The 113877-nt window shown below is 70.5% G+C and carries 109 protein-coding genes and 3 tRNA genes (2 of these 112 running past the window's edge); 63 read left to right on the top strand and 49 right to left on the bottom strand.

The features are described 5' to 3' along the window. The 4 genes from FXO23_RS01405 to FXO23_RS01420 form a co-directional block, all read left to right on the top strand. A protein-coding gene (locus tag FXO23_RS01405; RefSeq protein WP_158879655.1) for an ADP-ribosylglycohydrolase family protein crosses the window boundary here: on the top strand, positions 1-529 show its 3' end. It extends 1664 nt beyond the left edge of the window; 529 of the gene's 2193 nt are visible here — the last part of the coding sequence; its start codon lies off the left edge, out of view; it ends in the stop codon at positions 527-529. 8 nt (positions 530-537) lie between these two features. Next, positions 538-2427, top strand: coding sequence for a YrhB domain-containing protein (locus tag FXO23_RS01410; RefSeq protein ID WP_158879657.1), 1890 nt, complete (start codon positions 538-540; stop codon positions 2425-2427). A gap of 2 nt (positions 2428-2429) precedes the next feature. Beyond that, on the top strand, positions 2430-3773 hold the full coding sequence (locus FXO23_RS01415; protein WP_158879659.1) for an ADP-ribosylglycohydrolase family protein: 1344 nt from the start codon (positions 2430-2432) through the stop codon (positions 3771-3773). Between the two features lie 207 nt (positions 3774-3980). Beyond that, positions 3981-5909 carry a TNT domain-containing protein gene (locus FXO23_RS01420; RefSeq protein ID WP_158879661.1) on the top strand — a complete coding sequence of 643 codons (1929 nt, stop codon included), beginning with the start codon at positions 3981-3983 and terminating at the stop codon, positions 5907-5909. Here the strand turns inward: FXO23_RS01420 and FXO23_RS01425 are convergent. From FXO23_RS01425 to FXO23_RS01440, 4 genes are all read right to left on the bottom strand, one after another. Beyond that, positions 5893-6771 carry a class I SAM-dependent methyltransferase gene (locus tag FXO23_RS01425; RefSeq protein WP_158879663.1) on the bottom strand — a complete coding sequence of 293 codons (879 nt, stop codon included), beginning with the start codon at positions 6769-6771 and terminating at the stop codon, positions 5893-5895. The genes FXO23_RS01420 and FXO23_RS01425 overlap by 17 nt on opposite strands. 48 nt (positions 6772-6819) lie before the next feature. Continuing rightward, the gene (locus FXO23_RS01430; protein ID WP_158879665.1) at positions 6820-6966 is read right to left on the bottom strand and encodes a hypothetical protein; all 147 of its coding nucleotides are present in this window, start codon (positions 6964-6966) and stop codon (positions 6820-6822) included. A gap of 29 nt (positions 6967-6995) precedes the next feature. Then, positions 6996-8342: a sensor histidine kinase gene (locus FXO23_RS01435; RefSeq protein WP_158879667.1), complete on the bottom strand. Its 1347-nt coding sequence runs from the start codon at positions 8340-8342 to the stop codon at positions 6996-6998. Between the two features lie 74 nt (positions 8343-8416). After that, the gene (locus tag FXO23_RS01440) at positions 8417-9862 is read right to left on the bottom strand and encodes a CCA tRNA nucleotidyltransferase (RefSeq protein WP_158879669.1); all 1446 of its coding nucleotides are present in this window, start codon (positions 9860-9862) and stop codon (positions 8417-8419) included. Between the two features lie 101 nt (positions 9863-9963). Between FXO23_RS01440 and FXO23_RS01445 the strand changes: the two genes are divergently transcribed. From FXO23_RS01445 to FXO23_RS01485, 9 genes are all read left to right on the top strand, one after another. Further along, on the top strand, positions 9964-10485 hold the full coding sequence (locus tag FXO23_RS01445; RefSeq protein ID WP_158879671.1) for an NUDIX hydrolase: 522 nt from the start codon (positions 9964-9966) through the stop codon (positions 10483-10485). Continuing rightward, the gene (locus FXO23_RS01450; RefSeq protein WP_158879673.1) at positions 10482-12629 is read left to right on the top strand and encodes a DUF6049 family protein; all 2148 of its coding nucleotides are present in this window, start codon (positions 10482-10484) and stop codon (positions 12627-12629) included. The genes FXO23_RS01445 and FXO23_RS01450 overlap by 4 nt, the downstream gene beginning before the upstream one ends. Before the next feature lie 469 nt (positions 12630-13098). Further along, positions 13099-14877, top strand: coding sequence for a murein biosynthesis integral membrane protein MurJ (gene murJ, locus FXO23_RS01455; RefSeq protein WP_246256832.1), 1779 nt, complete (start codon positions 13099-13101; stop codon positions 14875-14877). A gap of 75 nt (positions 14878-14952) precedes the next feature. Next, positions 14953-16551, top strand: coding sequence for a protein kinase family protein (locus FXO23_RS01460; protein ID WP_158879675.1), 1599 nt, complete (start codon positions 14953-14955; stop codon positions 16549-16551). A gap of 31 nt (positions 16552-16582) precedes the next feature. Then, positions 16583-17233: an RNA polymerase sigma factor SigM gene (gene sigM, locus FXO23_RS01465; RefSeq protein WP_158879677.1), complete on the top strand. Its 651-nt coding sequence runs from the start codon at positions 16583-16585 to the stop codon at positions 17231-17233. Next, positions 17230-18024, top strand: a complete 795-nt coding sequence (locus FXO23_RS01470) for an anti-sigma factor family protein (protein ID WP_158879679.1) — start codon at positions 17230-17232, stop codon at positions 18022-18024. Before sigM ends, FXO23_RS01470 begins: the two co-directional genes overlap by 4 nt. A 93-nt stretch (positions 18025-18117) precedes the next feature. Beyond that, positions 18118-19116 carry a thioredoxin-disulfide reductase gene (trxB, locus tag FXO23_RS01475; RefSeq protein ID WP_158879681.1) on the top strand — a complete coding sequence of 333 codons (999 nt, stop codon included), beginning with the start codon at positions 18118-18120 and terminating at the stop codon, positions 19114-19116. A 37-nt stretch (positions 19117-19153) separates the two neighbouring features. Continuing rightward, complete coding sequence (gene trxA / locus FXO23_RS01480) at positions 19154-19477, top strand: thioredoxin (RefSeq protein WP_158879683.1); 324 nt, start codon at positions 19154-19156, stop codon at positions 19475-19477. A gap of 275 nt (positions 19478-19752) precedes the next feature. Continuing rightward, a complete protein-coding gene (locus tag FXO23_RS01485; RefSeq protein ID WP_158879685.1) occupies positions 19753-20901 on the top strand; it encodes an N-acetylmuramoyl-L-alanine amidase in 1149 nt (382 codons plus the stop codon). Between the two features lie 202 nt (positions 20902-21103). Here FXO23_RS01485 and FXO23_RS01490 read toward each other — a convergent pair whose 3' ends face one another. Further along, positions 21104-21751 (bottom strand): GNAT family N-acetyltransferase, encoded by a 648-nt coding sequence (locus FXO23_RS01490; RefSeq protein ID WP_158879687.1) that lies wholly within the window; start codon positions 21749-21751, stop codon positions 21104-21106. A 193-nt stretch (positions 21752-21944) separates the two neighbouring features. Between FXO23_RS01490 and FXO23_RS01495 the strand changes: the two genes are divergently transcribed. Further along, positions 21945-23273 carry an aminotransferase-like domain-containing protein gene (locus FXO23_RS01495; RefSeq protein WP_158879689.1) on the top strand — a complete coding sequence of 443 codons (1329 nt, stop codon included), beginning with the start codon at positions 21945-21947 and terminating at the stop codon, positions 23271-23273. 71 nt (positions 23274-23344) lie between these two features. Then, positions 23345-24295: a D-alanine--D-alanine ligase family protein gene (locus tag FXO23_RS01500; RefSeq protein ID WP_158879691.1), complete on the top strand. Its 951-nt coding sequence runs from the start codon at positions 23345-23347 to the stop codon at positions 24293-24295. 55 nt (positions 24296-24350) lie between these two features. Here FXO23_RS01500 and FXO23_RS01505 read toward each other — a convergent pair whose 3' ends face one another. From FXO23_RS01505 to rpmH, 9 genes are all read right to left on the bottom strand, one after another. Continuing rightward, positions 24351-25346 (bottom strand): ParB/RepB/Spo0J family partition protein, encoded by a 996-nt coding sequence (locus FXO23_RS01505; RefSeq protein ID WP_158879693.1) that lies wholly within the window; start codon positions 25344-25346, stop codon positions 24351-24353. Beyond that, the gene (locus tag FXO23_RS01510; RefSeq protein WP_158879695.1) at positions 25343-26257 is read right to left on the bottom strand and encodes a ParA family protein; all 915 of its coding nucleotides are present in this window, start codon (positions 26255-26257) and stop codon (positions 25343-25345) included. Before FXO23_RS01510 ends, FXO23_RS01505 begins: the two co-directional genes overlap by 4 nt. Before the next feature lie 131 nt (positions 26258-26388). Next, complete coding sequence (gene rsmG, locus FXO23_RS01515; protein ID WP_158879697.1) at positions 26389-27102, bottom strand: 16S rRNA (guanine(527)-N(7))-methyltransferase RsmG; 714 nt, start codon at positions 27100-27102, stop codon at positions 26389-26391. A 138-nt stretch (positions 27103-27240) separates the two neighbouring features. Continuing rightward, a complete protein-coding gene (locus tag FXO23_RS01520; RefSeq protein WP_158879699.1) occupies positions 27241-27651 on the bottom strand; it encodes a GNAT family N-acetyltransferase in 411 nt (136 codons plus the stop codon). 114 nt (positions 27652-27765) lie between these two features. After that, positions 27766-28320, bottom strand: a complete 555-nt coding sequence (locus FXO23_RS01525; protein WP_158879701.1) for a Jag family protein — start codon at positions 28318-28320, stop codon at positions 27766-27768. Between the two features lie 42 nt (positions 28321-28362). Then, positions 28363-29484 (bottom strand): membrane protein insertase YidC, encoded by a 1122-nt coding sequence (yidC, locus tag FXO23_RS01530; protein WP_158879703.1) that lies wholly within the window; start codon positions 29482-29484, stop codon positions 28363-28365. A 4-nt stretch (positions 29485-29488) separates the two neighbouring features. Beyond that, positions 29489-29809: a membrane protein insertion efficiency factor YidD gene (yidD, locus tag FXO23_RS01535; RefSeq protein WP_179956642.1), complete on the bottom strand. Its 321-nt coding sequence runs from the start codon at positions 29807-29809 to the stop codon at positions 29489-29491. Further along, positions 29806-30225 carry a ribonuclease P protein component gene (gene rnpA, locus FXO23_RS01540; protein WP_158879705.1) on the bottom strand — a complete coding sequence of 140 codons (420 nt, stop codon included), beginning with the start codon at positions 30223-30225 and terminating at the stop codon, positions 29806-29808. The genes yidD and rnpA overlap by 4 nt, the downstream gene beginning before the upstream one ends. 23 nt (positions 30226-30248) lie before the next feature. Then, positions 30249-30392 (bottom strand): 50S ribosomal protein L34, encoded by a 144-nt coding sequence (rpmH, locus tag FXO23_RS01545; protein ID WP_028924291.1) that lies wholly within the window; start codon positions 30390-30392, stop codon positions 30249-30251. Positions 30393-31012: 620 nt separating this feature from the next. Between rpmH and dnaA the strand changes: the two genes are divergently transcribed. Beyond that, a complete protein-coding gene (gene dnaA / locus FXO23_RS01550; RefSeq protein WP_158879707.1) occupies positions 31013-32623 on the top strand; it encodes a chromosomal replication initiator protein DnaA in 1611 nt (536 codons plus the stop codon). Between the two features lie 81 nt (positions 32624-32704). Here dnaA and FXO23_RS01555 read toward each other — a convergent pair whose 3' ends face one another. Together FXO23_RS01555 and FXO23_RS52625 are read right to left on the bottom strand one after the other, a co-directional pair. Next, positions 32705-33613, bottom strand: coding sequence for a LysR family transcriptional regulator (locus FXO23_RS01555; protein WP_158879709.1), 909 nt, complete (start codon positions 33611-33613; stop codon positions 32705-32707). Between the two features lie 124 nt (positions 33614-33737). After that, the gene (locus tag FXO23_RS52625; RefSeq protein WP_218951871.1) at positions 33738-33902 is read right to left on the bottom strand and encodes a hypothetical protein; all 165 of its coding nucleotides are present in this window, start codon (positions 33900-33902) and stop codon (positions 33738-33740) included. Between the two features lie 398 nt (positions 33903-34300). Here FXO23_RS52625 and FXO23_RS52630 point away from each other — a divergent pair, with 398 nt between their 5' ends. The 9 genes from FXO23_RS52630 to FXO23_RS01600 all read left to right on the top strand — a co-directional run bounded on the left by FXO23_RS52630 (position 34301) and on the right by FXO23_RS01600 (position 44831). Beyond that, positions 34301-34567 carry an EamA family transporter gene (locus tag FXO23_RS52630; RefSeq protein WP_425484830.1) on the top strand — a complete coding sequence of 89 codons (267 nt, stop codon included), beginning with the start codon at positions 34301-34303 and terminating at the stop codon, positions 34565-34567. Between the two features lie 603 nt (positions 34568-35170). After that, complete coding sequence (gene dnaN / locus FXO23_RS01565; protein ID WP_158879711.1) at positions 35171-36304, top strand: DNA polymerase III subunit beta; 1134 nt, start codon at positions 35171-35173, stop codon at positions 36302-36304. 8 nt (positions 36305-36312) lie between these two features. After that, complete coding sequence (gene gnd / locus FXO23_RS01570; protein ID WP_281356465.1) at positions 36313-37239, top strand: phosphogluconate dehydrogenase (NAD(+)-dependent, decarboxylating); 927 nt, start codon at positions 36313-36315, stop codon at positions 37237-37239. 10 nt (positions 37240-37249) lie between these two features. Next, the gene (recF, locus tag FXO23_RS01575) at positions 37250-38404 is read left to right on the top strand and encodes a DNA replication/repair protein RecF (RefSeq protein ID WP_158879715.1); all 1155 of its coding nucleotides are present in this window, start codon (positions 37250-37252) and stop codon (positions 38402-38404) included. Between the two features lie 226 nt (positions 38405-38630). Continuing rightward, positions 38631-39164 carry a DciA family protein gene (locus FXO23_RS01580; protein WP_158879718.1) on the top strand — a complete coding sequence of 178 codons (534 nt, stop codon included), beginning with the start codon at positions 38631-38633 and terminating at the stop codon, positions 39162-39164. A 196-nt stretch (positions 39165-39360) separates the two neighbouring features. Beyond that, complete coding sequence (gene gyrB, locus FXO23_RS01585) at positions 39361-41328, top strand: DNA topoisomerase (ATP-hydrolyzing) subunit B (RefSeq protein ID WP_158879721.1); 1968 nt, start codon at positions 39361-39363, stop codon at positions 41326-41328. Between the two features lie 53 nt (positions 41329-41381). Then, entirely contained in the window at positions 41382-43901 is a 2520-nt protein-coding gene (gene gyrA, locus FXO23_RS01590) for a DNA gyrase subunit A (RefSeq protein WP_158879723.1), read from the top strand. Positions 43902-43932: 31 nt separating this feature from the next. Next, complete coding sequence (locus tag FXO23_RS01595; protein WP_158879726.1) at positions 43933-44706, top strand: DUF3566 domain-containing protein; 774 nt, start codon at positions 43933-43935, stop codon at positions 44704-44706. A 51-nt stretch (positions 44707-44757) separates the two neighbouring features. Beyond that, positions 44758-44831: transfer RNA gene (locus FXO23_RS01600), tRNA-Ile, on the top strand. Positions 44832-45063: 232 nt separating this feature from the next. Here FXO23_RS01600 and mbp1 read toward each other — a convergent pair. Further along, positions 45064-45297: a microaggregate-binding protein 1 gene (gene mbp1 / locus FXO23_RS01605; RefSeq protein WP_158879729.1), complete on the bottom strand. Its 234-nt coding sequence runs from the start codon at positions 45295-45297 to the stop codon at positions 45064-45066. 124 nt (positions 45298-45421) lie between these two features. Between mbp1 and FXO23_RS01610 the strand changes: the two genes are divergently transcribed. Beyond that, positions 45422-45616 (top strand): DLW-39 family protein, encoded by a 195-nt coding sequence (locus FXO23_RS01610; RefSeq protein WP_158879731.1) that lies wholly within the window; start codon positions 45422-45424, stop codon positions 45614-45616. Positions 45617-45645: 29 nt separating this feature from the next. Then, positions 45646-45718 (top strand) — tRNA-Ala (locus FXO23_RS01615). A gap of 170 nt (positions 45719-45888) precedes the next feature. Here FXO23_RS01615 and FXO23_RS01620 read toward each other — a convergent pair. Together FXO23_RS01620 and FXO23_RS01625 are read right to left on the bottom strand one after the other, a co-directional pair. Beyond that, a complete protein-coding gene (locus tag FXO23_RS01620) occupies positions 45889-46671 on the bottom strand; it encodes a hypothetical protein (protein ID WP_158879734.1) in 783 nt (260 codons plus the stop codon). Between the two features lie 117 nt (positions 46672-46788). Beyond that, positions 46789-47322, bottom strand: a complete 534-nt coding sequence (locus FXO23_RS01625) for a TetR/AcrR family transcriptional regulator (protein ID WP_158879737.1) — start codon at positions 47320-47322, stop codon at positions 46789-46791. A gap of 87 nt (positions 47323-47409) precedes the next feature. On the opposite strand from FXO23_RS01625, the gene FXO23_RS01630 reads away from it, so the two are divergent. After that, positions 47410-48201, top strand: coding sequence for an LLM class flavin-dependent oxidoreductase (locus FXO23_RS01630; protein ID WP_158879740.1), 792 nt, complete (start codon positions 47410-47412; stop codon positions 48199-48201). 1 nt (position 48202) lies between these two features. Here FXO23_RS01630 and FXO23_RS01635 read toward each other — a convergent pair whose 3' ends face one another. The 4 genes from FXO23_RS01635 to FXO23_RS01650 form a co-directional block, all read right to left on the bottom strand. Continuing rightward, positions 48203-49435, bottom strand: coding sequence for a M14 family metallopeptidase (locus FXO23_RS01635; protein ID WP_158879743.1), 1233 nt, complete (start codon positions 49433-49435; stop codon positions 48203-48205). A gap of 89 nt (positions 49436-49524) precedes the next feature. Next, positions 49525-50163, bottom strand: a complete 639-nt coding sequence (locus tag FXO23_RS01640) for a pyridoxine/pyridoxamine 5'-phosphate oxidase (RefSeq protein ID WP_158880101.1) — start codon at positions 50161-50163, stop codon at positions 49525-49527. Next, positions 50163-50789 (bottom strand): hypothetical protein, encoded by a 627-nt coding sequence (locus FXO23_RS01645; RefSeq protein ID WP_158879746.1) that lies wholly within the window; start codon positions 50787-50789, stop codon positions 50163-50165. The genes FXO23_RS01640 and FXO23_RS01645 overlap by 1 nt, the downstream gene beginning before the upstream one ends. Positions 50790-50846: 57 nt before the next feature. Then, on the bottom strand, positions 50847-51272 hold the full coding sequence (locus FXO23_RS01650) for a DoxX family protein (RefSeq protein ID WP_158879749.1): 426 nt from the start codon (positions 51270-51272) through the stop codon (positions 50847-50849). 155 nt (positions 51273-51427) lie between these two features. Between FXO23_RS01650 and FXO23_RS01655 the strand changes: the two genes are divergently transcribed. After that, positions 51428-51967, top strand: a complete 540-nt coding sequence (locus FXO23_RS01655; protein ID WP_158879752.1) for a DUF2020 domain-containing protein — start codon at positions 51428-51430, stop codon at positions 51965-51967. A gap of 156 nt (positions 51968-52123) precedes the next feature. Then, the gene (locus FXO23_RS01660; RefSeq protein ID WP_158879754.1) at positions 52124-52576 is read left to right on the top strand and encodes a DUF6918 family protein; all 453 of its coding nucleotides are present in this window, start codon (positions 52124-52126) and stop codon (positions 52574-52576) included. A gap of 55 nt (positions 52577-52631) precedes the next feature. On the opposite strand, the gene FXO23_RS01665 is transcribed toward FXO23_RS01660, so the two are convergent. Continuing rightward, entirely contained in the window at positions 52632-53363 is a 732-nt protein-coding gene (locus tag FXO23_RS01665) for a hypothetical protein (protein ID WP_158879757.1), read from the bottom strand. Between the two features lie 89 nt (positions 53364-53452). Between FXO23_RS01665 and FXO23_RS01670 the strand changes: the two genes are divergently transcribed. Together FXO23_RS01670 and FXO23_RS01675 are read left to right on the top strand one after the other, a co-directional pair. Next, positions 53453-54007, top strand: coding sequence for a peptidylprolyl isomerase (locus FXO23_RS01670; RefSeq protein ID WP_158879760.1), 555 nt, complete (start codon positions 53453-53455; stop codon positions 54005-54007). Positions 54008-54045: 38 nt separating this feature from the next. After that, positions 54046-54990 (top strand): rhomboid family intramembrane serine protease, encoded by a 945-nt coding sequence (locus FXO23_RS01675; RefSeq protein WP_246256817.1) that lies wholly within the window; start codon positions 54046-54048, stop codon positions 54988-54990. A gap of 12 nt (positions 54991-55002) precedes the next feature. Here the strand turns inward: FXO23_RS01675 and FXO23_RS01680 are convergent, their stop codons facing one another. Then, positions 55003-55419: a PH domain-containing protein gene (locus FXO23_RS01680; RefSeq protein ID WP_158879763.1), complete on the bottom strand. Its 417-nt coding sequence runs from the start codon at positions 55417-55419 to the stop codon at positions 55003-55005. An 81-nt stretch (positions 55420-55500) separates the two neighbouring features. After that, complete coding sequence (gene crgA, locus FXO23_RS01685) at positions 55501-55767, bottom strand: cell division protein CrgA (RefSeq protein WP_158879777.1); 267 nt, start codon at positions 55765-55767, stop codon at positions 55501-55503. Positions 55768-55924: 157 nt separating this feature from the next. Here crgA and FXO23_RS01690 point away from each other — a divergent pair, with 157 nt between their 5' ends. Together FXO23_RS01690 and FXO23_RS50690 are read left to right on the top strand one after the other, a co-directional pair. Next, positions 55925-56830, top strand: coding sequence for a class E sortase (locus tag FXO23_RS01690; RefSeq protein ID WP_158879780.1), 906 nt, complete (start codon positions 55925-55927; stop codon positions 56828-56830). Then, the gene (locus tag FXO23_RS50690) at positions 56830-56985 is read left to right on the top strand and encodes a hypothetical protein (protein WP_179956644.1); all 156 of its coding nucleotides are present in this window, start codon (positions 56830-56832) and stop codon (positions 56983-56985) included. The genes FXO23_RS01690 and FXO23_RS50690 overlap by 1 nt, the downstream gene beginning before the upstream one ends. Here the strand turns inward: FXO23_RS50690 and FXO23_RS01695 are convergent. Continuing rightward, the gene (locus tag FXO23_RS01695) at positions 56979-58298 is read right to left on the bottom strand and encodes an FAD-dependent oxidoreductase (RefSeq protein ID WP_158880107.1); all 1320 of its coding nucleotides are present in this window, start codon (positions 58296-58298) and stop codon (positions 56979-56981) included. The two genes, FXO23_RS50690 and FXO23_RS01695, sit on opposite strands and share 7 nt — an antisense overlap. 112 nt (positions 58299-58410) lie before the next feature. On the opposite strand from FXO23_RS01695, the gene FXO23_RS01700 reads away from it, so the two are divergent. Genes FXO23_RS01700 through FXO23_RS01710 form a run of 3 tightly spaced genes read left to right on the top strand, consistent with a single transcriptional unit; the run spans position 58411 to position 60500 of the window. Continuing rightward, positions 58411-59052 (top strand): aminodeoxychorismate/anthranilate synthase component II, encoded by a 642-nt coding sequence (locus FXO23_RS01700; protein WP_158879782.1) that lies wholly within the window; start codon positions 58411-58413, stop codon positions 59050-59052. Next, positions 59053-59868: an ATP-binding cassette domain-containing protein gene (locus FXO23_RS01705; RefSeq protein WP_158879785.1), complete on the top strand. Its 816-nt coding sequence runs from the start codon at positions 59053-59055 to the stop codon at positions 59866-59868. It begins immediately after the preceding gene. After that, positions 59865-60500, top strand: coding sequence for a hypothetical protein (locus FXO23_RS01710; protein WP_158879788.1), 636 nt, complete (start codon positions 59865-59867; stop codon positions 60498-60500). The genes FXO23_RS01705 and FXO23_RS01710 overlap by 4 nt, the downstream gene beginning before the upstream one ends. 80 nt (positions 60501-60580) lie before the next feature. Here FXO23_RS01710 and pknB read toward each other — a convergent pair whose 3' ends face one another. The 7 genes from pknB to FXO23_RS01745 form a co-directional block, all read right to left on the bottom strand. Then, a complete protein-coding gene (gene pknB / locus FXO23_RS01715) occupies positions 60581-62551 on the bottom strand; it encodes a Stk1 family PASTA domain-containing Ser/Thr kinase (protein ID WP_158879791.1) in 1971 nt (656 codons plus the stop codon). Then, positions 62548-63906, bottom strand: coding sequence for a serine/threonine-protein kinase (locus FXO23_RS01720; protein ID WP_158879794.1), 1359 nt, complete (start codon positions 63904-63906; stop codon positions 62548-62550). The genes pknB and FXO23_RS01720 overlap by 4 nt, the downstream gene beginning before the upstream one ends. A 3-nt stretch (positions 63907-63909) precedes the next feature. Continuing rightward, on the bottom strand, positions 63910-65382 hold the full coding sequence (locus FXO23_RS01725) for a peptidoglycan D,D-transpeptidase FtsI family protein (RefSeq protein WP_158879797.1): 1473 nt from the start codon (positions 65380-65382) through the stop codon (positions 63910-63912). Further along, on the bottom strand, positions 65379-66854 hold the full coding sequence (locus tag FXO23_RS01730; protein ID WP_158879800.1) for an FtsW/RodA/SpoVE family cell cycle protein: 1476 nt from the start codon (positions 66852-66854) through the stop codon (positions 65379-65381). The genes FXO23_RS01725 and FXO23_RS01730 overlap by 4 nt, the downstream gene beginning before the upstream one ends. Next, a complete protein-coding gene (locus tag FXO23_RS01735) occupies positions 66854-68236 on the bottom strand; it encodes a PP2C family protein-serine/threonine phosphatase (RefSeq protein WP_158879803.1) in 1383 nt (460 codons plus the stop codon). The genes FXO23_RS01730 and FXO23_RS01735 overlap by 1 nt, the downstream gene beginning before the upstream one ends. Beyond that, positions 68233-68697: an FHA domain-containing protein FhaB/FipA gene (locus FXO23_RS01740; RefSeq protein WP_158879805.1), complete on the bottom strand. Its 465-nt coding sequence runs from the start codon at positions 68695-68697 to the stop codon at positions 68233-68235. Before FXO23_RS01740 ends, FXO23_RS01735 begins: the two co-directional genes overlap by 4 nt. 138 nt (positions 68698-68835) lie before the next feature. Beyond that, on the bottom strand, positions 68836-70089 hold the full coding sequence (locus FXO23_RS01745) for an FHA domain-containing protein (protein WP_158879808.1): 1254 nt from the start codon (positions 70087-70089) through the stop codon (positions 68836-68838). 127 nt (positions 70090-70216) lie between these two features. Here FXO23_RS01745 and FXO23_RS01750 point away from each other — a divergent pair. Beyond that, a tRNA-Leu gene (locus tag FXO23_RS01750) sits at positions 70217-70302 on the top strand. Positions 70303-70435: 133 nt separating this feature from the next. Here FXO23_RS01750 and FXO23_RS01755 read toward each other — a convergent pair. Continuing rightward, complete coding sequence (locus FXO23_RS01755) at positions 70436-70810, bottom strand: FKBP-type peptidyl-prolyl cis-trans isomerase (protein ID WP_158879811.1); 375 nt, start codon at positions 70808-70810, stop codon at positions 70436-70438. A 71-nt stretch (positions 70811-70881) separates the two neighbouring features. After that, entirely contained in the window at positions 70882-72468 is a 1587-nt protein-coding gene (locus FXO23_RS01760; protein ID WP_158879814.1) for a DUF3558 family protein, read from the bottom strand. A gap of 168 nt (positions 72469-72636) precedes the next feature. On the opposite strand from FXO23_RS01760, the gene FXO23_RS01765 reads away from it, so the two are divergent. Genes FXO23_RS01765 through FXO23_RS01775 form a run of 3 tightly spaced genes read left to right on the top strand, consistent with a single transcriptional unit; the run spans position 72637 to position 76816 of the window. Further along, a complete protein-coding gene (locus FXO23_RS01765) occupies positions 72637-75378 on the top strand; it encodes a penicillin acylase family protein (RefSeq protein ID WP_158879817.1) in 2742 nt (913 codons plus the stop codon). Between the two features lie 10 nt (positions 75379-75388). Then, a complete protein-coding gene (locus FXO23_RS01770) occupies positions 75389-75739 on the top strand; it encodes a VOC family protein (protein WP_158879819.1) in 351 nt (116 codons plus the stop codon). Positions 75740-75760: 21 nt separating this feature from the next. Beyond that, entirely contained in the window at positions 75761-76816 is a 1056-nt protein-coding gene (locus FXO23_RS01775; RefSeq protein ID WP_158879822.1) for a trans-sulfuration enzyme family protein, read from the top strand. A gap of 185 nt (positions 76817-77001) precedes the next feature. On the opposite strand, the gene FXO23_RS01780 is transcribed toward FXO23_RS01775, so the two are convergent. Then, positions 77002-78069: a patatin-like phospholipase family protein gene (locus tag FXO23_RS01780; protein WP_158879825.1), complete on the bottom strand. Its 1068-nt coding sequence runs from the start codon at positions 78067-78069 to the stop codon at positions 77002-77004. A 61-nt stretch (positions 78070-78130) separates the two neighbouring features. Then, a complete protein-coding gene (locus FXO23_RS01785) occupies positions 78131-78889 on the bottom strand; it encodes a FadR/GntR family transcriptional regulator (RefSeq protein ID WP_158879828.1) in 759 nt (252 codons plus the stop codon). Positions 78890-78972: 83 nt separating this feature from the next. On the opposite strand from FXO23_RS01785, the gene FXO23_RS01790 reads away from it, so the two are divergent. Genes FXO23_RS01790 through FXO23_RS01825 form a run of 8 tightly spaced genes read left to right on the top strand, consistent with a single transcriptional unit; the run spans position 78973 to position 87380 of the window. Next, the gene (locus tag FXO23_RS01790; protein WP_158879831.1) at positions 78973-80463 is read left to right on the top strand and encodes an ABC transporter substrate-binding protein; all 1491 of its coding nucleotides are present in this window, start codon (positions 78973-78975) and stop codon (positions 80461-80463) included. Then, positions 80460-81404 (top strand): ABC transporter permease, encoded by a 945-nt coding sequence (locus FXO23_RS01795; RefSeq protein WP_179956645.1) that lies wholly within the window; start codon positions 80460-80462, stop codon positions 81402-81404. Before FXO23_RS01790 ends, FXO23_RS01795 begins: the two co-directional genes overlap by 4 nt. Beyond that, positions 81404-82234, top strand: coding sequence for an ABC transporter permease (locus FXO23_RS01800; protein WP_158879834.1), 831 nt, complete (start codon positions 81404-81406; stop codon positions 82232-82234). The genes FXO23_RS01795 and FXO23_RS01800 overlap by 1 nt, the downstream gene beginning before the upstream one ends. Then, positions 82231-83013, top strand: coding sequence for an ATP-binding cassette domain-containing protein (locus FXO23_RS01805; protein ID WP_158879837.1), 783 nt, complete (start codon positions 82231-82233; stop codon positions 83011-83013). Before FXO23_RS01800 ends, FXO23_RS01805 begins: the two co-directional genes overlap by 4 nt. Then, entirely contained in the window at positions 83010-83786 is a 777-nt protein-coding gene (locus FXO23_RS01810) for an ABC transporter ATP-binding protein (RefSeq protein ID WP_158879840.1), read from the top strand. The genes FXO23_RS01805 and FXO23_RS01810 overlap by 4 nt, the downstream gene beginning before the upstream one ends. Next, positions 83786-85228, top strand: a complete 1443-nt coding sequence (locus tag FXO23_RS01815; protein WP_158879843.1) for an aldehyde dehydrogenase family protein — start codon at positions 83786-83788, stop codon at positions 85226-85228. The genes FXO23_RS01810 and FXO23_RS01815 overlap by 1 nt, the downstream gene beginning before the upstream one ends. Further along, a complete protein-coding gene (locus FXO23_RS01820; RefSeq protein ID WP_158879846.1) occupies positions 85225-86004 on the top strand; it encodes an SDR family NAD(P)-dependent oxidoreductase in 780 nt (259 codons plus the stop codon). The genes FXO23_RS01815 and FXO23_RS01820 overlap by 4 nt, the downstream gene beginning before the upstream one ends. Then, positions 86001-87380, top strand: coding sequence for an amidase (locus FXO23_RS01825; RefSeq protein ID WP_158879849.1), 1380 nt, complete (start codon positions 86001-86003; stop codon positions 87378-87380). The genes FXO23_RS01820 and FXO23_RS01825 overlap by 4 nt, the downstream gene beginning before the upstream one ends. A 48-nt stretch (positions 87381-87428) precedes the next feature. On the opposite strand, the gene FXO23_RS01830 is transcribed toward FXO23_RS01825, so the two are convergent. Continuing rightward, positions 87429-88301: an HpcH/HpaI aldolase/citrate lyase family protein gene (locus FXO23_RS01830; RefSeq protein WP_158879851.1), complete on the bottom strand. Its 873-nt coding sequence runs from the start codon at positions 88299-88301 to the stop codon at positions 87429-87431. Continuing rightward, positions 88294-89370 (bottom strand): HpcH/HpaI aldolase/citrate lyase family protein, encoded by a 1077-nt coding sequence (locus FXO23_RS01835; protein WP_158879854.1) that lies wholly within the window; start codon positions 89368-89370, stop codon positions 88294-88296. The genes FXO23_RS01830 and FXO23_RS01835 overlap by 8 nt, the downstream gene beginning before the upstream one ends. A 97-nt stretch (positions 89371-89467) precedes the next feature. Here FXO23_RS01835 and FXO23_RS01840 point away from each other — a divergent pair, with 97 nt between their 5' ends. The 3 genes from FXO23_RS01840 to FXO23_RS01850 all read left to right on the top strand — a co-directional run bounded on the left by FXO23_RS01840 (position 89468) and on the right by FXO23_RS01850 (position 93396). After that, the gene (locus FXO23_RS01840; protein WP_246256818.1) at positions 89468-91696 is read left to right on the top strand and encodes a serine/threonine-protein kinase; all 2229 of its coding nucleotides are present in this window, start codon (positions 89468-89470) and stop codon (positions 91694-91696) included. A gap of 364 nt (positions 91697-92060) precedes the next feature. Further along, complete coding sequence (locus FXO23_RS01845) at positions 92061-92708, top strand: hypothetical protein (RefSeq protein ID WP_158879856.1); 648 nt, start codon at positions 92061-92063, stop codon at positions 92706-92708. A gap of 37 nt (positions 92709-92745) precedes the next feature. Continuing rightward, positions 92746-93396 (top strand): NAD(P)H-binding protein, encoded by a 651-nt coding sequence (locus FXO23_RS01850; protein WP_158879858.1) that lies wholly within the window; start codon positions 92746-92748, stop codon positions 93394-93396. 3 nt (positions 93397-93399) lie between these two features. On the opposite strand, the gene FXO23_RS01855 is transcribed toward FXO23_RS01850, so the two are convergent. After that, a complete protein-coding gene (locus FXO23_RS01855; RefSeq protein ID WP_158879860.1) occupies positions 93400-94719 on the bottom strand; it encodes a D-arabinono-1,4-lactone oxidase in 1320 nt (439 codons plus the stop codon). 86 nt (positions 94720-94805) lie between these two features. On the opposite strand from FXO23_RS01855, the gene FXO23_RS01860 reads away from it, so the two are divergent. Beyond that, the gene (locus FXO23_RS01860) at positions 94806-95981 is read left to right on the top strand and encodes an amino acid deaminase/aldolase (RefSeq protein WP_158879862.1); all 1176 of its coding nucleotides are present in this window, start codon (positions 94806-94808) and stop codon (positions 95979-95981) included. Between the two features lie 141 nt (positions 95982-96122). On the opposite strand, the gene FXO23_RS01865 is transcribed toward FXO23_RS01860, so the two are convergent. Beyond that, positions 96123-96767 carry a TetR/AcrR family transcriptional regulator gene (locus FXO23_RS01865; RefSeq protein WP_179956646.1) on the bottom strand — a complete coding sequence of 215 codons (645 nt, stop codon included), beginning with the start codon at positions 96765-96767 and terminating at the stop codon, positions 96123-96125. A gap of 131 nt (positions 96768-96898) precedes the next feature. On the opposite strand from FXO23_RS01865, the gene FXO23_RS01870 reads away from it, so the two are divergent. Both FXO23_RS01870 and FXO23_RS01875 read left to right on the top strand, forming a co-directional pair. Continuing rightward, a complete protein-coding gene (locus tag FXO23_RS01870) occupies positions 96899-98221 on the top strand; it encodes a GH1 family beta-glucosidase (protein ID WP_158879864.1) in 1323 nt (440 codons plus the stop codon). Continuing rightward, positions 98214-99476, top strand: a complete 1263-nt coding sequence (locus FXO23_RS01875; RefSeq protein ID WP_158879866.1) for an MFS transporter — start codon at positions 98214-98216, stop codon at positions 99474-99476. The genes FXO23_RS01870 and FXO23_RS01875 overlap by 8 nt, the downstream gene beginning before the upstream one ends. 482 nt (positions 99477-99958) lie before the next feature. On the opposite strand, the gene FXO23_RS01880 is transcribed toward FXO23_RS01875, so the two are convergent. Both FXO23_RS01880 and FXO23_RS01885 read right to left on the bottom strand, forming a co-directional pair. Beyond that, positions 99959-100396, bottom strand: coding sequence for a hypothetical protein (locus FXO23_RS01880; RefSeq protein WP_158879869.1), 438 nt, complete (start codon positions 100394-100396; stop codon positions 99959-99961). A gap of 13 nt (positions 100397-100409) precedes the next feature. After that, positions 100410-100751, bottom strand: a complete 342-nt coding sequence (locus FXO23_RS01885; protein WP_158879872.1) for a hypothetical protein — start codon at positions 100749-100751, stop codon at positions 100410-100412. A 294-nt stretch (positions 100752-101045) separates the two neighbouring features. Between FXO23_RS01885 and FXO23_RS01890 the strand changes: the two genes are divergently transcribed. Both FXO23_RS01890 and FXO23_RS01895 read left to right on the top strand, forming a co-directional pair. After that, positions 101046-102419 (top strand): helix-turn-helix transcriptional regulator, encoded by a 1374-nt coding sequence (locus FXO23_RS01890; protein WP_158879874.1) that lies wholly within the window; start codon positions 101046-101048, stop codon positions 102417-102419. Between the two features lie 31 nt (positions 102420-102450). Continuing rightward, on the top strand, positions 102451-103335 hold the full coding sequence (locus FXO23_RS01895) for a phosphotransferase family protein (protein WP_179956647.1): 885 nt from the start codon (positions 102451-102453) through the stop codon (positions 103333-103335). A gap of 182 nt (positions 103336-103517) precedes the next feature. Here the strand turns inward: FXO23_RS01895 and FXO23_RS01900 are convergent, their stop codons facing one another. Beyond that, entirely contained in the window at positions 103518-105632 is a 2115-nt protein-coding gene (locus tag FXO23_RS01900) for a tetratricopeptide repeat protein (protein WP_158879880.1), read from the bottom strand. 208 nt (positions 105633-105840) lie between these two features. On the opposite strand from FXO23_RS01900, the gene FXO23_RS01905 reads away from it, so the two are divergent. After that, positions 105841-106116: a type II toxin-antitoxin system Phd/YefM family antitoxin gene (locus FXO23_RS01905; RefSeq protein WP_218951873.1), complete on the top strand. Its 276-nt coding sequence runs from the start codon at positions 105841-105843 to the stop codon at positions 106114-106116. After that, a complete protein-coding gene (locus tag FXO23_RS01910; protein WP_158879886.1) occupies positions 106113-106550 on the top strand; it encodes a type II toxin-antitoxin system VapC family toxin in 438 nt (145 codons plus the stop codon). Before FXO23_RS01905 ends, FXO23_RS01910 begins: the two co-directional genes overlap by 4 nt. On the opposite strand, the gene FXO23_RS01915 is transcribed toward FXO23_RS01910, so the two are convergent. From FXO23_RS01915 to FXO23_RS01930, 4 genes are all read right to left on the bottom strand, one after another. Beyond that, positions 106547-107569 (bottom strand): copper resistance D family protein, encoded by a 1023-nt coding sequence (locus FXO23_RS01915; protein ID WP_158879889.1) that lies wholly within the window; start codon positions 107567-107569, stop codon positions 106547-106549. The genes FXO23_RS01910 and FXO23_RS01915 overlap by 4 nt on opposite strands. A gap of 3 nt (positions 107570-107572) precedes the next feature. After that, complete coding sequence (locus FXO23_RS01920; protein ID WP_158879892.1) at positions 107573-108115, bottom strand: copper resistance CopC family protein; 543 nt, start codon at positions 108113-108115, stop codon at positions 107573-107575. Then, complete coding sequence (locus tag FXO23_RS01925; RefSeq protein WP_158879895.1) at positions 108112-108861, bottom strand: YcnI family copper-binding membrane protein; 750 nt, start codon at positions 108859-108861, stop codon at positions 108112-108114. The genes FXO23_RS01920 and FXO23_RS01925 overlap by 4 nt, the downstream gene beginning before the upstream one ends. A 70-nt stretch (positions 108862-108931) precedes the next feature. Continuing rightward, positions 108932-109483 (bottom strand): hypothetical protein, encoded by a 552-nt coding sequence (locus FXO23_RS01930; RefSeq protein ID WP_246256820.1) that lies wholly within the window; start codon positions 109481-109483, stop codon positions 108932-108934. A gap of 318 nt (positions 109484-109801) precedes the next feature. Here FXO23_RS01930 and FXO23_RS01935 point away from each other — a divergent pair, with 318 nt between their 5' ends. The 4 genes in view from FXO23_RS01935 to FXO23_RS01950 are tightly spaced (each overlapping or abutting the next) and all read left to right on the top strand, a layout consistent with a single transcriptional unit that may run on beyond the window. After that, entirely contained in the window at positions 109802-111547 is a 1746-nt protein-coding gene (locus FXO23_RS01935; RefSeq protein WP_158879897.1) for a BCCT family transporter, read from the top strand. Continuing rightward, positions 111544-112191, top strand: coding sequence for an ABC transporter permease (locus tag FXO23_RS01940; protein WP_158879900.1), 648 nt, complete (start codon positions 111544-111546; stop codon positions 112189-112191). The genes FXO23_RS01935 and FXO23_RS01940 overlap by 4 nt, the downstream gene beginning before the upstream one ends. Then, positions 112184-113371 carry a betaine/proline/choline family ABC transporter ATP-binding protein gene (locus FXO23_RS01945; RefSeq protein ID WP_158879902.1) on the top strand — a complete coding sequence of 396 codons (1188 nt, stop codon included), beginning with the start codon at positions 112184-112186 and terminating at the stop codon, positions 113369-113371. Before FXO23_RS01940 ends, FXO23_RS01945 begins: the two co-directional genes overlap by 8 nt. Beyond that, on the top strand, positions 113368-113877 hold the 5' portion of the coding sequence (locus tag FXO23_RS01950) for an ABC transporter permease (protein WP_158879905.1). The gene runs 267 nt beyond the window's last position; the window shows 510 of its 777 coding nt (coding positions 1-510); the start codon lies at positions 113368-113370; the stop codon falls past the right edge of the window. Before FXO23_RS01945 ends, FXO23_RS01950 begins: the two co-directional genes overlap by 4 nt.

The raw sequence follows: 113877 nt of genomic DNA on the forward strand, positions 1-113877 counted from the left end.
GCTGACGCACGCCGAGGAAACCGATCTGGCGGCCGCCGCGTTCCTGGCGGACCTGTTCGACCGGGCGCTGACCAAGGACGAGTTCGCGTTCCCGGCTTGGGCGCTGGCCCGCCAGGTCGCCGCCGAACCCGGGGGCGAACCGGTCCGGAACCTGGTGGCCGAGGCGGTGCCGAACCTCAAGACCAAGGGGCTGCCGCGGCTGCGCGATCCGGAACGGATCGGCGACGGGCAGGACACGCCGTCCGTGCTCGGCCGCGCGCTGGCCGCGGTCTCCGGTTACGAGAACTACCCGGAGAAGGCGCTGCTGCGCGCGGTGAACCACTCCGGCCGCAGCGCGCTCACCGGGGCCCTGGCCGGGGCGCTGCTCGGCGCCCGGCTCGGGATTCCCGGCCTGCCGCAGCGGTGGGTGGAGCGGCTGGAACTGCGGTATCTGATCGAAACCGTCGCCACGGACGCGTTCTGGCACTTCGACCGGCATTCGGCGCTGGGGCAACGGGACGACTGGCGAGAGCGGTACCCGGGATGGTGAGGGAAGTAATGGACGCGGAAGAGGCGATCGCCCGGGTCGAGGCGTGGCTGCGCGACTCCCCGGAAGGCGATCTCACCGTCGGCGATTCCGCGCTGCGCGTGCAGCGGGACCTGGTGGCCCGGGGCGCGGACGGCTGGACCGTGCCGTTCAACGCGGCCGCGTTCCTGGACGGCGAGGACATCGGCAAGGGCATCTTCCCGACCCCGGTCGTGCTGGTGCCCGACGACGGCGGCGAGATCCGGTACGCCACCGAGCTGATGGCCGACGGGGGCGGACCGGTCGACGAGGACGAGCCCGCCGACTTCGACGAGATCCCGGAGCCGGTGTGGCGGGGCTGGCCGGTTCCGCGCACCCCGGCGGAAAGCCTGGCCAACTACTACCGGTCGGACCTGATCGACCGGGCCACGTTCGTCCGCCGCCTGCTCGACACCGAGGTCCTGGCCCCGCTCGACGAGCGGGGCGACCCGGTGACCCGGCCGCGTTACGGCGACGCGGTCGACCACCCGGTGTTCAGCTCGTCGGTGCGGGTCACCGCCGGGTACACCCGGTGGCGGCGGCTCAAGGCAGGGGACCTGCTGGCGCCCGGCGCCGGTCTGCTGCTCGACCCCGGCCGCCCGCTGGCCGAGGAGTTCCACCACGACGAACTGGCCGCGGCGGCGACCGGGCGCAAACCGGGTGGCCGGTACGTCGACGAGGTCTCGGCCGAGATCGACCCCCGGGTCACCGCGGCGACCGAGCAGCTGACCGGGGAGTTCGGGCTCGGCTCGCCGCAGCTGCTGGACCGGAACCTGGCCACGGTCGCCGCGCAGGCCCGGAACCGGGGCTACGAGCTGACCGTCGACGAATGCCTCGCCTACGCGCGCGGTTTCGCGTGGAACTTCCGCAACCTGCGCGGGCTCCGGGAGGGCCGCGAACCGGCCTGGCCGGAAGATCTGGCCGCCAACGGGCTGATCACGCACTACGACGACGCGGGCGCGCCCCGGCCGGTGCCGTGGACGTTCGGCAAGTTCTCCGCGCGGGCCGCCCAGGACGGCAACTTCGCGTGGCACCGGATCGTCGGCGCGTTCGTCGGATTCGCCGCCGGGGAGGCGCGGGCCCTGTCGTCCGAGGTTCGGCTCGGCCCGCTCACCCGGCAGCTGCTGACCGTCACCGACATGGTGCTGCGCGGTCTCCCGCAGATCAACGAGGACGGGACGATCCCGCCCGGTTTCCCGCCCCCGGTGCGGACGGACGGCTGGCTGGCCACCGCGCTCGCCGAAGACGGTGGCCCGGCGACCGGTTCGCCGCTGGTGACCGCGCTCGCCGCGACCCTGGCCGGGGGCACCCCGCTGGCCGAGGCGGGCGAGGAGTACCCGCGGGCCGTCGCCCGCGACCTGCTCGGCGTGACCGATCAGGACACCGCGACCGCGGTGGACACCGTGGTGTGGCTGTTCTGGCGGCTGCTCGACACCGACGCGTTCGCGCTCCCGGTCCACATCCGGCTCCAGGAGCTGACCCGCGCGGAAGGCCCCGCCACCGGGCTCGCCCGGACCGTGCTGGCCCTGCGGGAGCAGCGGGACGCCGACGATCTCGCGCAGGCGGCCACCCTCGGCGACGGCCGCGAGCCGCTTTCCGTCCTCGGGCGCGCGCTGTTCGCCGCGGCGAAACGGCACTACGACCCCGAACTCGCGCTGCGCGCCGCGGGCGGCGATCCGCTGGTCGCGGCGCTCGCCGGCGCGATGGCCGGGGCCCGCGGCGGGGTGCCGGGGCTGCCCGAATCCTGGCTCGCCGGGCTGCCTCGGCTGGGCCTGGTGGAGAACGTGGCCGCGGACGCGCACTGGCACTTCAACCGGTTCGGCGTGGTCCGGGAGCCGGGCGAGCTGGCCGACTGGGAGCAGCGGCGCTATCCGCGGACCTGAACATGGCAGGGGATCACTGGCTCAGCGACAACGATCTCGCCGTGCTGGCGCGGCTCGTGCGGCGGCAGCGGGAGATCGACGGGCGGCCCGCGCCGCTCAACCAGCCGGTTTCGGTGCACCGGGTGGAACTGCACGTCGGGGTCGACGCGGACGGCCGCCGGTTCCTGGTCCGGGACCCGGTCGGCGCGGCCGATCCGGACGTCCTGCGCCCGGCGACCGGGACCGCGTCGACCACGGTCCGCATGCCCGCGAACGCGACCGGCGCGGTGTCGGCCGAACGCTGGCGCGGCTGCCTGCTCGCCGGGGCCATCGGGGACGCCCTCGGCGCGCCGATCGAATCCAAACCGATCGAGCGGATCCGGGAACTCACCACCGCGGCCGGGCTCACCGACTTCATCCCCGCCTACGACGGCGTCGGCACGATCACCGACGACACCCAGATGACGCTGTTCACCGCCGAGGCGCTGATCCGCGCGCACGCGCGGGCCCGCCGGACCGGATCCGCCGACGTGCGGTACGCGTTGCAGCAGGGCTACCAGCGCTGGCTGCACACCCAGGGCGTGCCGTGGGAGAAGGCCCGCGGGCCCGAGCGGAACGAGGACGCGCCGGGTGGCTGGCTGGTCACCGTGGACGGCCTGCACCGCCGCCGGGCGCCCGGCGCGACCTGCTTCTTCGCGCTCAAGGGCTACGGCAAGACCGGTGAACTGGGCACGTTCACGCACACCCTGAACAACTCGAAGGGCTGCGGCGGGGTCATGCGAGCGGCCCCGGTCGCGCTGTGGTCGGCGGATCCCCGCGAGGTGTTCGAGGCGGGCGCGATCAGCGCCGCGCTCACGCACAGCCACCCGAGCGGGTACCTCTCCGCGGGCGCGCTCGGGGTGATCGTGCAGCAGCTGCTGCGCGGCGCCGGCCTGGACGCCGCGCTCACCCTGGCCCGGAACCTGCTGCTCGGCTGGCCGGGCCACGAGGAACAGGTGGCCGCGCTGGACGCGGCGGTCGCGCTCGCCGCGCAGGGCCCGCCGACCCCGGAGAAGGTGGCCACCCTCGGCGGCGGCAACGTGGGCGAGACCGCCCTCGCGATCGCGGTGTACGCGGCGCTGGTCACCGCCGATCCGAACAGCGCGCTGCTGGTCGCGGTGAACCACAGCGGCGACAGCGACTCGACCGGCGCGGTGTGCGGCAACATCGTCGGCGCCCGCTACGGCGAAGCGGCGCTGGAGCCGCGCTGGCTCGAGCGGCTGGAGCTGCGGGACGTCATCACGCGGCTCGCCGAGGACGCGCTCGCCGAATTCGGCCCTCACCCGCCGACGGACGACCGGTGGTTGGTGAGATATCCGGCCGACTAGGAGGTGGCTCTGATGGGGGATTCGTCCCGACGTCGCCACGCGCGCGCCCGCCGAAGGCACGGATTCGTGGAGGCGGGTCGCCCTAGACAGGTCGGTGACCTCTCAGAACACGGCGCGACCCGGCTACGCGAATCCGTAGGCGCGCTCGAAAAAGACACAGACTAGATTTGACGCGAGTTTGACACGGGTTGAAGCAGGGGGAGAGGCGTGCGTTATCGAGTTGAGGCGGCCGACCGTCCGGACGGGCTGTATGCCGCCTGGCAGGGCGAGGTCTACGGCGCGCAACGGTCCACCTCGGACGGCACGGTGCTGCTCGTCGCGCTCCCCGGCGAGGAGGCTCCGCCCGGGTTCGACACCGAATGGAACTCCCGGCCCGCCAAGGTGGTGCCGGAGGCCGAGGCCGCGTCCACGTTCAGCCTGCAGACGCACTGCCTGTTCGACGACGAGTTCTACCGGGTGGCGCCGCAGTCCGAAGGCGGGCCGCTGACGCTGCGCTGGACCGGCCAGGACGAGGTGCGCGCGAAGCAGCTCGGCCTGGTCGAGGGCAGCGTGACCGCGACCCCGGACGAGATCACCGCGCTGTGGCAGGAACGCCACGACTTCCTCGCCGAAGGCGCGGCCCGCCCGGAACCCGGCTCCGGCGACCAGGGCGCCTACCTGCGCGCGATCGGGCGCACCCTGCGGGGCCTGATGCCCGCGGGCTGGCAACGGGTCGGCGCGCAGTTCCGCCAGGTCGGCGACTACGCCGAACTGGAGATCCGCGCGATCCTCGGCGAGGCCGGCGACCAGGTGCTCTCGCTCCCGGCGCCGCCGCGGCTCGGCGAGCTGTTCGCCGGGCTGCGCTCGGCGATGTACGCCCCCGGCACCGGCACCTGGTTCCAGGGCACGTTCACCCTGGACTCGGCGTCCAACTTCGACTTCGACTTCGACGCGGACGCCGAACCGCTCTGGCGGCAGCCGCCGAACGAGGGCGGGCGGCCGACCACCCGCGCGTTCGGCGTGGAACTCGCGCTCTTCCCGCGCGACCGCAAGCACGTTCCGCCGTGGCTCGCGGCGAAGGCCGGGCTGCCGCTGGACGTGACGTTCCGCGTGGCCCGGGTGGTGGACGCCCATCCCGAGGGCGAGAAAACGGTGGTCAACCGGCCGCCGGTGCCGCCCGAGGAGATGCGCGGCGTGCTGGACTACCTGTACCGGTCCCCGGTGGCGCTGGCCCGCCCGGCGCGGTTGCCGGACGTCTTCGCGAACGCCCCGCAGCAGGACGTGCCGGACGCGTTCCACACCGACGGCAGCTGGATCTGGCCCGCCGCGGTGCCGCACTACCTGCGCAAGTACGGGGTACCGCCGGAGCCGGACCTGCTCGAGCACATCCGGGCCAACGCCCACCGGCCGCCGTATGTTGGCGAGCGGCTGCGCGCGACCGCCGAGGCCGAGTTGCTCGGGCAGCCGTACCCGCCGCAGTCCCCGGACGATCTGGCCCAGCCGGACGCGCCGACCCTGGTCGACCGCGGCGGCGAACCGCGTGCCGGGCTGCGCGCGTCCGAGGTCCTCACCGTGCTGCAGCGGCGGCTGACCGACTACGGCGTGGCCGAATCCGCGTACCGGATCGGTGAGCTCGGCGAAGGCGTGTGGTCGCTGCGCCGCACCGAGAGCAGCTGGGAGGTCGGCGCCCCGGACGGCGGCGAACCCGCGTACTTCGCGCACGTCGAGGAGGCGGCGCGGTTCCTGCTCGGCACGCTGCTGCTGTACCCGGCCCGGGCGGGCAGCACGCCGCCCGAGGCCGAACAGGGCCACCCCACGGACTGGCCGATCCTGCCGCTGCGCGGCGAGCCGCCGCTGCACTTCTTCCGCGCCAAGCGGATGATCGTGCTCCCGGCGGGCGCCGCGGTCGTGCGGTTCGGCAACGAGGCCGGGAACCTGGTGCACGACGAGTCGGCGCGGTTCCCGGAAACCTCGCTGGCCGCCGAGCGCGAGGCACTGCGGCAGGCGTACCGGGTGACCCGGCCGCTGCGGGTGCTCACCGGGGTGACCCTGCCGTGGGGGCCGATGCCCGGCGGCGCGGTCGCCTACCTGCTGCCCCGCCCGATCGGCCAGCACCTGGAAACCGGCGCGCTGGACCGGGTCACCGAGCGCGGATGAGCACCGCGGGCGCCCACCAGTAGTCGGCGATCTCCTCGGTGGTGAGGTAGGTGAAGCCCGCCTCGCCGAGCTGGCGGCGCCACTGCTCGGCGGGGTGCTCCCAGTTGTTGCGCCCACCGGTCGGGGCCGCCTGCCCGAGCAGCATCGGCAGCATGAACCCCTGCGCCACCAGGCGCGCGTCGGCGCCGTACTCGGCGATGCCGCGTTCGTACCGGGTGACCAGCGAACGCAGGTGCTCGGGGCTGCCCTCGGGGTATTCGGGGGTGTCGAACTCGGCGAGGACCAGTTCCTCGGTGGTCTCCCGCAACGCGCGTAGCACGCCCGCACGCTCGTCCGGGGGCAGGGACTGCAGGGCGAACGTGGACTGGGCGAGGTGCCAGCGGCGGCCGTCGGCGAGGCGGGCGAAGAAGTCCTGCGCGGTCGCGTGCCAGGTGCGCAGTTCGAAGATCAGCCCGGATTCGGCCAGCCGCGCCTTCGCCGCGTCCAGCAGCGCGGCCGACGGTTCCACCACGTCGACCGTGGCCGGGATCTGCGCGGTGCGTTCCAGCGCGGGACCGAGCGCGAGCCCGTCGCCGCAGCCGACGTCGAGCAGGGTCGCCGGGCGGAGCTGGTCGTACCGCCGGGCCAGCGCGTCGCTGAGCCGTTCGTACAGTTCGACGTTGCCGCCGCCCCGGACGAACGTGGTGAACGCGGCCGGTTGGTCGTACACCGCGCGGTCGGTCGCGGTGTCCAGGTGCAGCGCGAGTTCCGCGCCGAGCCGCGAGCCTTCCTCCGCGGCCGCCGCCGCGTACTTCGCGGCCGCGGACCGGTCGTCGTTCCGCAACGCCGACAGGGCGTCGACGAGTAGCTGTTCAGACCCCATCCCCCCACCCTGGCAGGGAAATGATCAACACGGAACCCGATTAGGGGCTCAGTCGCCCTCGGTCCGCGGCCCAGACACAGCACGGTTGACGCCATCTGCCAGCACCCGTGCGACGACTGCGTCCTGCTCGACCTCGGCGAGCTTGTTCTCAAGCGCGGTAACCCGTTTCTCGAGTTCGTCGTAGCTGCCGGGCATGGGGTCGAAGATACCTCGCCCGAGGCGGTTCACCGACCGGGTGACCCGTTTGCCCAGCAGGGAACCCACAGCGTGACCCGGGTGCCGCTGCCCGGCGCCGACTCGACGCGCGCGGTGCCGCCGACCTCGGCCAGCCGGGCGGTGATCGACTCGCTGATCCCGAATCCGGCGGGCCGGGAATCCTCGCTGAACCCGTGGCCGTGGTCGCGCACGATCGCCGCGATCCCGTCGCCGCGCTCCTCGACCCGCACCACCACCTGGTCGGTTCCCGCGTGTTTCACCGTGTTGCGCAACGCTTCCCGCACCGCGTCGCGCAGCGCGATCTGCCGGACCTCGGACAGCGTGTCGTGGTCGAGTTCGGCGATCACCAGCTGGGCGCGCAACCCGTCCAACGCCATTTCGGCGACGAGCGCGGCGAGTTTCTCGCCCAGCGGGCGGGATCCGGCCTCGGCCGCCCCGGCCGCCGCGGATTCGATGGTCTGCCGCAGTTCCACGGCCTGGGCCCGCGCCATCCGGCGCAGTTCGACCAGTTGCCGTTCGGCGTCCCCGGTCCCCGGCAGCGCCAGGGTTTCCAGCGTCTGCAACACGGTGTCGTGCAGCCTGCGGTGCTGCTGGGCCCGCTCGGCGAGGCGGCCGTTGCGAATCCCGTACGCCAGCGCGAGCCGGGTGCCGAGGCCGATCAGCGCGAGCGCCCCGGCGGCGGTGAACAGCACGCCGAGCATGGTGCCGAATCCGGAGAACGCGCCCGCCACGTCGAACCGCCCGGTGTTCAACCAGAACATGGCTCCCCGCAACGGAATGCTCAGCGCGAGCAGCGCGAAGCCGTAGGGCACGCCGAGCGCGAGGGTGAGCAGCGCGATCGCGCCCAGCAGGTGCTTGCCCGGGACGAGCATGGCGTCGGCGAACGCCGGAGGCGGCACGGCCGCGGCCACCACCAGGTTCGCCACCACGGTGAACCCCACGTCCGCGATCAGCAGCCGCGCCGCGTGATCGCCGCGGAACGGGGCCGCCCGCAGCAGCCACGCCCCGCCGAACACGTTGAGCAGCACCGAGCACACCGCGACCGCCACCACCGGCGCGGTGCCGCCGTGCCCCGCGGCGAGGAACACGCTCAGCGCGCCGGGCACCGCGAGGATCCGGTACACCAGCGGGACCAGCGCCACGTACCGGGCGGCCCGCAGCAGCAGCCCGTCCCGCGCGGCGGCGTCGACCGGCCCGGCCATGTGCTGGATCCGGCGCAGCGCGCGCATCGGCGTCGGATCGGCGACCTCGTCGGACAGCTCGGTCGGCGCGGTGGCCACCGCCGGTGCGCCGCGGCGCAACAGCGTCAGCAGGAAGTTGGCGCGACTCGGCTGCCGGGGTGCCTCGGTCGACATCGGATGCTCCGGGCGGGGCGGGGAAGGGGTGAGCAAAGTATCCGCCACGACCGCCCGCCGCGGAATTCCGCACGTCAGGCCGGGGGCTCGAGACCGTTCTCCCGGGCCCACTCGTACAGCGCGCGCACCGCCTCGTCGTGGTCCAGCGGTCCCCGGTCCAGGCGCAGGTCCTTGAGGAACTTCCACGCCTTGCCGACCATCGGCCCCGGCGGCAGCCCGAGCAGCTTCATGATCTCGTTGCCGTCCAGGTCGGGCCGGACGCGCGCGAGGTCCTCCTCGGCGGCGATCCGGGCGATCCGCTCCTCGAGGTCGTCGTAGGTGCGCTGCAACGCGGCGGCCTTGCGCTTGTTGCGGGTGGTGCAGTCGGCGCGCACCAGCTTGTGCAGCCGCTGCAGCAGCTCACCGGCGTCGGTGACGTACCGCCGGACCGCGGAATCGGTCCACTCGCCCTTGCCGTACCCGTGGAACCGCAGGTGCAGGAACACCAGCTGGGCCACGTCGTCCACGATCTGCTTCGAGTACTTCAGCGCGCGCAGGCGTTTGCGGGTCATCTTCGCGCCGACCACCTCGTGGTGGTGGAAGCTCACCCCGCCACCCGGTTCGAACCGCCGCGTCGCCGGTTTGCCGATGTCGTGCAGCAGCGCGGCGAGCCGCAGGACCAGATCCGGCTCGGCTTCCGGGTCGTCCCGCTTCTCCAGCGCGATCGCCTGTTCGAGCACGGTCAGCGAGTGCTGGTAGACGTCCTTGTGCTGGTGGTGCTCGTCGATCGCGAGCCGCATGCCCGGCACCTCGGGCAGCACGTGGTCGGCGAGCCCGGTCTCCACCATCAGCTCGAGCCCGCGCCGCGGGTCCTTCCCGGTGATCAGCTTGGACAGCTCGGTCTGCACCCGCTCGGCGGTGATCCGGGTGATCTGCTCGGACATCTCGGTCATCGCCTCGACCACCCGCGGCGCCGGGGTGAACCCGAGCTGGGAGACGAACCGGGCCGCGCGCATCATCCGCAGCGGATCGTCGGCGAACGACTCGGCGGGGGTGGCCGGGGGGTCCAGCAGCTTCCGGCCGAGCGCTTCCAGGCCGCCGTGCGGATCGACAAAGGTCTTTGTCGTCAACTCGATCGCCATCGCGTTGACGGTGAAGTCCCGGCGGAGCAGATCTCCCTCGATCGTGTCGCCGAAGGTGACCTCCGGGTTGCGGCCGACCCGGTCGTAGCTGTCCGCGCGGAAGGTGGTGATCTCCAGCGTCGATCCGCGTTTGGTGACGCCGACCGTGCCGAACGCGATGCCGACGTCCCAGACGCCGTCCCCCCAGTCGCGCACGATTTCCAGCACCCGGTCCGGTCGCGCGTCGGTGGTGAAGTCCAGATCGGCGGACAGCCGGCCGAGCAGGGCGTCCCGGACGCTGCCCCCGACCAGATACAGCCGGTGACCGGCGTCGGCGAACAGCTTCGCGAGCTCGTCCGCGAGCGGGGAGATGCGCATCAGCTCGGTCACCGCGTTCCGCTTGGCGAGGAGTTCGTTCACCGGGAACCAACCACCCGAAGAGTGCACTTACTACACACACTGATCAACACAGACACGAGAAGCCAGCGTACCGGCGCGGAGAGTTGCTCTAGCATCGCAGCATGTCTGGATCGGCCGGTCGCTCCGGTGGCGCCAAGCCGGGACGCCGGTCGCGGCGCCGCCGAAGCCGGAAGCTGGCCACCGTCGACGAGACGTCGGCGGGCGGACTCGTCGTCGACGCCGAGCGGGAGAATGCCGTGCTGATCGGCAGGCTGGACCGGCAGGGCAAGCTGCTCTGGTCGTTGCCGAAGGGCCACATCGAGGACGGCGAGACGACCGAGCAGACTGCGGTGCGCGAGGTTAAGGAGGAGACCGGGATTTCCGCGCACGTGCTCACTTCCCTGGGCACCATCGACTACTGGTTCGTCGCCGAGCGTCGCCGGGTGCACAAGACCGTGCACCACTTCCTGCTGGAAGCCGTCGGCGGCGAACTCTCCGACGAGGACGTCGAGGTGACCGAGGTGGCCTGGGTTCCGCTCGACGAGCTGGAGACCCGGCTGGCCTATGCCGACGAGCGCACCCTGGTGCGCAAGGCGCGCACGCTGTTCGCGCGGGAGCGGCCCGCCGCGGAGGGTGCGGAGTGAACCGGTTCGCCGCCACCGCGCTGATCGCGGTGCTGCTCGGCCTGCTCGCGCCCTTCGGCGTCGCGGGCGCCCGGGCCGCCGAGGAGCCGCCCCGGCTGAAGCTGGACATCACCGAGATGACCCCGCGGTACCTGACGTCGACCTCGGCCACGCTGGGCATCTCCGGGAAGGTCACCAACGTCGGCGACCGCCGGATCACCGAGATCGCCGCCCGCCTGCAGCTCGGCGAGCGGCAGGGCACCGAACGCCAGCTCGCCGCCGCGATGGCCGATCCACCGGCCACCGACGCGGGCCCGTCGAGGTGGTTCGAGGTCGCCAAACAGCTCGAGCCGAACCAGTCGGCCCCGCTGTCGATCACCGTCCGGCTGGACGGCTCGGCGGGGAACCTGCAGGTCACCAAGCCCGGGGTGTACCCGTTGCTGGTCAACGTCAACGGCACCCCGGAGTACGGCGGCCCGGCCCGGCTGGCCGCGCTGAACATGCTGCTGCCGGTGCTCGGCGCGCCGGGCAAGGAGTCCCCGTCGAAACCGGACAAGCCCACGCCGGTGTCGCTGCTGTGGCCGATCGCGGACACCCGGCCCCGCGTGGTCGCCGCGCCGTACAACGCCCCGGTGGTGCTGACCGACGATCAGCTCGCCGCCGATCTGGCCCCCGGCGGGCGGCTGGACGCGCTGGTCACCGCGGCGCAGGGCTCCCCGCTGACCGGGTCGATGTGCTTCGCGGTGGATCCGGATCTGCTGGACACCGTGGACGCGATGACCCGCGGCTACCAGGTGGCCGCGCCCGGCGGCCTGGTCTCCGGCCGCGGGGTGGACGCGGCCAAGCGCTGGCTGGGCGCGCTGTCCCGCCTGGTCAAGGGGCAGTGCGTGCTGCAACTGCCCTACGCCGACGCGTCCCTGCCCACGCTGGGCAAGGTCCGCGGTGCGGGCCCGGACCTGATCAAGGCCGCGGTCGGCGGCCGCCAGCGGGTGCGCGACCTCATCGGCACCGCGCCGCTGGACGGCGTGGTGTGGCCGGACGGTTCGCTGGACTCCGCCTCGCTCGGCGTGCTGGCCGAGTCCGGCGCCGGTGCGGTGATCACCGATTCGGCGAACCTGACGGCGAAGCACCCCGCGACCAGCGTGGTGGGGATCGAGGGCACCCCGCTGCGCGCGCAACCGGCGGACTCGCTGCTCACCAGCGCGCTCGCCGGACCGGCCACCCGGCCGGAGGCGGCCGCGGGCACCATCTGGCCGACCGACGACCCGGACATCACGACCCAGAACGCGCTCGGGGTCCTCGCGTTCCGCGGCGGCCTCACCGGCGCGGGCACCCAGAGCGCGCCGAAGCCGCTGCTGTTCATGCCGCCGCACCGCTGGACCGCCCCGGCCGCCGAGCTGACCCGGCTGCTCAACGCGATCTCCGACTTCCAGAACCGGGGACTCGTCTCGCCGGTGCCCCTGCAGAACCAGCTGACCGCCCCGGTCGCGGGCATGGCCAAGGTCAACTACACCGCCCGGGACGTGGCCGCGGAGCCCCCGGCCGAGGTGACCGACGAACTGGCCCGCATCGACTCCGCCGCGGCGGACGTGCGCAGCGCGATGTCGGTGGATCCGACGGCCCAGGTCGACCCGGGCCAGCTGGTCAAGCCGATCCGCGACGGCCTGCTGCGGGCCGGCTCTTCGGCCTGGCGCGGCGAGGCCGAAGCCACCCGGGCGGCGGCCGGCACCGCGCGCGGCCAGCTCGACGAGCTGACCGGCCGGGTGTCGGTGGTGCCCCCGGCGACGCCGTACTCGCTGGCCTCGGGCTCGTCCCCGGTCCTGGTGTTCGTCTCCAGCCGGCTGCCGGTGTACATCACCGTGCGCATCACCCTGGAGAACAACACCGGCCTGCGCCCGGCCCCGATCCCGGACCTGCCCATCCCGGCGAACGGCGGGCTCCAGCAAGCCATCCCGGCGGAAGCCCTGCGCGCCGGGCGGTTCACCGTGGACGTGTCCTTGAGCACACCCGGCGGCACCCGGCTGGGGTCTCCTGCCACGTTCGATTTGAGGTCGAACGAGTACGGGCCGGTGACACTCATCGTGACCGGCACGGCCGCGGCGGCGCTGGTGCTGCTGTCCGGCCGGCGGATTTATCGCCGGATCCGGGCACGCAAGGCAGCATGATTCTCCCAACCCGGCCGCCGCGGACTACGCTGGTTCGACCGAGTTGACCGCCGAGGTCCGCCGGCCCTGCGAGGCGGCGCGACCCCCGCCGAGGATTGGGCACGTGTTGGACAGAGAGCCGGGCTCGCGGCCCGACCGTGCCGCGCGGCCACCGCAGTCCGACCGGATTCCGCCGCCTCCCGCGCGACCGGTGCGCCAGCCGCCACCCGATCGCCAGCCGCCACCCCCGAAGCAACCGCCGCGGCACCGCGCGCAGCCGTCCGACGCCCACCCGCGACCGGCGCCGCCCCGGCAGCCGCCGCCACCGGTGGCCGATCAGCCCACCCGCCAGCTGCGCCCGGCCGAACCTCCGCCGCGGCCGCGGCGGCGTCAACCGCCACCCCCGAGGCGGCAGCCGCCGCCGGTCCGGCCGTGGAAGCAGGAGCAGCAACGCCGCGAGGCCCAGCCGCCGCCGCGCGAGGACGCGACCATGCTCATCCCGCGCGACCGCGGGACGCCGCCGGGCGTGCGGTGGCCGATGGCCGATCCGGACATGCTGCGGCCGTACGACGAGTTCGCGACGCGCATGCTGCCCCGGGTCGTCGACGTCCCCCGGGCCGAACCGATCGGGGAGAGCCCGGCCGAGGTCAGCGGGCTACAGCCGAAGGTCACCGAGAAGGCCGCGCCGTCGCTGGTCAAGGCCAGCAGCCGGATGGCGATCGCGACGCTGACCAGCCGGATCACCGGGTTCGCCTGGAAGGTCATGCTGGCCTGGGTCGCCGGTCTGCACGTCGTCTACGACTCGTTCACCGTGGCCAACACGCTGCCGCTGATCATCAACGAGCTGCTGCTGGGCGGCGTGCTGACCAGTGTCGTGGTGCCGCTGCTGGTGCGATCGCAGGACGACGAGGACGGCGGCGAGGCCTACACCCAGCGCCTGCTGACCATGGCGATCACCGTGCTGGCCGTCGGCACGGTGGTGTCCACGCTCGGCGCGCCGCTGATCACCTCGACGCTGATCGACAAATCCGGCCAGGCCAACTCCGATCTGGCCACCGCGTTCGCCTACCTGCTGCTGCCCGGCCTGTTGTTCTACGGCCTGTACGCGGTGCTCTCGGCGATCCTGAACGCGAAGCAGATCTTCGGCCCGGCGCAGTGGGCGCCGGTGATCAACAACCTGGTCATCTTCGTGACCATCGGCCTGTACTGGCTGGTGCCCGGCGATCCCACGATCGACCCGCTGAAGATGAGCGATCCGAAGCTGCTGGTGCTCGGCCTCGGCGTGCTGGCCGCGATGACGATCCAGGCGCTCTACCTGATCCCGGCGCTGCGCCGGTCCGGCTTCCGGTTCAAATGGCGCTGGGGGATCGACTCGCGGCTCAAGGAGTTCGGCGGGCTGGCGCTGTGGATCCTCGGCTACGTCGTGGTGAGCCAGATCGGCCAGATCATCAACACCCGGGTGCTGACCAGCGGGAGCGCGGGTGGCGTCTCGACTTATTCGAACGCCTGGTTGCTGTTCCAGCTGCCCTACGGCGTCATCGGGGTGTCCCTGCTGACCGCGATCATGCCGCGGATGAGCCGCGCGGCGGCGGACGGCGACACGAAGAAGCTGATCGGCGACCTGTCCTACGGCTCGCGGCTGAGCACGCTGACCCTGCTGCCGGTGTCCGCGGTGATGGCGGTGGCCGGCACGTCGATCGGCGTCGCGCTGTTCGCGCTGGGCAAGGGCACGATCGAGGAGGCCGAGCGGCTGGGCCAGGCGCTCGCCATCTCCGCGTTCGGCCTGCTGCCGTACGCGCTGGTCATGCTGCAGATGCGGGTGTTCTACGCGATGAAGGATTCGCGAACACCCACGTTGATCATGGTCGTGATGACCGGGGTGAAGGTGCCGTTGCTGTACCTGGCCGCCGGGATCCTCGCACCGGAGAACGTCGTCCTCGGCGTGATGATGGTGAACTCGCTGGTGTTCGTGGTCGGCGCGGTGATGGGCCAGGTCTGGCTGTGGGTCAAGCTCGGCAACCTGCGCAGCAAGCGGGTGCTCGGGGTGATCCTGTTCACCGTGGTCGCCAGCGGGCTCGGGGTCGCCGCCGCGGCGCTGGCCGGGATGCTGGTGCCCGATTCGTTCGGCCCCACGCTGGGCGCCTGGGTCAAGTTGTTCCTGCAGGGCATCGTCGGCATCGTCGTTTCGTTCGGCGTGCTGATCGCGCTGAAGATCCCCGAACTGGATCCGGTCACCCGCAGAATCACCCGGATGATCAAGCGCCGATAACGTTTGACGCACAGATGGCTCCCCAGCCACGCGTCGTGTTCCCGTACCCTCGGATGAGATGCGTGGGAGTAGAGGGTGAACACGAAGCGGAGTGATCAGTCCGGTCAAGCCCGGGTGGGGGTTCGCGCCCGGGGCGGCTCACTGGCACCAGGCGGCGTCGTCGGCGACGGCCGCTATCGCCTGCTTGCCCAGTTCGGCATCGACGAACGGGCGGGCGCGCACCTGTGGCGGGCGCGCGACGGGCAGCTCCGCCGCGATGTCGCGCTGACCCTGCTGGTCGGCGACCCGGCCGACGCCGAATCCGCCCGGCTGGCCCGCCGCACCCTGGAACGCGCCGCGCATGCCGCGAAGTTCGCGCACGACGGGGTGGCCCGGGTGCTGGACGTGCTCAGCCTGGGCAGCGGCATCACCTCCAGCGAAGGCCTGCTCGGCGTCGTGGTCGCCGAATGGACCAAGGGCACCGACCTGGTCGACCTGGTCGCCGAACACCCGGTCGCCCCGGCCACCGCCGCCCGCATGGTGCAGGCGCTCGCCGAAGCGGTCGAACGCGCCCACCACTCCGGCCTGGTGCTCGGCCTGGACCACCCGCAGCGGCTGCGGCTCACCCCGGACGGCGCGCTGCGGCTCGCGTTCCCCGGCCCGCTGCCGGACGCGACCCTGCGCGATGACGTGAAGGCGCTCGGCGGCGTGCTGTACCTGCTGCTGACCGGCCGGTGGGCGCTGCCCGGCGGGCCGGCGGCGATCCCGGCGGCGCCGCACGCGCCGAACGGGCGCATCGTGCCGCCCCGGTCGTTGCAGCCGAACGTGCCCCCGGCGCTGTCCTCGCTCGCCGTGCGGACCATCGAGGACGGCGGCCACGGCGGCATCCGGACCAGCGCGGCCATCCTGCGCGCCCTGGACCAGGCGGCCGCGGACGAGGAGCGTACCCAGCTGATCAAGCAGGTCGGCGCGGACGAGTCCGAGGACCCCGACGGCACGATCTGGACGACCAAGAAACCGGTCAAGGACTCGGCGCGGCGCCGGAAGCTGGCGCTGGGCGTGACCGTGCTGGTGGTCGCCGCGGTCGGCATCCTGGCCTGGCTCGGCATGCTCGCGATCAGCTTCTTCCAGGGCGACCAGGCCGCGAGCGGCCCACCGATCAACGTGGCGCAGCCGTCGTCCAGCGCCGCGCCGCCGCCGGAGCAACCGCCCGCGTCGCAGCCGCCCCCGCCGGGGCCGCCCCCCGGCCAGGCGGGCACGCCGGTGAAACCGGCCTCGATCGCCGTCTACAACCCGGAGGGCGACGGGGACAACCCCGGCCGCGCGAAGAACGCGATCGACGACAAACCGGACACGATCTGGCGCACCGAGCAGTACAAGCAGCAGTTCCCCGGGGTCAAGCCCGGCGTCGGGCTGCTGGCGACCTTCGACAAGCCGATCAACCTGGCCAAGGTGAAGATCACCGCGAACAGCCCGGGCACCAAGGTCGAGATCCGGCTCGCCGACTCGAAGAACGCCGAGCTGTCGGACACCCGCGTGGTGGGTTCGGGCGAGCTGACCGGCGTGGACACCGAGGTCACGCTGCAGCAACCGCAGCAGGGTCAGTACGTGATCGTGTGGATCACCCAGCTGGGTGGTTCGAACAAGGAGTTCGTCTCGGAGATCGGGGAGCTCGCGTTCCTGCCTGCGCAGTAGCCCGCTGGTCGTGCTTAGTAGGCTCTGACGAGTGACCGCAGCCGCACCCACGGACGCCGATCTCATCGCGGCGCACGCTTCTGGGGATCCGCACGCGTTCAGCGAACTGGTCCGGCGTCATCGGGACCGGATGTGGGCCGTCGCCCTGCGCACGTTGCGAGACCCCGAGGAAGCCGCCGACGCCCTCCAGGACGCGTTCATCTCGGCCTTCCGCGCGGCGGGCAACTTCCGCGCCGAGTCGCAGGTGACCACCTGGCTGCACCGGATCGTGGTGAACGCCTGCCTCGATCGCGTGCGCCGCAGACAGGCGCGGCCGACGGTGCCGCTGCCCGAGACCGGCTACAACGAACCGGCCGCCCCGCGCGACTCGATGTCCGAGCGGGAGACCCGGCTGGTCATCGCCGAGGCGCTGGGTGACCTGCCGGAGGACCAGCGGGCGCCGATCGTGCTGGTCGACGTCGAGGGCTATTCGGTCGCCGAGACCGCCACGATGCTCGGCATCGCCGAGGGCACGGTGAAGAGCCGTTGTGCGCGAGGTCGCGCCAAGCTCGCCAAGGTTCTTGGTCATCTGCGGAACCCCGATGCAGAAGCGAACGTCCCAACTCACGAAAGCAAACGTGGGAGCGCAGCGAACCGCGCGAACCCGATGCCGCGTACGCAGCATCAAGGGGAGGGACGATGACGGACGAAAGCCGGGGGATTGGCGAGACGGTCGGTCCGCCGTGGTCTGTCGACGTACTCGCCGACCTGCATGCCGGCGTGCTCGACGAGCAGGAAGCGGCCCGGCTGTGGCCTCGGGTGAACGCGGACCCGGAGGCCCGGGCGATCATCGAGGCGCTCGAATCGACCACGGCCGACCTCGCGGCGCTGTCCGCGGGACCGGTCGAACCGATGCCCGCGGAGTTCGCGGCGAAACTGGACGCGGCGCTCGCGGAGGAAGCGCGGCAGGCCTTTCCGGCCGCCACCGCTGCTGCCGCACCCGCGCAGGCCGGAGTAGCACCGGTCGTGGACCTGGCCGCCCGCCGCAAGCGCAAGCAGCGCCTCGGCTGGGGCGCCGGTTTGCTGACCGCGGCCGCCGCCGCGGTGGCCGCGGTCGCGATCACCGTGCCGAACAGCAAGTCGCCCACCGAGGGCAACCCGATCGCCCAGCCGCCGGTGAGCTCGGCGCCGGGTGACTCGCCGCTGGCCCTGCGCAGCGACCAGCCCGAGGCCGCACTCGGCGGGGCGATGGGCGCCCGGGACTTCGGCCCGCTCGGTGACCAGCAGCGCCTCGACGCGTGCCTGCAGGCCAACGGTCTCGACCCGGCGGTGAAACCGGCCGGGATCAAATCGGTGACCGTCGACGGCAAACCGGCGACCCTGGTCATCCTCACCACCGGCAAGTACGGCCAGTTCCGGCTCGTCGCGTTCCCGCCCACCTGCGGGCCGGGCAGCCCGGGCACGCTGATGGACAAGGTGGTCGGCGCCAAGTAGCGCCCCTGTGCCCTGACTCACCCCGGGAACACCGGCCCCTACGATCGTGTTGACGGTGGTAGGCCCACTGGTCACGACGAGTGGAGGTCACGGGTGGCTGCAGAGGACGTTCGGAACCTGATCATCGTGGGATCGGGTCCCGCCGGATACACCGCGGCCGTGTACGCCGCGCGGGCGCAGCTCGATCCGCTGGTGTTCGAGGGTTCCCAGTTCGGTGGCGCGCTGATGACCACCACCGAGGTGGAGAACTACCCGGGTTTCCGGGACGGCATCCAGGGTCCGGATCTGATGGAGGAGATGCGCAAGCAGGCGGAGCGCTTCGGCGCCGAACTGCGTGCGGAGGACGTCGAGGAGCTCGAGCTCACCGGGGACGTCAAGTACGTCACCGCGAACGGTCAGCGTTACGCGGCGCGTGCGGTGATCCTCGCGATGGGGGCGGCGGCACGGTACCTCAACGTGCCGGGCGAGCAGGAACTGCTCGGCCGCGGGGTCTCCTCGTGTGCGACCTGCGACGGGTTCTTCTTCCGCGACCACGACATCGTGGTCGCCGGTGGGGGTGACTCGGCGATGGAGGAGGCCACCTTCCTGACCAAGTTCGCGCGGTCGGTGACGATCGTGCACCGCCGCGAGGAGTTCCGCGCCTCGAAGATCATGCTGGAGCGCGCCCGCGCGAACGAGAAGATCCGCTGGCAGCTCAACAAGCAGATCACCGAGGTCGTCGGCGAGGGCAAGGTCGAGGGCCTGAAGCTGCGCGACACGGTGACCGGCGAGGAGTCCTCGCTGGACGTCACCGGGTTCTTCGTGGCGATCGGGCACGACCCCCGCAGCCAGCTGGTGCGCGGCCAGGTGGACACCGACGACGCCGGGTACGTGCTCACCAAGGCGCCGAGCTCCTACACCAACCTCGACGGCGTGTTCGCGGCCGGCGACCTGGTCGACCACACCTACCGGCAGGCGATCACCGCGGCCGGGTCCGGTTGCACGGCGGCGATCGACGCGGAACGGTGGCTCGCCGAGCACGCGGTGACCGAGGAGGCGCACGAGGCGCCCGAACTGGTCGGCGGCGGCTACGCCACCACCCAGGCCAACTGACCCCTGCCCCGAGCTCCACCCGAAAGAAGGAGAAACGATGACCGACACCGTCAAGGTGACCGACAAGACCTTCGCCGACGACGTGCTGACCAGCGACAAACCGGTTCTGGTCGACTTCTGGGCCACCTGGTGCGGGCCGTGCAAGATGGTCGCCCCGGTGCTCGAGGAGATCGCCGCGGAGAACAAGGACAAGCTGACCATCGCGAAGCTGGACATCGACGAGAACCCGCACACCGCGCGGGACTACCAGGTGATGTCCATCCCGACGCTGATCCTGTTCCAGGGCGGCAAGCCGGTGAAGCAGATCGTCGGCGCCAAGCCGAAGGCCGCGCTGCTGTCCGACCTCTCCGAAGTGCTCTGAGACATCACTCACCACGGTGAGAGCAACGAAAACCCGGGTCCGCCGCGTCTTCAAGGACGGGCCCGGGTTTTTGCTACCCGGAGTGGATGTCACTCGATGCCACCGGGTGACTCACGTCCGGGTTACAAAACACCCGGTGTGACGAGCCAAAACGCACCGACCGGCCCTGCGCGCTCACCGAGCGTTCACAGGGCACAATAGGGACCCTGGGTTCACCCAGAAATTGTCTGCGCAGCATCGAGATCGTTCGATGCCCGAGGAAGAGCGAGGAGTGCATGCGGGTGCTCCGCCGCGGTGACGCCGGACCCGACGTCGCCGAGATCAGGTCGATGCTTGCGTCGCTGGGACTGCTCCCGCAGGGGGCGAACGGCAATGGGAGCTCCGGGATCTTCGACGCGGGCGTCGAGCAGGCCGTTCGCGGCTTCCAGCAGCGCCGCGGGCTGATCACCGACGGGGTGGTCGGCCCGGCCACGTATCGCGTGCTGCGCGGTGCGAGCTACCACCTCGGCAGCCGTCCGCTCGCGTACCTGATCTCGTCGCCGGTGCACGGCGACGACGTGTTCGCGCTGCAGGACCGGCTCACCGAGCTGGGTTACGACGCCGGTCGCCCGGACGGGGTGTTCGGCCCGCAGACCGAACGCGCGCTGCGCAACTTCCAGCGCGACTACGGGATGGTCATCGACGGCATCTGCGGGGCCGCGACCGTCCGCGCGCTGAAGCAGCTCTCGCCCCGCGCCAGCGGCGGCCGTCCGGTGCTGCTGCGCGAACAGGAGCAGGTCCGCCGCGCCGGCCCGAGGCTGCGCGGCAAGCGGATCGTGATCGACCCCGGCCACGGCGGCGCGGACTCCGGCGTCGAGGTGGACGGCCTGCGCGAGGCGGATATCGCCTGGGACCTGGCCACCCGGCTGGAAGGCCGGATGAAGGCCACCGGAATGGAGGCCCTGATCTCCCGCGGCCGCGACCACGGCCCGAGCGAGGCCGAACGCGCCGCCTTCGCCAACGAGGCGGGCGCCGACCTGCTGCTCTCCCTGCACAGCGACCAGAACCCGTCGCCGCACGCCCAGGGCGTCGCGAGCTTCCACTTCGGCAACGGCCACGGCACCACGTCCACCGTCGGTGAGCTGCTCGCCGGGTTCCTCCAGCGCGAACTCGCCGCGCGCACCGGCCTGCTGGACTGCCGCACGCATTCGAAGACCTGGGAAATCCTGCGCCTGACCCGCTGCCCCGCGGTCCGCATCGAGATCGGCTACCTGACCAACCCGGGCGACCGCCGCCGCCTCTCCGAATCCGCGTTCCGCGACGTCGTCGCCGAAGGCATCCTCATCGCGGTGAAACGCCTCTACCTGCTCGGCGAGAACGACCAGCCCACCGGCACCTTCACCTTCGCCGACGTCCTGGCCCACGAACTGGCCAAAGCCGAGTAACCACACCCACCGGCACACCCCAGGCCCCTTACCCACCCCCCACCACTCCCAGGGGGGCGACCCCACGGCAATCGTATCGCCGGGGGCCTGGGGAACGGGGCTTCCACAGAATCTGTGGACAACTGCGCCGGTTGCCCACAATTTGTGGATAACCATGCCCGGAAACGGTCGCCGTGCCGGGATTCGGCGTATCCTCGCGCGGCTACGCGCGGGCCGTGCTGGGTTCGGCGGTGGAGACGCTCACTTGGCCCAGGAGACGTTCGAGCGCCGCCTCCACGTCTTCCTTCCAGGAGATGGCCGAACGCAGCTCCAGCCGCAATCTGGGCCACCGGGGATGCGGTCGTACGGTCTTGAAGCCGACACTCTGCAGGAAGGCGGCCGGGACCACGCAGCTGTGCCCCGGGGTCTCCGGTTCGGCTTCCGGCGGCCGGGCATCGCCGAACGCTTCGATCGCGCGCACCCCGCGCCGGGTCAGGTCCTTCGCGACCGCCTGCACCAGCATCCGGCCCAGGCCACCGGCCCGGAACTCCGGCTGCACGTAGAACCCGGTCAGCAGCACCGCGTCCGGTCCGGGCGGCGAGGTCGGGAAGGCGTTCGCCCGCGGCACCGCGTTCGGCGGGGCGTAGAGCACGAACCCCACCGGGAGCGTGTCGCTGTAGACGATCCGGCCGCAGGAGCCCCATTCCAGCAGCACGCTGGAGACCCAGGCCTCCTTCTCCACCTCGGTCTCGCCGAACTCCTCGGCCTGCGCCTTCAGATGCGGGGCCAGCTCCCAGTACACGCAACGCCGGCAGTGCCGGGGCAACTGCTCCAGGTTGTCCAGTGTGACGCCCAGGACGCGTCGCGACACCTGACCTCCCCGGACTGTGCTGATCTCCACGCGAATGCCCGCAAGCACGATTAATCACGGCCGAACGGCCGAGTTCGAGGATAGGCCGATGTGACGAGGGCCGAAAGGCCGGGTTCGTCACAAGGGTGGGTGGTTACACTCGATGGATCTACCCGCCGGTAGAACCACGACCCCGAACCCGAGCGAAGTGCACATGACTGCCTCCGGAGAGCCCGAGAAGAACCCGGCCCAGGTCGGGCGCCACAACCTCGACCCGCATCTCGACCGGTACGCGGCGCGCACCGCGGGGATGACGGCGTCGGAGATCCGGGCGCTCTTCGCGGTCGCGAGCCGGCCCGAGGTGGTCTCGCTCGCCGGGGGCATGCCGAACCTCGCCGCGCTCCCGCTGGACTCGCTGTCCGCGCAGGTCTCCGAGATCATCGCCGAGGACGGCCTGGTCGCCCTGCAGTACGGCTCGGCGCACGGTGTCCCCGCGTTACGCTCGCAGATCTGCGAGATCATGGCGCTGGAGGGCATCTCGGCCCACCCCGACGACGTGGTGGTCACCGTCGGCTCCCAGATGGGGCTGGACATGGTGACCCGGCTCTTCTGCGACCCCGGCGACATCGTGCTCGCCGAGGGCCCCTCCTACGTGGGCGCGCTCGGTTCCTTCGCCGCCTACCAGGCCCAGGTCGTGCACGTGACCATGGACGACGACGGCCTGGTCCCCGAAGCGCTGCGGGAAGCCTTGGCCCAAGCCGAGAACCGGGGACGCCGGGTCAAGTTCCTCTACACCATCCCGAACTTCCACAACCCCGCCGGTGTCACGCTCGCCGTCGAGCGCCGCGCCGAGATCCTGGAGATCTGCCGCCGGCACGGCGTCCTGGTGATCGAGGACAACCCGTACGGACTGCTCGGTTTCGACGGCCAGACCTACCCGGCCCTGCGGTCCACCGACCCGGACAACGTGGTCTACCTCGGTTCGTTCTCCAAGACGTTCGCCTCGGGGCTGCGCGTCGGCTGGGTGCTCGCGCCACACGCGGTGCGCGAAAAGCTCGTGCTGGCCGCGGAATCGGCCACGCTGTGCCCGCCCACGCTGAACCAGTTGATCGTCTCCCGCTACCTGGCCACCCACGACTGGAAGGGCCAGATCAAGAAGTTCCGGGAGAACTACCGCGAACGCCGGGACGCGATACTCTCCGCGCTGGAACAGCACATGCCGCCCGGCTGCACCTGGACCCGGCCCGACGGCGGCTTCTACGTCTGGGTCACCGTGCCGGAAGGCGTTGACACCAAAGCGATGCTGCCGCGCGCGGTGACCGCCCGGGTCGCCTACGCCTCGGGCACCGGGTTCTACGCCGACGGATTCGGCAGCCGGCAGATGCGGCTGTCCTACTGCTATCCGACCCCGGAACGGATCCGGGAAGGCGTGCGCCGCCTGGCCGCGGTGCTGGAGTCCGAAATGGACCTGGTGCGCACCTTCGGTAGCGTGACCACCCGCGCGATCTCGGGTCCGCAGACGCCGTCGCCCGACACCGCCTAGGTTTTCCAGCGTCCGCACCGGACGGTCGCGATCAATTGTCCACTGTAGACATTCTGATGAGGAGTTCCCGCGTGGCTGACCGTACCGTCGCCGTTCTCGCCGGTGGCCTTTCGCACGAACGCGACGTTTCGCTGCGGTCCGGCCGCCGGTTGTCGGCCGCACTGCGGGACGAGGGCATCCTCGTCGAGGAATGGGACACCGACGCCGGGCTCGTCGACCGGCTGCGCGCGCAGCGCCCGGACGCGGCCGTCGTCGCCCTGCACGGTGGCGAGGGCGAGAACGGCTCGGTGCAGACCGTGCTGGAAATGCTCGGGGTTCCGTTCGTGGGCACCAGCTCCCAGGGGTGTCGCCGCGCCTGGGACAAGCCGATCGCCAAGGCGATGATCGCGAAGGCCGGGTTCGTCACCCCGGACTGGGTCGTGCTGCCGCACAGCACGTTCCGCGAGCTCGGCGCGCAACACGTGCTGGACGCGATGGTCGAGCACCTCGGCCTGCCGCTGATCCTCAAACCGGACCAGGGCGGTTCGGCACTCGGCGCCCAGGTCGTGCGCGACGCCGGTGAGCTCCCCGCCGCGATGGTCGGCTGCTTCGCCTACGGCGACACCGTCCTCGCCGAGCGGTTCGTGGACGGGGTCGAGGTCGCGGTGACCGTGGTCGAACGCGAGCACGGCCCGGAAGCGCTGCCCGCGGTCGAGATCGTGCCGGAGAACGGGATCTACGACTACACCGCGCGCTACACCGCCGGGCTCACCGATTTCTTCGCCCCCGCTCGGCTGTCCGGCGACGCGGCGAAGGCGGTGGGGGAGCTGGCCGTCGCCGCGCACCGCGAACTCGGGCTGCGGGACATCTCCCGGACCGACGCGGTCGTCCAGCCGGACGGGACCGTCCAGTTCCTCGAGGTGAACCTTTCGCCGGGACTGACCGAGACCTCCACCGTGCCGATGGCGATGGAGGCCTCGGGCGCTTCCCTCGGGGTCGTGTTCACCGAACTCATCACGCGCGCCATCCAGCGCGCTCAGTAGCGCTTTCCGCCACGCTGCGCAATCATCACCGTGACGAAACAACCGTGGGTAATCCCTAGTCGATTTTCGGTGTCTGATTTGTCCCGTTCGGGTCCATCAGCGCGACGATCCGTTCGAGGTCGTCCACCGAGCCGAACTCGACCACGATCCGTCCCTTCCGGCGGCCTAGGTCGACCTTGACCCGGGTGTCGAAGGTGTCCGAGAGGCGGCTCGCGAGCTCCTGCAGCCCGGGCGCCTGGATCGGCTTGCGCGGCTGCTGCTTCTGCTTCGGCGGCGCCTCGCTCTTCTTGAGCGTCACCGCCTCCTCGGTCGCCCGCACCGACAGCCCTTCGGCGACGATCCGGGAGGCGAGCTCCTCCTGCGCGCCCGGGTCCTCCAGCGAGAGGAGCGCGCGGGCGTGCCCGGCGGACAGCACGCCCGCCGCGACCCGGCGCTGCACCGGCAGGGGGAGCTTCAGCAACCGGATGGTGTTGGTGATGACCGGCCGGCTGCGCCCGATCCGCCCGGCCAGTTCCTCGTGCGTCACCTCGAACTCGTCGAGCAGCTGCTGATAGGCCGCCGCCTCTTCCAGCGGATTGAGCTGCACCCGGTGGATGTTCTCCAGCAACGCGTCGCGCAGCATCGCCTCGTCCGCGGTCTGCCGGACGATGGCGGGAATGACCTCGAGCTCGGCCTGCTGCGAAGCCCGCAGCCGACGCTCGCCCATGACGAGCTCGTACTCGTCGCCCGGGAGCTCGCGCACCACGATGGGCTGCATGAGCCCGAACTCGCGGATCGAGTGCTCCAGCTCGGCCAGCGCATCCTCGTCGAAGACCTGGCGCGGCTGCTTGGGATTGGGCTTGATCGCGGAGACGGGCACCTCGCGATACACCGCGCCCGCCACCTCGCCGCCGACCGGCCGCACCGCGCCGTTCGCGGCGAACCAGTCCTTGTCGCCTTCCCGGGCAGCCGGTTCCGGCCGGACCTCCGGCGCCGCCCCCTCGGCGACGGCCGGACCGGTCGGAATCAGCGCGGCGAGCCCCCTGCCCAGCCCGCCCCTGCGCTCGGTCATGGTGTTCCCCTCTTCGTACCTCGCTCCGCGACCTCACGCGCCGCGTCCATGTAACTCATCGCACCCCGCGAACCGGGGTCGTAGGCGAGCACCGTCTGGCCGTAGCCGGGTGCCTCGGACACCTTCACGCTGCGCGGGATGACGGTCTTCAGCACCACCTCGCCGAAGTGGTTGCGCACCTCCTGCGTCACCTGGTCGGCCAGTTTGGTGCGGCCGTCGTACATGGTGAGCAGGATCGTGGACACCGCGAGCGTCGGGTTCAGGTGCTTCTGCACGAGGTCGATGTTGCTCAGCAGCTGCCCGAGACCTTCCAGCGCGTAGTACTCGCACTGGATCGGGATCAGCACCTCCTGGGCGGCCACCATCGCGTTCACGGTGAGCAGGCCGAGCGAGGGCGGGCAGTCGATGAAGACGTAGTCCACGCCGAGCTGATCGAACGCCTCGGCCGACAGCGCCTCCTTGAGCCGCGACTCGCGGGAGGTCATCGAGACGAGCTCGATCTCGGCACCGGCGAGGTCTATGGTCGCCGGCACGCAGAAGAGATTGGGGGACTGCTCGCTGACCGCGGCGGCCTCGGCCAGCGACACCTCGCCGAGGAGCACCTCGTACACGGACGGCGTGCCGGACCGGTGGTCGACGTTCAGCGCGGTGCTCGCGTTGCCCTGCGGGTCGAGATCGATCACCAGGGTCCGCAGCCCGTGCACGGCGAGCGCCGCGGCGAGGTTGACCGCGCTGGTCGTCTTGCCGACGCCCCCCTTCTGGTTGGCGACGGTGAGCACCCGGCGGTGGTCCGGGCGGGGCATGTTGTTCCCCTCGGGATGCAGGATGCGCGCGGCACGCTCCGCTTCCTCACCGATGGGCGTCCAGCCGACCTGGTGGCTGGTCGTGGGGTCTGACGAAGGCGGAGTCACCGGCCGAGCCACCTTCCCGTCGTCGACGCTGCGGGGGCGCTCCAAGCGCGCCGTTTCACGTGGAACATTCGTCGCTCCATAGTTGGTCGGCTCTCACACTCGGGTTGGGTACCTAATCTAGTCATCGCGAGTCATCCGGCCCTGCGCGCCTTGCCGGAACTGGTGCCGCGTCGTCGTCGCGGACCGGATGCTGTGTCGAGACGGGTGCGCTCCACGATCACGACCGTGGTGGGCGTCTCCAGGAGGCCCGCGCCGCACTCCGCCACTCTAAGGCGCGTCCCTCCCGCGCGAACCACCGCGGTCTCATCTCGCGCTACTTCTTCCCGCGCGCTCGCTCCCTTGAGCGCGAGCACGACCCCGCCGACCCGCGTGAGCGGGAGGCACCATCCGGCCAGCCGGGCGAGCGGGGCGACCGCCCGCGCGGTCACCACGTCGGCTAGCTCCAGCTCGTCCCGCACGGCCCGTTCTTCGGCGCGCCCCCGGACCACCGTAATCGCCAAGTCGAGCCGATCGGCGACCTCGGTCAGCCAGTCGACCCGGCGGGCCATCGGCTCGACGAGGACGAGATCGAGATCGGGACGCGCGATGGCGAGCGGGATCCCGGGAAGCCCCGCGCCGGAGCCCACATCGATCACGCGGCTGCCGTGGGCGATCCGTTCGCCGATCACCGCGGAGTTCAGCAGGTGCCGATCCCACAGCCGGTCCACCTCGCGCGGACCGATCAGCCCGCGCTCCACGCCGTGACGTTCCAGCAGCCCGGCGAACCGCCGGGCGTCGTCGAGGCCGTCCCCGAACACCCGGCTCGCGATCTCCGGCGTCGGCACGGAACCTTCGACGTCTTCCACCCAGCACTCCCTACGGTTTGTCGTTTCACGTGAAACCCGGTCCGCTCGATTGTCCCCGACGGCGGCACCGGATCCGTGCGCCGGGCCGAAACTGTGGACAACTCCACTGCCGGTTTCACGTGAAACGCGGTGCGCGGGTCACGGGGTCAGGCGGTACACCCGTGAGTCGCGAGCCGTGAAGCCCAGACGCTCGTAAAGGCGATTGGCGGAGCCTCGCGACGGGCGGGAAGTGAGGTCCACCGTCCGCGCCCCGGCCGCGCGCGCCAGCCGCACCGCCTCCTCGGGCCCGCGCGCCGACTCGTCCACCACCACGTCCTCGATCCGGGCGCGAAGCCCCGAGGGGATCGGAAACCGGACGAGGGTCAGCGTCCCGACGATCGGGCCGCCCGACCGCGCCAGCAGGACCGTGTTCGCGCCGCAGGCGACCATCGCCTCCAGCGCCGCTCGGTCGAGCGGCCGGGCCGTCCGGGACAACTGGGGAAGGAGCCGGGCGAACGCCTCGACCGTCTCGTCGGTGATCTCGCGGAGAACCTCAACCGTCACACTCACCAGACCAACCTACTGATCTCCGATGGTCGCCGGTTTCACGTGGAACCGGACCCACGAAAAAGGCGCGGCCCCTGCCGCAGTGGCAGGGGCCGCGCCCTGGAGATCGTTCGCCGGTCAGGAGTCGGGGAAGACCACCACGCGCCGCTTCGGGTCCTCGCCCTCGCTTTCGCTGTGCACTCCGTCGATCGCGGCGACCGCGTCGTGCACGACCTTCCGCTCGAACGGGCTCATCGGCTGGAGCCGGACCCGCTCGCCGGTGGAGAGCACCGTCTCCGCGGTGGACCGGCCGAGCTCGCGCAGCTCCTCGCGGCGGTCCGCCCGCCAGCCCGCGATGTCCAGCATCAGGCGGCTGCGCGATCCGGTCTCCTGCTGAACGGCCAGCCGGGTCAGCTCCTGCAGCGCCTCCAGCACCGTGCCCCGGACGCCGACCAGTTTCTCCAGATCGTCCCCACCGTCGATGCTGACGATCGCCCGGCCCGCTTCGACGTCCAGATCGATGTCGCCGTCGTAGTCCAGGAGATCGAGCAGGCGCTCCAGGTAGTCACCCGCGATGTCGCCTTCCTTGACGAGCGCGTCGTCATCCGCGGCGGCGGACTGCTCGTCGGCGGCCTCCGCCGGTTTGCCCGCCTCGTCCTGCTCGGTGTCGATCGCTTCGACCGTCTCCGACATCCCTGTTCTCCTCTGTGTCTTTATGAGCAACGCGCACGCGCGTCAACGACGCTTCCGGCCCGGCTTCTTCGTCGAGTCACTGATCAGGCCGGGCACCCCGGTGCCGTTCCCGTCCGAGCTCTTCTGCTCCGAGTTCTTGTTGCCCGCGGCGGGCTTCTTCGACTGGCTCGCGTTCTTGGGCCTGGTCGGCTGCTGGGCGAACTTGTGCGGCGAACCGGCCTTGGGGTTCTTCCTGCCGTTCGACGACTGGCCGCTCTGCCCGGAGTCCGCTTGAGACGTCTTCTTCTGCTGCACCGGCTTCTGGCCGGGCTTCGGCTTCTGCCCCGGCTTCGGCCCGAGCGCCGCGCGCTTCTCGATCGCCTCCGCCTTCTTGGCGTCCTCTTCCTTGTCGATGCGCGTGTAGACGAACCGCTGCTGCATCAGCGTCCAGCCGTTGTTCGCCAGCCAGTAGAAGAGCAGGCCGAGCGGGAACAGCGCACCGAACACCAGCACGCCGAGCGGGAAGACGTACATCGTCAGCTTGTTCATCATCGCGGTCTGCGGGGTGGCCGCCGCCGCGTTCTGCCGCTGCACCGAGTGCCGCGCGGTCAGGTGGGTGGCGATGCTCGCCACGATCATCAGCGGGATCGCGACCGGCGCCACGTTCCAGTGCCAGCCGCCACCGGCGCCGCCGACGATCGTCGCGTTGTGGATCGCCTCACCGAGGTTGACCCCGAACAGCTTGGCGTTCACATACGACTCGACCCCGGCCTGGTCGAAGAAGTAGTTCTCGGTCTTCGGGCCACCGTTGGGGTTCACGGTGAACATCCGCAGCACGTGGTTCAGACCGATGAACACCGGGATCTGCAGCAGCATCGGCAGGCAGCTGCCGAGCGGGTTCACGCCGTGCTCGCGCTGGAGCTTCTGCATCTCCGCGGCCTGGCGCTGCTTGTCGTTCGCGTACTTCTTCTGAATCTTCTTCAGTTCCGGCGCGAACTCCTGCATCTTCTTCATCGACCGGACCTGGTTCACGAACGGCTTGAACATGATGCCGCGCACGGTGAACGTCAGGAAGATGATGCCCAGGATCCACGAGATGGCGGTGGCCTCGCCGAAGACGAACCCGAAGACCTTGTGCCAACACCACAGGATGAAGGACACCGGGTAGTAGATGAAATCGAGCACTGAGCTACTCCTCGATCGATGTGTCAGGTCTCGGGGTGTGCCGCCACGAGAACTTCTCGGGCACCGGATCACGGCCCGGTGGTGTCCACGGGCCGCAGCGCAAGAGCCGGCGGGCGGCGAGGTACGAGCCTCGAGCCGCGCCGTGCCGGGTCAGGGCTTCCACCGCATACGCGCTGCAGCTCGGGTAGAACCGGCAGGCGGGCGGGAAGAAAGGGGAGATCACTTTGCGGTAGAACCGGATGGGCAGGAGCAGCACCCAGGCCACCGGGCCGGGCCGGGTGACCCCCGCCGGCTCTTCGGTCGTGGCATTCCGAGTTTCGTTCACACCGCAGATCCGTTGTCGTCGTCGCCGCGAGCAGTGGTGGCCCGGGGAGCACCGGGACGAACCGGCCGGTGCCCGGGACCCAGTCCCAGCCGCCGGAACGCCGCGTCGAGGTCCGAGCCGAGTTCCATGCTGGTCGCGGTGGCCGCCGGAGGTAAAGCCCGAATGACCAACGAGCTACCCGGCGGAAGTGTTCCGAGCCTGGCCGCCACCAGGTGCCGGAGCCGCCGGGTGACCCGGTGGCGCACCACCGAATTGCCGACGGCCTTGCTCACCACGAAACCCGCCCGGGCGGGCCCGGGCGGGTTCGCGGTGTTCAACGCGTGGACGACGAGGCGCCGCCGCCCGGCGCGGGACCCCTTGCGCATGACCACGCGGAAGTCCTCGCTGCGCCGCAGGCGCGCGGCAGCAGGCAGCATGACGTGCCTCGTCGTGGCCGCGATCAGGCGGACAGCTTCTCGCGGCCCTTGCGACGGCGGGCCGCCAAGATGGCCCGGCCGGCACGGGTACGCATCCGCAGCCGGAACCCGTGGGTCCGGGAGCGACGGCGGTTGTTCGGCTGGAAGGTGCGCTTGCCCTTGCTCACGGCTCAACTTCTCCTGTGTCTCGGCCTCTCCGGCAGCCGTTTTCGGCCGTCGTCAGGCGTGTCGTGCGTGCAGCACGGCGGTCTGTGGTGTCTCCTACCATCGTGTAATTCCCGGCTCCGCCACGTCGAGTGACGTGGACCCGGGCACGCGAACGGCACCCGCCGCAAGCGGGAGACCTTACGAGGGTACGCACCCGGCTCGGTGACACCGAAACCGGCCCCCCGACCACCGAACGCTACCGCTAGACTGCCCGCGAGCGAGCACGCTCCAGCACCGAATGGCGACACGCCGTACACCGTGAAATGCTTGCCACCAACGATGTCTTGTGGCTAAGCGAAACGCTTGTTAGCGTGCCTTTTCTTGAGTCACCGGTCGCGGTGCGGTCGCCGCCGTCGGAGGAAGTGGAGACTCCGGCAGGCGTAGGGAGCACCCGCAGGTGGAGTGGCTGCGGGTCGCCGTACATTAGTGCACAGTTGTGGACAACTTTGTGGATACCTGCTGCGCGGGGTGACTATAGAAAGCTGCGAAGCCGCTCGATGGAGTGGAGTGTGCGCCGCCAGGGGTGAGGTTGTCCGGGTTCGACGCTGTCGGGGAGACGCGGGGGAGGGGAGCGGAGCAGGTGTCCGAGCACCAGATGAATCTGGGTGTCGTGTGGGAACAGGTCGTCCGGGAACTTTCGGACGGCACCCTGTCCCCGCAGCAACGGGCGTGGATGCGCGTCACCCGCCCGATCGGCCTGCTGGATGGCACCGCGCTCCTGGCCGCCCCGAGCGACTTCGCCAAGGAGGCCATCGAACGGGCGCTGCGCGAACCGATCACCCACGCGCTCTCCCGCCGCCTCGGCCGCGCGGTGTCCCTCGCCGTGAAGGTCGACGCCGCCGACGGCATCGCCAGCCCGCCCCCGCCGCCCTATCAGGCGTCCCCCCCGAGGGTGGAAAACGGCGCCGCACCCGCCCCCGAGCAACCGAAGCTGCCGCCCAAGATGCCGCCGATCGAGGACGGCATGCTGCCGCCGGTCCGGCACCCGCGGATCCAGCAGCCGGAACCGGTCCCGTCCGGGGCCGACGACGACGGTGACGAAGAGGTCGACGAGGAAGGCGAGGCGCTCGCCACCGCGCAGGACATCTGGCCGATGTTCTCCGGCCAGCCGATCGCCGGGCAGCCCTACACCGCGCCCGCGCAGCCGCAGACCTCCAAGACCCGGCTCAACGAGAAGTACAACTTCGACACCTTCGTGATCGGCGCGTCCAACCGGTTCGCGCACGCGGCCGCGTTCGCGGTGGCCGAGGCGCCGTCGCGCGCCTACAACCCGCTGTTCATCTGGGGCGAATCCGGGCTGGGCAAGACCCACCTGCTGCACGCGGTCGGGCATTACGCGCAGCGGCTGTTCCCCGGGATGCGGGTGCGGTACGTGTCGACCGAGGAATTCACCAACGACTTCATCAACTCGCTGCGCGACGACCGCAAGGTCGCGTTCCAGCGCCGCTACCGGGACATCGACATCCTGCTGGTCGACGACATCCAGTTCCTGGAAGGCAAGGAAGGAACCCAGGAGGAGTTCTTCCACACCTTCAACACGCTGCACAACGCGAACAAGCAGATCGTGGTCTCCTCGGACCGGCCGCCCAAGCGCCTGGAAACCCTGGAGGACCGGCTGCGCACCCGGTTCGAATGGGGCCTGATCACCGACATCCAGCCACCCGAGCTGGAGACCCGCATCGCGATCCTGCGGAAGAAGGCCGCGCAGGACCGGCTCGCGGTTCCCGGTGAGGTGCTGGAGTTCATCGCCGCGCGCATCGAGGCGAACATCCGCGAACTCGAGGGCGCGCTGATCCGGGTCACCGCGTTCGCGTCGCTGAACCAGCAGCCGGTGGACGTCGGCCTGGCCGAGATCGTGCTGCGCGATCTGATCCCGGATTCGCAGGCGCCGGAGATCAGCGCGCCGACGATCATGGGCGTCACCGCGGACTTCTTCGACGTGACCATGGACGACCTGTGCGGCCCGGGTAAGACGAAGGCACTCGCCACCGCGCGGCAGATCGCCATGTACCTGTGCCGCGAGCTGACCGACATGTCCCTGCCGAAGATCGGCCAGACCTTCGGCGGCCGCGACCACACCACGGTCATGCACGCGGACAAGAAGATCCGCAAGGAGATGGCCGAGCGCCGCCGGATCTACGACCAGGTGCAGGAACTGACCTCCCGCATCAAGCAGCGCGCTCGGCAATGACAACTGGTGCCGGACCGCTCGAGGTGAGGGCCGAGCGCGGTGCACGCGGGCCGAAACACGCTTTTCGTTTCGGGCTGCCGATCAAACACTGCGCTCGGCAATAACGCGCAACGCGTCCAACCCGGTGGCGATCGCCGGGTGGTCCGCGCTGCCCCGGCGGACGCACATGACGAACCGGCGCGACGGCGTCGACACTCCCCGCAGCGGCACCCGCACCACCTCGTGCTGGGGCGGGATCGGCGCGAGCCGCGGCAGCAGGCACACCCCGAACCCCGCGGCGACCAACGCCGACACCGCGAACCATTCCTTGGCGTGCTGGGCGATCCGCGGCGAGAACCCGGCGGCCGCGCACGCCGCCAATAACAAGGTATGGGTGTCGTTGTCGAACGGCTTGACGATCCACGGTTCCCCGGCCGCCTCGACGAGTTCGACGCCGCGCCGGTTCGCCAGGCGATGTCCCAGCGGCACCAGCAGATCCTGCGGATCGTCGAGCAGCGGCCACTGCTCGAACCGCGGATCGTCCGCGGGCGGGACCTCCGGGGTGGGCAGCACGACCGCGATATCCGCCTCGTCGGCGAGCAAGAGTTCGTAGCAGTCCGCGCTTTCGTGCTCGCTCATGTGCACCCGCAGCCGCGGATGGGAATCGCGCAGTTCCACCGCCGCCGGGACGAAGAGCGCGGCCACCACCGACGACAACCCGCACAGCCGCAACGGCCCGGCCTCACCGTCCGCCGACGCGGCGATCTCCGCCCGCGCCCGTTCCCAGTGGATCGCCAGGGAATCCGCGTGCTCGAGCAGGATCCGCGCGGCCGGGGTCAGCCGCACCAGGCGGCCCTCGCGCCGGAGCAGTTCGGCGCCGACATCGCGGGCGAGGAGGCGAATCTGTTGGGACACCGCGGAAGGCGTGAGGTGCAGCGCGTGCGCGGTGGCGGTGACCGTCCCGCGCTCGGCGAGCACCCGCAGGACTCGTACCCGGCGCAGATCAATCATGTAGTCCAAGCTAACGCTTTTCGTCGAAATAGTTTCGATGGACCTGCAAGGATTTCCGGGCCGAGACTCGGGTCATGCCCGCGATCCCCGCACCCGTGTTCCTGCTCGGCAGCGTCGTCAGCATTCAATTCGGCCAGGCGTTCGGGAAGCAGCTCTCCGCGCACACCGGGCCCGCGGGCGCGATCGCGCTCCGGCTCGGTTTCGCCGCGGTGCTGTTGCTCGTGATCCACCGCCCCGCGCTGCCGCCGTGGAACCGCGTACCGCTGGTACTGGGTTTCGGCACCGCCATCGCGGGGATGAATCTGATCTATCCCGCGCTGCGCTTTCTGCCACTCGCGGTCGCGAGCACGATCCAGTTGCTCGGCCCGCTCGCCGTGGCGATCGTGACCTCGCGCCGGTTTTCCGATCTCTGCTTCGGTTTGCTCGCCGTGCTCGGAGTGTGGTTGTGCGGCAACCCGTTCTCCGCACCGCTGCCGCTGCCCGGCGTCGCGTTCGCCCTCGCGTCCGCGGTTTCGATGGGCGCCTATCTGTTACTGAGCCGCCGCGCGGGCACGGGTTCGGTCGACGGTTCGGCGCTCGCGCTCGCGGTGGCGTGGGCGGCGGTGCTCACGATTCCCTTCGGCGCCACGGAAATCGGCGCCGCGTTCGGCGAACCCCGGGGTGCTGCTCGCCGGTCTCGGCGTCGCCGTGCTCACCGCGGTCCTTCCTTATTCCCTCGAGTTCGCCGCGTTGCGCCACCTGTCTCCCGGCGCCGCGGGCATATTGGTGAGCCTCGAACCGGCGGTCGCGGGAGTCGCGGGAATCCTGATCCTGGCCGAGATTCCGGATCTGCCCGGCTGGCTCGGGATCGGCTGCGTGGTGTGCGCGGCCGCGGCCGTCACCGCCCGCGCGCGCCGCGTCGCCCGCCGTGGCAAGGAAAACCGTGAGCGTGACCGAGTGATGTCCCCGCGGTGACGGGGAAATCGCGCGCACGCGTGGCACCGCTCACAACTTCGGTCGCGCGAACCCGTTGACATCACTCGGAGGGGCGGTCTTCGCGGCGCGCGGCGGCGTGGAGGGCCTGGGCACAGATCGACCCACAGCTGGGGACATCTGTGTGGACAACTGTGGATGGGTGTGGACCGCTTGTGGGGACGCCCGAGTTCTCCACCGCTCGCTCAGACTGTCCACCGGCCGCGCACCCGACATGTCCACACCCGGCCGCGCGACCAGACCTGCGACAACGGCGGATTTCCACACAACCCACAACGCTTATTACTGTCACTGCCCTTGGTTCTTCGAAGAAGAGAACAAAAGAAAAACAACCGGGCTGTGGAACTGGGGACAGCCGACACCTCCGCGTCACCTTGTCGACATGTCGACGGGCCGACCCGAATGACGCGCACGGCGGTCACGTTCTAACGTGGAGGCCCACACCTGGCCCGCTCGTCGTTGGCGACACCGGCATCCGGGCCGCACACCACACCGCGAACTCCGGCCGACCGCTGCCCAGCGCGCCCGGAGGGGTTTGTCGATCTTCTCGAGCCGGAGGGGCTCGGCTGTCGAAAGGATGGGCTCATGAAGATCCGCGTCGAGCGTGACGGGCTGGCCGACGCCGTCGCGTGGGTGGCGAGAAGCCTGCCGTCCAGGCCACCTGTTCCGGTGCTGGGTGGTGTGCTGCTCGACGCCGGGTCGGACGGCGCCACCGACGCCCTGACCGTTTCCGGATTCGACTACGAGGTGTCGGCGACCGTGGGCGTACCCGCGACGATCGCCGACGGCGGCCGCCTGCTGGTCTCCGGCCGCCTCCTCGCCGACATCACCAAGGCGCTCCCCGCCCAGCCGGTGGAGATCTCGGTCGACGGCGCCCGCGCCTCGATCACCTGCGGCAACGCCCGGTTCAGCCTGCCGACCATGCCGGTCGAGGACTATCCCCAGCTCCCCGCCCAGCCCGCCTTCGCCGGTGAGCTCGCGGGCGACGCGTTCGGCCAGGCGGTCACCCAGGTCGCGGTCGCCGCCGGCAAGGACGACACGCTGCCGATGCTCACCGGGATGCGGCTGGAGATCTCCGGCAGCTCGCTGACCATGGTCGCCACCGACCGGTTCCGGCTCGCGATGCGCGAGTTCGCCTGGGAGCCGGCCGAGGGGCTGGAGGACGCGGCGGTGCTGGTGCCCGCGCGCACGCTCGCCGAGGCGGCGAAGTCGCTCGGATCGAGCGGCGCCAAGGTCCGGCTCGCGCTCGCCAGCGGGGAAGGCCTGCTCGGGTTGTCCGGTTCCGGCCGGTACACCACGACCCGGCTGCTCGACGCCGAGTTCCCGCCGTACCGCCAGCTGCTCCCGTCCCAGCACACCTCCCGCGCGGTGATCAACGTCGGCACGCTGACTGACGCGATCAAGCGCGTGTCGCTGGTCGCCGAGCGGGGCACCCAGGTGCGGCTCGAGTTCGCCGAGGGGCTGCTGCGGCTGTCCGCCGGTGGCGACGACGAGGGCAGCGCCGAGGAAGAGCTGCCGGTCGACTACGAGGGTGAGGCGGTGACCATCGCGTTCAACCCGGGCTACCTGGTGGACGGGCTGGGCGCGCTGCACGCCGACCGGGCGGAGCTGACGTTCACCACGCCGAACCGACCCGCGCTGATCAAACCGGCCAACGACGAGGGCGAGGTCGTGCCCGGTTACCTGTACCTGCTGATGCCGGTCCGCCTCCCCGGCTGACGGCCGCGATACAACGTTCCGCCCAAGAGCAAGAGGGGATTTCCATGGTGCAGCTCGGCCTGATCGGTCTCGGCAAGATGGGTTTCAACATGCGCGAGCGGCTGCGTGCCGCCGGGCATGAGGTGGTCGGTTACGACCGCAACCCCGAGGTCAGCGACTCCGAGTCGCTGGCGGATCTGGTGTCCAAGCTGAGTGCTCCGCGGATCGTGTGGGTGATGGTCCCGGCCGGGGAGCCCACCCGGGCCACGGTCGCCGAACTGGGCGAGCTGCTCAGCGAGGGCGATCTGGTGATCGACGGCGGCAACTCCAAGTTCACCGACGACAAGATCAACGCGGAGTTGCTGGCCGGGCACAAGGTCGGCTACCTCGACGTGGGCGTCTCCGGTGGCGTGTGGGGCAAGGACAACGGGTACGGCCTGATGGTCGGCGGCGCCGCGGCCGACGTCGAGCGGGCGATGCCGATCTTCGACGCGTTGCGCCCGGAAGGTCCGCGGGAGGAAGGCTTCTCCCACGCCGGGGCGGTCGGCGCCGGGCATTACGCGAAGATGGTGCACAACGGCATCGAGTACGGGTTGATGCAGGCGTTCGCCGAGGGCTTCGAGCTGCTCGAGTCGGCGAAGGTCGTGGAGGACGTGCCCGCGGTGATCAAGGGCTGGCAGCGGGGCACCGTGGTCCGGTCCTGGCTGCTGGACCTGCTGGTGCGGGCGCTGGACGAGGATCCGGAGCTGGATGATCTCGAGGGGTATGTCGAGGATTCCGGCGAGGGCCGGTGGACGCTGGAAGAGGCGATCAACAACGCGGTGCCCGCGCCGGTGATCTCGGCGGCGTTGTTCGCCCGGTTCGCCTCGCGCCAGGAGGACTCGGCCGCGATGCGCGCGGTGGCCGCGCTGCGCAACCAGTTCGGCGGGCACGCGGTCAAGAAGGTCGGCGGCTAGGCGCCTGCCGGTGTATCTCCGTCATCTGCAGGTCACGGATTTCCGGTCGTGGGAGCTCGTCGACCTGCCGTTGGAGCCGGGGCCGACCGTGCTGGTCGGCCCGAACGGACGGGGCAAGACGAACCTCCTGGAGGCGATCGGGTACGTCGCCACCCTCGGTTCGCACCGGGTGGCCACCGACGCGCCGCTGATCCGGCACGGCTGTGCGCGGGCACTGGTCCGCGTCGCGGTGATCAACGAAGACCGGGAACTGACCGTCGAACTGGAGATCACTCCGGGCAAGGCGAACCGCGCCCGGGTGAACCGGGGCGCGGTCGGCAAACCCCGGGACGTCCTCGGGATCCTGCGGACCGTGCTGTTCTCCCCGGAGGACCTCGCGCTGGTCCGCGGCGATCCCGGGGAGCGGCGGCGGTTCCTCGACGAACTGCTGGTGCTGCGCGCGCCGCGGTATGCCGGGGTCCGCGCCGACTACGACCGCGTGCTCAAACAGCGGAACGCCCTGCTCAAAACGGCGGGGAAGCGCAAGGGCACCCGGGAGGATCCGTACGCGCTGTCCACCCTCGAGGTCTGGGACAACCACCTGGCCACGACCGGGGCGCAGCTGCTGGCCGCGCGGCTGGACCTGGTCGCCGATCTCGCGCCGCACGCTTCGGCGGCCTATGCCGGGGTCGCGCCGGATTCGCGGCCCACCGAGATCCGGTACCGGTCGAGCCTGGGCGAGGCGCTGCCCGCGGACTACGGCGTTCCCGGTGGCGCGCGGGCGGACATCGGCGAGCTGACCGAAGTGCTGCTGCGGGCGCTGGCCGACTCGCGCCAGGCCGAGCTGGAACGCGGGGTGAGCCTGGTCGGGCCGCACCGGGACGAGCTGGACCTGGTCCTCGGCGAGGCCCCGGCGAAGGGGTACGCGAGTCACGGCGAGTCGTGGTCGTTCGCGCTGGCCCTGCGGCTCGGCTCGTACGAACTCCTGCGTGGCGAAGCCGGGGAACCGGTGTTGCTGTTGGACGATGTGTTCGCCGAGCTGGACCGGCGCCGCCGGGCCCGGCTGGCCGAGGTCGCCGCGGGCGCGGAGCAGGTGCTCGTCACCGCGGCGGTGGACGAGGACGTGCCGGCCGAACTCGCCGGAACCCGGTTCGCGGTGGCAGAAGGTGAGGTCAAACGTGTCTGAAGGCCCGATGCCAAGATCAAGTCAGATACGCAAGGTGATCGCGGACACACAAGTTACCCACCGATCTGGGGACAAACCTGTGGATAGTGTGGATAACACCGTGAACGCGTTATCGCCGCGCGTGATCAAGAGGCCGAATGAGGGGACTGATTCCCCTCACTTGAGCGGTCCCCCGGCAGAGGAGGACGCGGAGGGCACCGAGCGTAACGTGGACGCTGGGCTAAACGTGAATGGGGGTACACAAACCACCGGCCGCGATCTGGCCAAGGCCGCGCTCGAGGCGGCCCGGCAGAAGGCGGCCGAGCGGGGTACCCCACCCGGCCGGCGCAAAGCGGGCAAACCGAGCGCCGGCGGGTTCGCCCAGAACCCGCGCCGCCGCCGCTGGTCCGGGGCGGGGGCGGATCCGCGCGATCCCCAGCCGCTCGGGCGGCTCGCCTCCCGGCTGGCCGTCGACCTCGGCTGGAACGACCGGCTCGCCAACGGCCAGGTGTTCGGGCGGTGGGCCCGCCTGGTCGGGGAGGAGGTCGCCGAGCACGCCCAGCCGGTCGCGTTGAAGGACGGCGAACTGACCGTGCGGGCGAGCTCGACCGCCTGGGCCACCCAGCTCCGGCTGCTCCAGGGCCAGCTCCTCGCGAAGATCGCGGCGGGGGTCGGCCACGGCGTGGTGAAGCGGATGCGGATCCACGGTCCGACGGCGCCGAGCTGGCGGAAGGGACTGCGGCACGTCTCCGGCCGCGGACCGCGCGACACCTACGGCTGAAGGGCTTCGTTCTCCCCCGGATGAGTGCGCCGAGGGGCCCCGGCATGACAGTCAGCTACAACCGGACCCGTCTGTGGTCGAGTTCGTGGCTCTGTGACGAAATCAGGGGTGTCCTTGCCGCATGTGTGCGGACGTGGCCAAGTAGGATGGAGGGAGCGAGCGTCCCCCTTGGGCGAGACGAGGAGAAATCAGGCCGGTGGCAGCTAACAAGAACGAGTACGGCGCGTCTTCGATCACCGTGCTCGAGGGCCTCGAAGCGGTCCGCAAGCGTCCAGGCATGTACATCGGCTCCACCGGCGAGCGCGGTCTCCACCACCTGGTCCAGGAGGTGGTGGACAACTCCGTCGACGAGGCGATGGCCGGGTACGCGACCAAGGTCGAAGTCACCCTGCTCGCCGATGGTGGGGTCCGGGTGGTCGACGACGGCCGCGGCATCCCGGTCGAGATGCACCCCAAAGAAAAGAAGCCGACCGTCGAGGTCGTGCTGACCCAGCTGCACGCGGGCGGCAAGTTCGACAGCGACTCCTACGCGGTGTCCGGCGGCCTGCACGGCGTCGGCGTGTCCGTGGTGAACGCGCTGTCCACCGCGCTCGATGTGGAGATCAAGGTCGGCGGCAAGCTCTGGAAGCAGCATTACGAGCGGTCGGAGCCGCAGGAGCTGATCGAAGCGGGCGCCGCGGACAGCACCGGCACCACGGTGACCTTCTGGGCGGACCCGGACATCTTCGAGACCACCACCTACAACGCGGAGACGATCGCGCGGCGGCTGCAGGAGATGGCGTTCCTGAACAAGGGGCTCACCCTCAGCCTGCGTGACGAGCGGGTGGCGGAGGAGGACACCGAGGAGGACGCCGGTGGTCAGCAGGCCCGGGTCAAGGAACGCGTCTACCACTACCCGGGCGGGCTCGAGGACTTCGTCAAGCACATCAACGGCAGCAAGGACCCGATCCACAAGAGCGTGATCTCCTACGAGGCCAAGGGCGACGGCCTCGAGGTCGAGGTCGCGATGCAGTGGAACAACGGCTTCACGCCGTCGGTCTACACGTTCGCCAACACGATCAACACGCACGAGGGCGGCACCCACGAGGAGGGCTTCCGCGCGGCGCTGACCCGGGTGGTCAACGCGTATGCGCGGGACAAGAAACTCCTCAAGGAGAAGGACCAGAACCTGACCGGTGACGACGTGCGCGAGGGCCTCGCCGCGATCGTCTCGATCAAGCTCGCCGAACCGCAGTTCGAGGGGCAGACCAAGACCAAGCTGGGCAACAGCGAGGCGAAGTCCTTCGTGCAGACCAAGTCCAACGAGTGGCTGGCCGACTGGTTCGAGCGCAACCCGGCCGAGGCCAAGATCATCATCAACAAGGCGGTCTCCAGCGCGCAGGCGCGGATGGCCGCGCGCAAGGCCCGCGATCTGGTGCGCCGCAAGGGCGCGCTGGACATCGGCGGCCTGCCCGGGAAGCTGAAGGACTGCCGGTCCACCAAACCCGAGGAATGCGAGCTCTACATCGTCGAGGGTGACTCGGCGGGCGGTTCGGCCAAGGAAGGCCGCGACTCCATGTACCAGGCGATCCTGCCGATCCGCGGCAAGATCATCAACGTGGAGAAGGCCCGGATCGACCGGGTGCTGAAGAACAACGAGGTCCAGTCGCTGATCACCGCGCTGGGCACCGGGATCCACGACGACTTCGACGTGAGCAAGCTGCGCTACCACAAGATCGTGCTGATGGCCGACGCCGACGTGGACGGCCAGCACATCACCACCCTGCTGCTCACCCTGCTGTTCCGGTTCATGACTCCGCTGATCGAGAACGGGCACGTCTTCCTCTCCCGCCCGCCGCTGTACAAGATCAAGTGGCCGCGTTCCGAGCCGGAGTACGCCTACTCCGACCGCGAGCGCGACGCGCTGATCCAGCGCGGCGTGGAGGCCGGCCGGAAGCTGCCGAAGGACGACGCGATCCAGCGGTACAAGGGTCTCGGCGAGATGAACGCCGAGGAGCTGTGGGAGACCACCATGGATCCGGCCAACCGGCTGCTGGGCCAGGTCACCCTGGACGACGCCGCGCAGGCGGACGACCTGTTCTCCGTGCTGATGGGCGAGGACGTCGAAGCGCGGCGGTCGTTCATCACCCGCAATGCCAAGGATGTTCGCTTCCTGGACGTGTAGTCCGCCCCTGACTCAGCTGTCCACATCGGACTGACCTCGGTAAGAAGGACCAGATGACGGAAACCTTGCCGCCGGAACACGATCGCATCGAACCGGTCGACATCCAGCACGAGATGCAGCGCTCGTACATCGACTACGCGATGAGCGTGATCGTGTCGCGGGCGCTGCCGGACGTGCGCGACGGCCTCAAGCCGGTGCACCGCCGGGTGCTCTACTCGATGTACGACTCCGGGTTCCGGCCCGAGCGCGCGCACAACAAGTGCTCGCGCGTCGTCGGCGACGTGATGGGCAACTACCACCCGCACGGTGACGCGTCGATCTACGACACCCTGGTGCGCCTGGCCCAGCCGTGGGCGATGCGGTACCCGCTGGTCGACGGGCAGGGCAACTTCGGTTCCTCGGGCAACGATCCCGCGGCCGCCATGCGGTACACCGAGGCGCGGCTCGCGCCGCTGGCCATGCACATGCTGGCCGACATCGAAGAAGAGACCGTCGACTTCTCCGACAACTACGACGGCCGCACCCAGGAACCGGACGTCCTGCCCAGCCGGTTCCCCAACCTCCTGGTCAACGGCGGTTCCGGGATCGCGGTCGGGATGGCGACCAACATCCCGCCGCACAACCTGCGCGAGGTCGCCGAAGGCGTCTCGTGGGCGCTGGACAACTTCGAGGCCACCGACGACGAACTGCTCGCGGCCCTGCTGCAGCGGATCAAGGGGCCGGACTTCCCGACCAGCGGCCAGATCCTCGGCACCCAGGGCATCGAGGACGCCTACCGCACCGGGCGCGGCTCGGTCCGGATGCGCGCGGTGGTCGAGGTCGAGGAGGACGCCAAGGGCCGCACCATCCTGGTGGTCAGCGAGCTGCCCTACCAGGTCAACCCGGACAACCTGGTGGAGAACATCGCCACCCTGGTGCGCGACGGCAAGCTCGTCGGGATCGCGGACATCGCCGACGAATCCAACAGCCGCAGCGGGATGCGGATCGTGGTCACGCTCAAGCGGGACGCGGTCGCCAAGGTCGTGCTGAACAACCTCTACAAGCACACCCAGCTGCAGTACAACTTCGGCGTCAACATGCTGGCCCTGGTCGAGGGCGTGCCGCGCACGCTGCGGCTCGACCAGATCATCCGGCACTACGTCAAGCACCAGATCGACGTCATCGTCCGGCGCACCCGGTTCCGGTTGCGGAAGGCCGAGGAGCGGGCCCACATCCTGCGCGGCCTGGTCAAGGCGCTGGACGCGCTCGACGAGGTCATCGCGCTGATCCGGCGGTCGCCCTCGGCGGACGAGGCCCGGCCCGGCCTGATGGAGCTGCTCGACATCGACGAGATCCAGGCGACCGCGATCCTGGACATGCAGCTGCGCCGCCTCGCCGCCCTGGAACGCCAGAAGATCATCGACGAACTGGCCAAGATCGAGGCCGAGATCGCCGACCTGAACGACATCCTGGCCAAGCCCGAGCGGCAGCGGCAGATCATCAAAGACGAGCTCATGGAGATCGTCGAGAAGCACGGCGACGACCGGCGCACCCAGATCATCCCGTTCGACGGCGACGTCAACGTCGAAGACCTGATCGCGGTCGAGGACGTCGTGGTGACCATCACCCGCACGGGTTATGCCAAGCGGACGAAGACGGATCTGTACCGGTCGCAGAAGCGCGGCGGCAAGGGCGTGCAGGGCGCCCAGCTCAAGCAGGACGACATCGTGCAGCACTTCTTCGTGTGCTCCACGCACGACTGGATCCTGTTCTTCACCAACAAGGGCCGGGTGTACCGGGCCAAGGCCTACGACCTGCCCGAGGCCAACCGCAGCGCCCGCGGCCAGCACGTGGCGAACCTGCTCGCGTTCCAGCCGGACGAGCAGATCGCCGGCGTCATCCAGATCAAGAACTACGACGTCGCCCCGTACCTGGTGCTCGCCACCCGGCGGGGGCTGGTGAAGAAGACCAAGCTCACCGACTTCGACTCCAACCGCTCCGGCGGCCTCATCGGCGTCAATCTGCGCGAAGGCGACGAACTGGTCGGCGCGGTGCTCGCCTCCGCCGAGGACGACCTGCTGCTGGTCTCCTCCGACGGGCAGTCCATCCGGTTCCACGCCACCGACGAGGCGCTGCGGCCGATGGGCCGGGCCACCTCGGGCGTGCTCGGGATGCGGTTCAACGAGGGTGACGAGCTGCTCGGCATCAGCGTGGTCAAACCGGAGAAGTTCCTGCTCGTCGCCACCGACGGCGGTTACGCCAAGCGGACGCCGATCGACGACTACCCGGTCCAGGGACGTGGCGGCAAGGGTGTGCTCACCATTCAGCACGACCGGAAACGTGGCAGGCTGGTGGGGGCGCTCATCGTCGACGAGGATGACGAGCTCTACGCCATCACCTCGAGCGGCGGGGTCATCCGGACCGCCGCGAACCAGGTGCGCAAGGCCGGCCGGCAGACCAAGGGAGTGCGGCTGATGAACCTCGGTGAGGGGACCACGCTGCTCGCGGTCGCACGCAACGCGGACGAGCCCTCGGACGTCGGTAATGGTGGGAATGGCGATGAAGGAGACGACAGCACGGCGCCGGCGGAGTAATGGCGCCTTACTCGGTAAGGATTGACTGTTCGTGACACCACCCGAGAACTCCGAGCGGCGCGGCCCCAACGGCACGACGACCGGACCGGACACCCCGCCGCCCTGGCAGCGGCTGGGCAAGGACTCCGGAAACGGTGCCGCCGAGACCGAGAGTTTCGGCAACCAGTGGTCGGCGGGGCAGCTGCCCGCGGACACCACGGCGCAGCAGGAGCACCCGGGACCGGCCGCCGAGGAGACGCGCGGCCCGGACACCGGTGAACAGCCGGTGGTCACCGGGACCGCCGCGCGCCGCCTGTTCGGCGACCCCGCCGACACCGGCAGCGGCCAGGCCGTCCGCGACGACGGGCGCCCCGGTCGAGTCCGGGACGCCGTGGGCGTGGGGGTCGCCGGCAGCAAGGGCCGCGCCACCCCCACCGCCCTGCGCCGCCCGGGCCGCGGTCCCCGGCGCGCCAGCCTGCAGATCAAACGGTTCGACCCGTGGTCGGTGCTCAAGCTCTCGCTCGTGCTCGGCGTCGCCCTGTTCTTCGTGTGGCTCGTCGCCGTCGGCGTGCTCTACACCGTGCTCGACGGCATGGGCGTCTGGGACAAGCTGAACGGCACCTACACGAGCCTGGTGCAGGGCGAAGGCAACGCGGTCGCGACCGATCCGCTGATCAGCGCCGGGCGCGTGTTCGGCATCGCCGCCATCATCGGTGCGATCAACATCGTGCTCATCTCGGCGCTGGCCACGGTCAGCGCGTTCATCTACAACGTGTCCGCCGACCTCGCGGGCGGTCTGGAGGTCACCCTTTCGGAGCGAGAGTAACCCGATTGCAGCGCCCCCCGGGGCGTCAGGTAATCTCTCTACTCGTTCCACGGGCCTATAGCTCAGGCGGTTAGAGCGCTTCGCTGATAACGAAGAGGTCCCAGGTTCAAGTCCTGGTAGGCCCACATTCCGTGTGTTCAAGGGGCTCGGCTGGCGCCGAGCCCCTTTTCCCGTTGTCCCGTTTTGTTGTGGGGGCCGAGCCCCCACACCCCCACGTTCCGAGCTCCTTGCGTTGGTAGAGCTGGGCGCGATTGGCTTGGACCAGCGCCCGGCCGGATCGCCGGGGTGTTCAGGGTTGGTTTACCGGTCGTTCCACGTGGAACGTGAGGTGGGGCACACGATGTGGGGCAAGTGTGCTTATTGTTCGCGGCGTTCGCGGGATTCGGCGGCCGCGGCTTCTTCCCGGGCTCGCCGGGCTTCGGCTTCCTTGTCGGCGATCTCCTGTTGTGCGCCCGCCTTGTCTTGTTGTGCCTTGCCTTCGCGTTCCAGCGTGTCGTTGCCGAGAAAGGTGCCCGCGGTCTCCTTCGCCTTGCCCTTGAGGTCCTCGACGGCGCCCTTGACGCCTTCTCGCTGTTCGTCTCGTTCCGTCACTGCGCTACCTCCTTTGGTGACCGTCTCCCTCCACCTACCCGGGGCGAACACCGGGCAAACGGAGGGTGGGGGCGTGCAGTAGCATCGACAGGCAAGCCGAGCAAGCTGTCGAAGGGGGCTTCACGTGAAGAAACTGTTGGCGCTCGCGGCCATCGCTGGTGGTGTGCTGTTCGTGATCAAGCGCAACAAGGACGCCAAGGCCGAAGCTGACCTCTGGCGCGAGGCCACCGCCCCCGCGGACCGTCCCCTCAGCGGCGTGTCCAGCAACGGCAGCGCCCCCGCCAAGGCCAGCTCCTCGGACGCGGCCAGCAACAACTGAACTTCCGCGGGCGCCCGTCGCCCGCACCAGGGGCTGTAGCTCAATTGGTAGAGCACTGCCTTTGCAAGGCAGGGGTCAGGGGTTCGATTCCCCTCAGCTCCACCCGAGTCGTGTTCGGTCGCCTTTCGGCGACCTTCCCGTTGTTCTGTTTCGTTGTGGGGGCCGAGCCCCCACCCCCCCACGTTCCGAGCTCCTTTCGTTGGTAGAGCTGGGCGCGACTTGCTTGGACCAGCGGTGGTTGGTTCGCGTGTTGAAGCGGTTGCGCGGGAAGTTCAGCCGCTTGGGGGGAGGGTGCTGGGGGTGGCCGTGGGTGGGCGGCCCGAGCCGGTGCCGGTGAGTTTCACGAACGACGCCGGGCCGGGCAGGTTCTGGTGCACCACCAGCCGGGCCGTGCGGTTTCCCGGGGCGGCCGGGGTGAAGCGCAGCGTGATGGCGCATTCGTCGCCGGGGTCGAGATTCGCGGCGCCGCAGTCGGTTCCGGTGCGGTCGACGGCGAACTCGGCGCGGTGCGGTCCGTCGAACTCCAGCTTGGTGATCTTCAACGGCGCGCCGCCGGTGCTGCGTACCTCGATCGCCGGGCAGGTATGCGCGGTGCGCGGTGCGCCGCGGCCGCAGTCGAGGGTGGCGGGCAGCGAGATCCCGGGTTTGACGGTTTTCGGTGAACTCGGCGCCCGCGTCGGCGGTTCGGCCGCGGCGGGGGCGACCGGGAACGTGTTCTGGTGTTCGCCGTTCAGGGATTTCCCGCGGATCAGATCGGTGAGCGTGACCCCGCTGACGGTGAGCGCCACCGCACCGATCGCCAGCAGCACCGCGGCGATCGCCCGCACGCCGCGGGCCGTCCCGTCCGCTCCGGTCAGCCCCGCCGCGGTGAGCACCGCGAGCGAAGCGGCGCCGAGCAGGGTGGGCACCGGTCCCTCCCCGAAGGCAGTGGGAATCACCGTGCCGAGAATCGACCCGGCGACGGTGACCAGGAGGCCGAACGGTGAGAAGCTCTTGGCGCGGCGCAGGTTCTCGCGGGTCGTGGGCGGCGCGGCTTCGTCCGCGTGGTCGGTCATCCGGCACCGCCCTTCGCCCGTGTCCGGGAAACGAGCGTGCGCCACGGAAACGCCCTGGTCAAAAGCCTGCGTGCGACCGAATGGGCGGGCGGAACTTCCCTTTCGGACGGTGCGTGCTCAGCGCGCGGCGATGGCGCGGAGGGCCAGTTCGGCCCAGCGGCGCCGATCGGCGGCCGGGGGCTGCGTCTTCATCAGCAACGCCAGATCGTCCGCGGTGACCTCGGGCGCGACCGTGCCTTCGCGGTGCCCGGCGGTGACCATGGCGGACACCGCTTCGCGTGCCCGCAGTTCCAGTTCGTCCGAGTAGGCGCCCAGGTTCGTCGCCGCCTCCCGCAGGGCGCGGTCGTCGTCGGAATCGACGACCACCCGGTGCAGCAGGGCGGCGATCTCGTCCCACGCCCGGCCCCCACCGGTGATGCGGGCGAGGGCGGCATCGAGTTCGCCGACGACCTCGGCGGCCAGTTCGGCCATGATCGCGCCGACCAGATCGGTCTTCGTAGGGAAGTGCCGGTACAGCGTGCCCACCGCGACCCCGGCCTCGCGCGCGATCTCGTCCATCCCGGCCGCCGGGCCGTCCGCCGCGAGCAACGCCCGCGCCGCGCGCAGGATCTCCGCGCGGTTGCGGATCGAATCCGCGCGCGGCTTCCGCACGGCGACCTCCTTGCGAAAAAGCTGAACTTGCGTTCATGATAGATCATGAACGTCGGTTCAGGTTAGAGGACCTCAGGAAGGTGCGCGATGCGACACGGACTTGCCCTGCCGAGCATGGCTCCGGCGGACCGGCTCATCGAACTCGCGGTCACCGCGGAGAACTCCGGCTGGGACGCGGTGTTCCTCGACGATCACGTGCGGATGCCGCCCGGCAGCGGCCTCGAACCCCACGACCCGTGGGTGCTGCTCGGCGCGATCGCGCACGCCACCGGGCGGATCCGGCTGGGCGCCATGGTGACCCCGCTCGCCCGGCGGCGGCCGCACAAGTTCGCGAAGGAGGTGGCCACCCTCGACCACGTCTCCGGCGGGCGGGTGATCACCGGGGTCGGACTGGGCAACCTGCCGGATGACGAGTTCGCCGCGTTCGGCGACGAGCCGGACGCCAAGATCCGCGCCGAGCGCACGGACGAGGCGCTCAAGCTGGTCGCGGGGTTCTGGAGTGGGGACCGGATCGTCCATCACGGGAAGCACTTCACCGTGGACGCGGAACTGCGGCCGGTGCCGGTGCAGCGCCCGCGGCCGCCGCTCTGGATCGCGTGCGGCTGGCCCGCCCGGCGCCCGCTGGCCCGGGCCCGCCGCTGGGACGGCGCCATCATCATCGACCGCGAACGCGGATTTCTCGATCCGGCAGGGGTTTCCGCGGTCGTCGCGGCGTTGGGCCCGGTGCCGGAGGGGTTCGACGTGATCGCCCTGCGGGCGCCCGGTCAGGCCCCGGCCGGGTACGCGGCGGCCGGGGCGACCTGGCTGCTGGAGGCGCGCGCCCCGGCCGGTGACTGGCTGAGCGAACTCGAAGCCACCGCGGGACGCGCGCCCGGCTGACCTACTTGGCTTCGCGGATGATGATGTCGACCGCGGCGTCGTTGCGGGTGGTCTGCTCGCCGATCTTCTCGTCCGGCGGGTAGAAACCGTCCAGGCCGCCGCCGTTCTTCGGGTACATCTCGAACGTGTAGCTGAGGATCTTGTGCTTGCCCCAGGCCCAGTCGTTGACGTCGCCGTCGGTGATGTACAGGTCGCTGGACTGCTCCGGGGTGTAGCCGTTGGTGCCGGCCATTTCCTTGCCGACGTCCTGGAAGCGCTTGGCCTCCTCCTGGGTCATGCCCTCGGTGGTGTCGTCCTCGGTGAAGCCGAACGGCCACAGCACCAGTTCGGAGAAGGTGTGGAAGTCGATGTGCGTCTTGATCTGCTGGGCGTGGGAATCGACGAACGCGGCGACCGCCTTGGTCTCCGGTTCGGAGAACGCCGAGGGGCCGTGGTAGTCCTCGGCGCCCGGGTTGTCGCTGGATCCGCCGCAGCAGGCCCATTTGTAGTCCCAGTTCCGGTTCGGGTCCACGCCTTGGCCCTGCCGGGTCTTGCGCCAGCCGTGGTACTCGCCGCCGGAGATGTCGTACTCCGAACCGTCCGGGTTCACGTTCGGGATCACATAGATCGTGTGCCCGTCCACCATTTCCTTGATCTTCGGATCGGTGGCGTAGCCGTCGGTGAACCGGTTGACGATGCGCAGGCACATCTCCGTGGTCAGGTGCTCGCGCGCGTGCTGGTTGCAGGTGAACAGCACGCCGGGCTTGTTGTCGCCGCCGCCGATCGTGAGCAGGTTCAGTTCCCGGCCCTCGAACGATTTGCCGACGCTGGACAGCTTCGCGATGTCGCCGTGGTCCTTGGCGGCCTTCTGCAACTCCGCGGTGGTCTCGGCATAGGTGTGGTAACCCTCGTCGCCGGACGGGAAGTCCCCGGCCCGGTAAACACCGGTTCCCTTGCTGCGCTGGGCGAGCAGCTGGTCGAAGTCGCCGACCTGGTTCAGGGTGAACCCGTTCGCGCGCAGGCTCGCCGCCTGCTCCGGCGTGGCGACCACGCTGAGCGTGCCGTCCGACGAACCGGCGATGTCCACCCCGGCATTCGCCACCGCCGTGCGCTGGGCCGAAGTGTGCGCGCCCTGCAGGGAGTACAGCCCCCGCGCCGGCGCGGGCTGCGCATCGGCGATCGGTGTGGTTGCGGTGAGCAACGCGAGCCCCGCGGCCGCGGCCAGCGCGCTCCAGGTGCGCCGTCTGGTCAACATCTCGCCTCCGAACGGTCACTGAAATCAGGTGACGCCCAGAGTTCAGTAGTGATTTGTTGCCTACAACCCGTCGATAGTCGGAAATACACTCACGGCCAGAGCCGCTCGCGCAGCCAGTCGCCGTCCGCGCGCCGGTACCGCAACCGCACGTGCCGCCGGTCGTGGCGGGCCTGCCAGAACTCCACCGAATCCGCGACGACCAGGTAGCGCGTCCACCCGGGCGGGACGAGATCCGGGTCCTCGCTCACCCGGCGTTCCGCTTCGGCCGCCGCGGCGAGCAGGTCCGCCGGGTCGTCGAGCACCTCGGACTGCCGCCCGATGAACGCCTCCACCCGGGACGCGAGGGGGCGGGCGCGGAAGTCCGCCGCCGAAACCTCCGGCGCGGCCGGGGCGACCCGGCCGCGCACGCGCACCTGGCGGCCGCGGACCGGCCAGAAGAAGGTGAGCGCGGCCCGCGGATTCGCGGCCAGTTGCAAGCCTTTCGGACTGTCCGAACCGGACGCCACGGACCACCCGGCCGCGTCGACGTCCTTCAGGATCACCACCCGGGCGTCCGGCACGCCGTCAGCGTCCACAGTGGACAAAGTGGTGGCGTGCGGGGCCAGCGCGTGCGCGCCGGCATCGGTGAGCCAGGCGAGGAACAGCTCGTGCGGTCGCGCCGGGACGTCACCGGGATCGAAATCCGGCAGCTCTTCGGGAAAGGAGGGCCAGCCGCGGAGCGCGCTCATCACCGGTGCGGCGGGTAGTGCGGGCCGGGCTGCTGGGGCGCGTACCCGGGATGACCGGGCGGCGCCTGGCCCGGCGGCGGTCCCTGGGGCGGCTGGGGGAGCCGCGGCTGCTGCTGGGCCGCCCACTGCACCTGCTGCCACGCCTCGGCCGGTTGCGGGAAGCAGAACGTCAGCTTGGCGTTGACCGAACTGTGCACCGCCGCGCCCCACAGCTTGGTGCCGATGAACGCGTGCACCTGGCCGGAGGTCAGGTCGACCGCGACCATCCGGGTCTCCCCGCCGAACTGGTTGCCGGTTTTCGCCGAGGCGGCCTGCGCGGCGTCCGGGTACACCCGCGGCCCGACCAGCCCGGCGATGACCACCGACGCGGCGGTCCAGCCGACCGTGCCCAGCACGTTCGCGCGCGCGTGCTGCGTGGCCCGCGCGGTGAAGTCGAACAGCGCCGCGGCGGTGATGTCCGGTGCGGGCGCGGCCACCACGCAGTAGTTCATGGTGGACAGCGCCACCGATTCGGTGAACAGCCCGACGGCCGCCGTCGCCGGCCCGATCTGGACCGAGTTCAGGCGGCCGCCGGAGCGCTGGATCCGCTCGGCAACGACACCGAGGTACTGCTCTGGGGTGAGCATGCGCGAACCTCCTCCGGCCTCTTTCACCGCCGGGCTCATGTTCGCACGTGCGCGGATTCAGTGTGCGGGTTGTGCTTCGGTCGCGACCGAACCGGAGCGGCGGGCGAACACCGAGCCCAGCGCCCAGCGCCCGGGGCCGAAGAACACCAGCAGCAGGAACGCCCAGCAGAACATCGCCGCGGCCTCGCCCTCGTTCTCGATCGGCAGGAGGCCGTCGGGCTGGTGCGAAACGAAGTAGGCGTAGGCCATCGAGCCGGAGCAGATGAACGCGGCGGCCCGGGTGCCGAGGCCGAGGGCGACCAGCGCGCCGCCGACGAGCTGGATCGCCGCGGCCCACCAGCCCGGCCACACGCCGAACTCGGCGGCCTTCGCCTTGCCGAGAATGCCGAACAGGGTGGCCGCGCCATGGCACGCGAACAGGAAACCCACCACGATCCGGAACAACGCGAGCACGTGTTCCCGCCCTTGGGCCAGGGTTTTCATTCGTCCTCCAGCAGGGGTGAGAGGTGTCGCTTAGGGTAGCCTTACTTGCGGCCGACTTTCGTCGGATTGTGCGTTTGGTCCAAATCTTGGTGAAAGTTGAACCATCGAGGTGCCTGCTTCGTAGGGCGGCAGGGACGTGCTTCACTGGCCCTGCTATGCGACCAGTAGTGATCCCCGCCGCGGCCTTGGCAGCCGCCGTCGCCGTGCTCGCCGCCTGTTCCCCGGGCGGCGGGGCCCCGCCTTCGGTCCCGCCCGTGCCGAGTTCCCCGGTCTCCACCGCGCCCGCGCCGCCGCCCGATCCGGAACCCGTGGCCGACGGGCCCTGCCCGTACCTGGAGAACGGTTTCGTCGCGCAGGCCAACGGCCAGCGGGTGTCGAAGGTGCGCACGTCGGCGGACAAACCGCATCCGGCGTGCTTCTTCTACGCGCTGAACGGGAAACCGCAGCTGACCGTCCGGGTCTACACCGGCGATCCGGTGGTGGCCAAGGCATTGGTGGACAAGGCGGCCCCGGTGAACACCAGCAATCCCGCGGACGAACCGCCCGGCTGGCAGGGCGGTTCGCAGGCGACCGACGGCGGCGCGGTGTACGCGGTGGCGAAACAGGGCACGGCGGTCGTGGTCACCACGAACCAGCGGCAGACCGTCAAGGCACGCACGGTGGCCAAACAGGCCGTTTCGGCACTCGCTCTGTAACCGGGTGAGCACGTGCGGGGCAAAATTGATCTTGTATTACCCTGACCACACCGCAGCCGGGGAGGACCTGCGCGCAGGCGTGTCCCAGCACGCCGCGCTGGCGCGTCAGGGCTGCGCAAGAGTTCGTGAACTTCGATCAACAAAGGACAGAAACCCGTGGCTGAAACCCTCAAGGAAATCCTGCTCGACTCCAGCAGGCGTCCGGCCGTCGTGAGCGACTTCGAGGTGCTCGTCGACCAGGAAGTCTCGGACAAGGGCGGTGTCTCGGGCGCGGTCGTCAAGACCGGCTTCGCGGCCGTCAAGAAGATCAAGCCGGGCATCATCCCCGCCGCGGTGGACAGCCTGCTCGACGACTTCGCCGGCTCGCTCGAGCCGTTCTACGCCGACTTCCGCGGCAAGGGCGGCGGCGACTTCGGCGCCTACCTGTCCAGCCGGTCCGACGAGGCGGCGGACGCGCTGCTGAGCGTGACCGACGCGCGCGCCGAGAAGAGCAGCCGCGACAGCATCAAGAAGGTCTACGGCAAGCTGCGCCCGAACGGCAAGAAGAACGTCGAGGAGGCGCTGCCCCGCCTCGGCCAGCTGATCGACAAGCACGCGGCGAACGCCTGACAACGCGAAAAGGCCGGGCACCTCAAGCAGGTGCCCGGCCTTTCGCGTGCGGTGGTCAGTTCTTCTTCTCGCTGCCGGCGGGGTTCGACGCCTGCTGGCCGTTGCGCTGGACCGGCTGCTTGGGCTCCGCCTTGGCCGCGGGCTTCGCCTCGGATTTGGCCTCCGGCTTGGGTTCCGGATTCGCGGCGGCGGGCTTCGCCGGAGCGGCCGGTTTCGCCGGAGTCGCCGGGGTGGTGCTGCGCGGCGGCGCCGGGGCGACCGGCGGCTCCTGCTTGGACCGCAACGCGTAGGCGACACCGGCGGCGAGCGCGCCCAGGCCGAGGATCCACGGCCAGCGGCGGCGCTTGCGCCCGCCCCGGGCGGCGACCTTGGCTTCGGCGAGCGCGGCCTTGAAGTCCTTCCTGGCGCCCTTGAAGTCCTTCTTCGCCTTGCGCTTGGACTCCCCGGCGGCCTTGGCCGCGCGCAGCGCCGCCTTCTTGGCCTTGCGGCCCGGCTTGCGCATCTCTTTCAGCCGTTCGGCCGCCTCCTTGCGCGCCTGCTTGCCGCTGCGCGCGAGCTCCTTGCGGGTCACCCCGGCCTTGCGCGCGAGCTTCTTCTGCGCGCGACGGCTGGTCCTACCGGCGTCCTTCCGTGCGACATCGGCGCCCTCGGCGAGCTTGTGCTCGGCTGCCTGTGCGGCGTGCGCAGCCGCTTCGGCACCGGCCCTACCGGCCTCGACGGCTTTCTTCCGCAGGCCGAGCAGGCCGGCCTTCGCCGACTCACCCACCGAATCCGCGGCCCGAGTCATGGCCTTCACCTCGTCAATCGTTTTGTTTCCTGTCCGTTGCCTGTAACCTATCGTGCCCCTTTCCGGCGGATCTCGCCGCTGATGGCACGATGAGACTCGTGACTGATAGCAATGGATCGCCCGTTGGTGGTGCCCAGAAGGCCGTTCTGCACACCAACAAGGGCGATATTCGCCTCAAGCTCTTCCCTGACCACGCCCCGAAGACGGTCGCGAACTTCGCCGGATTGGCCGAGGGCACCAAGGACTACACCCAGCCCAACGCCAAGGGCGAGAAGACCGGCCCGTTCTACGACGGTTCGATCTTCCACCGGGTCATCGACGGCTTCATGGTGCAGGGCGGCGACCCGACCGGCACCGGCCGCGGCGGCCCCGGCTACAAGTTCGGCGACGAGTTCCACCCGGAACTGCAGTTCAACAAGCCGTACCTGCTGGCGATGGCCAACGCGGGTCCCGGCACGAACGGCTCGCAGTTCTTCATCACCGTCGCGCCGACGCCGCACCTGAACTTCAAGCACACCGTCTTCGGCGAGGTGGAAGACCAGGAGTCGCGCAACGTGGTCGACTCGATCGCGCAGACCGCGACCGGCCTGGCGGACAAGCCGGTCGACGACATCGTCATCGAAAGCATCGACATCGAGCGCTGACGGCCGAGTTCACGCGACTTCGGTAGGTTGGAGTCATCGTGAATCAGCCTCCGTACCCCCAGCCCGGCCAGCAGGCGGCGATGCCTGGCTGCTGGTGGCACCCGAACCGTGCGACCGGCCTGCGCTGCACGCGATGCGACCGTCCGGCCTGCCCGGACTGCCTGCGTGAGGCTTCCGTGGGCTACCAGTGCATCGACTGCGTGCAGGCCGGTCGGCAGGCCGATCGCGCCCAGCGTCGGCAGTACCGCGGCGCGGGCTACGGCACGCGGACGGTCGCGGGCGCCGTGCCGGCCGAACGGGCCGTCGTCACGCCGGTGCTCATCGCGATCAACCTCGCGCTGTTCGTGCTCACGGTGATCCAGGCGCAGAGCCTCATGCAGAACGAGCTCGCGCCCATCGAGCAGGACAGCATGATGTGGACGCCGGGCGTCGTCTTCAACGGCGAGTGGTGGCGCCTGCTCACCTCGGGTTTCTTCCACATCGGCCCGCTGCACGTCGCGGTGAACATGTTCTCGCTGTGGGTGCTCGGCCGGGACATCGAACTGCTGCTGGGCCGGGTGCGGTTCCTCGCCGTGTACGTGCTCTCGCTGTTCGGCGGGTCGGTCGCGGTGATGCTGTTCGACCAGATCGACCGCCCGTCGGCGGGCGCGTCCGGGGCCATCTACGGCCTGCTCGGCGGGTTGCTGGTCGCCGTGCTCCGGCTCCGGCTCAACCCGGTCCCGGCGCTCGTGGTGATCGCGGTGAACATCGCCATCAGCATCGGGATCCCGAACATCTCGCTGCTCGCGCACCTGGGCGGCCTGGTCGTCGGCGCGCTGGTGACGGCGGCGATGGTGTACGCGCCGGAGAAGAACCGGGCGTTCTGGCAGGCGGGCGCGGTGGCGCTGCTCGCCGTGGCGCTGATCGGCCTGGTGGTGTACCGCGACAGCGAGATCAGCGGGATGACCTGCGGTTACCTCCGGCAGGTGTTCGTCTGCCGGTGACCGCCGGTGATCTCAGTGCCCCGTGCGCAGGGTGCTGAGGGTGTCCAGGACGTCGCGCGGTTCGGCGCCGAGTTCGAGCCAGCCGAGCACCAGCAGGACCTCCTCGGCCTCCAGTTCGAGCGTCTGGGCCTGGCGGCCGAGCCGGCGGGTGGTGCGCAGGCGGACCTGGACGTCCGGCCACGGCAGCAGCAGGCGGCCGCTGAGGGTGCGGACGCCGATGCCGTGCGGATCGGCGGTCAGCCGGGGGCGCAGCAGGGTGCCGTGCGCCGCGAGCGCGGCCAGGACCACGGCGGCGACGCCGAACAGCACCGCGCCCGGCCGGTCACCGGCGAGCGCGGTCAGCACCGCGCCGCCCGCGGCCGCGGCCGTGGACAGCCAGGCGACGGCGACGAGCGCCGGACGAGGTGCCCACGAAGCCGAGTTATCCACAGGCTTTATCCACAATGGGGATGAGTCACACCGGTGTAATTCGGTGTCAAGCGGCCGTTCGGAGTAATCGAGTCACTACCGTCAGCGCCAGCGCATGGTCATGAGGAGACCGGAGATCATCAGCGCGAAACCGATCGCGAAGTTCCAGTTGCCCAGCTCCATCATGAAGGGGATCTTGTCGCCCGCGATGTAGTTCACCACGAGCCAGACGAGCCCGAGCAGCATAAGCCCGAACATGACGCCCTTGTAAATCGGGTGGGACGGCCCCGCGGCCCGCACCTTGACCGGCGTGCGCCGGTCGGTCGGCGGGGTGTACGCCGTCTTCTTGCGAACCTTGGACTTGGGCATCTGTCAGTCCTCGCGTGCTGTCCGAGTGTGTCGTCGGCCCGGAAGCGTCCCCGATCGGGGGCGCAACCAGTGCTTCGTGAACACGTTAACGTAATCGAGGACGCGCAAGAACCGGGGCGGAGCCGTCCTTGCTTGTTCGTTGCCGAGAGGAGCTTGCGTGACCATCCACGACGGACCGGATCCGGACGGACGCGAGTTCGTCGGGCCGGGCGGCGAAGGCCCCGGGCGCACCGCGACGACCGGGCGGTCCGGGCCCGCGGGCGCCGGCGGCCGGACCGTGCGCACGGTCGGCGAGCTGCTGATCACCGCGGGCATCGTGGTGCTCCTGTTCGTGGTCTACGAGCTGTACGTCACCGACTGGTTCTCCGCCGGCAAGCAGGCCACGGCCAGCTCCGCGCTGGACGACGACTGGGCCAACGGCCGCCAGTTGCACCCCGAGCTGATCGACGGCAAGGCGTTCGCCCGGCTGTACATCCCGACCTTCGGCGCCGACTACCACTTCACCATCCAGGAAGGGGTCGGCCCGGAGTCGCTGGAGATCGGGCCCGGGCACTACAAGGGCACCGCGTTGCCCGGCGAGCCCGGCAACTTCGGCGTCGCCGGGCACCGGGTCGGCAAGGGCGCCCCGTTCAACGACCTCGACCTGCTGAACTCCTGCGACGCGATCGTCGTCGAGACGGCGAGCGACTTCTTCGTCTACCGGGTGCTGCCGCACGACGACGAGATCAACGGCTGGGCGACCGGCAAGGGCATGCAGCCGAAATGCGCGAAGGTCGGCACGCTGCGCGATCCGAACCAGCCCGGCGGCGGGCCGTACGGCGAGACGGTCGGGCGCAAGATCGTCAGCCCGAACCGCGGTGACGCGGTCGCGCCGGTGCCCTACCGGCCGACCGATCTGCTGCCCAAGGCGTCCCAGGCGGCGCTGCTCACGCTGACCACCTGCCACCCGCAGTTCTCCGACCGCGAGCGGCTCATCATCCACGCGGTGCTGGTCAAGCAGTTCCGCAAGGCGCCGAACGGCGGCGGATATCCGGAACTGCTCAAGCAGATCGGGGAGGGTTGATGTACCACTGGATCTGGCGACACCTGCCCGGGCCGGTGGCCGCGAAGGCGGTGCTCGCGCTCGCCCTGGTGGCCGGCGTGGTCGCGCTGCTGATGTTCGTGATCTTCCCGTGGGTGGAGCCGCTGCTGCCGTTCAACGACGTGTCGGTTCAGTAGTCCCGGGACACCCGGATCATCTCTTCGCGTTCGACGACCTTGACGCGTTCCCGGCCCTGCGGTGCGCCCAGGGATCGCTCGTGGGCGTCCAGGCGGCCCCAGCCCGCCCAGGTGGTGTACGGGACACCGCGCTCGGCGAGGAAGTCCAGGATCGCGTCCGGCTCTCCGCGTGTCGGCGGGGCGAGCGTGCCCGCGTCGGCGAGCAGGCTGGCGATCGTCTCGGCGGCGTCGCCCTTGGTGTGCCCGATCAGCCCGACCGGGCCGCGTTTGATCCACCCGGTGACGTACACCCCGGGCAGCTGGTTCTCGTCCAGGTCGAGGACCCGGCCCGCCTGGTTGGGCACGGTGCCGGAGACGTGGTCGAACGGGATCTCGGCCAGGTGGGTGGACAGGTAGCCGACCGCGCGGTAGACCGCCTGCACGTCCCAGTCGTGGAACTCGCCGGTGCCGCGGACGTTGCCGTCCCCGGTCAGCTCGGTGCGTTCGGTGCGCAGCCCGGTCACCCGGCCGTCGCCGACCACCTCGACCGGCGAGTGGAAGAAGTGCAGGTGCAGCCGCTTCGGCCGGTCGCCCTGGTCCCGGATGGCCCATTCCTGCAGGGTCTTGACCACCATGTCGACCTGCTTGGACCCGCGGATCGCGGCCATCGAACCCTCGTCGAACTCGATGTCCTCCGGGTACACGATGACCTCGACGTTCGGCGAGTGGTCGAGTTCGCGCAGTTCCATCGGCGTGAACTTGGCCTGCGCCGGGCCGCGGCGGCCGAACACGTGCACGTCGGTGACCGGGCTGGCCTTCAGCCCCGCGTAGACGTTCGGCGGGATCTCGGTGGCGAGCAGCTCGTCGGCGGTCTTGGCCAGGATCCGGGCGACGTCGAGGGCCACGTTGCCGACGCCGAGCACGGCGACGCTGGTCGCCTCCAGCGGCCAGGTCCGCGGCACGTCGGGGTGGCCGTCGTACCAGGAGACGAAGTCGGCGGCGCCGCGGCTGCCCGGCAGGTCGATGCCGGGGATGTCCAGGGGCCGGTCGGCGCAGGCACCGGTGGCGAAGATGACCGCGTCGTAGAACTCGCGCAGGTCGTCGAGCTTGATGTCGGTGCCGTAGTCGATGTTGCCCAGCAGGCGGATGCCGGGGCGGTCCAGCACCTTGTGCAGCGCGGTGACGATTCCCTTGATGCGCGGGTGGTCGGGGGCGACGCCGTAGCGGATCAGCCCGAACGGCGCCGGCATGCGCTCGAACAGGTCGATGCTGACGTCGGCTTCGGACTTGTCCAGGATGTCGGCGGCGTAGATACCGGCCGGGCCGGCGCCCACGATCGCGACGCGAAGAGATCGATTCACACGTCTCAAGGTAAGGTAAGGTTGCCCTAACTTTCACTGTGATCCGAATGACGGTCCAGCATGTGAACACCGGTAGAGTGACCGCATGCGCGTACTCGTTGTCGACAACTACGACAGCTTCGTCTACAACCTGGTCCAGTACCTCGCCCAGCTCGGCGCGGACTGCACGGTGTGGCGCAACGACGTCGTGGACCTCGACCGCGTCGGCGAGTTCGACGGCGTGCTGGTCTCGCCGGGGCCGGGCACGCCGGAACGGGCCGGGCAGAGCATGGACGTGGTCCGGCGCTGCGCGGACACCCGGACGCCGATGCTCGGAGTCTGCCTCGGGCACCAGGCCATCGGCGCGGTCTACGGCGCGACTGTGGACCGGGCGCACGAACTGCTGCACGGCAAGACCAGCAGCGTGCACCACACCGGCGCGGGCGTGCTGGCCGGGCTGCCCGATCCGTTCACCGCGACCCGCTACCACTCGCTGACCGTGCTGCCGGAGACGATTCCGGACGAGTTCGAGGTCACCGGGCGCACCGAATCCGGTGTGGTGATGGGCATGCGGCACCGCGAACTGCCGATCGAGGGCGTCCAGTTCCACCCGGAGTCCGTGCTCACCGAGGGCGGCCACCGGATGCTGGCGAACTGGATGCGCTCCGCCGGGCACCCGGCCGAGGAGTCCACAGTGGACAACCTGGAGCGGGAGACCCGGGCTTTGCAGAAGTCCGCCGCGGCCTAGATGTTGCGCCTGCTGGGGGTGGGCAAGCGCTACCGGCGCGGCCCGGAGGTGCTGACCGGAGTCGATCTGGAGATCGGCGGCGGCCAGGTGATCGGAGTCGTCGGCGCCAACGGTTCGGGCAAGTCGACGCTGCTGCGGATCCTCGCCGGAGTTTCCCGGCCGACATCCGGAACCTTGAATGGTCGCCCCGCGATCGGTTACATGCCGGACCGGTTTCCCGCATCCACCCGGATGAGCGCGCTCGCCTACCTGCGCCACCTCGGCCGGATCAGCGGTCTGTCTACTGTGGACAAACAGGCCGCCGAACTGCTCGAGCGGCTCGCCCTGGTCGGCGGCCCGGGGGCGCCGCTGCGCCAGCTGTCCAAGGGAAACGCGCAGAAGGTGGGCCTCGCCCAGGCGCTGCTCGGCGATCCCGAACTGCTGGTGCTGGACGAACCGTGGTCGGGCCTGGACACCGCGGCGCACGGGGTGCTCGCCGAGATCCTCGCCGAAACCCGGGACCGCGGCGCGAGCGTGGTGTTCACCGACCACCGGCTCGAGGTGGCGCGCGAGCACGCGACCGCGGTGTTCGGGCTCGCCGGGGGCGTGCTGCGCCCGGAGCACACCGCCCCGGAAGACCCCGGGCCGCGGGCGCGGATCGTGCTGCGCGGTCCCGGCGCCGGGGACTGGCGCGCCGAACCGGGTGTCGCGCTGGTGACCGCGGACGGCGACCGGGTCGAACTCGCGGTCGCCGCGTCCCGCTGCGACGCGGTGCTGCTGTCCGCCCTGCGCCGCGGCTGGTCCGTGGCATCCGTCGACACTCCGGTAAACCGATGATCCGCTACCAGCTAGCCCTCCTCGGCCACTCGCAGCGATACCTCCCACCGCTGCTGGCGTACCTCGGCCTGCTCGCCGTGCTGTTCAACGAACGCGACTCCCCGGCGCCGCCGGAGTTCGCGGTCAGCGCCGGAGCCCTGACCGTGGTCGCGTGCTGGCTGACCATCGCGCTCGTCGACGCCGAGGACCCGGTGCAGCGCCTGATCACGCTCGCCCACGCGCGCCGGGTGTCCGCGGTGCTCGGCGGCGTGGTCGCGGCGGTGCTGGCGTGTTCGGCCGGGCTGACCGCGCTGGTGCTGGCCTGGTCGCTGGTCACCCACGGCGCGGTCCCGGGCGCGGAACTCGGGTTCGGCGCGCTGGCGCACCTGGCGTGCGCCGGGACGGGCATCGCGATCGGCCTGCCCTGCTCGCGCCTGCTGGTCGCGCGCGCCGGGTGGACGGTCATCGGCGCGCTCCTCGCGCTCGCCGTGGTGGTCCTGGCCCGGCCGATCCCCTTGGTGAACCCGATGCTGCGGACGCTGGCGGCGGACGAGAGCATGTCCGGCGCAGTCCTGCTCGGTGCCGCCGTGTCGGCGCTCGTGCTGGCCGCCAGTGCGGTCCTGGTCGGCGTTCTGGTCCAGCGGCGGAGCTGAGCACCCCCGACGAAACCGGACCGTTACGCGAAAAGCCGCGCACCTCCAACGGGTGCGCGGCTTTTCGCGTAGCTGCCGGATCAGCCCGGGGGCAGGCCCGGGATGCCGATCGAGGACGGTGGCGTGGTCGCGTTGCCCTTCTCCCCGATGAACAGCACGATCGGCTGGTCCTTGGGGATCTTGGCGCCCTTCTGCGGGTTGGTGTTGGTCACCTTGTCGACCTGCGAGTTGTCGGTGACCTTTTCCGCCTGTGTGCTGGCGTTGCCGGTCCAGCCCAGGTCGCGCAGCGCGGACAGCGCCTGGTCTTCGGTCATGCCGATCAGCGAAGGCATGTCGATCAGCTGCTTGTTGCCCTTCGACACCTCGAGCGTGACCTTCGAACCCTCGGCGACACTGCCGCCGTTCGGGGTCTGCCGGACCACCTGGTCCTTCGGCTGGTCGGAGTCGACATCCTTGCGGGTCACCTGCAGGTTGAGCGCCTTGAGCCCGGCCGACGCCTCGGCGAAGGTCTTGCCCTCGTAGTTGGTGACCTGGACCATGTTCGGCGTCTTGCCGACGGTGATCTTGACCGAGGTGCCCTCGTCGACCTTGTTGCCGGCGGTCGGGCTCTGCTTGATCACCTTGCCGTACTGGCTCTGGTCGCTGACCTCGACCTCCTCGATGTTCGTGTCGAGCGTCAGGTTCGCGTTCTTGAGCGTCCCCTCGGCGTCTTCGCGGGTCCTGCCGACCAGATCCGGCACGGACGTCTGCTGGGGTTTGGCGCCTACCCTGAGGGTTACTTGCTGGCTGGTCGGGATCTGCGTGTCCCGCTTCGGATCGGTCTCGATGACCTTTCCGATGGAATCGGACGGGCAGGTCCAGCCGCCTTCGGCCTTCTGGCGGCAGGGGACGGTCTCGATCTTCGGCTTGCCGAAGCCCATCTGGATGAGCTGGCTCTCCGCCTGCGCCTGCAACTGCCCCACGAGATTGGGCATGGCCACGGTGTCGGGTTTGCTGTTGAACGCCCCGGCCAGCCACATGACCATCGCTACCGCGGCGATGCCGAGCACCACCAGGACCGCCGCGAGGCGGGTGCGGCGCTTGCGCTTCTGCCGCGCCTCCTCCTCGGGGTCGTAGAGATCGTCGGCGTATTCGTCGGCCTGCTGGCGCCGGTTGCTGTCCATCAGCTGCGTGCGCTCGTCGTCGGCCATCACCATCGGGGCCGAGGGGCGCTGGCCGGACAGCGTGCGCACCAGGTCCGAACGCATCTCGGCGGCCGACTGGTACCGGTTGGCCGGTCCCTTGGCCAGCGCCTTGAGCACCACCGCGTCCAGTTCCGGGGAGACCGCCGGGTTCACCGTGGACGGGGCGTGCGGATCCTCCCGCACGTGCTGGTAGGCGACCGCGACCGGCGAATCGCCGGTGAACGGGGGCTCGCCGGTGACCAGCTCGTAGAGCACGCAACCGGCGGCGTAGACGTCGCTGCGCGCGTCGACCGCCTCGCCGCGGGCCTGCTCCGGCGACAGGTACTGCGCGGTCCCTATCACCGCCGCGGTCTGCGTCATCGCGGACTGGCCGTCGTGCATGGCCCGGGCGATGCCGAAGTCCATCACCTTGACGGCGCCGTTCTTCGTGATCATCACGTTGGCCGGTTTGACGTCCCGGTGCACGATCCCGTGCCGGTGCGAGAAGTCCAGCGCCGCGCAGACGTCCGCCATGACCTCCATGGCGCGCTTCTGCGACATCGGGCCCTCGGTCTTGACGATGTCGCGCAGCGTCCGGCCCTCGACGTACTCCATGACGATGTAGGGCAGCGGACCGTACTCGGTCTGCGCCTCGCCGGTGTCGTACACGGCGACGATCGCCGGGTGGTTCAGCGCGGCCGCGTTCTGCGCTTCGCGGCGGAACCGTTCCTGGAACTGGGGGTCCCGGGCCAGGTCGGCACGCAGGATCTTCACCGCGACCTCGCGCCCCAGGCGGACGTCGTGGCCGTGGTGGACCTCGGACATGCCTCCGTAGCCGAGCGTGTCGCCCAGCTCGTAGCGGTTGGAGAGCAGTCTGGGTGTGCTCATCGCGAGATGCCGTTCCGTTCCGTCCAAGGTGTGCTCATCATGCCTTGTAGCCCGTTGCCTGTGGCTGAAGACGGGCCCGTGCCGGGTGAGTCTTCGGTGACATCGCCCGGTTGCCGCAGTGTGGTGTGGCCGGGCGGGCCGTCCGTCGGCTCGGCCGGGCGGGTCGACCGTTCGGGCACCGGTCGCAGGGCCGGTTCACTGGTCTGGCCACCCGGCTCGGTGCTGTTGGTGCCGACCTGGCCGGGGTGTCCGCCGTTGGTCGAACTCAGCAGCCGCGGCACGATCAGCAGCGCCGCCACGATCAGTCCGGCCACCACGATCGCCACCACGACCCACAGCACGGTGTGGTTGCGGCGGCGCGGGGGCGCCACGTTCATCCCGGTGTGCGGCGGGTGCATTCCGGGCGGGGCGACGGGCGCCATCGCCGGATGCGATCCCGGGCCGACCGGGGTCATCGGGTTGTTCGGCGGCATCATCGGGCCCGGGGCGTACGCCGCGTTCAGCAGCCCGGCGGGTGTCGGCAGGGGGTGGCCCGCGCGCACCGCGGTGACCGCGTTCGCGAACTCGCCGCCGGTGGCGTAGCGCTGCCGCGGGTCCTTGACCAGGGTCGCCTCGATCAGCGCCCGGGCGCCCGGCGGAACGTCCGGCGGCAGCGGCGGCGGCATGTCGCGGATGTGCATCATCGCCACGGTCACCGCGTTGTCGGACAGGAACGGCCGGTAGCCGGTGAGGCATTCGTACCCGCACACCGCGAGCGAGTAGACGTCGCTGGCCGGTTCGGCGTCCTGCCCGAGCGCCTGCTCCGGCGCGATGTAGTGCGCGGTGCCCATCACCATGCCGGACCGGGTCACCGGCGCGGCGTCGCGGGCCTTGGCCACGCCGAAGTCGGTGATCTTCACCTGACCGGCCGGGGTGACCAGGATGTTGCCGGGCTTCACGTCGCGGTGCACCAGGCCGCGTTCGTGCGCGGCCTGCAGGGCGTTTCCGGCCTGCTCCAGGATGTCCAGCGTGCGCTCGGCGTTCAACCGGCCCTCGCGCGCCAGGATCCCGGCCAGCGGCTCGCCCTCGACCAGTTCCATCACCAGGTAGGCGATGGACAGCTCGTCCGCCACCGTCTCGCCGTAGTCGTGCACGCCGGCGATGCCGGGGTGGTTGAGCGATGCCGTGGTGCGGGCCTCGGTCCGGAAGCGGTGCAGGAACTCGGCGTCACCGGAAAGCTCGGCCTTGAGCACCTTCACCGCGACGGTACGGTCCAGCCGCGTGTCGTTGGCCTGCCAGACCTCGCCCATCCCGCCGACGGCGATCCGGCTCGCCAGCCGATAACGATCGGCAAGCAGCTGACCCGTGGAGAGCATCCGCTATCCACCCCCGAGCGCCGCGTTGATCGCGGCCCGGCCGATTTCCGCGGCCACGGTCCCACCGGTGGCCTCCAGGCCGCGGTTGCCGCCGGACTCGACGATCACCGCGACGGCGACCTTCGGGTCCTCGGCCGGGGCGAACCCGGTGTACCAGGCGTGCGGGGCGGTGTTCTTCGGGTCGTTGCTGTGCTCGGCGGTGCCGGTCTTGGACGCGATGGTCAGGTCGCCGCGCTTGCCGCCGCCCTTGGTGTTCGCCTCGGAGGCGATCATCAGGTCCTTGAGGATCTTCGCGTTCTCCGGGGACAGCGCCGGGTCGCCGGTCAGCTGCTCGGGGCCGAAGGTCTCGATGTCGGACAGGTCCGGCGCCAGCAGTTTCTTGACCAGGTACGGCTTCATCGCGATACCGCCGTTGGCGACGGTCGCGGCCAGCAGGCAGTCCTGCAGCGGGGTCAGCCGCACGTCCCGCTGCCCGATGCCGCTCTGGAACAGCTGCGGCTGACCGGCGAGGTCGCCCAGGCCGGAGGTGGCCACCCGCATCGGCACGGTCAGATCGGTCTTGCCGATGCCGAAGTTGGCCGCGGTGCGGCTCAGCTTGTCCTTGCCGAGCGCCCCGGCGAGTTCGGCGAACGGCACGTTGCACGAGTGCGCCAGCGCGTCCTTGAACGTGGTGCCCTGGCAGGCGGCGCCGCCGTAGTTCTCCAGGGTCACGTTCGTGCCGGGCAGCTTCACGTTGGGCGCGGTGTTGATCGGGGTGTCCGGTTTGACCAGGCCGTTCTCCAGGCCGGCCGCCGCGGTGACCAGCTTGAACGTCGAACCCGGCGGGTAGGTCTCCTGGATCGCGCGGTTCAGCATCGGCTTGTTCGGGTCCTGGTCGAACCCGGACCACGCCTGCCCCTGCGCCTTGCCGTCGTGCGAGGCGAGCTTGTTCGGGTCGTAGGACGGGGTGGACACCATGCCCAGGATCGCGCCGGTCTTCGGGTCCATCGCCACGACCGAACCGGTGTAGCCGCGTTTGGTCATCAGGTCGTAGGCCGCCTGCTGCACCTTCGGCACGATGCTCAGCTGCACGTTCCCGCCGCGCGGGTCCCGGCCGGTGATCATGTCCGACAGGCGGCGCACGAGCAGCCGCGGATCCGAGCCGTTGAGCACCTCGTCTTCGGCGCGTTCCATGCCGCCCGCGCCGTAGCGCACCGAGTAGTACCCGGTGACCGGCGCGTACAGCGGGCCGTTCACGTAGGTGCGGGTGAACTTGTACCGGTCGTTCGAGGGGTCGACCCCGGCCAGCACCTGCCCGCCGACCTCGGTGACGATCTGGCCGCGCTGGCGGGCGTACTCGTCGTAGAGCACCCGCAGGTTGCGGCCGTCGGTGCGGTAGTCGTCCGCCTTGACCATCTGGATGTAGGTCACGTTCGCGAGCAGCAGCACCACCATGACCAGCATGGTGACGCCGACCCTGCGCAGTGGCGTGTTCATCCGGCACTCCCCCCGGTCGCCTCCGGGCGCTGCACCATCACCGTGTGCGCCTCGGCCAGCGGCGCCTGCTTCTGCTGTTTCGGCTTCGACGGCTGCGCGGGACGCCGCGCCGCGTCGGAGATCCGCAGCAGCAGCGCCACCAGGATGTAGTTGGCCAGCAACGAGGAACCGCCGTAGGAGAGGAACGGTGTGGTGATACCGGTCATCGGGATCAGCTTGGTCACCCCGCCGACGATCACGAACACCTGCAGGACGATGGAGAACGCCAGCCCGCCGCCGAGCAGCTTGCCGAAGGTGTCCCGGACCGCGAGCGCGCTGCGCATGCCGCGCAGCGCCAGGATCGTGTACACGACCAGCATGGCGGCCAGCCCGATGAAGCCGATCTCCTCGCCGAAGGCCGCGGTGATGAAGTCGGTGTTGGCCGCGGGCACGATGTCCGGCCGGCCCGCGCCGAGCCCGGTGCCGCCCATCCCGCCGGTGCCGAGGCCGAACAGCGTCTGGACGATCTGGTACCCGCCCCGGTCCGCGTCGGCGAACGGGTCGATCCAGTTGTGCACCCGGGTCTGCACGTGGGTGAACAGGTTGTAGGCGATCACGCAGCCGCCGACGAAGAGGCCGAGCCCGAGGATCACCCAGACGACCCGTTCGGTCGCCACGTACAGCAGCATCAGCACCACGCCGAAGAACAGCAACGAGGTGCCGAGGTCCTTCTCGAAGACCAGGATGCCGAGGCAGGCGCCGGCCGCGATGAGCAGCGGGCCGAGGTCGCGGGCCCGCGGCAGTTCCAAGCCGAGCACCTTCTTGCCCGCCGTCATGAAGATGTCCCGTTTGGACACCAGGAACGACGCGAAGAAGATCATCAACAGGATCTTGGCGAACTCACCGGGCTGGATCCCGGTGACGCCGGGGATCTTGATCCACACCTTGGCGCCGCCCGCCTCGGACAGCGAACTCGGCAGCACCGCGGGCAGGGCGAGCGCGATGATGCCGATCAGGCCGCCGGTGTAGCCGTAGCGGGTGAGCGTGCGGTGGTCGGAGACCACGATCAGCACGACGAGGAAGAACACCAGCGCGAGCGCGGTGAACAGCACCTGTTTCGGCCAGGCCGCGGAGTAGTCGTCGCCGTTCTGCGTCGCGCGGTCGGCCAGCGCCAGGTCGATCCGGTAGATCATCACCAGGCCGAGGCCGTTGAGCAGCGCGACGCACGGCAGGATCAACGGGTCGGCGTAGGGCGCCCAGCGGCGCACCGCCCAGTGCGCGAGGCCGAACATGGCCAGATAGGCCAGGCCCAGCCAGATGATCGACGAGGTGAGCTCCTGCTCCTGGTTGGCTTCCACCAGCACCAGGGCGATCGTCACGATGAACGCGGCGAACGCGAGCATCAGCAGTTCGGTGCCGCGGCGGGTGGGGAGTTCGCGCGGTGGGTTGGTCTGGTACTGGCTGGCCAGCGAGTCCGGGATGGGCTGGCCCATCAGCGACCGCCACCCGTGCCGGGCGTCTGGCCGCAGTCCCCTCCTGGCTGCTGCTGGGGCGCGGGCGGTGCGCTGCTCGCGTCACTGGGATTGGCGAACCCGTCGCCCGGGACGCCCGGCGGCGGGGAGCTCGGCGGAGTGGTTTCCTGCTGCGGAGCGCAGTCGAGCACGTTGTTCTTGCGCAGGGTGCTGATGTAGTCCCGGGCCTGGTTCAGGTCGTCGCGCTTGACGCCGTTGCCGACCGCGGTGCGCGCGGTCTCCTGCAACTGGCTGACCAGCAGCGGTTTGCACAGGGTCATCCCTGGTGCGCAGGAACCTTCGGCCTGCTGGTGCAGATCGATGCCGAGGATGCTGCCGGGAACGCCGCGGAAGACGACCACCTCGTCGTTCGCGCCCTTGCCCACGTAGTACTGGCTGAGCACGAAGTAGCGGGTGGTGATACCGGCCGCGGCCAGCACGACGAGCGCCAGGAAGATGCCGACCAGCCAGCGGAACCGCTTACGGCGTTTGGCTTTTGGGTCCGGCTGCGGCTCGATCTGCTCGGGCCGGGGCGCCGGGGGCGGCGCGGTGAGCGCGCGGGCCCGGGCCGCGGGGGAGTCGCCCTGGTGCTGTTCGTCGCTGCCGTCGCCCGCGGCGCCGCCGACGATCGGCGCGTCCTCGCCGAAGTCCACGTCCACCACGTCGGCGACGATCACCGTGACGTTGTCCGTGCCGCCGCCCTTGAGCGCCAGCTCGATCATCCGGTCCGCGCAGTCCTGCGGATCGGGGATCTGGATCGCCTCGGCGAGGGTCTCGTTGCTGACCATGCCGGACAGCCCGTCCGAGCAGATCAGGTAGCGGTCGCCGGCGCGGGCCTCGCGCACGGTCAGGCTCGGTTCGACCTCGTGCCCGGTCAACGCCTTGAGCAGCAGCGAACGCTGCGGGTGGGTCGCCGCCTCGGCCTCGGTGATCCGGCCCTGCTCGAGCAGCTCGTTGACGAAGCTGTCGTCGCGGGTGATCTGGGTGAACTGGCCACCCCGGTAGAGGTAGGCGCGGGAGTCGCCGACGTGGACCATGCCCAGGCGCGAACCGGAGAACAGCACCGCGGTGAGCGTGGTGCCCATCCCGTCGAGGTCCGGGTCGTTGGCCACCAGTTCGGCGATCGCGCCGTTCCCGTTGGCCACCGCTTCGCGGAGCTGGGAAAGCAGATCGTCGCCGGGTTCGTCGTCGTCGAGCGGGGCGAGGGACGCGATGACCACCTTGCTGGCCACCTCACCGGCGGCATGACCGCCCATGCCGTCGGCGAGTGCGAGCAGGCGGGGACCCGCGTACACCGAGTCCTGGTTGCTCGAACGCACCAGGCCACGGTCGCTGCGGGCCGCGTAGCGAAGGACGAGTGTCATGGGCGAAGCTCGATCACCGTCTTGCCGATCCGGATGGGGACCCCGAGCGGAACTCGGAGGGGTGCAGTGACCTTAGCCCGGTCGAGGTATGTCCCGTTCGTCGAGCCCAAATCTTCTACGTACCAATCCGTGCCGCGCAACGACAACCGGGCATGCCGGGTCGACGCGTAGTCGTCGTCCAGGACCAGGGTCGAGTCGTCCGCGCGGCCGATCATGATCGGCCGCCCGTCCAGGGCGATCCGGGTGCCGGCCAGCGCGCCGTGCGTCACGATGAGCTGGCGCGGGGTCTTACCGCCCCCGCGTGCTTTCTTCTCCTTGTTCCGCCGGAAACTCGGCACCGCGACCCGCAGGCCGGATGCCGCGTAGAGATCGGACCGGACCACCCGCAGGGCGGCCAGCACGAACAGCCAGAGCAGGATGAGAAACCCGACCCTGGTGAGTTGAACGACCAGCTCTGGCACTTGTTGTGTCAGCTCCCGCCTGTCCGCGCCCCACCCCACGACGCCGGTTCGCCGCGGGACCCCCACAGGTAATTCTGCGGGACGCCCCGATCGGCCCTCGCGCTGGCCCCGGAACGGCGGGGTGGTCGCCGCTCCGGCTCAGCCCTGCGTCCGGAACACCAGGGACGAATGCCCCACGCGGATCACGTCGCCGTCGGCCAGCTGCCAGGTCTGCACCGGGGTGCCGTTGACCGTGGTGCCGTTCGTCGACCCGATGTCCGCGAGGGTCGCGCTCTGCCCGTCCCAGGTGATCTCCAGGTGCCGCCGGGAAACCCCGGTGTCCGGCAGGCGGAAGTCGGCGTCCTGCCCGCGGCCCACCACGTTCCCGCCCTGCTTGAGCGAGTAGGTGCGGTTCGAACCGTCGTCGAGCTGCAGGCTCGCGGCGAGCTGGCGGTTGCCGCCCTGCACCGCCGGCGGGGCGTAACCCTGCTGCGCATAGGGGTCCGGCGCGGCCTGCGGCGGCGCGTAGCCACCCGGCTGCTGGCCGCCGTACTGGTCGTAACCGGGCTGGCCGCCGCCGTACTGGTCGTACCCCGGCTGGCCACCGCCGTAGCCGCCTTGGTCGTAGCCCGGCTGTGGAGCGCCGCCGCCGTAGCCGCCTTGGTCGTACCCCGGCTGCGGGGCGCCGCCGCCATAACCGCCCTGGTCGTAACCGGGCTGGCCGCCGTAGCCGCCTTGGTCGTAGCCCGGCTGGCCGCCGCCGTACTGGTCATAACCCGGTTGACCGCCGCCGTAGCCGCCTTGGTCGTAGCCCGGCTGCGGAGCGCCGCCGCCGTACTGGTCGTACCCCGGCTGGCCACCGCCGTAGCCGCCCTGGTCGTACCCGGGTTGTCCCTGCTGTCCGTAGCCGTACTGGCCCTGCTGGCCGTACGGGTCACCCTGGTCGTATTGGCCGTAGCCGGGGGGCTGGCTCATTGCTGGGTCTCCTGCGTTGCTGGGTCGTGCTGACCGTCCTGAACCGGTGACGTCGCTGGCTTTGACGTCGGGGTCGACGGACGAGCGGGTCTTGAACTGTCCAGTATGCAGCGCCTCGTTGCGCTCGAGCGAAACTACGACGTCACCATAGGTGTCCCAGCCGTGCTCGGCGAGGTGTTCCGCCACTGCTTCCGCGAGTACTCGGGTGACGCGTTGTTCATCGCCGGCCATACGGTCGTGATCGGCCTGCCCCAAGGACACGATGTAGTGATTCGGGGCGAGCTGACGGCCGCCTGCCAGCTCACGAACGTTGTCCTCACTCTCACGCTCCAGCGCCTGCGCCACTTCCTGCGTGACGACGTTGCCACCGAACATCCGCGCGAAGGTATTGCCCACCAGGTGCTCAAGGCGCCGATCAAAGCGCTCAACGCGGCCCACCTGGACAACTCCTCCTTACGCGTGTGCTTCCGCACTCGATCCTATCTGTGTGCGCAGGGTTGAACAGTGGGGTCGTCGAAACCCGCGAAACCGGCCTGATACGCTTTGCTGGCTGTCGCGGTTGCTCGGGCGAGTGGCGGAATGGCAGACGCGCACGGTTCAGGTCCGTGTGTCCGAAAGGACGTGAGGGTTCAACTCCCTCCTCGCCCACCATGTTCAAGGGTCAGGCCTGGCGGCCTGACCCTTTTCCCGTTGTCCTGATTGATTGTGGGGGGCGACCCCCCACACCCCCACACCCCCACGGCGTAGGTTGCCGTTCGGGGTGGTGGGGGTGGGTGCCTTCCGTTCAGTTCGTCGAAATCAGGTCGACGACGAAGATGAGGGTTTCGTTGGGTTTGATCTTGTCGCCGGCGCCTTGGGGGCCGTAGGCGAGGTGCGGGGGGATCACGAGTTTGCGGCGGCCGCCGACGCGCATGCCGGCCACGCCCTGTTCCCAGCCGGGGATCACGCGGCCCGCGCCGAGGGGGAAGCGCAGCGGTTCGCCGCGGTCCCAGGAGGCGTCGAACTGTTCGCCGGTGGAGAACGAGACGCCCACGTAGTGCACCGACACGACCTGACCGGCGGTGGCCTCCGGGCCGTCGCCGACCTTGAGGTCGGTGGTCTCCAGGTCGGCCGGGGGCTCGCCGTCCGGGCGGTCGATCTCGGGCTTTTCCAGGGCCATGCAGGTTCTCCTTACGTATGAGGGATGTTCGAGCACCGTAGGGCCGCGGCGGCCGGGGCGCGATTCGGGCGTCAGGAGGCGAAGTACCTCTGCACCGTGTCGGTCATCGCCTGGATGCCCGCCTGAGCTTTCGCCGGGTCGAGCTGGGCATCGTTGCGCGAGTCGTCACCCCGGCCCGGCAAGGCTTCCACGCCGATGTGCAGGTTCCCCCTGCGGCCCAGGTCGCCCCACGGGGACAGGTAGATGTCGAAGGTCGACTTTCGCTTGTCGTAGAAGGTCACCGCGGGCTTCCCGGCGATCTGGGTCTCCTGGCGTTCGACGTAGAGGTCCGGCCGGTCGCCGTAGTCGGCGGGCACGTTCTCCGAGTCCACGTTCATCCGCAGCGACAAGGTGTGCGTCGGCTCGACGAAGAAGCAGTGCTCACCCCAGGTCAGCGCCTTCAGCTCGGGGCCGAAGTGCGCCTTCACCGCGTCCGCGTACACCGCGCACCAGAGGTTCCGGTCGGAGTCCGAGGCCGACATGATCGCCTCGGTGCCCTGCGGGACCTTCGTTTCGTGATAAGGCTCGCAATCCGCCTGCCCGCCGGTGGCGCCGAAGTCCGCGCACGCGCCGACGGCTCCGGTGTCGTTCTCGTCCGGGGCGAACAACAGCGGGCGCTGGGGCTGGGCGTTCGCGTCCGGCGGGGCCTGGTCCGCCAGCCGCATCGCCTGCTCGGCGAGCTTGGCGCCCTGCTCGCAGTCGGCCGCGGTCAGCTTGAACTTCAGCGTCGCCAGCCACTTGTTCCCGGTGCCCGAATCGGCCTGGTCCCAGGTCAGGACGCACGATCCCACCTGCTTCACCTCGACGGTCTTCCCGCCGATCTGCCGCGGGCCCTCCGGCTTCTCCAGCACTTGGTCGTAGAAGACCTCCAGCTTCGGGTCGTACGACGGCCGGCCGGTCCCCTCCTTCCGGCGCGTCTCGCAGCCGCTGAACTCGTCCTTGGTGCCGCTGGGCTGGTAGGTGTAGTTGTTCGCGTCCGCTCCGAGCACCTGGGTGAGGAACACGCAGCCGTCCCAGGCGGCGAACGGCCGCTTCGCGGTGTCCACGGTGATCGTGTCCGGGTTCCGCAGCTTCGCGACCGCCGCCTCGGCGTACTGGCGCACCACCGGGCAGGTGTCGACGTCGTCGTAGCTCTGGTACTTGAACTCGATCCCGCGGGTGAAGCTCACCGGGACGACCAGTTCGCACCGCTTCGCCGACGAGCCGTAGTCCTTCGACTCGTACGCCTTCGCCCCGCCCACGGTGACCGGGGTGGCCCGGTACCGCGAAGACTGGTCGGAGGAGACACCGACCTGCACTTCGATCCCGTCGTCGCCGGGGCTGTAGTCCGGTTTGGGCGCGAGCATGCACCCGTGCGGCCCGGTCGCCAGGGGTGTCGCGGTGGTGGCGCCCCGGGACTTCGCCAGCTCCACGTCGAAGACCCCGCACGCGTCCAGCTTGCGCAGCGCGACGGTCACCGCCTGCAGGTCGCGGTCCTTCGGTTTCGGTGTCCGCTGTTCCGGCTGCCCGCCCCCGGCGCCCTCGGGCAGCGCCTTCCCGGCGATCTCCGAAGCGCACCCGGTGCACACCAGGCAGACCATGAGCGCGGCGGCAACCGCCGCGAGAATTCCCCGACGCATCCGTCCCGTCCCTCCGCATCCGGTCGCGCAGAGCTTAAGTCGTTCGGACGCGACGGGTGCGCCGTTTGACCGATCTTGATGAGGGCAGAATGCGAAAGTTCTTCACAACTGGCATACCCGTCGGTAATGTGTCGCGGGTCACCCGCCGCCGGGATGGGAGTGCTCGGGATGCGACGACGCATGCGGACCCTGACCACGATGACCGCGCTCGTGCTGGGCGCCGGGGTGCTCACCGTGGCGCAGCCGGTGGCCACCGCCGCTCCGGCCGCGAACGACTACTGCGGCGGCCAGTGCTCGGACATCCTGCCGCCGGGTGAGAACGGCAACGCGACGCTCGCGGACATCCTCGCGCACAAGGCGTTCGGCACCCGCCCCGCGCACGCGGCCGATCAGCTGGGCAAATACGCCTCGCTCGGCTCGGACTACCGCGGCCTGACCACCGACACCATCAACAAGTTCTTCAACGACGCGTCCTTCGGCGTGCCCGTCGGCCAGGTGGAAAGCACCGTCAAACCGCGCCCGGACGTCACGATCACCCGGGACAAGGCCACCGGTGTGCCGCACATCCAGGGCACCACGCGCGCGGGCACCGAGTTCGGCGCCGGCTACGCGGCCGCGCAGGACCGGTTGTGGCTGATGGACGTGATGCGGCACGTCGGCCGCGGGCAGCTCACGCCGTTCGCCGGGGGAGCCGAGGCCAACCGCGGCCTGGAACAGCAGTTCTTCGCCGCCGCGCCCTACACCGAGGCCGAACTCCAGCAGCAGATCGACCGGCTCGCCGGCAGCGGCCCGCGCGGCGCGCAGGGCCTGGCCGATGCCCAGTCCTATGTGGATGGAATCAACAAGTACCTCACCGAATCCCACCGCGGCCGGTACTTCCCGGGTGAGTACGTGCTGACCGGGCACGTCGACGCGATCACCAACGCCGGGAAGATCGAACCGTTCAAGCTCACCGACCTGGTGGTGCTCGCGTCGGTGGTCGGCGCCCAGTTCGGCGGTGGCGGGGGCGGCGAGGTGCGGAACGCGATCGCCAAACTCGCGCTGCAGGAACGCTACGGCGTGGAACAGGGCGAGCAGGTGTGGCAGAGCCTGCGGGCCGCCGACGATCCGGAAACCGTGCGCACGCTGCACGACGGGCAGACGTTCCGGTATGGACAGACGCCGCCGAACCCGCGGGGCGGCGCGTTGCCCGATCCCGGTTCGGTGAGCGCGCAGCGGCTGGTGTTCGACCAGACCGGCAGCGCGTCGGGCGGCGCGGATTCCGTGCGGCAGGGCGCGAAACACGGGATGTCCAACGCGCTCGTGGTGTCCGGCAAGCACACCGCGAGCGGGCATCCGGTGGCCGTGTTCGGCCCGCAGACCGGGTACTTCGCGCCGCAGTTGCTGATGCTGCAGGAGTTGCAGGGGCCGGGGATCAGCGCGCGCGGCGCGTCCTTCGCCGGGCTCGGCATGTACGTGCTGCTGGGCCGCGGCCAGGACTACTCGTGGAGCGCGACCACGTCCGCCCAGGACATCATCGACACCTACGCGCTCGAACTGTGTGAACCGAGCGGCGCGCCCGCGACCAAGGATTCGAACTACTACCGCTACCGCGGCCAGTGCCTGCCGATGGACACCGTGGAACGCAAGAACGCCTGGCAGCCCACGATCGCCGACGGCACCCCGGCCGGTTCCTACACGTTGCGCAGCTACCGGACCAAGTACGGCCCGGTGACGCACCGCGCGCTGGTCGGCGGCAAACCGGTGGCCTACGCCGCGCTGCGGTCGACCTACTTCCACGAGGCGGACTCGATCATCGGGTTCCAGGAATTCAACGATCCGGGTGCGATCCGCTCGGCGGCCGACTTCCAGCGGGCCGCGAACGACATCAACTTCACCTTCAACTGGTTCTACGCGGACGCGAACGACACCGCGTACTTCAACTCCGGCGCGAACCCGGTGCGCCAGTCCACAGTGGACCCGAGCATGCCGGTGCGGGCCGACGCGGGATTCGACTGGCAGGGCTGGAACCCGGACGGCAACACGGCGGACTACACGCCGTTCGAGCAGCATCCGAACTCGATCAACCAGGACTACTACATCAGCTGGAACAACGCGCAGGCGCTCGGTTACGCGGCGGCCGGGGCGGACAAATCCGCGGTGCACCGCGGGGATCTGCTCGATCGCCGGGTCAAGGGGCTGATCTCCAGCGGAACCAAGGTGACGCGGGTGAACCTGACCCAGGCGATGGCCGAGGCCGCGCTGGCCGATCTGCGGGCGGAGAAAGTCCTGCCGGATCTGCTGCGGGTGCTCGAGGGCGGTCCGCTGCCCGCTCCCGCGGCGGACGCGGTGGCCAAGCTCAAGGCGTGGCGAGCGCAGGGCGGGCTGCGGGCGGAGACCAAGCCCGGCAGCAAGGCCTACGCGAACGCCGACGCGATCCGGACCCTCGATGCCTGGTGGCCGCTGCTGGTGGGCGGGGAGTTCAAACCCGGCCTGGGCGACAAGGCGTACGACGCGATGACCGGGGTGCTGCAGATCAACGAGTCGCCGTCCGGTTTCCAGAACGAGACTCCCGGCAAGCACGTCGGCCAGCCGCACCAGGGATCGGCCTACCAGCACGGCTGGTGGGGGTACGTGTCCAAGGACATCCGGTCGGTGCTCGGCGATCCGGTGCGCGGCCCGTTGCCCGTGCAGTTCTGCGGCGGCGGCGACCTCGGCCGGTGCCGCGCGGTGCTCGCCGACACGCTGGCCAAGGCGGCCGCGCGGCCGATCGCCGAGGTGTACCCGGGCGACGGCGACTGCTCGGCGGGCGACCAGTGGTGCGCGGACTCGATCATCCAGCGGCCGCTCGGCGGGATCACGCACGACAAGGTGAGCACGCAGAACCGGCCGACCTTCCAGCAGGTGGTGGAGTTCCCCGGCAGGCGTTAGGGTCCCGCGCGTGATCACCGGTGCGCACGTCATCCTGTACAGCCGCGACGCGGACGCCGACCGCGCGTTCCTGCGGGACGTGCTCGGGTACCCGCACGTCGACGCCGGGGGCGGGTGGCTGATCTTCAAGCTGCCGCCCGCCGAGGTCGCGGTCCACCCCGCGGACGGGCCGGAGCAGCACGAGCTGTACCTGATGTCCGACGACGTCGAGGCGACGATCGCCGAACTCGCGGCCAACGGCGTGGAGCTCGCCGAACCGCTCAGCGACCAGGGCTGGGGCCGCCTGTGCGCGATCCGGCTGCCCGGCGGCGGCACGGTCGGGCTGTATGAGCCTCGTCATCCGAAGGCCTACGAGCTCTGAGCGCCGGAATACCGTGACCGCGTGAACGATGACTGGTCCCCGCGGACCCGGGCGATCGCGGCCGGGCGGCCCGACGGTCCCGGCGAGCCGCTGAACACGCCGATCGTCCCGGCCAGCACCTTCCTCGCCGGGGGTGAGCGCGCCTACTCGCGCGAGGACGGCACACCGACCTGGGCGGCCCTGGAGGAGGCGGTCGGCGCGCTGGAAGGCGGGCACGCGACCGCGTTCGCCTCCGGCATCGCGACCGCGGCGGCCGTGTTCGACCTGGTGCCCCTCGGCGCCGAGGTGGCCCTGCCGACCTTCAGCTACGCCGGCACCCGGGGCCTGGCCGACCACGCCGAGCGGGCCGGTCGCCTGCGGGTGCGGCGGATCGAACCGGCCGACACCGGCGCGTGGATCGCCGCCGCCGGGACCGCCGACGTGCTGTGGCTGGAGTCGCCGACCAATCCGACCCTGGACCTCGTCGATCTGCGGGCGGTGCTCGACGCCGCGGCCGGGCGGGCCCGGGTGGTCGTGGACAACACCTTCGCCACCCCGCTGGGGCAGCGGCCGCTGAGCCTCGGCGCGGATGTCGTCGTGCACAGCGCCACCAAGCTGATCGGCGGGCACAGCGACCTGCTGCTCGGCCTGACCGTCACCGCGGACGCCGCGCTCGCCGGGCAACTGCGCGACGCGCGGATCCGGAGCGGCGCGACCCCCGGGGCGCTGGAGGCGTGGCTCGCCCTGCGCGGGCTGCGCACGCTGCCGGTCCGGTACGCCGAGCAGTCCCGCACCGCCGCGCGGCTCGCCGACCTGCTGCCGGAGCATCCGGCGGTCACCCGGGTCCGGTACCCGGGCCTGGGCACGATGCTCGCCTTCGAACTCGCGGACGCCGAGGCCGCCGACCGGCTCTGCGGCGCCCTGCGCCTGATCCGCCACGCGACCAGCCTCGGCGGCGTGGAGAGCCTGGTCGAACGCCGCGCCGCCCTGGCCGGTGACGCGCACGTGCCACCCGGCCTGATCCGGTTCAGCGTGGGCCTGGAAGATCCCGACGACCTCTGGCACGACCTGCGGCAGGCCCTCGACCAGAACGCCTGAACGAGTTCTCCGGCCCAGCCGGAAACCCGTTGCCCCGCACCGAAAACGCGGTTGTCCACAACAACCCCCACCTGTGGACAACCCGACTGTTTCCAGGCCGTCAACCCCAGGCCCCAGTAGACTGGTGCAGGGCTCGGCCCCCGGGATGGGTGGGGGGCTGCCTTAGGTATGGGGCGCGCGGAGGTTCAGGCGATTCCGGCGGCGGGGTAGGGGAAGTCCTCCGGGGCCTTGGCTTCCGGGTCGACCCAGCGGCGGATGCCCGCGTCGCAGATCGCGTAGCCCCAGTTGATCAGGCGTTGCTGCAACGCGTCCGGCGTCCGGCTCAGCCGGGTCGGTGACTCGGCCAGTTTCCGGGTGTCCGCCCGCGGCGCGGGCAGCGTGTCGGTCAGGTCGAAGTTGTCGATGTCGCTGTAGGACGACCAGTAGGCGCCGCCGAACTCACCGTCCACATAGGACTTGATGAGGGAGCCGGTGCGCAGGTGGCGGACCTGGCGGTCCATCACGCTCACCACCCGGGTGAACAACTGCGCCCAGTTGCGGTGGATCCGCCGCCGGTACGGCATCCGCTTGCCCGCGTCGCTGACCAGCACCGTCCCGCACCGCCCGACGACCGGATCGAGGCCGAGGTTGTCGTACACCCCGGCGTCGCTGAGCACGGCCTTCCCCGGGCGCCCGGTCTCCGCGTCCGGCTGCCCGGTCGGCACCACGACCGGGGACAGGAAGGGCGGGAACGCCGAGGACGCGGCGACCGCGGTGGCCAGCGGGATCGCCGGGGCCAGCGCGTCCTCCGGCGGCGGCTGGTTTCCCGCGCGGCGGAAGAACCACCACAGCTCGCCGTCCTGGAGATTCGTCGCGGTGAACACGAAACGCGGGCCGTCGTCGGCGAGTTCGGGCACGGTGAGGTCGCCGAACAGGTGCCTGCGGTAGGACTTCGCCAGTTCCTCGCCCACGCTGCGCCACGGTTTCACCAGGCCGCGCAGCACCACCGGGATGTCCAGGGTCCGCCCGGCGAGCGCGCGGATCGGCCGGACCACGGCCTCGCCGAAGTTGCTCGCCACGCCCTCGGTGAACTCCAGTTCCGGCCACGCGCGCGCCAGGACGCCCGCGGTGATCGAACCGCCGGACACGCTGGAAACGTAGTCCAGCCTGGGCAGGAAGCCGAGTTCGTTGAGCCGCCACAGCGCACCGGTGTGGAACAGCATCGCGCGGTAGCCACCGCCGGACAGGCACAGGCCGATCGAGTTGTCGTTCATGGTCTCCCCCTCGCCAGAAGGGGATCGAGTGTACGTCCACTCGGCGTAGCGGAAGCCCCGTTCAGCCGAAGTCTGCCCCTTCGAGCAGCGGCCGCAGCATCGCCCGTTCGGCCTCCGGGACGTGCTCGGCGTAGTAGTCGAACAGCGCGTACCGGGCGAGCCGGGACGCGAGTTCGCCGTCGCCGTCGCGGACCGCGCGCAGCACTTCGCCGTGGTGTTCCAGCGAATGCCGCATCAACGCCGCCCGGTCCTCGGCGCGGGCGAGTTTGTCCTCGATCAGCTCGAGCACCACCCCGCGCACCACCTCGGCGCACACCACGATCAGCGGGTTCTGCGTCGCCCGCGCGACCGCGTCGTGGAACGCCACATCGGCCCGGCTGAACTCCGCGTACCCGACGTCGACGTGCCGTTCCATCTCCGCGAGCGCCGTCTCCATCTCGGCGAGCTGCTCGCCGGTGCGCAGCCGCGCGGCGAGCAGGTACGCCGAACCTTCCAGCAGCATCCGGAACTGCAGCAACTCGACCAGTCGCAGGGAGTCCGCCCGCGCCAGCCGGTGCATCGACTTGTGCAGCGCCGCGGGGGAGGCCGCCACCACCTCGGGCCCGCGCGGATCGCCCGCCCGGGACCGGATCACCTCGCCCGCCTGCAACACCCGCAACGCTTCGCGCACGGTCGACCGGCTCACCCCGAACTGGGTCATCAGGTCCCGCTCGCTGGGCAGGCGTTCACCGGGTTTGAGGCGGCCGGTGAACACCGCCTCTTCGATCTGCTCTACCACGCGTTCGTAGGCGCGAACAGCACTCACCGGCTCGAATCTCATGTCAGGTTCACCCCCTTGACCGCCGCGTGTTCTGATGCAAACCTGGGCTACTGGTCCGACCAGCATACTGGGTTGGAGGCGAGATGAAAGCCCGATTCGCTACCGCGGCACTCGCGCTGCTGGTCGTGGCCTCGGGCTGTTCGGCGGGTTCGCGTGCCACGGTCGCGAACGACGAGTCCTCGCTGTCGGTCGGCTTCACCGCCGAGCCGCAGAACTTCGACTTCACCCGCACCGACGGCGCCGCCATCCCGCAGGCCCTGCTCTACAACGTCTACGAGGGCCTGGTGAAACTCGACGCGAACGGCCGGATCGTCCCGCTGCTGGCCGAATCGTGGTCGGTCAGCCCGGACCGGAAGACCTACGACTTCCAGCTGCGGCGCGGCGCGAAGTTCGCCAACGGCGCGCCGTTCACCGCCGAGGACGTGAAGTTCTCGATCAACCGGGTCAAAACCGACTGGACCGTCTCGCTGAAGTCCTCGATGGACGTCGTGGAACGGGTCGACGTGGTCGATCCGGCGCACGCGCGCGTGGTGCTGAGCAAACCGAGCAACGGCTGGCTGTTCGCGATGACCAGCCGGATCGGCGCGATGTTCAGCCCGACCGCGGTCGCGGACCTGGCGAACACCGCGGTCGGCACCGGGCCCTACGTCGTCGCGCAGCGCCGCCGCGGCGACGTGATCGTGCTGCGCGCGAACCCCGCCTACTGGGGCCGCGAACCCGCGTACCGGACCGTGTACCTGAAGTACATCAAGGACCCGACCGCGCTGAACAACGCCTTGCTGAGCAACGGGATCGACGTCATCGCCGCGATCACCGCACCGGACTCGATCCCGCAGTTCGAGGCCGACACCCGGTTCAACGTCTTCCAGGGCACCACGAACAGCGAGGTGACGCTGGCGTTCAACAACGCGCGGGCGCCGCTGAACGACGTGCGCGTGCGCCGCGCGCTCACCTACGCGATCGACCGCAAGGCCCTGCTGGCCACCGCGTGGGCCGGGCGCGGCACGCTGATCGGCAGCATGGTCCCGCCGACCGATCCCTGGTTCACCGATTTGTCCGGGGCGTACCCCCACGATCCGGACAAGGCCCGCGCGCTGCTCGCCGAGGCGGGCAAACCGGATCTCTCGCTGCGCCTGCGCATCCCGAACCTGCCGTACGCGGTGTCCGCGGCCCAGGTTGTGGCCTCCCAGCTCGCCGACGTGGGCGTGACGGTGACCATCGAACCGCTGGACTTCCCCGCGGTGTGGCTCAAACAGGTGTTCACCGACCACGACTACGACCTGTCGATCATCCAGCACGTCGAGGCGCGCGACATCACCACGTTCGCCAAACCCAAGTATTACTGGGGATACGACAACCCGCGGGTGCGGGACCTGGTGAACCGGGCCGACGGCGGCACGCCGGAGGAGCAGGTCGAAGCCATGCGCGCGGTCGCGCAGACGCTCAGCGACGACGCCGCCGCGGACTGGCTCTTCCTGTTCCCCAACGTGATCGCCGCGAAGAAGAAGGTGACCGGCTTCGTCCCCAACCAGGTGAGCGAATCCTTCGACCTGACCGGGCTGGGGAAATCGTGATCGCGCAGATCCTGCGCCGCACGGCGATCTTCCTGGTGAGCCTGTTCGCCGCCTCCATCGTGGTTTTCCTGTTCATGAACGTGCTGCCCGGCGATCCGGCGCAGGTCGCGCTCGGCGTGAACGCGACCCCGGAACTGCTCGCGAAGACGCGGCACGAGTTCGGCATCGACCGCCCGCTGGTCACCCAGTACCTCGACTGGATCGGGGGCGTGGCGAGCGGTGACTTCGGCCGGTCGTACGTGACCCGGGAACCGATCGGGCCGCAACTGGCCGACCGGCTCGGCGTCACGCTGTGGCTGGTCGGCGCCGGAATGCTGGTGGCGCTGGTGATCGCGTTGCCGTTCGGCACGCTCGCCGCGGTCCGGCACCGGCGGGCCAGCGGCGCGGTGATCAGCGGGCTGTCCCAGCTCGGCATCGCGGTGCCCGCGTTCCTCGCCGGGATCCTGCTGGTGCAGGTGTTCGCGGTGCGGCTGCACTGGCTGCCCTCGGGTGGCTGGACCCCGCCGGTCACCGATCCGGGCGAGTTCCTGCGCGGCCTGGTGCTGCCCGCGTTGTCGCTCGGGCTGGTGCAGGGCGCGGTGCTGACCCGGTACGTGCGGTCGTCCGTGCTGGACACCCTCGGCCAGGACTACCTGCGCACCGCGCGATCGAAGGGGCTGCGGCCCTATCCCGCGCTGGTGCGGCACGGGCTGCGCAACGCCGCGGTCCCGGTGGTGACCGTGCTCGGCCTGCAACTGGCCACGCTGCTGATCGGCGCGGTGGTGGTGGAACGCGTGTTCGTGCTGCCCGGGCTGGGCAGCATGCTGCTGGACTCGGTGGCGTCCCGGGATTTGCTGACCGTGCAGGGAATCGTGCTGGTGCTGGTGGCCGGGGTGCTGGTGGTCAACTTCGTGGTGGACGTGCTGTACACGGTCCTCGATCCGAGGCTGCGGGGGTCGTGATGGTGCTGGTGCGACGGACCCGGAACGCGAACCTGCTCGCCGGTGGCGTGCTGGTCGGGCTGGTGGTGCTCGCCGCGCTGGTGTCGTTCCTGTGGACCCCGCACGATCCGGCCAAAGTGGACGCTTCGGTCCGGCTGCTCGGGCCGACCGGGCAACATTGGTTCGGCACCGACAAGTTCGGCCGGGACGTGGCCAGCCAGATCATGGTCGGCGCGCGCACCACGTTGTACGTGGGCGTGGTCGCGGTCGGCGTGGCCGCGCTGATCGGCACGCCGCTCGGCGTGCTCGCCGGGATGTCGAAGCGGTGGTTCGGCGAGTTCGTCATGCGCGTCAACGATCTCGTGCTCGCGTTTCCCGCGCTGCTGCTGGCGATCATGTTCGGCGCGGTGTTCGGGGCGGACACGCTCACCGCGATGGTCGCGATCGGCATCGCCACCGTGCCGTCGTTCGCGCGGATCGCCCGGTCCGGCACGCTGCAGGTGGACAGCACCGAGTACGTCCTGGCCGCGCGGTCGGCGGGCCGGTCGCGGTTCACCATCGCGGTGCGGCACGTGCTGCCGAACATCTCCGGGCTGGTGATCGTGCAGTCCTCGGTGTCCTTCGCGATCGCCGTGCTGAGCGAGGCGGCGCTGTCGTTCCTCGGCTTCGGCACCCGGCCGCCGACCCCGTCCTGGGGCCGGATGCTGCAGGAATCGCAGGAACTGCTCGCCGTCGAACCCCGGCTCGCGCTGGTGCCGGGCGTCGCCATCGCGATCGCCGTGCTCGGGTTCAACCTGCTCGGCGACGGGCTGCGCGACCGGTTCGACCCGCGGTTGGAGGTCCGCCGATGACGACCCCGGTGCTGAGCGTCGACCGGCTGCGGGTCTCGGTCGCGGACCATCCGCTGGTGCACGAGGTGTCCCTGGACATCGCGCCGGGCGAGCGGGTCGGGCTGATCGGCGAATCCGGTTCCGGGAAATCGCTGACCGCCTCGGCGATCATGGGCCTGCTGCCGGAGGGGCTGCGGGCCACCGGCTCGGCGAGACTCGGCGGCCGCGAACTGCTCGGCGCGCCCGAGCGGGAGCTGTCCCGGCTGCGCGGCCGGGAGATGTCGATGGTGTTCCAGGAACCGATGACCGCGCTGAACCCCGCGATGCGGGTGGGCCGCCAGGTGGCCGAGGGCATCCTGCTGCACGGCACCCGGCCGGACCGGCGTTCGGCCCGGGCGGCGGCGGTGGAACTGCTGGACGCGGTCCGCCTGCCGGACCCGGAGAAGGCCGCGCGCGCCTACCCGCACCAGCTTTCCGGCGGGCAGCGGCAACGCGTGCTGCTCGCCATCGCGCTGGCCAACGATCCCGCGCTGCTCATCTGCGACGAGCCGACGACCGCGCTCGACGTCACCGTGCAGGCGCAGATCCTGGAGCTGATCCTCGCCGGGGTCGCGCGGCGGAACTCCGCGCTGCTGTTCATCACGCACGATCTGGCCGTGGTCGCCTCGGTGTGCGAACGCGTGCTGGTGATGCACGAGGGCCGGGTGGTCGAGGCGGGCCCGACCCGGGACGTCCTCACCGCACCCGGGCACGACTACACCAGGAAGCTGCTGGCCGCGTCCGAACTGGAGCCGCGATGATCGAGGTGACCGAGCTGCGGCGGACCTACCGCCGGTCGCGCGGCGGCGAAGTCGAGGCGCTGCGCGGGGTTTCGTTCGAGGTGCGGGCGGGGCAGCGGTTCGGGATCGTCGGCGGATCCGGGTCCGGGAAGTCCACTTTGGTCAGACTGCTGGCGGCGCTGGACCGGCCCAGCTCCGGTGAGATCCACTTCCGGGGCACCCGGATCGACGGGCTGCCCGAGCGGAAGCTGGGTTTCCTGCGATCGGAACTGCAGATCGTGTTCCAGGATCCGATGGGTTCGCTGGATCCCCGGATGCGCGTGCGCGACATCATCAGCGAACCGCTGGGCCGCGCGCGGGACCGGGCCGAACGGGTGCGCGAACTGCTCGACGCGGTCGGTCTGCCCGCGGACTCCGGGCAGCGGTACCCGCACCAGTTCTCCGGCGGTCAGCGGCAGCGGATCTCGATCGCCCGCGCGCTCGCGCCGCGGCCGCGCGTGCTGCTCGCCGACGAACCGGTCAGCGCGCTGGACGTCTCGGTGCGCAAGCAGATCCTCGACCTGCTGGCCGATCTCGTGGACCGGTTCGAACTGACGCTCGTTTTCGTCTCGCACGACCTCGCGGTGGTGCGGCACGTCTGCGACACGGTCGCGGTGATGCGCCGGGGTGAGATCGTCGAACTCGGGGACGTGCGCCGGGTCTACCAGCGACCCGAGCACCCGTACACCCGGGAGTTGATCGCGGCCGCGCCGAACCTGGCGCGGGCGCTGGCGAGATTGGGGGAAGGAGCCTGATGTTCGACCCGCCGTACCCGCCCGGACTGCCCATCGGACCCGGCTGGGAGCCCGCCCCGGGCACCGCCCCCGTGGTGTTCCCCTACGACGGGAGCCTGGTCGCCCGGGCCTCCGTGGGCACGCCGGAGCAGGCGCGGCGCGCGGTGGACGAGGCCGTGGCGGTGGCCCGCGCGGTGGCCGAGCTGCCCTCCCGCACTCGGAGAGCGCTGCTCCTGGAAGTGAGCAGTGCTCTCGAAAAAGAGCGGGAGTCACTGACGAGACTGCTGATCGCGGAAACCGGGAAACCCCTCGCCGACTGCCGGGTGGAGGTGGCTCGCACGCTGGTCACCTGGCAGGCCGCGGCCGAGGAGGTGGCGCGGCTGCACGGCGAGACCGTGCCGCTGGACCTGCTGCCCTCCGGCGACGGGCTGATCGGGTTCTGGACGCGCCGCCCGATCGGCGTGGTGGTGGGCATCGCCGGGTTCAACTACCCGCTGCTGCTGGCCTCGCACAAGATCGCGCCCGCGATCGCCGCCGGGTGCCCGGTGGTGTGCAAACCCGCTCCGGCCACCCCGCTCGCCACGCTGTGGCTCGTGCACCTGGTCCGCACGGCCGCGGAACGGCTCGGCGTGCCCGCCCAACTGGTCCAGCTGGTGACCGGGGACGTCGAGGTCGGCTCCGCGCTGGTCACCGATCCCCGGGTGGGCGCGGTGTCGTTCACCGGTTCGGCCGCGGTCGGGCACCGGATCGCCCGGGACGCCGCGCCCCGCAAGACCCTGCTGGAGCTCGGTTCGAACGCGGCGCTGGTCGTCGCCGGGGACGCCGACCTGGACGCGGCCGCCGACGCGGTGCTGCGCGGCGGGTTCTACGCTTCCGGTCAGGCGTGCATCTCGGTGCAGCGGGTACTTCTCGTCGAAACGATCGCGGCCGAGTTCACGAAGAAACTCGTGGACCGCCTCGGCGAGGTGGTCATCGGCGATCCGCGCGAGGAGACCACCCGGGTGTCCGCGCTGATCGACGGGCGGGCCACGAAACGGGTGCTGGAATGGGTCGACGAGGCCCTGGCGGCGGGCGCGAAGCTCGCCGGGGGCGGCGGCGAGGAGGGCGGCGTGCTCCGGCCGACCGTGCTCACCGGCGTCCCGGACGGCGTCGCCTGCTGGGACGAGGAGATCTTCGGCCCGGTCGTCTGCCTGCGCACGGTGTCCGATGTGGACACCGCGTTCGACGTGGTGAACGCCTCGCGCTACGGGCTGCACGCCAGCGTGTTCAGCCGCTCGCTGGACATCGCGTTCCGGGCGCTGGACCGGCTGGAGGTCGGCGGCGTGGTGATCAACGAGGTGCCCGGCTTCCGCTCCGACACCATGCCCTACGGCGGCGTGAAGGATTCCGGGGTGGGCCGGGAAGGGCCGCGTTTCGCGATCGACGAGCTGACCGTGACCAGGATGGCGGTGATCAGACCGTGAACTACGGCAACCTCTTCCGGCTGGACGGACGCCGGGCGGTGGTGCTCGGCGCGGGCAGCGGGATCGGCCGCGAATCGGCGCGGGCGCTCGCCGCGCACGGCGCCTCGGTGGTCTGCGCCGACCGGGATCTCGCCACCGCCGACGAGACCGCCGAACTGATCGGCGAGGCCGCCACGGCGTATGAGATCGACCTGCTCGACACCGGTGCGGTCGGCCGCGCGGCGGAGGCGCTCGGCGAGCTCGACGTCGTGGTGCTGACCGCGGCGACGAACGTGCGCAAGCGGTTGCTGGACTACACGCGCGAGGAGTACGAGCGGGTGGTCGCGCTCAACCTGGGCGCCACGTTCGAGGTGGTGCGGGCGTTCGGCGCGCGGATGGTCGGGCGGGGCCGCGGCAGCATCATCGGGTTCTCCTCGATCCGCGGCACCACGGTCGAACCCGGGCAGGGCGTGTACGCGGCGACGAAGGCCGGGCTGGTGCAGCTGTTCCGCACCGCGGCCGCGGAGTTCGGCCCGGCCGGGGTGCGGGTGAACGCGATCGCGCCCGGCGTGGTGGAGACCCCGCTGACCGCCCAGATCAAGGCGGATCCGGACTGGTACGCCGCCTACGCGAACAAGAGCGCCCTCGGCCGCTGGGCGCGACCGGCCGAACTCGCGGGCGCGGTGGTGTATCTGGCATCGGACGCGGCCAGCTTCGTGACCGGCGCGGTGCTGCCGGTCGACGGCGGCTGGACCGCGGTGGACGGACGTTTCGAGCCCCCAGGGAGTGCGCGATGACCGAGATCGCAGACCTGACCGCCGTCGAACTGGCGGCCGCGTACCGGGCGGGCACGTTGTCCCCGGTCGAGGTGACCGAGGCGGTGCTGACCCGGATCGAGGCACGCGAACCGGAACTGCGCGCGCTGTACGCGTTCGACGCGGACCGCGCACGGGGCGCGGCCAAGGAGTCCGAGGCGCGGTTCGGCGCCGGGGAACCGCTCGGACCGGTCGACGGAATCCCGTTGACGCTCAAGGAGAACATCGCCACCAAGGGCACCCCGGTGCCGCTGGGCACGGCCGCCACCGAACTGGTCCCGGCGCCCGAGGACGCCCCGGCCGCCGCGCGCGTGCGCGAATCCGGCGGGGTCCTGCTGGCCAAGACCACCATGCCCGACTACGGGATGCTCACCTCGGGCCTGTCCAGTTTCCACACCGCCTCGCGGAACCCGTGGGACACCACGCGCACCCCCGGCGGCTCCAGCGCGGGCGCCGCCGCCGCGGCCGCGGCGGGCTACGGGCCGCTGCACGTGGGCACCGACATCGGCGGTTCGATCCGGCTCCCGTCGGGCTGGTGCGGACTGGTCGGGCTGAAGCCGAGTTTCGGCCGGGTGCCGGTGGATCCGCCGTTCCTCGGCCGGGTGGCCGGCCCGATGACCCGGACCGTCGCCGACGCCACGCTGCTGATGAGCGTGCTCTCCCGCGCGGATGCGCGGGACCACCTGTGCCTGCCGCCCGCCGATCTGGCGTGGGACTCGTCGGCGGCCAGGGTTTCCGGCCTGCGCGTCGGCCTGCACCTCGACCCGGGCGTCGGCCTGCCGGTCGATCCGGACATCCGCGTCGCGGTCACCGCGGCCGCCCGCCTGTTCGAGGCCGCGGGCGCGATCGTCGAACCGGTCGAACCGTTCCTCACCCGCGACATGCTGACCGGCCTGGACCGGTTCTGGCGCGTGCGCGCCCACGCGGACATCTCGGCGCTGCCCGGGGAACGGCAGGAGCGGGTGCTGCCCTACATCGCCGACTGGGCCCGCGGCGGCGCCGAACTGTCCGGTGTGGACACCTACCGCGGCTTCGCCCAGATCGACGTGATCAGCCGGGCGGCGCTGGCGGCGACCGAACCGTTCGACTTCGTGCTCTCCCCGGTCTGCCCGGTGTCCGCCCCGCCCGCCGACTGGGCCTCCCCGACGAACGACCCGGCCCGCCCGTTCGAACACATCGCGTTCACCGTGCCGTACAACATGTCCGGCCAGCCCGCGTTGTCGATCAACTGCGGCTACACCGCCGAAGGCCAGCCGATCGGCCTGCAGATCACCGGCCGCCGCTTCGACGACCCCGGCGTCCTCCGCCTGGCCGCCGCCTTCGAAACCCTCCGCCCGCAACCACGCCCCTGGCCGTGACCTACGATCCCCGAAAGTGCCGCCACTTTCGGCGATGTCCGCCGGGCGCTACTCGGTCGCCTTTCCGATGGCGTCGGCGAGGGCGAGGATGCGGCGGGCGTTGTCCACGTGCAGGTTCTCGATCATCCGGCCGTCGACCGTGACGACGCCCTGACCGGCCGCCTGGGCCTGGTCGAAGGCTTCGATGATCCGCTGGGACCGTTCGATCTCCTCCGCCGACGGCGCGAAGACCCGGTTGCACGGTTCGAGCTGGCTCGGGTGGATCAGGGTTTTGCCGTCGAAGCCGTACTGGCGGCCCTGCACGCACTCCGCCTCGAAGCCCTCGAGGTCCTGCACGTCGTTGTAGACACCGTCCAGGATCACCTTCCCGGTCGCCCGCGCGGCGAGCAGGCACAGGGACAGGCCGCCCAGCAGGGGGCCACGGCCGGGGACGTGCTCGGCGTGCAGTTCCTTCGCGAGGTCGTTGGTGCCCATCACCAGCACGGTCAGCCGGTCGCTCGCGGCGGCGATCTCCTCCGCGTGCAGCATGGCGACCGGGGTCTCCACCATCGCCCAGATCTTCGTGTGTTCCGGCGCGCCGCCGAGTTCCAGGGCGCGTTCGATGTTGTGCACCTCGCGCGCCGAGTTCACCTTCGGCACCACGACCGCGGCGGGCCCGGCCTGGGCGGCGGCGCGCAGGTCGGCGTCGTGCCATTCGGTGTCCAGGCCGTTGACCCGGATGGTGATCTCGCGCGAGCCGTACTCGCCCGAGGACGCGGCCGCGCACACGCGTTCGCGCGCGGATTCCTTGGCGTCCGGGGCGACCGCGTCCTCCAGGTCGAGGATGAGCGCGTCGGCGGGCAGCGTCTTGGCCTTCTCCAGGGCGCGTTCGTTCGCACCCGGCATGTACAGCACCGACCGCCGGGGTTTCAACTCAGTCATTTGCCAGCGCCTCCTGGGTCGCCTTGTCGTACGCCGCGGCCAGTTCCGGGTCGCGGGCGGACAGCGCGTCGGCGAGTTCGGCGACCACCTTGCACTGCTTGAAGGACGCGTCGTCCTGCATCTTCCCGTCGATCATCACCGCGCCGGTGCCGTCGCCCATCGCGGCGATCACCCGGCGCGCCCAGGCCACTTCGGACGGTTCGGGGGAGAACACCTTCTTGGCGATGTCGATCTGCGCCGGGTGCAGGCTCCACGCGCCGACGCAGCCGAGCAGGAACGCGTTGCGGAACTGGTCCTCGCACGCCACCACGTCCCGGATGTCCCCGAACGGACCGTAGTAGGGCAGGATCCCGTTCGCCGCGCACGCGTCCACCATCCGCGCGACCGTGTAGTGCCACAGGTCCTGCTGGTAGGTGGTGCGGCCCTCGGTCAGGTCCTCACCGACCGGATCGGTGCGCACCAGGTAGCCGGGATGCCCGCCGCCGACCCGGGTGGTCTTCATCCGGCGGCTCGCGGCCAGGTCCGCCGGGCCCAGCGAAATGCCCTGCATGCGCGGGCTCGCCCCGGCGATCTCCTCCACGTTGGCCACGCCGCTCGCGGTCTCCAGGATCGCGTGCACCAGCAGCGGCCGCCGCAGGCCCGCCCGCGCCTCCAACTGCGCGAGCAGCCGGTCGACGTAGTGGATGTCCTGCGCGCCCTCGACCTTCGGCACCATGATCACGTCGAGCTTGTCGCCGATCTCGGTGACCAGCGTGATCAGATCGTCGAGCACCCACGGCGAGTCCAGGCTGTTGATCCGCGTCCACAGCTGCGTGCCGCCGAAGTCGTTCGCCTTGGCGATCTCGACCAGCCCGGTGCGCGCGGCCTCCTTGCGGTCGGCGCGGACCGCGTCCTCCAGGTTGCCCAGCAGGACGTCGACCTTGGTGGCCAGCCCCGGGACCTTCGCCGCCATCTTCTCGTTGCTCGGATCGAAGAAGTGGATCATCCGGGAGGGCAGTGCCGGGATCTCCCGGACCGGTTCCGGCGCCCCCACGGCCAGTGGCGCGAAGAAGTCCTTCGGCGAACGCATCGTTCCTCCGTCGCAGCGATTTTGTGACTCGCGAGTAACCCTAACCTTGCCGGAGCGGGAACCGCTGCGGCGAATCTCACCTCCGATGGGGTGAGAGATGCGGGAGGTACGCGTGGACGAGTGGTCCCTGCCGGGATTCACCGAGCTCGAGGCCCTGGGCGAGGGCGGATTCGGGCGGGTCGTGCTCGCGCGGCACGAATCGGGGACCGTGGCGGCCGTCAAGTACCTGTTCGCCCGGCATCTGACCGATCGGGTGCACCTGGACGCCTTCCGCGGCGAGGCCGCGGCGCTGCGCCGGGTGACGAGCCCGCATGTCGCCCGGTTGTACGACTTCGTCGAGACCGCCGAGGGCGCGGCGATCGTGATGGAGGCCGTGCGGGGCGTGCCGTTGCGGGAGATCCTGACCGCGGAACCGGTCCTGGAACCCGAATCCGCCCTGGCCGTGCTGAAGGGTTCGCTGCTCGGGCTGGCCGACGCGCACGCGGCCGGGGTGGTGCACCGGGACTACAAACCGGACAACGTGCTCGTCGGCCCGGACCGGGAGAGCAAGCTGGTCGACTTCGGAATCGCCGTGCTGGCCGGGGAATCCGGCCCCGCGGCGGGCACCCCCGCGTACATGGCGCCGGAGCAGTGGCGCGGCGGCCCGGCCACGCGAGCGACCGACGTGTACGCCGCCACCTGCGTGTTCTTCCAGGCCGTCGCCGGGCACCGGCCCTACCTCGCCGACGACACCGAAACCCTGCGCGGGCTGCACGAGCACGCCCCGATCCCGGCCGAGCAGGCGCCGGAACCGGTGCGCGGGCTCATCGAACGCGGGATGGCCAAGGATCCCGCCGGACGTCCGGCCGGCGCCCGGGAGTTCGTCGCCGAGCTGGAATCCGTCGCCGCGGCGGCCTACGGCGCCGACTGGGAGCGCCGCGGGCGGACCCGGCTCGCCCAGCGGGCCGGGGTGCTGCTCGCGTTGTCCCCGCTGGCGGTGCTGGGCACCGCGACGGCGCTCGCCCCCGGCGCGGCGGTCGCCGGTGCGCAGGCGGGCGGGGTCGCGGCGACCGTGGGTGCCGGTGGGATCACCGCGGGGAAGGTCGCCGCCGCGGTGGCGGCCGTGGTGGCCACGGCGACCGTCGGCACGGTCATCGTGTTCACCGGCGGGGACGATCCGCCCCCGCCGCCGGTCCCGCCCCCGGTCGTCGCGCAGGCCGCGGTCAAGGTCGACCTGCGCACCCGCACCGAACACTTCACGAACCCGGAATTCGATCTCTCCGCCCAGTACCCGCATGTCTCCGGGCTGACCGACCCGGCCGTGGAGAAACGGGTCAACGACGCGCTGATGGCCCCGATCGACGACTGGGTCCGGTTCGTCCGGAACGGTGTCGAAGCCGCCGGTGGGCGCGAACCCGATGGCGGCACGGCGAAACCGACGGTCAAGGCCGACGTGCGGATGTCCGGTCCGAAACTGGTTTCGGTCGTCTACACCCGCGACGCCGGATCCGGGAACTTCGGGAACCACGCGGGATACAGCCTCCGCGCGGCCACCGTCGACCTCACCACCGGGCGGGCGCTGACCGCGGCGGACGTGTTCCGCGATCTGACCACCACCCCGGGGACGATCGGGGAGCGCCTGCTGGCGCGCTACCCGGAGGGCTACTGCGCCGGTTCGAACCTCGGCGACGACATCGAGCGGCTCGCGCCGGAGCACTTCACCGGCGAGGAGCCGGTGGTCCAACCGGCCTTCGCCGCGGACAACGCGGAGTTCGTCGTCTACACGCCCCGGCTCGGGTACGCCATGGCGTGCGATTTCCAGACCTTCTCGTTGCCGTACCAGCAACTGGCCGATCTGCTGCGCCCGGAACTGCGGGCGCTGCTGCCGCAGGGGACCAACGGGCCGCCCGGCAAACGGGTCGAGCTCGCCAAGATCGTGCTCACCGTGCCGGAATCGTGGCCGGTGCTGCGGAGCGCCAACGTGGAGGAGTACCTCGGAACCGGGCTCTGCACCGGGGAACCCGAGAGCTGTCCCGGTGTCCTGTTCGCGGACACCACCCTGGTCGCCCACGAAGAGGGCAGGCCCTACCGCGGTTCCGGCCCCCGGCGGTGCCATCCGGTGGGCAGGCCCGATCTCGAGCAGTCCGCGCCGGTCTTGCTGAAGCGGGAACTGCGCCCGGTCGGGACCAAGAAGGCGGCCTACTCGGAATGGCGGGTCTCCTGCGGTTCCGGTGCGCCGCCGGTGATCCAGCGGCTCTGGTACCTGCCGAAGACCGGGCTGGCGATCGTCGACGAATGGAACACCCCGGGCCTGGATCGGATTCTCGAAACCGCGGGCGGAAAGTGAACACAGTGGACGGACGATCTCTGTCCGAGTTCGCCGCTGTCCACAGTGGAGCGATTAGACCGTTCGCCGATCTTGGTTACGCCACTTGGCCTAACATCATTTTCGCTGCTCCACCGGGATTTTTGTGATACCGATCGCCCCCTGCGATGTCACTCAACTCGCCGTCACTCGTCCGGCGGCAGGGTCGGACTGAAGTGGGACGACCGCTTACCGACCGGTCACCGACCGTTGGGCGCCGTCGATCGCAGGCACTCCGGCTACCCGGCGAGAAACGCCGTCCGCCCTGGTACTCAAGTCATGTGCCTCTTTTCACGAGGTAGCGGACCCGATGAACCAGCACGGCGAAGGAGGCGGACTCGTGGCGATGACACCAGGACACACACCGAACACGGTGGATTCCGCGGTGACCGACGGCACGCGGTCGTTCCCGACCCGTGTGGTGCCGAAGATCGAGCTCCCGGCGAGCACGTCCGAACTCGCCCACGAGGCGGCGGCGCAGCTCGGCTGGAACGGCGTGGTGCTGCCCGAGGTCACCATGCTCGGCCGCCGCGTGTGCGTGGTCGCGCGGCTGCGGACCGACGTGCACGCCGAGCGGATCGCGATGGGCATCGGTCCGGTCGCCGACCGCGCGACGGTGGCCACCTGGACGTGGCCGGAGTTCGCGGCGACCTCGCCCGCGCCCGCCGCCGAGATCGTCGGCGTCCTCGCCGTCGCCCGGCACTGGCGGACCGCGATGGCCTCGGCGGTGCCGTTCTCCCGCTACGGCGAGGCCGCGATGGTGCTCCCGTCCCCGGCGGTGCTCACCGAGGACTACGTGGACAACTGCCTGCCGCGGGCCCGCACCTACGGCCTGGCCGTGGTCACCGCGGACGAGAACGCGGTCGTCGACCTCGACCTCGAGGGGCGCACCGAGCGTCTGCTGCTGACCGAGGACGCGGTGTCCCGCTGGGTGAACGAGATGGTCTACGAGCAGCTGCTCGCCTCCTACGACCTCCCCGTCGGGGTGGACTGACCGGCGGCACTCCGCGTGCGTGCCTAGGCTGGGCCGCATGAAGGTTGTGATCGCTGGAGGGCATGGGCAGATCGCGTTGCGGCTGGAGCGGTTGCTCGCCGAACGCGGGGATCACGCGGTCGGGATCATCCGGAATCCGGAGCACACGGCCGATCTGCGGGATTCCAGCGCCGAGCCCGCGGTGCTCGATCTGGAGACCGCGCAGGCGAAGGAGGTCGCCGCGGTGCTCGACGGCGCCGACGCGGCGGTGTTCGCGGCGGGCGCCGGTCCGGGCAGCGGCGCGGCCCGCAAGGAGACCGTGGACCTCGGGGCCGCCGCGCTGTTCGCCGAGGCCGCCGAACTCGCCGGGGTCCGGCGGCACGTGCAGGTGAGCGCGATGGGCCTGGACCGCGCGGACGATCCGGGAATGGACGAGGTCTTCGCCGCCTACCTGCGGGCGAAGAAAGCCGCCGAAGACGATCTGCGGGCCCGGGAGCTGGACTGGACGATCCTGCGGCCCGGCCGGCTCACCGACGAACCCGGCACGGGGAACGTGCACCTGGCGGACTCGGTCGACCGCGCGGAGGTGAGCCGGGACAACGTGGCCGCGGTGCTGGTGGCGCTGCTCGGCGAGGACCGCACGGTGCGCCGCACGCTCGAGCTCGTCGACGGGCACACCCCGATCGACGAGGCGATCGTCCGGGCCTAGGGGTCAGGCGCGCCGCCGGTCGCCCCGGCCGAGAACACGGTCGACGTATTCGTTGCTGAACACCCCGGCCGGGTCGACCTCCTTGCGGACGCGCACGAAGTCGTCGAACCGCGGGTACAGCTCGCGCAGCGCGGTGGCGTCCAGGTCGTGCAGCTTCCCCCAGTGCGGGCGGCCGCCGACCTGCGCGACGATCGAAGCGAACGCCGCGAAGTACTCGCGGTAGGGCATACCGGTGAACTGGTGGATCGCGATGTAGGCGGTGTCGCGGCCGTGCGCGGTGGACAGCCAGATGTCGTCGGCCGCGGCGACCCGGACCTCGACCGGGAACGCGACCGGATTCTCCAGGCGGGGCACCAGGGCGCGCAGTTCGCCGAGGACGTCGTGCACCGATTCCCGCGGGATCGCGAACTCGGATTCGACGAACTTGACCCCGCGGTGGGTGACGAACACCTTGTGCGAAGTGTCGCTGTACTCGCGTGCCGACAGCAGGGAGGACGCGAGCTTCCCGAGCGGGCGCACCAGCCGGGGCACCGTGCGGCCGAGGCGGCACAGCGTGCCGAACGCGAGGTTCTCGGTGACCTCGTAGTCGACGAATTCCCTTACCCGGCCCAGTGGTTCGGCGCGCGTGCCCGCGGGCTGCCGGTTGTTCCGCTTGACCAGCGCGTGGCTGCCGTAGGGGAACCAGTAGAACTCGAAGTGGTCGTTCTCGTCGGCGAACTGGTGGAAGCCTTCCAATACGGCTTCCAGGGGTTCGGGGCGCTCCTGCGCGGCGAGCACGAACGCGGGCTCGCATCGCAGGGTCACCGTGGCGATCACGCCGAGCGCGCCGAGGCCGATCCGCGCCGCCTGGAACAGTTCCGGGCGGCGGTCGGGCGAGCAGTCCACCACGGTGCCGTCGGCGAGGACCAGCTCGAGCGCGGCGATCTGGGTGGCGAGCCCGCCGAACCGCGCGCCGGTGCCGTGCGTTCCGGTGGAGACGGCCCCGGCGATCGTCTGCGCGTCGATGTCGCCGAGGTTGCTCATGGCGAGGCCGAGTTTGTCCAGTTCGGCGTTGAGCCGGCGCAGGGTGGTGCCCGAGCGGACGGTGACCAGGCCGGACTGGATGTCCGCGGACACGATCCCGGTCCACTGGGTCAGGTCGATCGCGTCGGAGTTGGCGACCGCGACGGGTGTGAAGGAATGCCCGCTGCCCCAGGCGCGCACGCGGCGGCCCTCGATCGCGGCGCCGGTGACGACCCGGGCGATTTCCGGGACGCTGCGGGGAGTGTGCACGCGCTGCGGACTCGCGGTCGCGGTGCCCGCCCAGTTGGTCCACCGTGTCATGGGCTCACCTTGCTCCTGTTGTGAGTACCGGAACAGTAAGTGAATAGAATTCGCGTTTCAAGCCTTGTTGTCGTACCGTACTGGGTGTGACCTCCGTAACCGGAACACCTTTCGAGCTGGCGACGAAGGGGCTCGACGCGCCGCTGGCCGTCGTGGATCTCGCGGCCTTCGACGCGAACGCCGCCGATCTCCTCCGGCGCGCCGAAGGGAAGCCGTTGCGGCTGGTCAGCAAGTCGGTCCGCTGCCGCGCGCTGCTGGCCCGGGCGCTGGCGAAACCGGGTTTCGCGGGGCTGATGTGCTATTCGCTCGCCGAGGCGCTGTGGCTGTCCGGGGAGCGGACCGCGGACGACATCGTGGTCGCGTACCCGACGGTGGACCACGCGGCCCTGCGCGCGCTGGCCGCGGACGAGCGGGCGCGCACGGAGATCACGATCATGGTCGATTCGGTCGAGCACCTGGATCTGGTGGATGCCGCGCTGGGGCCGGGGCACCCGGAGATCCGGGTCGCGCTGGAACTGGACGCGTCCTGGCGCCCGGTGCCGGGGCTGCACGTCGGCACCCGGCGCTCGCCGGTGTTCACCCCGCGCCAGTCCGCCGAACTCGCGCGGAAAGTGTTGGCGCGCAAGGGTTTCCGGTTGGTCGGCGTGATGGCGTACGAGGGTCAGATCGCGGGCCTGCCGGATGCGGGCGGCACGCTCGTGCGGTGGATGCAGCGGCGGTCGGCGGCGGAACTGGCCAGGCGCCGCGCGGCCGCGGTGGCCGCGGTGCGCGCGCTCACCGAGCTGGAATTCGTCAACGGCGGCGGTACCGGCAGCATCGAGACCACCCGGTCCGACGATTCGGTCACCGAGATCGCGGCCGGTTCCGGGCTGATCGGCCCGACCCTGTTCGACGGCTACTCGCATTTCCGGCCCCGGCCCGCGGCGCTGTTCGCGCTGCCGGTGGTGCGCCGCCCGGCGCGCGGGATCGCGACGCTGTACTCGGGCGGATACATCGCCTCCGGCCCGGCGTCGGAATCGCGGCTGCCCTCGCCGTACCTGCCCGCGGGCCTGAAACTGCTCGGCGTGGAAGGCGCGGGCGAGGTGCAGACCCCGGTGACCGGCAAGGCCGCACGCAACCTGCGGCTCGGCGACCGCGTGTGGCTGCGGCACGCGAAGGCGGGCGAACTCGCCGAACGCTTCACCGAGTACCACCTGATCTCGGGCGACCAGCTGGAACGCACCGTGCCCACCTACCGCGGCGAAGGCAAGAACTTCGGCTGACCTCGCCCTCACCCAGTACCCACCCCCCACCACTCCCTGGGGGGCGACCCCAGTCTCACCGTACCGCCTCACCCCGATCGGGGGAGGCGAAGATCGGGAGTTGTCCACAGGGGTGTGGATGTGTGGACAACTCGAGGAGGGCTACTCGCCGAGCCTGCTGGCCAGGTAACCCTTGATGAGGTACTTGGTTTCGTCGACGACTTCCTGATCTCCCTGTGGATTGCGGCGGAAGGCCAGGTTCAGCAGTGCGTCGGCGGTTTCCACGGCGATCGAGATCGGCAGCGCGACCTGATCGGCGGACAGGTCCAGGGTGCTGGTGATCAGGCCGACCAGCGAATCGGAGACCACGCGGTTGTTGTCCCGCCGGTCGTCGAGCAGCCGGAGGTCGACCACGTCCCCGAAATGCACCTTGGAAAAGCCCGGAACCTCGCGGTGCATGCGGAGGTAGATGTCGAGCATCGAGTCGACGACGTCCCACCAGTGGCCGTGGTCGACACTGCCCAGCCGCTCGGTCACCGCGGCCAGGAAACGTTCCAGATTGCGCTGGGTCAGCGCCTGCACGACGGCCCGTTTGTCCGGAAAGAACTGGTACAGCGATCCCACGGCCACGCCCGCCCGTTTGGCGATGAGGGTGGTGGTCAGCGCGTCATAGCCCATTTCGTCGATCAGCTGAGCGCTCGCGTCCAGCATTTGCTCCACGCGCTTCGCGCTGCGTTGCTGGACGGGCTGCCGGCGAAGGGGCGTCGCCTCGGCGGCGGCCGGCCTCGCGGCCCTGGTGTCGGACACGTCGTGCTCCTCCTGTGCTGATCAGGGACTTTATCGTGTCGACGGGCTTCCCCCCGGTCGAGGGAATGGCTAATATTTGAGAACTTTTCATGTTCGACCCCGACGGTGCCCGGCTGAAAGGTGCGTTTCCGGTGGAAAACTTGATCTTCCCGCACGACTTCGTCTGGGGTGTGTCCACATCGGCCTTCCAGATCGAGGGTGCCACGAACGAGGGAGGACGCGGACCGTCCATTTGGGACACGTTCACCGCGACGCCGGGCAAGATCGCGCGTGGCGAGCACGCCCGGGTCGCCGCCGATCACTACCACCGCTTCCGCGAGGATGTCGCCCTGCTGTCCGAACTGGGCGTTGGCGCGTACCGGATGTCCTTTGCCTGGCCCAGAATTCAGCCGGACGGCAAGGGCAAACCGACCCCCGAGGGGATCGGCTTCTACGACCGGCTGCTCGACGCACTGGCCGAGGCCGGGATCGATCCGGTCGGCACCCTGTACCACTGGGACACCCCGCAGGCGCTTGAGGACGACGGCGGCTGGCTGGCCCGCGATACCGCCGAGCGTTTTGGAGAGTACGCGGCAATCCTGGGCGAACATTTCCACGATCGGGTGAAAATGTGGATTCCACTCAATGAGCCCATGGTCATGTCGATTTATGGCTACGCGATCGGGGAATACGCTCCCGGCCGGACCCTGCTGCTGGACGCGATTCCCACCGCCCACCACCAGCACCTGGCGCACGGCCGCGCGGTCCGGGCCCTGCGCGCCGCGGGCGCGACGACGATCGGCACGGCGAACAACCACTCGCCCGTCTGGCCCGCCGCGGACACCGAAGCCGATCGGACGGCCGCCGACTGGCTGGACGCGTTGATCAACCGTCTCTACGCCGAACCGGTGCTGCTCGGCCGGTATCCGGACGAGATCGTCGAGCACCTGCCCCCGGGATTCGCCGACGATCTCGCCGCCATCGCCGCGCCGCTGGACTTCTACGGCGTCAACTACTACGAACCGCAGGGCGTCGCCGCGCCCGGTGAAGGAAACCCGTTGCCGTTCGAGCTGCGGGCGATCGAGGGGTATCCGATGACCACCAACGATTCGCCGATCGTCCCGGACGGACTGCGCGAACTGCTGGTCTCCTTCGAGCGGCGCTACCGCGAGGCCCTGCCGCCGATTTACCTCACCGAGAACGGGTGCAGCTTCGCCGACGAGGTCGCGCCGGACGGCGGTGTGCACGATCCCGAGCGGATCGATTTCCTCACCGAACACCTCGGGGCGGTCCGCGCGGCGATGGACGCCGGGGTCGACGTGCGCGGCTACTTCGTCTGGTCCCTGATGGACAACTTCGAATGGTCGAAGGGGTACGCGCCGCGGTTCGGGCTGGTGCACGTCGACTACGAGACGCTGCGCCGCACGCGCAAGGACTCCTTCGCGTGGTACCGCGAGCTGGTGCGGGGTGAGTAGCACCGGGGAGGCCGCCCCCGCGCTCCCGGCCGCGCTCGACGAACCGGTCGTCCGGGTCCGGCCGAGCTGGACCACCCTGCTCTTCCTCGCCAACCTCGGGCTGTGGCTGGGGATCTACGCGCCCATCCAGGTGCTGCTGCCGCGGCAGGCGGAACTGCTGAACGCGGGCCACAAGGAACTGGTGTTCGGTGTGGTCACCGGCGTCGGCGCGGTGGTCTCGATGATCGCGAACCCGGCCGTCGGCCTGCTGTCCGATCGCACCCGCTCCCGTTTCGGCCGCCGCCATCCGTGGACCCTGCTCGGCGCGGTCACCGGAGCCGCCGGGCTGGCGGTGCTCGCGTCGGCCCCGAACGTGGCTGTGATGACGCTCGGCTGGTGCCTGGTCCAGGCCGGGCTGAACGGCATGCTGGCCACGTTGACCTCGGCGCTGCCGGACCGGGTCCCGGTCGCGCAGCGGGCGTCGATCGGCGGCCTGATCGGGATTTCCCAGATGCTCGGCACCGTGCTCGGCGCGGTCCTGGTCACCGTTCTGGTGACCAGCCTGCCCGGCGGTTACCTGGCCTGCGCCGTGCTCGTGGTCCTCGGCGCCGCCGCGTTCGTGGTGCTGACCCCGGACGCCGTGCTCCCCGAGGCTTTCCGCCCGTCCGGTCGCCCGCGCGAGATCCTGGCCAACCTCTGGATCTCCCCGCGCCGCCACCCGGATTTCGCGTGGGCCTGGTCCGGCCACTTCATGATCATGTTCGGCAACGCCCTGGGCACCCTGTACCTGCTGTTCTTCCTCAAGGACGCGGTGCGCTACCCGGATCCGGACACCGGGTTGCTGATCATGATGGGCCTCTACGGCGTGGCGCTGGCGATCGGCGGCGTCGCGACCGGCGTGTTCTCGGACCGCTCGGGCCGCCGCAAGCCTTACGTTCTCGGCGCTTCCGCGGTGATGGCCCTGGCCGCGCTGCTCCTGGTGGCCTGGCCGACCTGGCCCGCCGCACTCGTCGCGTCCCCGCTGCTGGGTATCGGCTTCGGCGCGTACATGGCGGTCGCCCTGGCCATCCTGACCCAGGTACTTCCGGCTGCGCGGGATCGCGCGAAGGACTTGGGCGTGGTCAACATCGCGAACTCGCTACCGCAGGTGCTCGCGCCGCTGGCGGCGACGGTGATCCTCGCCGAACTCGGCGGCTACCGCGGGCTCTTCGCCGCTTCGGCCGCGGCGACCTTGATCGCGGGCGGCCTGATCACGCGGGTCCACTCGGTTCGCTGACGACCCGCCATACGAAGCCAGCGCTGGTTCAACATCAACGCACCCAGCGCCCGCCAACGTAAGGAGCTCGGAACGTGGGGGTTTGGGGGCTCGGCCCCCGACATCGCCACAGGTGGCCGACCGCGAAGTGAGCGAAGCGAACGAGGAGGTCGCCCCTACACCTGTGGGGCCGCGGACCGGTGCCGGTCGGGGGAGGGGAGTGCAACGGCACCGGCCCGCGGAGTTTCGGGGCCTCTGTGGGCGGGGGTCCACAGGTTGCGATCTGCAATTTTGCGAGCGCTTACGATGATCAACATAGCGGGTGATTACGGCTTCCGCTAGGTGTTTCACACATTATTTTCGGATTAATCGCGCCCGGGAGGACCGAGGTCGGCTCGTCACGCTCGGGGGTACGGACGAGCCGACCGTCGGCGATGGCGAGGGCTCGGTGTCAACCCGATGGGGGCGTATCGGTCGCCGAGTTCGCCGGTCTTGAAGAGGGATCACTGCGTGGCGGCGCCCGCGATGGCGTGCCGGGCGGGGGTGGTCGGCACGAGCGCGTGCCGACCCGTCTGCTGCGCCGGGGCCGCCGGGGTGTGGGCCCGGTTCTGCGCCGGGACCGCGGCCTTCTTCCGCCGCCCCAGGCGCCGCACGTCCTGCTGCGGGGCCAGCCCGCCGGCGACCAGGTGCTCGTGCGCGACCTGCCAGACCGAGCAGGGCGCCTTGCACCGGTGCCACCGGGTGGAGCAGGTGGGGCAGTCGCCCCGTTCGTCCGGCTCGTGCGCGCTCAGCATCGCGCGCCATCCCTCGGTGAGCCGGGGCAGTTCGGAACGTGCGACGGACACCAGCGACTGGGCGTCCGCGCGATTGGCCAGATCGGAGAGCATGTCGAGGCGTTCCCACACGGCGTTGCGGAGCACCTGGCCGAGTATCTGATCCACCTGGAACTCACCGTCACCTTTCCGCCAGTTTGGCGGCTTCGTTGAGCGCGGCGCGCAGCTGGCCGAGCTGACCCGCCGTCAGCCGCGCGGTCTCACCGGGTGGCGAGACCAGTACCACCTGGTCCTTCTCCACCAGCACGGTCACGCAACGCTCGCGATCGATGAGATCGCCGCATTGCACTCGCCACACCAGCTGGCCGCCTTCGTGCCGGCGCACCTGTGCGGCGCGCGGGTCCGAGACGGGCGGTGCGGCGGATACATGCGCCGGCCGGGCCACCGTGATCGGCCTCGCAGGCCGCACGGGGCTCGTGGCGGTCGCAGCATGCCCTGCTGTGAACGTGTCCACGAACTCCACCGGTTCCACTCCGCTCTGTTCCGTCTCGGGCCGCTGGGGCCCTGGGGCTGTTGGTTGCTCTCCGTGATCGCGGGCGGTGCTCGCACGGTCACGGAGAACTGACGACTACATTGCGACGAAACGTGAGCCGATAGAAGGAGGAACCGGCGTCATAGCGGCGACCGGCCTCGGTTCCACGTTAAGCGGTCAGAGAAGTTCGGTCCGGCCGATCAGGCTCTACAAACGGGCTTTAGCGCGGTTGAATAGGTGTGCCTACGCTGGATTCGACGCCCGACGGATTGTGAGGGGGCGCGCATGGACGCCAACGATGCCCGGCAGGGGCATCCCGTTGCTTCGAGCGTTTGGGAGCGACCGGAGATGCGAGAAGCCCTGGCGGCGCGGGAGATCAGCTCGGTCTACCGCTTGTTGCGCAAAGAAGGTGTCTCCCAGCGCCAGATCGCCGCGATGACCGGCCAATCGCAGTCCGAGGTGTCGGAGATCCTCAAGGGTCGCCAGGTCATGGCCTACGACGTGCTCGCGAGGATCGCCGACGGCCTGGGCATCCCAAGGGGATACATGGGCCTCGCCTACGACGAGGCCACGGCGGTAACGGTTGTCGGTGCGGCCGACAGCCAGCAGGCTGAGGAGGACGAGTCCGTGAAACGGCGGAAGTTCCTCGCGCATGCCGCCCAGGTCACCATGGGAGCGGCGGTCTTCGGATCGGCTCCGGAAGCCTGGGCAGCTTCTCCCGCGAGGACGCCGGCGCCCGGCCGCATCGGCATGACCGATGTCCGGCAGGTGGAAGCCGCGACGCGTGCCCTGCGCGCACTCGATTACCAGTACGGCGGGGGTTTCTGCCGGGACGCGGTGGTCGCGCAGCTTTCCTGGGGGCAGCAGATGCTCGAGTCCAGCGCGATCGAGACCGTGAAGAACAGACTGTATGTGGCGCTGGCCGACCTGCACAGCCTCGCCGGCTGGACCTCGTTCGACACCGGGCTGGTCGATTCGGCGCGCAGCCACTTCGCGAACGCGCTGGATCTGGCCAAACAGGGGGACAACCACCCGCTGGTGGCCAACGTGCTGTACCGGATGGGCCGGGTCTACCTGCACCAGGACGCCCCGAACGACGCGCTGAAACTGTTCCAGCTCGGCCAGATCGCGGCCCAGGAATCCGGTTCCGAGCTGGCGGTCGCGGTGCTCTGCGCGAACGAGGCGTGGGCCTACGCGATGATGGAGAACGACACGCAGGCGATGAAGCTGCTCGGCCAGAGCAAGGACGCCTTCGCCCGCTCCGATCTCGCCAACGCCGAGTCCTGGGTGCGGTTCTTCAACGAGACCGACGTCTACGCGATGATCGGGACCGTGCACACGGTGCTCGCGCAGAAGGTCGACCAGAAGCACACGAAGTACGCGATCCCCGCGCTGACCAGGGCGATCGATGCTTACGGCGACGACATGGCGCGCAGCAAGACCTTCAACCAGAGCGCGCTGGCCACCAACCACCTGCTCGACGGCGACATAGACCAGGGCGCGAAGGTGGGCAGGGCGGCGCTGGATTCGGCCGACGGCATCAAGTCCGCCCGGATCAAGGAGCGCATGAAGCCGCTCAAGGAAGAAGCCGAACGCCGCCGGAACAATGTCGACGCACGCGACCTCGCAGAACGGATCAACGCCTTCTACGCGGCCTGACCGGGGAGCCGACCAGGCCGGGAACACCGTCTTGGACGGCAGGTTCACCAGGGAAAAGCTAGCCGAGGTGCTCGCTGAGACCTGTACTTCGCTGGGACTGGACGCCCGCGGCGCGACCCTGCTCCGGTTCACCAACAACGCGGTGTACGCGCTGGCCCGGGAGCCGGTGGTGGTGCGGATCGTCGGCTCGGTGGCGTTGCGGCACCGGGTCGGCAAGGTGGTCGCGGTGGCCCGGCATTTCGCCCGGCACGGCGTGCCCGCGATCCGCCTGGTGCCGGGGATCAAGCAGCCGATGCGGGTGGGTGAACACCTGGTCACCGTGTGGGTGAAGGTGCCGGAGAACGGACGGCGGGCCGGTTCGGCGGATCTCGCGCGCCTGCTGCGGAAGGTGCACGCGCTGCCGCCGCCGGAGGGCATCGGCGACTGGAATCCGCTGGACGACGTCCGCGCCCGGGTCGCCGACGCCGAGGAGCTCGGGCCCGACGACCGGCGGTTCCTGCTGCGCCGCTGCGCCGAGGTCGAGGCGGCGCTCGGGGAGCTGGACTTCCCGCTGCCGCGCGGCCTGGTGCACGGCGACGCGCATCCCGGCAACGTGATCGTGGGACCGTCCGGCCCGGTGCTCTGCGACTTCGATTCCTCCTGCGTCGGGCCGCCGGAATGGGACCTGACGCCGCTGGCGGTCGGCCGCGAGCGGTTCGGTGATCCGGCGGGCCGCTACCGCCTGCTGGCCGACGTCTACGGGTTCGACGTGACCGCGTGGGACGGCTTCGCCGTGCTGCGCGCCGCGCGGGAGCTGAAGCTGACCACCAGCGTGCTGCCGATCCTGCGCAGCCACCCGCAGGTGCGGGGCGAACTGCGGCGGCGCCTGGACGACCTGCGCGCCGGGCGTTCGGAATCCCGCTGGGACCGGTATTAACCGGCAGAAGCGGGCGGATGTCGGTCGGACTGGATTAATCCGGGCATTCGCCGACCGGATTGGACCGCTCGTCGTTTGCCTTCTCAACCACAGCACGTAGTGACAAATTCGGCCCGACTGATCACCCCAGAAGGCGGTATTTAACCACCCACAAGTGCAACTTGCAGCTACGGAGAGCCACCCTACCGGACGAGGTTCAGGCGCTTGCGCACCTGGTCCGCTTCCGGCCTGCCGAGCTCCTCCAGGATCGGCAGCGCCTCGCCGTAGTGCCGCCGGGCTTCCTCGACCTCGCCCGCCACCTCCGCGACCTCGCCGAGCACCTGCAGGATCCGGGCCTGTTCGAAGCGGGAGCCGCGGTCGGCCATGATCGCCAGCGCGGCGGTGAGGTGTTCGGCCGCGAGCGCGGTCCGGCCGTCCCGGCCCAGGGCGCGGCCGAGGTCGGTGCGAGCCCGGGCCACGTTGTACTCGTCGCCGCAGGCGGCCAGCAGTTCCTGGGCCCGGGTCAGCCGTTCGATCGCCTCGCCCGCGCGGTCGGCCTTGGTCAGCGTCGACCCGAGGTTGATCAGGGCCAGCCCGATGTCGTGCGGCCGGTCCAGTTCGGTCGACCGCCGCAGGTCCTCCTCGAAGTGGCCGAGCGCGTCGTCGAGGCGGCCCTGCGCCAGGGCGACCAGGCCGAGGCCCTCGACCGACCGGATCGCGATCACCGGATCCCCGGCGGCCAGCCCGCGGGTGTAGTGCCCGATCGCCTCGTCGAACCGCCCGGCGCCCCGGCACGCGGCGCCGCTGCGGTTGAGCATGAGGGCCTCGGCCGAGGCGTCGCCCATCTGCCGCGCGCAGCGCACGCCGAATTCGCTCACCGCCAGGAAGTCCCGGTAGTGCTTGTGCAGCAGGAACAGCGGCCACATCGCGGCGGCCAGCTGCCACCCCAGTTCGGGCAGCTCGTGTTCGAGGGCGGCCTGGACGGCGGCGACCAGGTTGATCCGCTCGCGTTCCAGCCAGTCCAGGGATTCCGCCCGGTCCGGGAGCGTCGCGGGATCCGGCGCGCGGAAGGCGTAGTCGTACGGGATCGGGTCCTGATCGGGCGTGACCAGGTGTTCGGTCGTCAAGGCGGCCCGCAGGTACCACTCGAGCATCCGGCGCAGGGCGGTGTCCCGGTCGGCCTCGGTCCCGTCGACCTGGGCCTTCCGCAGAGCATGCAGCCGGACCAGATCGTGGAAGGAGTAGCGGTCCTCCTCGACCTCGTCCAGCAGGCCGACCTCGATGAGCTGGTCGAGCAGCCGCTCGACCTCGTCGAGCGTCGCGTCCACCGCGGCCGCCGCCACCCCGCTGCCGAACTCGGCGCCCGGATGCGCGCCGAGCGCCCGGTACAGGCGGGCGGCCTCGGCGGGCAGCGCCTCGTAGGAGAGGTCGAAGGTGGCTTCCACGGACAGGTCCTCCTTGGCCGGGTCGGACAGGACCCCCAGTCTCCTCCTCTCAAGATCGACTGCCGCCTTCGTGAGCGACAACTGGGGTCGGTTCGTCAGCCGGGTCGCGGTCACGTAGAGCGCGAGCGGCAGCCCGGCGCAGAGCCGCACGACCTTGTCCGCGTCGAGGTCGCCGGGCCGGATCCGGTCCGCGCCCAGCGCCCGGTGCAGCAACTCCCGGCCGTGGTCGCCGGTGAACGGCGTGAGCTGGAGCAGCCGCGCGCCGTCGCGCACGGCCAGCTCGCCCAACCGGCGCCGGGTGGTCACCACGACCACGCTGGCCGCCGCGGCCGGGATCAGCGGCCGCACCTGGGCCGCGGAGTCGGCGTTGTCCAGGAGCACCAGCAGCGGGGTGTCCGCGGTGAGCGAGCGGTACAGCGCGGCCCGTTCCTCGACGTCGAACGGCATCCGCTCCGGCGGCACCCGCAGGGCGAGCAGGAACTGGCCGAGCAGCTCGCCGGTGTCCACCGGCCCCTTCGGCCCGAACGCGCCGAGGTCGGCGCGCAGCTGGCCGCGCGGGAACCGGGCGCGCACCCGGTACATCCAGTGCTCGGCGAGCGCGGTCTTGCCGATCCCGCCCGGCCCGTGGATCACCTGGATCGTCGGGCGGGCACGCGCCTCGTCCAGGATGCGGTCGAGCTGGGCCAGCTCGTCGGCGCGGTTGGTGAAATGCGCCTCGGGAACCTTGAGCTGACGTGGCACCGGCAGCTCGTCGCGCTGCCTCGCGGCGCGGCGGCGCGGGGCGCCGGACACGGTGAGTTCGACCGCGCCGCGGCGTTCCGGCCGGACACCGATGATCCGGGAGCCGTCCTCGCCGGTGGAAGGGTCACCCATCGCCGTTCGCCGTCCTCCTCCGCACGGGGTCCCCGGGCGGGACAGAGCATCGCCCATCGCGTGCGGAAAAACCGCGAAATCGATCAAACAGCCCGCCGACGGCGCAACCGGACACCCCATTCGGCCCAATCCCGCTTGCCGATCGGTCGAGCCGAGGGTTCTGTAGCGCTTTGTAGCGATTGGGTCCCAGGCCACCTAAGCTGTGGTCGTGGCCAAACAGATCACGCAGCGCGAATTGCGCAACGACACTCCGGCGATCATGCGGGCGGTCGAGGATGGCGAGAGCTTCGTACTGACTCGCAACGGGACACCCATCGCCGATCTCGTGCCGCATACCCAGCGCCCGGATTTCCTTCCGTTCACCGAGTTCGCCGAGCTGATGGCCGATCTTCCGCGCACCGCTCCGGAGACGTTCTTCGCTGAGCTCGATGCCGCGGTCGATCCGGATCCGTTTCGGGCCGCCGGTGAGGGTGAGCGCGAGTGACCCGAGGCGGAACGTCCACTCGCCCCCGGGTTTTGCTGGACACGTCCGCGGTGATCGATCTGCCGGACAGTGCCGATCTGCCCTCGGGGAGCGAGATCGCGATCAGCTCGATCACCTTGGCCGAGCTGTCCGCGGGTGTGCATGCCGCGACCGACGCCCGAGAACGCGCCGTGCGTTTGGTGCGACTCCAACGAGTCGAGGCCGCGATCGCTTCGCTGTCGTTCACCCCAGCGGCCGCTCGGAGGTACGGCCAGCTTTACGCCATGGTGCTGGATGCCGGACGTAATCCCCGGCCCCGGCGAATGGATCTGCTGATCGCGGCGGTAGCGGCGATCCACCAGTTGCCACTCGTGACCCGGAATGGCGCGGACTTCGCGGACCTGAGTCCAATACTCGAAGTCATCGCGCTTCCCGGCAGGAGCGAGAAGCGCTAGGCGACCGGGGCGCGGGTGAGGACGACGGCGAAGCCGAAGGCGAGGCCCATCAGGGTGAGTTCCAGCGTCGCCCACAGGGCGAACGCGGTGCGCTGGTGCCGGATGATGTGCGGCATCAGGCGCCACCGGGCGTGCGCGCCGAGCACGGCGATGCCGCCCGCGGTCACCAGTTTCAGGAGCACCAGCTGCCCGTAGGGCGTGGTGAACAGGCCCGCCCAGAAGCTCATGGTCGGGTTCAGCAGGATCTCGACGATGCCGTTGAACAGCCCGGTCACCGCGGACAGGATCAGGCACAGCGTGGCCAGCTTGGAAAACCTGGGCAGCGCGTGCGCGAGCAGGGTCCGGTTGCCGATGAGCAGCACGGTCATCGCGCCCAGGCCGCCGGTCCAGGCGACCGCGCTCATCACGTGCAGTTCCATCGAGATCATCGTGTAGTCGTGGTAGTTCCAGTTCGACGCGTGCCCGGTGACCGGCAGCGGGAGCAGCGCGAACAGGCCCACCCCGACCCGGACCTCGGCCGGGACCTTCTCCCCGTGCCGCACGGTCAGCACCCCGAGCACGGTCTGCACCAGCGCGAACGCCACGACCACCAGCAGCGCCTTGCCCGCGCCGATGGTCACCACGTAGTCCCAGACGTCACCGAGGCCGATCGTGGATACCTGGGGCCGGTATTCGGCGGTCTGCAGGATGAGCGCGACCAGCGCGGTCACCGCCCACACCAGCGAGGCCGCGACCGCGGCGGGCCGGGCGCGGGCCAGCACCGGTTCGCTCAGCTTCGGCCGGTCGTAGCCGACCAGCACGGACAGCAGCGAGAGCCCGATCGTGGCGACGGCGGCCAGGTCGAGCAGCACCCGCACCAGCGGGATGGCGGCCGAAACCACCTCGCTGACGTCCGTCACCCCCGGGATCGGGGTGGTCGCGCTCAACGCGATCCCGATCAGCGTGCCCGCGATCGCCGCGGTGACGACGCAGAGCACGGTGGTGTACCGGACGTCCGAGGTGGTCTCGGCCTTGGTCATCGCCTACTTCTCCGATTTCCCCATGCGCAGGGCCAGCGCCAGCCCGGCGCCCAGCACCACCACGGCGCCGACGATCCACACCCAGACCGGGACGCCGTCCGAACCGGAGTCCTGGCCGCCGCCGGGGGCGACCGTGCCCGCCGCGTTGTTCGCGCTCGGCGGCGCGGGGGTGCCGTTACCGGCCTTGGTCAGGGTGAACTTCAGCTCCGACGACACCGGGTGCCCGTCGGCGGAGAGGATCCGGTACCCGATGGTGTACTCGCCGGCCGGACCGAGCGGGCGCACCTGCGCGGTCACCACGTTGCTGCTGACCTGCACCGGGCCCTCGGTCCACTGGGTGCCGCCGGGCCCGGTCACCGCGACCTGGTTGACGTCCCCGGGCTGCACCGGGGCGTCGAAGGTCAGGGTGATCTTGCTCGGCCCGGTCTCCAGTTTCGCGTCCTTCGCCGGATCGGAGGAGACCAGCACGTTGTGCGCGAGCGCCGGGGTGGCCGTGCCGAGCACGGCCACCACCATCAGCGCCAGCGTGACGAACACCTTCCTCATTTCGCGGCACCGGCCTTGCGCGCCCGCAGCGTCGCGCCGACGCCGAAGCCGAGGCCGAGCGCGCCGACGACCAGCCCGGCCCCGCCGAGCCAGCGGGCGGTGTCGTCGCTGGCGTCCTTGGCGGCGGCCGCCTCGGACTTGTCGTGCCCCGGCTCGGCGGTGCCGCCGCCCCCGTGGCCTTCCTTCGCGGCGGCCAGTTTGACCGTCGGCGCGGGGTGCTCGGGCTCCTCGCCGTTCGGCGGGGTCGGCTGGTCCCAGTTGACGACCTTGCCGTTCTCGTAGGTCTGGCTCGCCGGGAGCAGCAGCTCGTCGGTGTTCGAGGGCAGCGTGCCGAGCGTGATCTCGAACTCCTGGAACTCGCTCTCGCCCGCGGCGATCTTGTTCCCGGGCTGCGCGGTCCAGCTGATCTTGGTGACCACCTCGGACACGTCCGCGCCCTTGGCGTTCTTCACCGGCGCGGGCAGTTTGGTCTTGGTGACCTCGGCGGTCCAGCCGGGCACCGGCTTGGCCCGGCCCGAGCTGATCGCGTACTCGGGCTTGACGTTCACCTCGACTTTCGTGGTGCCCGCGTCGGCCTCTTCGTTCGGCACGCGCAGCACGATCGCGCCGTAGCTGCCCTTGGCCGGCTGGTCCCCGTAGACGTTGGCGGTGACGTGCGCCGAGGCGACGCCCGCGCCGAGCAGGCCGGTCACCCCGACCGCGGCGGCGAGGAATCCGGCGCGTTTGAACATCCGTGTTTTCGACATGGCGAAATGCTCCTGAAGGAGTTGAGGGGCGGCGAGACCGGAAGATCTCGTCGAAGTTAAAGAAGCCGCACTATCCGCGGGAGCAAGGCGGAGCACGGCGGCCGTGGACGCGCCGGACCAGCAGCTCGGTGAGCGTCCGGCCGGTCGGCAGCGCCAGGGGCGGCCGCACCGGGCCGGGCGGCACCGGCATGGCGTGCCAGCGCACCGGCAGCAGCCGGCGCAGGCCGGTCGCCACGACCACCAGCAGCGCGTCGGCCCGCGCGAGGAGCAGCGCGGTCACCACGGTGGCCAGCGCGTGCGCGACGAACATCACGTCCCCGGGGAACGGGCCCGGGATGCCGCCGCCGTGCAGTTCGTGGTCGACGAGTTCGGTGAGCACCACGTGCAGGGCGAGCTGACCCGCGCCGAGCGTCACCAGCGTGCCGAGCGGACCCCGCGTCCGGTCGGCGAGCGCGGTGGCGATCCAGCCGATCAGCACGGTGAGCAGCAGGGTCAGCGCGCTGTCCGGAATGCCCCCGTCGGCCACGGCGTGCGCGGCGACGGCGAGCGTGGTGGAACTGGCGGCCAGTAGGGCTCCGCGTACGGCGCGTAACGCTCCACGTCCGTTCGGGGGCCTTTTCACGTCCTCAGGGTAGGAGACACCGGCACCCTCGCGCGACGGCCTCCCGCGTGGTGAGCACAACGTGAGAACGATCGTGGGGAAATTAATGAGAAATGGTTATTTTCCCTGATCAGAGCGTGCCTGATCAGGCAACGCACGGTGAAAGACCGTGGTGTGCAGGTTGCCGTTTCCCAGGTGATGGGGAACTGTGAGCCCACCATTGACGGCCTTGGGGGTCCGCGTCTTTGGCCGACTGGTCCAGACCCCTGGGGCTAGGCTGCTGCACCGAATGGGTTAACCAGTCGAAGGGAGGTCGCGCCGATCGCCCGGCGCGTACGCATGGCTACGGACTCAGAGGACGCCAGGCCAACGGAGGAAACGATCGTCGACGGTGGCGGTCGCGCTCAGGCGCCGGACACCACCGGCGCGGGGCACACCCCCGAGGAACACGTCCCGATCGAGCTGGCCGCGGAACAACCGGCGCGCACCGACCGCACGGTCTTCGGGATCGCCGCGGTCGTCGCGGTGATCATCATCGCGTGGGGCATCGCGTCCCCGTCCAGCCTGGCCTCGGTGGCGAAGACCCTGTTGAACAAGGCCGTCATCCCGTACGGCGGCTGGGCGTTCGTGCTCACCGCGAGCGGGTTCGTGCTGTTCGCCGTCTGCCTGGCGATCAGCCGGTACGGCCGCATCCCGCTGGGGCAGGACCGGGAGAAACCGGAGTTCCGCACCTCGTCCTGGGTCGCGATGATGTTCAGCGCCGGGATGGGCATCGGGCTGATGTTCTTCGGCGTCTACGAACCGGTGTCGCACCTGGCCAGCCCGCCGCCCGGCACCGCCGCGGCGAACTCGGACGAGGCCGTGCACACCGCGATGGCGACCACGCTGTTCCACTGGACCGTGCACCCGTGGGCGATCTACGCGGTCGTCGGGCTCGCGATCGCCTACAGCACCTTCCGCAAGGGCCGCAGCCAGCTGATCAGCTCGGTGTTCGCGCCGCTGTTCGGCAAGCGCCGCAGCGAGGGGCCGCTGGGCAAGGCCATCGACGTGATGGCGATCTTCGCCACCCTGTTCGGCTCGGCCGCGTCGCTCGGCCTGGGCGCGCTGCAGGTCGGCGGCGGGATGGCGTCGGTCGGCTGGATCGACAGCCCGGGCACCGGCCTGCTGGTCGCGATCATCGCGATCCTCACCGTGGCGTTCATCGCCTCCGCGGTGTCCGGGGTGGCCAAGGGCATCCAGTGGCTGTCCAACATCAACATGGTGCTGGCCGCGGTGCTCGCGGTGTTCGTGCTGGTGGTCGGGCCGACCGTGCTCATCCTGAACCTGGTGCCCGGCGCGATCGGCGACTACTTCCGCCAGCTCGCCGAGATGTCCGGGCGCACCGGGATGACCGGCGGCGAGCAGATGCAGACCTGGCTGTCCGGCTGGACGGTCTTCTACTGGGCGTGGTGGATCTCGTGGACCCCGTTCGTCGGCATGTTCATCGCGCGGATCTCCCGCGGCCGCACCATCCGCCAGTTCATCATCGGCGTGATCGCGGTGCCCAGCGTGGTGAGCCTGATCTGGTTCGCGATCTTCGGCGGCGCCGCGATCGACCGGCAGCTGCACGGCACCGACATCGCGGGCGCGGGCGGTGAGGAGGCCGCCACCTTCACGTTGCTGCAGACCCTGCCGTGGTTCGTGCCGATCGCGATCCTGGTGATGCTGCTGGTGTCGATCTTCTTCGTCTCCGGCGCGGACGCCGCGTCGGTGGTGATGGGCACGCTTTCCCAGCGCGGCTCGGTGCACCCGACCCGCAACGTGGTCATCTTCTGGGGCGTGCTGATGGGCGCGGTGGCCGCGGTGATGCTGATGGTCGGCGGGAACGACGGGCTGAAGGGCCTGCAGAACCTCACCATCCTGGTCGCCGTGCCGTTCGTCGTCGTGATGATCGGCCTCTGCGTCTCGTTGTGGCGCGATCTGCGCCACGATCCCCTGGTGCAACGGGAGGACGAAATGATGAAGGCCCTCGAGGAGATCCACGCCGAACGCACGAACTCCGATGGCAAGCCGCGGCGACGGCTCGCCCGGGGCCGTCGGTCATGAATCTCTTCGACTATGTGGCCGACCGCTGGGACAAGCTGTCCCTGCAGGCGCTGCTGCATGTGAGCGAGGTCGTGCAGTGCACGATCATCGCCGCGGTCATCGGGGTGCTGGTCGGGATCGCGGTGTACCGCAGCCCGATCGGCTCCGCGGTGGCCACCGCGCTCGCCAGCACGATCCTCACCATCCCCTCGTTCGCCCTGATCGGCCTGCTGATCCCGGTGTTCGGGCTGGGCGCGAAACCCGCGATCGTCGCGCTCGTGCTGTACGCGCTGCTGCCGATCGTGCGCAACACGATCGTCGGGCTGGGCGGGGTCGATCCGGCGGTGAGCGACGCGGCGAAGGGCATCGGGATGAGCCGCCTCGGCGTGCTGACCCGGGTCGAGCTGCGGCTGGCGTGGCCCGCGATCCTCGCCGGGATGCGGATCGCCACCCAGATGCTGATGGGCATCGCGGTGATCGCCGCGTACGCCAAGGGGCCCGGCCTCGGGCCGGAGGTGTTCTCCGGGCTGACCCGCGCGGGCAGCGCCAACGCGACCAACCAGGCGCTCGCCGGAACGCTCGGGGTCGTCATCCTCGCCCTGCTCCTCGAGGGCGTCTACTTCCTCATCGCCCGCTTCACCGTCTCAAGGGGTATCCGTGGCTGAAACTGCTTCCACCACAGAAAACGGTGGCGTCTCCGGGGTCGAGATCCAGCTGGAGCACGTGACCAAGCGGTACGCCGGATCCCGGGAGCCGGCCGTCAACGACGTGAACATGACCATTCCCGCGGGCAAGATCGTGATCCTGGTCGGGCCGTCCGGCTGCGGCAAGACCACGACCATGCGGATGATCAACCGCCTGATCGAGCCGACCTCCGGCAAGATCACCATCGGTGGTGAGGACGCCCTCTCGCTCAACGCGGACACCCTGCGCCGCAAGATCGGCTACGCGATCCAGCAGGCCGGGCTGTTCCCGCACTTCACCGTGGCGCAGAACATCGGCGTGGTGCCCGGCCTGCTCGGCTGGGACAAGAAGAAGGTCGACGACCGCGTCCAGGAGATGATGGACCTGGTCGGGCTGGACCCGAAGGACTTCGCCCAGCGGTACCCGCGCCAGCTCTCCGGCGGGCAGCAGCAGCGCGTCGGGGTGGCCCGCGCGCTGGCCGCCGATCCGCCGGTGCTGCTGATGGACGAGCCGTTCGGCGCGGTGGACCCGATCACCCGCGGCAACCTGCAGGACGAACTGCTGCGTCTGCAGGCCGAGCTGCGCAAGACGATCGTGTTCGTCACGCACGACTTCGACGAGGCCGTGAAGCTCGGCGACAAGATCGCGGTGCTCGGCAACCAGTCGTCGATCCTGCAGTACGACACCCCGGACGCGATCCTGGCCAACCCGGCCAACGACACGGTCGCCGGGTTCGTCGGCGCGGGCGCCTCGCTGAAGCAGCTGACCCTGCTGCGGGTGCGGGACGTCGAGCTGACCGACGCCCCGCTGACGGTCACGCTCGACCAGTCGCCGTCGACCGTCCGGGAGAAGATGGTCAACGGGCGCAAGCAGTTCGCCCTGGTGCTCGACGAGCGCAAGCGCCCGATCCGCTGGGTGCACGTGCGCGACCTCGGCACCGCGGCCTCGCTGCGCACCGCGGGCAAACCGCTGGGTGACGTGGTGAGCCTGCAGTCCACCCTGCAGGACGCGCTGGAGGCGATGCTCGCCGAGGGCGGCGGGGTGCCGGTCACCGGTGCGCGCGGCGAGTACGTGGGCACGATCGAGCTGGACACCGTGATGGACACGATCCGGCGGCTGCGCGAGGAACACGCCGACAACGCCGAGGGCGCGCGGTCATGACCGCCGTCGACACGCAGGGCTTCTCGACCGAGTCCGGTTCGAAGCGCGCCGACCGGGTCCGGCTGTTCGCGCAGCCGGCGGTCGTGGTGGTCATCCTCGCGGCGGTGCTGCTGTGGGCGCTCACCCGGGACAACGACAAGATCGAGGCGAAGAGCCTCAACTTCGCCACCCTGCTGACCAGCACCTGGCAGCATCTGCTGCTGACCGTCGCGGTGGCCGCGATCGTGGTGGCGGTCGCCGTGCCGCTGGGCGTGGTGCTCACCCGCACCTGGGCCCGGCCGGTGGCGCCGGTGTTCGTGGCGATCGCGAACATCGGCCAAGCGGCGCCCGCGCTGGGCATGATCGTGTTGTTCTTCCTGTGGACCGAATGGGAGGGCTTCTGGTGCGCGGCCCTGCCGATCGCGTTCTATTCGCTGCTTCCGGTGCTGCGCAACACGATCGTCGGCATCGACTCGGTCGACCCGGCGCTCACCGACGCCGGGCGCGGGATCGGGATGTCCTCCTCC

This window comes from Amycolatopsis anabasis, assembly GCF_009765355.1.
GTDB lineage: Bacteria > Actinomycetota > Actinomycetes > Mycobacteriales > Pseudonocardiaceae > Amycolatopsis > Amycolatopsis anabasis.

Coding starts and splice junctions, on each gene's coding strand:
- FXO23_RS01495 (WP_158879689.1), top strand. CDS start 21,945: ATGACTGCCTCCGGAGAGCCCGAGAAGAACCCGGCCCAGGTCGGGCGC.
- FXO23_RS01755 (WP_158879811.1), bottom strand. CDS start 70,810: ATGGCCCTGGAAAAGCCCGAGATCGACCGCCCGGACGGCGAGCCCCCG.
- FXO23_RS01410 (WP_158879657.1), top strand. CDS start 538: ATGGACGCGGAAGAGGCGATCGCCCGGGTCGAGGCGTGGCTGCGCGAC.
- FXO23_RS01760 (WP_158879814.1), bottom strand. CDS start 72,468: ATGCGTCGGGGAATTCTCGCGGCGGTTGCCGCCGCGCTCATGGTCTGC.
- pknB (WP_158879791.1), bottom strand. CDS start 62,551: ATGAGCACACCCAGACTGCTCTCCAACCGCTACGAGCTGGGCGACACG.
- FXO23_RS01940 (WP_158879900.1), top strand. CDS start 111,544: ATGAATCTCTTCGACTATGTGGCCGACCGCTGGGACAAGCTGTCCCTG.
- trxA (WP_158879683.1), top strand. CDS start 19,154: ATGACCGACACCGTCAAGGTGACCGACAAGACCTTCGCCGACGACGTG.
- FXO23_RS01805 (WP_158879837.1), top strand. CDS start 82,231: ATGACGACCCCGGTGCTGAGCGTCGACCGGCTGCGGGTCTCGGTCGCG.
- FXO23_RS50690 (WP_179956644.1), top strand. CDS start 56,830: ATGTACCACTGGATCTGGCGACACCTGCCCGGGCCGGTGGCCGCGAAG.
- crgA (WP_158879777.1), bottom strand. CDS start 55,767: ATGCCCAAGTCCAAGGTTCGCAAGAAGACGGCGTACACCCCGCCGACC.
- FXO23_RS01830 (WP_158879851.1), bottom strand. CDS start 88,301: ATGACTGAGTTGAAACCCCGGCGGTCGGTGCTGTACATGCCGGGTGCG.
- FXO23_RS01815 (WP_158879843.1), top strand. CDS start 83,786: ATGTTCGACCCGCCGTACCCGCCCGGACTGCCCATCGGACCCGGCTGG.
- FXO23_RS01730 (WP_158879800.1), bottom strand. CDS start 66,854: ATGGGCCAGCCCATCCCGGACTCGCTGGCCAGCCAGTACCAGACCAAC.
- FXO23_RS01840 (WP_246256818.1), top strand. CDS start 89,468: ATGCGGGAGGTACGCGTGGACGAGTGGTCCCTGCCGGGATTCACCGAG.
- FXO23_RS01525 (WP_158879701.1), bottom strand. CDS start 28,320: ATGTCGGAGACGGTCGAAGCGATCGACACCGAGCAGGACGAGGCGGGC.
- FXO23_RS01845 (WP_158879856.1), top strand. CDS start 92,061: ATGACACCAGGACACACACCGAACACGGTGGATTCCGCGGTGACCGAC.
- FXO23_RS01555 (WP_158879709.1), bottom strand. CDS start 33,613: ATGATTGATCTGCGCCGGGTACGAGTCCTGCGGGTGCTCGCCGAGCGC.
- FXO23_RS01435 (WP_158879667.1), bottom strand. CDS start 8,342: ATGTCGACCGAGGCACCCCGGCAGCCGAGTCGCGCCAACTTCCTGCTG.
- FXO23_RS01785 (WP_158879828.1), bottom strand. CDS start 78,889: ATGAGATTCGAGCCGGTGAGTGCTGTTCGCGCCTACGAACGCGTGGTA.
- FXO23_RS01855 (WP_158879860.1), bottom strand. CDS start 94,719: ATGACACGGTGGACCAACTGGGCGGGCACCGCGACCGCGAGTCCGCAG.
- FXO23_RS01665 (WP_158879757.1), bottom strand. CDS start 53,363: ATGACTCGGGCCGCGGATTCGGTGGGTGAGTCGGCGAAGGCCGGCCTG.
- FXO23_RS01430 (WP_158879665.1), bottom strand. CDS start 6,966: ATGCCCGGCAGCTACGACGAACTCGAGAAACGGGTTACCGCGCTTGAG.
- FXO23_RS01900 (WP_158879880.1), bottom strand. CDS start 105,632: ATGGGTGACCCTTCCACCGGCGAGGACGGCTCCCGGATCATCGGTGTC.
- dnaN (WP_158879711.1), top strand. CDS start 35,171: ATGAAGATCCGCGTCGAGCGTGACGGGCTGGCCGACGCCGTCGCGTGG.
- FXO23_RS01635 (WP_158879743.1), bottom strand. CDS start 49,435: ATGTTGACCAGACGGCGCACCTGGAGCGCGCTGGCCGCGGCCGCGGGG.
- FXO23_RS01780 (WP_158879825.1), bottom strand. CDS start 78,069: ATGAACGACAACTCGATCGGCCTGTGCCTGTCCGGCGGTGGCTACCGC.
- FXO23_RS01645 (WP_158879746.1), bottom strand. CDS start 50,789: ATGCTCACCCCAGAGCAGTACCTCGGTGTCGTTGCCGAGCGGATCCAG.
- FXO23_RS01670 (WP_158879760.1), top strand. CDS start 53,453: ATGAGACTCGTGACTGATAGCAATGGATCGCCCGTTGGTGGTGCCCAG.
- FXO23_RS01850 (WP_158879858.1), top strand. CDS start 92,746: ATGAAGGTTGTGATCGCTGGAGGGCATGGGCAGATCGCGTTGCGGCTG.
- rnpA (WP_158879705.1), bottom strand. CDS start 30,225: ATGCTGCCTGCTGCCGCGCGCCTGCGGCGCAGCGAGGACTTCCGCGTG.
- murJ (WP_246256832.1), top strand. CDS start 13,099: ATGCTCATCCCGCGCGACCGCGGGACGCCGCCGGGCGTGCGGTGGCCG.
- FXO23_RS01800 (WP_158879834.1), top strand. CDS start 81,404: ATGGTGCTGGTGCGACGGACCCGGAACGCGAACCTGCTCGCCGGTGGC.
- FXO23_RS01710 (WP_158879788.1), top strand. CDS start 59,865: ATGATCCGCTACCAGCTAGCCCTCCTCGGCCACTCGCAGCGATACCTC.
- FXO23_RS01790 (WP_158879831.1), top strand. CDS start 78,973: ATGAAAGCCCGATTCGCTACCGCGGCACTCGCGCTGCTGGTCGTGGCC.
- FXO23_RS01425 (WP_158879663.1), bottom strand. CDS start 6,771: ATGGGGTCTGAACAGCTACTCGTCGACGCCCTGTCGGCGTTGCGGAAC.
- FXO23_RS01485 (WP_158879685.1), top strand. CDS start 19,753: ATGCGGGTGCTCCGCCGCGGTGACGCCGGACCCGACGTCGCCGAGATC.
- FXO23_RS01920 (WP_158879892.1), bottom strand. CDS start 108,115: ATGAGGAAGGTGTTCGTCACGCTGGCGCTGATGGTGGTGGCCGTGCTC.
- FXO23_RS01765 (WP_158879817.1), top strand. CDS start 72,637: ATGCGACGACGCATGCGGACCCTGACCACGATGACCGCGCTCGTGCTG.
- FXO23_RS01700 (WP_158879782.1), top strand. CDS start 58,411: ATGCGCGTACTCGTTGTCGACAACTACGACAGCTTCGTCTACAACCTG.
- FXO23_RS01835 (WP_158879854.1), bottom strand. CDS start 89,370: ATGCGTTCGCCGAAGGACTTCTTCGCGCCACTGGCCGTGGGGGCGCCG.
- FXO23_RS01650 (WP_158879749.1), bottom strand. CDS start 51,272: ATGAAAACCCTGGCCCAAGGGCGGGAACACGTGCTCGCGTTGTTCCGG.
- FXO23_RS01935 (WP_158879897.1), top strand. CDS start 109,802: ATGGCTACGGACTCAGAGGACGCCAGGCCAACGGAGGAAACGATCGTC.
- FXO23_RS01925 (WP_158879895.1), bottom strand. CDS start 108,861: ATGTCGAAAACACGGATGTTCAAACGCGCCGGATTCCTCGCCGCCGCG.
- FXO23_RS01810 (WP_158879840.1), top strand. CDS start 83,010: ATGATCGAGGTGACCGAGCTGCGGCGGACCTACCGCCGGTCGCGCGGC.
- FXO23_RS01825 (WP_158879849.1), top strand. CDS start 86,001: ATGACCGAGATCGCAGACCTGACCGCCGTCGAACTGGCGGCCGCGTAC.
- FXO23_RS01640 (WP_158880101.1), bottom strand. CDS start 50,163: ATGAGCGCGCTCCGCGGCTGGCCCTCCTTTCCCGAAGAGCTGCCGGAT.
- FXO23_RS01415 (WP_158879659.1), top strand. CDS start 2,430: ATGGCAGGGGATCACTGGCTCAGCGACAACGATCTCGCCGTGCTGGCG.
- FXO23_RS52625 (WP_218951871.1), bottom strand. CDS start 33,902: ATGGCGGTGCCGAAACCCAGTACCAGCGGTACGCGGTTCCACGGCGGC.
- FXO23_RS01705 (WP_158879785.1), top strand. CDS start 59,053: ATGTTGCGCCTGCTGGGGGTGGGCAAGCGCTACCGGCGCGGCCCGGAG.
- FXO23_RS01620 (WP_158879734.1), bottom strand. CDS start 46,671: ATGACCGACCACGCGGACGAAGCCGCGCCGCCCACGACCCGCGAGAAC.
- FXO23_RS01505 (WP_158879693.1), bottom strand. CDS start 25,346: ATGACCGAGCGCAGGGGCGGGCTGGGCAGGGGGCTCGCCGCGCTGATT.
- FXO23_RS01720 (WP_158879794.1), bottom strand. CDS start 63,906: ATGCTCTCCACGGGTCAGCTGCTTGCCGATCGTTATCGGCTGGCGAGC.
- FXO23_RS01915 (WP_158879889.1), bottom strand. CDS start 107,569: ATGACCAAGGCCGAGACCACCTCGGACGTCCGGTACACCACCGTGCTC.
- FXO23_RS01890 (WP_158879874.1), top strand. CDS start 101,046: ATGGACGCCAACGATGCCCGGCAGGGGCATCCCGTTGCTTCGAGCGTT.
- FXO23_RS01735 (WP_158879803.1), bottom strand. CDS start 68,236: ATGACACTCGTCCTTCGCTACGCGGCCCGCAGCGACCGTGGCCTGGTG.
- FXO23_RS01655 (WP_158879752.1), top strand. CDS start 51,428: ATGCGACCAGTAGTGATCCCCGCCGCGGCCTTGGCAGCCGCCGTCGCC.
- gyrA (WP_158879723.1), top strand. CDS start 41,382: ATGACGGAAACCTTGCCGCCGGAACACGATCGCATCGAACCGGTCGAC.
- FXO23_RS01445 (WP_158879671.1), top strand. CDS start 9,964: ATGTCTGGATCGGCCGGTCGCTCCGGTGGCGCCAAGCCGGGACGCCGG.
- FXO23_RS01725 (WP_158879797.1), bottom strand. CDS start 65,382: ATGAACACGCCACTGCGCAGGGTCGGCGTCACCATGCTGGTCATGGTG.
- FXO23_RS01630 (WP_158879740.1), top strand. CDS start 47,410: ATGCGACACGGACTTGCCCTGCCGAGCATGGCTCCGGCGGACCGGCTC.
- FXO23_RS01470 (WP_158879679.1), top strand. CDS start 17,230: ATGACGGACGAAAGCCGGGGGATTGGCGAGACGGTCGGTCCGCCGTGG.